Below are 113,274 nucleotides of genomic sequence, written 5' to 3'. Positions count from 1 at the left end.
CCCCCACCGCGCGCAGCGCGTAGGTCACCGCGACGACGCCGAGGCTCAGTCCCGTGGCGGCCCGCGCACTGGCAGTCAGCTGGGCGGTCACCCCGGCCACGGCGCTGAAGGCCATGCCGGTGGCGGCCCAGCCGAGTCCGAACGCGAGCGAGCCGGCGGCGGGAAGGCCGCCGGCGGCCAACGTCACGGCCGTGACCAGCCCGAGGACAAGGCTCGCACCGAAGCTGATGGCGAGGGCGGCAGCGAGCGGTGCGTCGCGTCCCAGACGCCCGCCGCCGAGAAGCTCGAGCCGCCCGGACTCTTCGTCGCTGCGCGTATGCCGGATGGTGATGAAGACCATGAGGACGGCGAGGATGGCGGCCATGAACGCCGTGTACTTGATCAGGGACAGCGCGCCCAGGGACGTGGGGTCGTAAACCCTGCCGAATAGTGCCACTAGCGATGCCGTGGCGTTCAGGGCTGTCGCGGCTTCGACCCGGCTCCCGACATCGGGGTACAGCTCGGCACCGGCCGCGGCGGTTGAGTAGGTCGTGACGGCGAATCCGGCGATCCATGCCGGCAGCAGCCAGCGGTCGCGCCGGAGTCCGAGCCGGATCAGGACGCCCGTGCCCGCCAACGTTTCACGCATCGCCGGGCCGCCCGGTGCTCGCCCCGGCCGCAACCGCGGGCACCGCCGCGCCATAGTGGCGCAGGAAAAGGTCTTCGAGGGTTGGCGGCTGGCTGGTCAGCGCAAGGAGCCCGGCGTCGGTCAGGGCCCGCATCAGCGGGGCCAGGCCGGACGGTTCCACCTGGGCGCTGACCCGATGGTTCGTGACGACGACGTCGTGGACCCCCGGCAGGGCATCCAAACCTGCCGGTACGGCCGCGACGTCGGCGGTGACGGAGGTCCGGGTGAGATGCCGGAGCTCCTCAAGCCGCCCGGTCTCCACCACCCGGCCCTCACGGATGATGCTGACACGGTCCGAAAGCGCCTCGGCCTCACTCAGGATGTGGCTGCTGAGCAGGACTGTGCGGCCCTGATTCCGCAATTCCCGGACACATTGGCGGAAGGCGTCCTCCATGAGCGGGTCCAGGCCGCTGGTGGGCTCGTCCAGCAGGAAAAGCTCGGCGTCGGTGGCCAGCGCGGCGATCAGGGCCACTTTCTGCCGGTTGCCTTTGGAATAGGCCCGGGACTTCTTCGTCGGGTCGAGGTCGAATACCTCCAGGAGCCGGTCCCGCCGGGCCGCGTCCTGACCGCCCTGGAGCCGCCCGAGCAGATCGATCACTTCACCGCCGGTCAGGTTGGGCCACAACGCCACATCCCCGGGGACGTAGGCCAGCCGCCGGTGCAGGCGCGCGACGTCGCTCCACGGGTCAAAGCCCATGACCCGGATGGAGCCCGCGTTGGCGCGGAGCATGCCCAGCAGCAGACGGATGGTTGTCGACTTCCCTGAGCCGTTGGGGCCCAGGAAACCGTGGACCTCGCCCTCTTCGACTGAAAAGTCCAGCCCGTTGAGGGCAACCACCGGCCCAAACCGCTTCACAACCCCGGCCATCTCAAAGACGCTCGTCATAGCGGACACGATACGCCGGGGCCGGACCCTATCGCCCCGGCCGAAGGACCCCTTCACGAGCGGCCGGACTGTCGTGTTGCACCCCGGCGACGTAGCCTAGCGAGCATGGAAGACCCCTACGATCTTCAACGGTTCGTAACTGCCCAGGACTCCGGTGGAACGTACGGGCATGCCCTGGCGGAGCTGAGGTCCGGCACGAAGGGGAGCCACTGGATGTGGTTTGTGTTCCCCCAGCTCGCCGGGCTGGGCCACAGCGAGACCGCCCGCAGGTACGCGATTTCATCGCTGGACGAGGCGCGGGCTTATTACCGGCACGCGGTCCTGGGCCCGCGCCTCGTGGACGTCGCCGCCGCTGTGGCTGCCGTACAGGGACGGTCCGCGGTGCAGATCTTTGGAAGCATCGATGCCCGGAAGCTGCACTCGTCCATGACTTTGTTCCTGCGGGCCGCCCCCGGTGAGACCGTGTTCCGCGACGTCCTGGACCGTTACTACGACGGTGCCCCGGACCCCGCCACGAACCAGCTGCTGGACGGATAGGGAGTCGGCGGGCACGGCGGGGCTACCGACACATCCTGCCCCGGGCACGGCTAGGTGTCAGCCGCCGCGAGGGCCGTGATCATCCGTTCCATGCGGGCGACGCCGGCAAAGCGTCCTGCGTTGTCCGTGACGAGCAGGGGGTCAAAGCGGCTGTCCCGGGTCCGCGTCATGGACCGCGCCAGTGCCTCGCTGAGCGGTGTGTCCAGGTTGACCCGCATGCCAGGGCTCACCATCCCCAGCGCCGCCGCCGAGGGATCGAGCACCGCGACGGGCCGCAGGTACTCCCCCATCAGCACAACCGACTCCAGGGCAGGGTTACCGTCAAAGGCGGCGGCCGCCGTCGCCGCGCTCGTGGCCGTCGTCGCCGGTTCCACGATGTCGCGGATAATGCTTTGGTGCGTCACGGGCGGTCTTGACGCCAGGCGGTGGGCGATGTCAAGGTCCAGCGCTTCCCACGCCGGCCCCGGTCGGGCCAGGCAATACCCCTGCACCAGGGGAACGCCGAGGGCGGCAAGGGCGTCCAGTTCTTCCACCCGTTCCACGCCCTCGGCCAGGATCCAGGCATCGACGCGGCTGGCAAAAGTTCCGAGCATGGAGATCAGGGCGCGCTTGGCTTCGTCGCGGTCGACGTCCTGGATGAGCTCGCGGTCAATCTTGATCAGCGAGGGCCGCAGGGCAAGGAGGTGACGGAGCCCCGCATAGCCGGCTCCGGCGTCGTCGACGGCGATCAGGGCGCCTGCGGCGCGCAGCTGGTTGAGGTCAGGTTCCAGCTCCAGATAGGAGTCGATCGGTGTTTGCTCCGTGAGCTCAACCACGAGGCCGCCAAGGTTTCCCTGATCGCGCCAGATCTCGCGGATGCTCTCCGTCAGGAGCAGTTCAGGTGAGACGTTGAGCGTCAGGAAGCAGTTTGGCGGCAACGTGGGACGCGCCGCGAGCGCTGCCCGCAAGGCTGCGGCCTCAAGCTCGGCCGCGTGCCCGTGGGTGCGTGCGGCGGCAAACCACGCTTCAGGGTTCTTTTCCGCGAAACCCGGAAATCGCGCCAGGGCTTCGTAACCCACCACTGTGCCGCGGGCGGTGTCAACAATGGGCTGGTAAGCCGCGGAAAGGCCTTCGCCGCGGCAGGCGGCCGCCAGATGCTCTTTCCAGCCCGGGGCGGCCCCGGCGCCGGGCGGGAGGCCGCCTGCCGCGTGAATCAACTAACGGGGACGATGGCTCTGTGGACGGACTGCACGACGTCGGCCGGCAGCTCCTCCAGGCCGTGGGCGGTCGCAGCGTGGGCTGCCACATTGACCAGAATTTCATCATCCGTACTGCACACCCAGCGGGCTTCACAGCCGGGAACCACATCACCACAGGCAAACGACTTCACGTCAGCTCCTTCTTCTTCGACAGCGAACCCGACAACCCTACGATGCCCCCGCCCGGAAAACTGAGATTTGGCTTGCAGAAAAGCCGGGTGTTTCCGGTAATCAATCGCTGGCCGCCAGGGCTTCGGCGGCCACGGCGGCCGCTTCGATCCGGGCCCGGTGAACAGCCCACCCTTCGGGGGTGCGCGCCGAGAGGTTCGGGTCATCCGGGCGTTGGCCGGCGCTCCCGTCGATGAGCTCACGCAGGATGTCCGCGTGGCCAAGGTGGTGGGCGGTCTCGACGCACATGTGGACGAGGATCTGGTGCAGGGTCACGTGCTTGCGCTCGTCCGGCCACCAGGGCACAACGCCGGGCGCGTCTAGGGCAAGGTCATCGATCGTGGCGTCGCTGTGCGCGGCAGCGAACCGGTGCAACTCCACGATCTGCTCCCGTGTCTCGCCGGGGGCCGCCCACATGTCGGCATCCGGCTCTGCATCGTCGGCAAGCCACGGCAGCTCCAGGCTGCCGGGCCGGCCGAAGACCTCGCCAAAGTAGCCGAATTCGACGCTGGCCACGTGCTTGACCAGGCCCAGCAGGTTGGTGCCGGTCGGAGTGAGCGGCCGGCGCACGTCGTACTCGCTCAGGCCCTCAAGCTTGCCGAGGAGGTCGGCGCGGCGAGTGCTCAGGTAACGGTGCAAGATCGCCTTATCGTCCATGACGGGCACTATACCTAACCCGGTCAACGGGCCCACCGGAAAACAGGTTTCATCAAACGTATGGAATAATCGGCGACAGCGGGCCTCGGGGGGAGGCCCCGAATGACAGGACACCAACGTGAGTCACGGTCCCGGCGCCAGTCGCCTCGTGCCCGCCGCTGCGATTCTTGCCGCATTCTTGGCCGGTTTGCTGACCGCGTGCGGTTCCGGTGCGGACGCGTCCGGCGGACCCGCGGCGGGGCGGCCGGCGGCCGCGGTGCCTGCATCTCCGGCAGCCTCCCCGTCTCCGGCGGTCCTGCCGGGGACAACGGAGATGAACGGTTACTTCCTGCCCATGCGCTATACGGCCGCCGACGGCGACACCTGGGAGGGCATCGCCGCCCACTTCCGGATGACGCCCGAGATCCTCAGGAGCTTCAATGAACCGGTGCCGCTTGCCGCTGGGCAGGTGGTCGATCTCCGAGGCGTGGACGTCCCGCAGCTGGGGGCCGGCGGCCACGTCACCGGGCAGGACGGCCAGGGACGCCTGCTGTACAGGACGGTCCCCGGGGACACCCCCTCGGGCATCGCGAGCCGCTACGGCGTCCCGCTCCATGCACTGCGGATGGCCAATCTGGACTTGCTCACCGGCGGCGAATGGATTCCGCCCGCCGGTACAACAGTGACGATCCCGAATGCGCCGACCGACTGAGCCACGGGTTTCGGAGGTCCGCGGATCCGCAGGCCAAGAAAGCGTGGACGCTAACGTTTCAGCGTGGCCTCCGGGCTGGATACCCTGCCGGCTGCATAGGTGCTGGCAGCCTGCATGGTGTCGCCCGCTACGAAACGTCGACGAACACCGTCCGTGATCGGCGCGACGTAGAGCTTCTTCAGGGTTGCACTGCGGTCCTCGTAGTACGCGTAGGCTGTCCCCCAGGCGAACGAGCGGAAGCCCTCGAGCCCCGAGTCGCACAGAGCAACATAGTTCCCGGCCGCGTTCCAGGCGTAGCACAACTGGTACGGGAGCTTGCCGAGTTGGCCGGCAGGCGCCTTGCCGATGTTCTGGTCTGCGGTCCAGGTCTGATTGGCCCCCACCCAGGACACGCGTTCGAGCGTGGTCGGCCACATCACCATGTACGGGTTGTAGTACCAGCCGTCGGTGGCCCACGTGATCTTTCGGTCCACGTGCAATCCTCCCGCTGCGCTCATGCTGTAGACGACGCGCGCGGTTCCCACCTTGCTCGCGCTGCCAGGGTGGTACAAATCCGACAGCCGCTCGATCGTGAACCCGTTCGAGGTGTAAATAGCGCCAACGGGCGGCGTGAGAGTCTTGGCATCGGCGTAGACCGTCCATGACGTTGGGCGATCGTAACCGTGTTGGTTGCCGATGTAGGAGTCCGTCCCGCCAATGTCAACGCCCAAGGCATATTCCCAAGCTGACGGGTCACGAGTTCCAGAGCCGCCCAGCTGCTCATCAAGGACCCACGTCGTCTGACTGTTCGGGGTCGGGTGGTCGCGGCCGATGGCAGCTACCGTCATGTGGGGCCCCGGCGCCCCTTCAGGGCAGGAGCGCAATGTGTCCGACTGGTCGAGCATCACACCGTAAAAGTCCATGGTGCTACCGACGCCAGTAGCGTTCGTATTGCCGATACGGAGAAGCATGCTGACTGTCCCGGCCGGGGGTGTTGCAGTTACCGAGGTGCGGACAAAGGTGGATCCGGTGATCGTGGGCGAGTAGGAGCTGTTGCCGACTACCGCGCCGCCGGAGTCGAAAAAAACCATCTGCAGGGATACCCCAACAATTCCAGCCGCCCGAAGATAGGCAGACATCGTGTACGCCACACCGGGAATGACTGTTATGCGAGGGGTAATATCCACCCGCTGGTTGTGGATGCCGGCGGCACTATCCGTAACAGTCAGTCGGAAGTATGCGTTGCCCTGGGCCGGGGTACCGCCTGCCCCCTTCGACACTGCCGCCCGGGTTGCTGCGCACCCCGAAAATTCCACCTCGGCCGACGAACTGCCAACCAGATTAATGGGGATGGAACCGGCCCTCGGCACGCCAGTCCCCAGAACGGTAACGGTGTAGGTCCGCTGAGCGTCGAGGTTTGTGGACAGGACCACGTCCGTGACGGAGCTTGCGCCGTATGTGTGCTGGTTTACGTAATAGGCGCTGGATCTGATGTTCTCCGCGTCGATATCGCCCTGCGTGACCAGCCCGGCCTCCAGCATCGCCCTTCCCGACAGCAGATCAAACGGTGTATGGGTGGCGCCCAGATCATCCACCATTCGGACTTCGGCAATCCCGTTCGACGAGTGCGCGGTGAAGCGCAGAAGGGCGGCACGGCTGCCCAACGGCAAGGTGAATCGGGCGTACTCGCTGCGGGTCGCGGCCCGGCGCCCGGCCAACGGTGCGGAGTCTTCCCAGCTCGCACCGTTCCACGTCCAGCCCGCCTCATCCCAGTTCGTATACAGGCTCGCGCGGTAGGCGGCGAAATTGTTCAACTGCACGAGTTGCCGTGCCTCGGCGCCGCCGTCAGCGTTTGGGGAGTTACTGAACGTGTGGACCATCCACCGCAGCGGATCCAGCTGGTAGCCCATCCAGTACTTGTACTTTGATGGGCGGCGGAGGAAGCACTTACCGGAGGGCATGGGTCGGGTGCGTGACAGCAGGTTGTGTCGCAGCGGGTCCAAGAGTTGGGCGAGATAGTTGTCCTGCTGGGCTTTTTGGGCGTTAGCGGAGATGATCTCACTACCATGGCGGAGTACTTCGTTATCATCAGGCCTTTTGGAGCCTGGCAGTGTGGTCTCTGTCCCCAATGGAAGTCCTCTGCGTGATTCGTGGTGAGCCAGTCTTCGTGTTGCCTATTCTGCCTGTCCTTGGGACTGACCCGGGCCACGCCGGCCCGCGCCACTCAATGGCACGCGAATCTCGCTGGAGAGATCCGGGACTATGGCAGAAGAGGGAATGAATCCTCTTTGCGTCGCAGGTCAGAGGCCGGACCCCGGAAATTCAGGGGTTTTGTGGTGAAGGGCGGGCCCGTCGCCTGGGCGCAAATTCCGACAACGGGCCCCTGGCCCGCCTTCGTGGAGTAACGTGTGACTCAACTCACTAGGAGGGGTTCACATCAGCTACAAGTATCGAACCGTCAGAGTTCGCGGCACCGACATGGTTGGAACCATTGCGCGAAAACACGGGAGCGCGCCCGAGATATACGAAACGTCCAAAGACCCGAGCACTTCTGTAGTTCCGGTGTTCTTCCAGGCAACGGGCGAGGTCCGTTTCTTTGACCGATCCGTGCTGGAGGACGTACCCAAGGCCACCGACCAGCAGCCATAACGCATCCTCACGAAGCAAGCCTCATGTGGTGGCTTGTGGCCTGTTTCACGAGCAGTCGCGCTCACAAGGCGCCCACACACCATGCCCGGGAAATGACAAAGGGCTCTACTTCCTTGCTATTGCTAGGAAGTAGAGCCCTTTGCTTGGGTGGCAGATGAGGGATTCGAACCCCCGTAGGCGTTGCCAGCTGATTTACAGTCAGCCCCCTTTGGCCGCTCGGGTAATCTGCCGAACTTCAAAAGAAGATCACTCGCGATTCCTCGTCCCGGAACGTCTGTTTCCAGTCCGTTCCGCTTCCAGAACCCGCGGGCAAGACAACTTTACAGAACTTCCGCCGAAGAATCGAATCGGCGACTTGGCGAGCCAAAAAGCCCGGAAATTCAGGCGTCTCCGAGAATGCGTCCGGCCAGCCGGGCCTCGAAACGCGCCGCCTGCTCCGCAGTGACCTGGTTCAGCTGAACGGCGCGGGCCAGATCGGCGTGGACGCCGTCCAGGCGGGCCGAGGCATCCGCGGCCGGGCTCAGAATAATGGAGGCCGCCAGCGCGGCGGCGGCAACGGACGTCGCCGTCGCGGCCAGGGTGCTGGCAGCGGCGGCGGTGGTGCGGGTGACGTAGCGGACGGCTTTGTGGTGCATGCTCTTTGCCTTTCAGCGTCGGTTCCAACCCTTGCAACTCTGCTCAGCCCGGCTTCGTTCCCGCAATGAGTTAGCTATGAGCGGACTGTGAAACGTAGCCCCGGGCGGCAGGCCTCCGGATCGGGGGTATCCGTATTAGGCTGGAATGCAGACATCCCGGCCTTTCACCAGGCACCCGGCAACCATCAGGAGGACAGTCATGGCAGGCGAATCCACGTTCGACGTCGTCAGCAAGGTAGACAAGCAGGAAGTCGCCAACGCGCTGAACCAGGCGCAGAAGGAAATCGCCCAGCGCTACGACTTCAAGGGCGTCGGCGCCGAAGTCGATTTCAGCGGCGAGAAGATCCTCATGAAGGCCAACTCCGAGGAGCGGGTGCTGGCAGTGCTCGACGTGCTGCAGTCAAAGCTCATCCGCCGCGGCATCTCGCTGAAGTCCCTCGACACGGGCGAGCCCTACGCCTCCGGCAAGGAATTCCGGCTCGAGGCCTCCATCAAGGAGGGCATTGCCCAGGACCTCGCCAAGAAGATCAACAAGCTGATCCGCGACGAGGCCCCCAAGTCCGTCAAGTCGCAGATCCAGGGCGACGAGCTCCGGGTGACGTCCAAGTCCCGCGACGATCTCCAGGAAACCATGAACCTGTTGAAGGGCTTCGATGAGGCCGACCTGCAGTTTGTGAACTTCCGCAGCTAGCGGTCCCTCCCCGGCGCAATTTTCCTCAGGACGCGCAAAAGAGCTGGCGATGCCGGAACTCCGGTGTCGCCAGCTCTTTTGCGTGTCGCGAACGTATCCGCTCGTCGCCAGACCGCAGCCAGCGTCAGCTGAGCGGGCGGCCGGCCATCCGTTCGAGCCGGTCGATCCGCTCCGCCATCGGCGGGTGGGTGGAGAACATCTTGGCCACGCCTGCGCCGCGGAACGGGTTGGCGATCATCATGTGCGAGGCGTTCACCAGCTTCTGGTCCTGCGGCAACGGCGCCAGTTGCACGCCCTGTTCGATCTTGCGCAGGGCGGAGGCGAGCGCCAGCGGATCGCCGGTCAGCGACGATCCGTCCTCGTCGGCGTCGTACTCACGCGTTCGGGAGATGGCCATCTGGATCAGGGAGGCAGCGAACGGGGCCAGCAATGCCATGGCGATCGCGGCAAACGGGTTCGCGTTGCGACGGTCCCCGCCGCCGAACAGCAGCATCATCTGCGCCACCGACGTGATGACGCCGGCGACGGCGGCGGCCACCGACGCCGTCAGGATGTCCCGGTTGTAGACATGCATCAGTTCATGGCCCAGGACGCCGCGCAGTTCGCGGGCGTCCAGCAGCCTCATGATGCCCTCGGTGCAGCAGACGGCGGCGTTCTGCGGGTTCCGGCCGGTGGCGAAGGCATTCGGCGCCATGGTGGGCGAGACGTAGATGCGCGGCATCGGCTGGTTGGCCCGGCCGGACAGCTCCCGGACGATCTGGTAGAGCTGGGGCGCCTCGGCCTCCGTGACGGGATACGCCTGCATGGCACGAATGGCCAGCTTGTCGCTGTTCCAGTACCCATAGGCCGTGGTCCCGATGCCGACCAGGGCCATGATCCAGATCGGCGCGGCACTGCGCGTCCCGGCCGCGATGAAAGCGCCCAGACCCAACAGCACCGCCCACAGGACCCCGAAAAGGGCCGCGGTCTTCAGTCCGTTGTGATGCTGATGCACTGGTCCTCCTGATGACCCGTATGTCACTGACCTGCAGTTCACAGTCCTACCAAGGAAAACGAACCGCTACGGCACCGGGTTCCGCGCGTCGTAGCGCAGGAATCCCGACTGCAGGTGGGCCACCGTCCAGGCCACGGCAATGCATAGCGCGCCGCCGAGCAGCAGGACCCATCCCTCGTTCCACAGTTTAGTCGCGCCGCCGGCCAGCATGTCCCCGATCCGGGGTCCACCGGCCACCACCACCACGAACACACCCTGCAGCCGTCCGCGCAGGTGGTCCGGTGTGGAGGCCTGCAGGATGGTGGTGCGGAAGACGGCGCTGACGGAATCCGCGATGCCGGCGAGCGCGCAGCACAAGGCGGCGGGCAGCAGCCACACCGTCACGCCGCCGCTGCCGGTATGCCCCGCGAGGACAACCACCAGGCCGAACGCCGCGATGGAAGCACCCCAGCCCATCACGGACCACACGACGGCGGCACCCTGCCGGCGAACCCGGCCCAGCGGCCCCGAGAACAGGCCGGACAGGAACGCCCCCACGGCCATGGCGGCCAGCAGGATCCCTACCGTTGCCTCACCGCCGCCGATCATCAGGGCGCCGATGGCAGGCAACAGCGCTCGCGGCTGGGCAAAGATCATGGCCACAAGGTCGATCACGAACGTCATGCGAAGGTTGGGCCGGGTGCCAAGGAAGCGGAAGCCCTCCACCACGGAACGCAGCCCGGCCGGCCTGGCATGCTTCCCGGGCGGCATGGGCGGCAGATTCAGGAGCGCCCAGAACGCAAAGGCGAAGCTGACGACGTCGATTGTGTATGTCCAGCCGAAACCGATCCAGGCCACGAGCACGCCGGCCAGGAGCGGCCCGGCGGTCATGGTCAGGCCGAAGCTCATCATGCTCAGGGCGTTGGCGGCCGGCAGCAGCTCCTTGCGGACCAGGGCCGGGATGATGGCGCTGCGGGCCGGCTGGTTGATGGCCTGGGCACCGCTTTGCACCGCCACGAGGACGTACAGCAGCCACACGTTGCCCAGCTGCAGCCACGCCTGCAGGGCCAGGGCGACGGTGGTCAGCCAGAGGACGGAGGAGGCCAGGAGGGCGACCGTGCGGCGGTCGTGGGCGTCGGCGATCGAGCCGCCCAGCAGTCCCCCAAACACCAGCGGAACGAGGGCGAAGATGCTCAGCAGGCCCACGTACAGGCTGTCCTGGGTCAGCCGGTACACCTCCAGGCTGACGGCCACCACGGTCAGCTGGCTGCCCAGGGCCGACACGGAGGACCCCAGCCACAGACGGCGGAAGGCCGGACTTTCGCGCAACGGCGTCATGTCCGCCAGAAATTTCCCCACCGGGCAACTCTAGCGGCGGCCCGGGCGGCTTGTGACGCGGACGGACGTAGTTAGCCGTGCCTTATTGTGAGGCAGTCATAATAAGTGCTTGAATGGGACCATGACGGATTCCACGGGCAGCCACGACGCATGGGCGGCCGCCCTGCGTGCCCACGGCCGTCGGGTGACCAAGCAGCGCCTGGCCGTGCTGGCCGCCGTCGAACATCACCCGCATTCGCCGGCGGAGGCGATCCTTGCCGCCGCACGGCAGGAACTGCCGGACCTGACCGCCCAGTCCGTCTATGTGGTCCTGGGCGACCTCACCGATCTGCACATGCTGCGCCGGTTCGAACCCCCGCACTCCCCCGCGCTGTACGAAACCAGGGTGGGCGACAACCACCACCACGCCGTCTGCATCAGTTGCGGCCGGGTGGAGGACGTCGAATGCGCCGTGGGCCACGCGCCCTGCCTCACCCCGCACTGGGACGCGAACGCCAAGCCGATGACCATCCAGATCGCGGACGTGCTGTACCAGGGCATCTGCCAGGACTGCCAGCGCACCCAACAACTTCCCTCCGAACGAAACTAACAAACCCAACCAAAGGAGAATGATGACTGAGAACATCTCTGTGCCCGCCGTGTCCACGACACAGTCCGGCGCTCCCGTCACTTCCGACGCCCACTCCAAGTCCGTCGGCGCCGACGGTGCGATCATCCTGACCGATCACTACCTGATCGAGAAGCTCGCGCAGTTCAACCGAGAGCGCGTCCCGGAGCGTGTTGTCCACGCCAAGGGCGGCGGCGCCTTCGGTACCTTCAAGACCTCCGAGGACGTCTCGAAGTACACCAAGGCCGCCCTGTTCCAGCCCGGCACCGAGACGGACATGCTCATCCGTTTCTCCTCCGTCGCCGGCGAGGCAGGCTCCCCCGACACCTGGCGCGACCCCCGCGGGTTCGCCGTGAAGTTCTACACCACCGAGGGCAACTACGACCTCGTCGGCAACAACACTCCGGTGTTCTTCATCCGCGACGGCATCAAGTTCCCGGACTTCATCCACTCGCAGAAGCGCCTCCCGGGCACCCACCTGCGCGACGCCGACATGCAGTGGGACTTCTGGACGCTCTCCCCCGAGTCCGCCCACCAGGTCACGTGGCTCATGGGCGACCGCGGCCTCCCGGCTTCCTGGCGTGAAATGCAGGGCTACGGCTCGCACACCTACCAGTGGATCAACGCCGAAGGCGAGCGCTTCTGGGTCAAGTACCACTTCAAGTCCAACCAGGGCGTCAAGTCCATGACCGGCGACGAAGCCGAGGCCTTGGCCGGTGCTGATGGCGACTTCTACATCCGCGACCTCCAGGAGAACATTGCCGCCGGCAACTTCCCCTCCTGGGACCTGCACGTCCAGGTCATGCCGTACGAGGACGCCAAGACGTACCGCTTCAACCCGTTCGACCTCACCAAGGTGTGGCCGCACTCGGACTACCCGCTGATCAAGGTCGGCACCATGGAGCTGAACAAGAACCCGGAGAACTACTTCGCGCAGATCGAGCAGGCCACCTTTGCGCCGTCGAACTTCGTCCCGGGCATCGCCGCTTCCCCTGACAAGATGCTGCAGGCCCGCATCTTCTCCTACGCGGACGCACACCGCTACCGCGTCGGCACCAACCACGCCCAGATCCCGGTGAACCAGCCCAAGAACCAGGTCAACAACTACAGCCAGGACGGCGCGGGACGTTACCACTTCAACGCCCCGTCTGTTCCGGTCTACGCACCGAACTCCGTCGGTGGCCCCGCTGCCGTGGAGCCCGCGGTTGCAGGCGGCGGCTGGGAGAACGACGGCGAACTGACCCTCTCCGCGCACGCCCTGCATGCGGAGGACAGCGACTTCGGCCAGGCCGGCACGCTGTACCGCGAGGTGTTCAACGACGGCGAGAAGGCCCGTCTGCTGGACACCGTCACGGGTGCCGTCGGCGGCGTCAAGAACGCCGACATCAAGGAACGCGCCATCCAGTACTGGACCAACGTCGACGCTGAGTTCGGCGCCAAGCTGCGCGCCAACCTGGGTGCCGGCCAGGTTGAGTCCGACGCCGAGGCCGCCAACAAGGTCTAATCAGCAAGGCCCGTTTGTGACCGGCTGAGCCCATGAACGCCCCGCCACGGAAATCCTCCGGAGATCCGTGGCGGGGCGTTTTGCCGTTTTCCACATAGGTGCTCGCGGCCCTCGCCACGAGACGCGGCAGATCCCTAGGATTTAGCCATGACCGCATTTGCAGGCATTCCGGATGACGCCTTCCGGTTCTATTCCGAGCTTGAACAGAACAACAACCGGGACTGGTGGCTGGAGCACAAGCCGGTCTACGATGCCGCGGTGAAGGGGCCGTTGACCGAGCTGCTCGCCGAGCTGGAACCCCGGTTCGGCCCGGCGAAACTCTTCCGACCCAACCGGGATGTCCGCTTCTCGCCGGACAAGTCGCCCTACAAGACGGCGCAGGGAGCGTTCGCAGCGCTGGCGGAGGGAGTGGGTTTCTACGTCCAGCTCAGTGCCGACGGCCTCCTCATCGGCGGCGGCTGTCACACCCACACCCCGGCCCAGCTGGCACGCTTTCGCGGTGCCGTGGACGACCCCGCCAGCGGAGAGGCCTTGCAGGAAATCGTGCGCCACGTCGAGGCCGCAGGGTTCGCCGTGGAAGGCGAAAGCCTGAAGACCGTGCCGCGGGGCTTCGACAAGGACCACCCCAGGGCGGAGCTGCTCAAACACAAGTCCCTCACGGCCGGCGAGAACGTGGGGCAGCCCGCTTGGCTTGCGGGGCCCGGGGCCGTGGCGGAAGTGGCCCGGCGCTGGGAGGAGCTCCGTCCCCTGGTGGAGTGGGTCGGCCGTTACGCGGCTCCCTGACCTGGACCCCGGTCTTCAGCGTCAGATGTGCTGGCCGTCGGTGGCGAGCCGCCGGTCGAGGTTGTTGAAGAAGACCAGCATCATCAGCTCGAAGGCCTCGGTGGCTTCCTCGGGCTGGTTGTTGACGACAAAGTCGAACTGCAGCCCATAGAACGCGGCGGTGAAGAGACGTGCGTCGGTGTCGGCGAACTCTGGCCGGATCCCCTGGATGACGAGCCAGTCCCGGGACTTCTCGTGCAGCATGCGGAAGTGCTCCTGGGCTGTGCCGCGCGGCACAGCCGCCACCACGTCCTGCGCCGTCGCCTCAAATTCCAGCCGGGCCAGGTGCCGGTTGCGCTGCGCCATGGTCCACTGCCAGGACTCCAGGAGGAAGGCCCGCCAGGCATCCCTGTCGATGTCCCGGACGTCGGTGGCACGGATGCTGTCCAGCCGGGATTCGATGCCGCGGATGATCTCGTTGATCAGCTGTTCACGGTGGCCGAAGTGGTACACCAGAACGTAGCTGCTGACACCCAGCCCGTCGGCGAGGCTTCGAAACGTCAGCTCCGCCAGCGTCTTGTCCATGAGGTAGTCGAGAATCGCCGACAACAGTTCTGATTTGCGTTCCGGTCTTGCTGGGCGGGCCATGTCTCCATCTTAGGGAGCCGGGGTCCTCCGCGTCCGCCGGCTGTAGCCTCCCGAACCGGACGGTCCAACGCTGAAGTCGCCGGAGCCTTGCCAATTCGCCGGAAGTTGTCGGCGAATTCGCAGGTCTCCGGCGACTTCGATTTGTCGGGACCGGCATTTCCCGATCAGGAGCGGGTGAGCGCGTCTTCCTCGTTTGCCGGGGCGGCGGTGACGGCGCCGTCCTTGGCAGGGCCATTCACGGAGGCCCGGGCCGCCGCGAACTTTTCGTTCAGGCGGGAGTGGCGCTGGCCGTAGGCGAAGTAGATCGCGATGCCAATCACGAGCCAGATCGCGAAGAAGATCCAGGTTTCCACGGCGAGGTTCGTCATGAGGTAGAGGCACAGCACGGCCGAGACAACCGGGAGCACCTTGCCGAACGGGACGCGGAAGCTCGGCTTCAGGTCCGGGCGCTTCTTGCGCAGGACCAGGATGCCCAGGCTCACCATCACGAAGGCGGAGAGCGTGCCGATGTTGATCATTTCCTCGAGCAGGTCCACGTTGGTCAAGCCGGCGACGATAGCCACGGCGGCGCCGCAGATGATCTGGAGGCGGGCCGGCGTCGCCCGGATGGTGCTGGTTTTGGACAGGGATCGCGGCAGCAGGCCGTCGCGGCTCATGGCCAGGACTACGCGGGACAGGCCCATGAGGAGCACCATGATGACGGTGGTGAGGCCCACGAGGGAGCCGAAGGCGATGACCTTGGCGGCGTCGGTGTTGCCGACGGCCTCGAAAGCGGTGGTAAGGGTCGGGTTCTTGGCCTCGGCGAGCTTGGTGTAGGACACCATGCCGGTCAGGGCCAGGGACACCAGGATGTAGAGCACCGTGACGATCGCAAGGCCGCCGAAGATGCCGCGCGGCAGCGTTTTCTGCGGGTTCTTGACCTCTTCGGCGGAGGTGGCGACGACGTCGAAGCCGATGAAGGCGAAGAAGACCAGGGCGGCGCCGGCGAAGATGCCGAGTGTGCCGTACTGGGCAGGGGCCGCACCGGTGAGGAAGCCGAAGAAGGACTGTTTGAGGACGTCGGCGGTTCCGGTGCCGCCGGTCGGCTCGGAGGCCGGCACGAACGGAGCGTAGTTCTCGAACTTCACGTAGGTGAAGCCGACCACGATCACGAAGAGCACCACCGCGATCTTGATGAGCGTGAAGATGTTGCCGACGCGGGCGGAGAGCTTGGTCCCGAGGACCAGCAGCACAGTGAAGATGGCAACGATCAGGAAGGCACCCCAGTAGAGGTCAACGCCGCCCAGGGAGATCGACGGCGGAACGTCGACTCCCATGAGCGCAAAGACCTTGCTGAGGTAGATGCCCCAGTACTTCGCGATCACGGCACCGGCTGTGAAGAGTTCCAGGATCAGGTTCCAGCCGATAATCCACGCGAGGATTTCCCCCATGGTCGCGTAGGTGAAGACGTAGGCGGAGCCCGCCACCGGGATGGCCGTGGCAAACTCGGCGTAGCACATGATGGCGAGCGCGCACGTGACGGCGGCGATCGCGAAGGAAATAGTCACGGCCGGCCCGGCGAAATTCGCGGCGGCCTTGGCGCCAACCGAGAAGATCCCGGCGCCGACGGCGACCGCGACCCCCATGATCATGAGGTCCCACGTGCTGAGCGAGCGCTTCAACTTGCGTCCGGGCTCATCGGCGTCGGACATGGACTGCTCGATGGATTTGGTCCGGAAAAGGTTCATAGGAAAGTCCGCAATCTCGATAACTGGTTTGGAAACAGACCTATCTAGTGTAGTGTCCATCCACTGGACGGCCCGATTTGTCCCATATAGTGAGACGCGGATGTGGGCCGTGCCGGTGTTGCCGGCACGGCCCACATCTCTCGCGGTGAGCCCTACGCTCCGCCGTTCCGGCTCAGACCGGCCAGTTTTCCATCAGCGCCGAGCGGATCAGGAACCGTTTGCCTTCCGGGGCCTCCACCGAGAAACCGCTCCCCCGGCCGGGGACGACGTCGACCGTCAGGTGCGTGTGGCTCCAGTAGTTGAACTGCTCCCGCGACATCCAGAATTCCACCGGCTGGGGCTGGATTCCGTCCGAAATATCGAACAGGCCAAGCAACACGTCCGAGTCCCCTGTGATGAACTCCCCGGCCGGGTAGCACATGGGCGAGGAACCGTCGCAGCAGCCGCCGGACTGATGGAACATCAGCGGGCCGTGCTGCACCCACAGCTTGCGCAACAGGCCCACAGCCTCCGGGGTGAGCGCCACGCGGGAAAAGTCTTCCCCCGGGCGGGTCACGGCGGCGTCGAGCTTGGTCTCCGACATCAGCGTCCTTCTTTCATCAGAACCTCAGCACCACACGGCCGTCGATCTTGGCGTGCTTCATCTCATCAAGAACGGCGTTCACTTCGGAAAGCGCCCTCGTGGACACCGTGGGGTGGATCTTGCCCTGGGCGTAGAAGTCGAGGGCCTCCTCAAGGTCCTGCCGCGTGCCCACAATGGAGCCCCGGACCGTCAGCCCCTTGAGCACAATCTCAAAGATCGGCGCCGGGAAGTCGCCCGGCGGCAGCCCGTTGAACACGATCGTTCCGCCGCGCCGGGCCATCCCAATGGCCTGCCCGAAGGCTGACGGGTGCACTGCCGTGACCAGGACTCCATGGCATCCTCCGGTTTCGCGCTGGATAACTTCGGCGGGATCCTCGTGCAGGGCATTGACCGTCAGCTCTGCACCGTGCTTCTTGGCCAGGGCGAGTTTGTCGTCGGCGATGTCCACCGCCGCGACCCGCAGCCCCATGGCCACAGCGTATTGGACAGCGATGTGGCCGAGTCCGCCGATCCCGGAGATGGTGACCCACTGGCCGGGCTTGGCCTCGGTCATCTTCAGGCCCTTGTAGACGGTGACGCCCGCGCAGAGCACCGGAGCCACTTCCACCGGATCTGAGCCGGCGGGGATTCGGGCAGCGAAGCGGCTGTCCACCAGCATGTACTCGCCGAAGGAGCCGTCCACGCTGTAGCCGGCGTTCTTCTGGGCCTCGCAGAGCGTTTCCCAGCCCGTCCGGCAGAACTGGCAGTCGCCGCAGGCGGACCAGAGCCATGCGTTGCCCACCAGGTCTCCGACGGCCAGGTCAGTGACGCCTTCGCCGAGGGCCACGACTTCGCCCACGCCTTCGTGGCCGGGAATGAACGGCGGGGTCGGCTTCACCGGCCAGTCGCCTTCGGCCGCATGAAGGTCCGTGTGGCAGACGCCGGTGGTGATGACCTTGACCAGCGCCTCACCGCGGCCCGGGGAGGGAATAGGGAGGTCCTGGATCTGGAGGTCTTTGCCGAATTCAGTTACTACAGCTGCTTGCATTGTCGTCGTCATTGGCGAAATCCTTGCGTAGTTTTGGGGCCTAGATATGGGGCGTAGCTTTAGGGCGTATTCAGGGTTTGGTGTACTCCGGGGGGTGGTGGGTGGTATGTCCCGTCCGGGGGTGGCCAGACATGGTGCGGGCGGGGCGGATCACGTCCGATCCGCCCCGCCCGGGTCAGTGCGGCTTAGAAGAAGCCGAGCTTGTTCTCGTTGTAGCTGACCAGGAGGTTCTTGGTCTGCTGGTAGTGGTCCAGCATCATGGAGTGGTTCTCGCGTCCGATGCCGGAGGACTTGTACCCGCCGAACGCGGCACCGGCCGGGTAGGCGTGGTAGTTGTTGACCCACACGCGGCCGGCCTGGATCTCGCGGCCTGCACGGTAGGCAACGTTGCCGTTGCGGGACCAGACGCCGGCACCGAGGCCGTAGAGGGTGTCGTTGGCGATCCCCATGGCGTCGTTGTAATCGCTGAAGCGCGTCACGGACACCACCGGGCCGAAGATCTCCTCCTGGAAGATCCGCATCTTGTTGTGGCCCTCGAAGATGGTCGGCTGGACGTAGTAGCCGCCGGCCAGGTCCCCGGTGAGCTCGGCGCGGGCGCCGCCGGTGAGGGCCTTGGCGCCTTCCTGCTTTCCGATGTCGATGTAGGACAGGATTTTCTCGAGCTGGTCATTGGAGGCCTGGGCGCCGAGCTGCGTCTCGGTATCCAGCGGGTTGCCCTGGATGATCTTCTGCGTGCGGGCCAGCGCGTCGGCCATGAACGAATCGTAGATGCCTTCCTGGACCAGTGCGCGGGACGGGCAGGTGCAGACCTCGCCCTGGTTGAAGGCGAAGAGCGTGAAGCCTTCAAGGGCCTTGTCGTAGAAGGCGTCGTTGGTGTCGGCGACGTCGTTGAAGAAGATGTTGGGGCTCTTGCCGCCGAGTTCCAGCGTGACCGGGATCAGGTTCTGGGAGGCGTACTGGCTGATCAGCCGGCCGGTGGTGGTTTCGCCGGTGAAGGCGATCTTGCGGATCCGCGGGCTGGAGGCCAGGGGCTTGCCGGCTTCGACGCCGAAGCCGTTGACCACGTTGATGACGCCGGCCGGCAGGAGGTCGCTGATCAGTTCCATCAGCACCAGGATGGAGGACGGGGTCTGCTCGGCCGGCTTCAGGACGACGGCGTTGCCGGCGGCGAGGGCCGGGGCGAGCTTCCAGACGGCCATGAGGATCGGGAAGTTCCAGGGAATGATCTGGCCGACGACGCCGAGGGGCTCGTGATAGTGGTAGGCGGTGGTGTCGTCGTCGAGCTGGGACAGCCGGCCCTCCTGGGCGCGGACGGCCGAGGCGAAGTAGCGGAAGTGGTCGGCGGCGAGCGGAATGTCCGCGTTGAGGGTTTCGCGGATCGGCTTGCCGTTATCCCAGGATTCGGCGACGGCGAGCATCTCGGTGTTCGCGTCGATCCGGTCCGCGATCTTGTTCAGGATCGCGGCGCGCTCGGCCACGGAGGTCTTGCCCCAGGACGGCGCAACCTTGTGCGCGGCGTCCAGCGCCAGCTCAATGTCCTCGGCGGTGCCGCGGGCCACCTCACAGAAAGCCTTGCCTGTCACGGGGGTAATGTTCTCGAAGTACTGGCCCTTGACCGGGGCAACCCACTCGCCGCCGATCCAGTTCTCGTAGCGGTCCTTGAAGGTGACCTTCGAGCCCTCGGTACCGGGCTGGGCGTAAACAGTCATTGCTAGCTCCTTTGCTGTGCAAGAGAGGGGGCAGCAAGGCGCTGCCGGCCCCCGTTGCCCTCAGCCTAGGGGCGCGAAGGTTGCAGTCAGGTTGCAACGATGTGAGACCGGTCACGGTCCGGTGCCCCGGGCCGTGACGTTTCAGGCGCTCAGTTCCCGGTCCAGCCGTTCCAGATCGGCGACGACGGCGGCACGCTTGGGCGAGCGCGGTGCCAGCAGCTTCAGCGCGGCGGTCCGGACGTCGACGTCGTCCTTTGCCTCGGGCAGTTCGGCGTACTTCAGCAGTGACTCGGCACTGCCGTCCGTCAGCAGGGCCTCGCGCATCAGCGCGGAAACCCTGGCCCGCAGCTCCACGATGCCGGGCGCCTCCGAGCGCGGCAGTACGGCGCCGCGGTAGATTTCCAGCGCTATCCGGTGAGCGCCGCGTTGCAGGCAGCTCAGCACCTGTCCGGAGTCCGGCACGAGGTCGACCGGCAAGCGGTACGGGCGTGACGCCGGGACGGCTTCGGGATTGAGCTGCTGCAAGACTTTGCGCAGCCGTACCATCTCCGCGCGCAGCGTCATGGTGGAGGCCTCCCCGGGGTACAGGAGGGCGCACAGCTCCTCGGCGTTCAGCCCTTCGGGGTGGGTGCTGAGCAGGGCGAGGATCTCACTGTGCCGGGCGGACAGGGACACGGTGCGGCCGTCAATGCTGAGCAGGGCCTGATCGCGGCCAAGCAGCTGGAGGCTGTTCCGGTACAGGCTGCCAGCGGCCGATGCCCCGGCCGTTTTCGGCGCGGCCGGGCTTCTCCTCCGGGAGGGCGAGGACTGGCGTGCGGCGGCCAGCTGGAGCCGTTCCACCCGCAGATGCGCCTGGGCAGCGGCGACCGTCGCCTCGACAAGGGACAGGGTATGCGGGGCCACGGCCGACTCCGTGCCGGTGATGTCCACAACCCCCAGCAGTGCGCCGGAATCCGGGTCGTGGAACGGCACGGCCGTGCAGCTCCAGGGATGCACCGAACGCTTATAGTGCTCCGCGCCGGAGATCTGGATGCCCCGGCCCAGGGCCAGCGCGGTGCCCGGGGCGCTGGTGCCCACCGTCGCCTCGGACCAGTCAGCCCCGGGGACGAACATCATGCCTTCGGCCCGGCGCTGCAGGGCGGCGTCGCCTTCGACCCACAGCAGCCGGCCGACCTCGTCCCCCACGGCCACCAGCATCCCGCTGTCGTGGCTTGGCAGGACCAAAAGCTTATGGATCACAGGCATGATGGCGGCCAAGGGGTGCTGGCGGCGGTATTCCTCAAGTTCTTCGCGGTCCATGGCCAGAGGGGCCTCGGGGTTGTCCGGGTTGGCGTGCAGTTCCGCCGAACGCCGCCACGACTCCTGGATCAGGCTACTGAGCCCGGGCAGGTGCAGGTCCTCCGGAAAGACGAGACCCCGGGAATCCAGTTCCTCGTGCCCGGCACTGGCATGCTTCTGCCGCAGCGCTGCGGTGACCCCGCCTGCTGGCGGTAGCAGCGCTGCCGGATGGACCAGATTCCTCATTGAACTCCCACCGGACGGGCTCGACGGCGTGCCGGAGGCCGCCTCGTCCGGCCCAGTCTAGTTCCGTGCGGGGAGTTTGGAAATGCACCGTTTTGTTCCACCGGTGGGCCCGGGCGGGCTCAGGCGCCGGCTCCCGGCGGCAGGACGTAGCTCTTGATCTCGCCCACGTGCTGGATCTCGGGGCGTGGCAGCCCGGCGGCCGCTATCAGCTCTTGGAATTCCCTGCCGCCGCTGAAACGGTCAAAGACCTCCCGGCTCGGGCACGTGTCCAGAACGGCGATGCCGTCCTCCGTCTGCACGCACAGATGCAGCTCCAACTGGCCGGCGGGCAGGAGGGCCAGCAAGCGGTCGTGGCCTGCGAGAAGCTCCGCCGGGTCGCCGCGGAAGCTGTACATTCCCAGATACATGGTGCCCAGATACATGGCGGGTCTCCTTCACGTGGATTGCTTGAGTGCAGGCCGTCGCCCGGCCCAGGGGCTGGCCTGCTCCAGCTGGGCGGCCAGCCGGAAGAGGGTCGCTTCGGCGCCGAAGCCGGCGAGGAAGGACATCCCGACGGGAAGCCCGGCGGAATCGGTGCCCAGCGGCACGGACATGGCCGGGTTGCCTGTGATGTTGGCGTATTCGCCGTCGAACATCAGGAAGCGGCCGGCCTCCCGTTCCCCGCGGACGGGGTCCTCCGCCGTCGCCGTCAGCGTGCCGAGCGGCAGCGGCGGCCAGCCGACTGTCGGCGTCAGCCACAGATCGTAGGTCTGGAAGAAGCCTGCAACCCGGCGGCTGAAGCGTTGCAACTCCTCAACGCCCTGCAGGTAATCCCCGGCGCTGACCTTCCGGCCGCGCCCGAACAGGACCTCGGTATACGGTTCCACCTCCCCCGGTTCGGGCCCCCGGCCCAGCCGCCGAGTCCAGTAGCCCTCGATCCAGGCGGCTGCGGCGGCGTATACGGCCCGGATGGCGTGGTGCCCCGCCCGGTCCAGGGGTTCGGGGTGCGCTTCCTGGACGTCGTGGCCCAGGTCGCTCAGCAAGCGCACGGCGGCGTCGAAGGCCCGCAGGTAGTCAGGATGGACAGTCTGGCCGCGATTGGGAGTGGCCGTGGCCGCGATCCTGAGCTGTCCCGGCGGTGTCACGGCCTCGGCTGCATAGGGGCGTGGCCGTGGCGGCGCCAGGTAGGGGTCCCCGGGCGCCGGACCGGCCACGGCGTCCAGCAGCGCTGCGGCGTCGCGGACTGTGCGGGTCAGGGCGAATTCGGCGGCGAGGCCGCCGACGACATCGCCGTATTCCGGGCCTAGCGGCACCCGTCCCCGGGTCGGTTTCAGGCCGACCAGCCCGCACCACGCCGCGGGATACCGGAGCGACCCGCCGAGGTCGTTGCCATGGGCCATCGGGACGATCCCGGCGGCGACGGCGGCCGCCGACCCGCCGCTGGATCCGCTCGTGGAGCGGGACAGGTCCCAGGGGTTGCGGGTTGCGCCGTGCAGGACCGGTTCGCAGTGCGGGCTCAGTCCGAACTCGCACGTATTGGTTTTGCCGATGATGGCCAGTCCCGTCTGGCGGAAGCGCCGCGCGAGTTCCTGGCTGTGGCCGGAGACGTTTCCGGCGAGCCAGCGTGAGCCTTCGGAGAACGGCGTCCCGGCGATTTCCAGCGCGAGGTCCTTGACCAGGAACGGCACCCCGGCAAACGGAAGGTCGTCGGTGGGGGTGCTGCCGTTTGCCGGGGTGGCGTCGGGGGTGTCGGTGTCCAGCCCGGCGATCACGGCATTCACCACCGGGTTGAGTTCCCTGATGCGGTCCCGTGCCTCGGCGAGGAGTTCGGCGGCACTGACCTGGCCGGAGCGGACCAGGTCGGCCTGCTCCGTGGCATCCATCCACCGGAGTTGTTCGTCCACGGCACCTCCCGAAGGGGAATCGCGGCAGGGAAACACAGCACGGGGTCACGTCACACGTCACACCACGACGGTTACAGCACGGGGTTTGCAGCACGGCGGTATAGCGTCCGCCGCGCAGTCCTTGTGCGTGAAATTCTACGTCCGGGCGCCGCTGACGGGACAGGCTAGTCGCGGGAAATCTCAATCATCTCCTCGCGCGGAACTACCTTGATGCGCTCCCGCTCAATCCCGTTGGCGTTCTCCGCAGCCGACCACTCCGCACCGAGGGCGAGCTCGTGGGCATCGAGCTTGATCCACCCTTCCCAGGTCGTGTACTGGATGCCGCGTTCCTGCAGCAGATCGATGATGGCCTGCGGGTCCGGGTTCTGCGCCGGCGGCAAGGTGAGCCGGTCCTCCAGCAGGTAGCCGATGGTCTCCAGCGCGTCACCCTTGGTGTGGCCGATCAGCCCGACGGGTCCGCGCTTGATCCAGCCGGTGGCGTAGATCCCGGGGACCGGCTTCCCCTCGGCGTCGAGGACACGGCCGCCCTCGTTGGGGACAACGCCGCGGCGGGCATCGTACTCCAGCTCATCCAGCGGCGAACCGTGGTAGCCGATTGCCCGGTAGACGGCCTGGACCGGGTAGTCAAGGAATTCTCCGGTGCCCTTGACGTTCCCGGTGCCGTCGAGCTGCATGCGTTCGAACTTGATGCCGGCGACTTTGCCGGGATTCGCGGCGTCGTCATGGATCTCGACCGGGCTGTGCAGGAAGTGCAGGTGCAGCCGTCGCGAGGACGGTTCCTCGGCTTCGGCGTGGTCCTCGACGAGCCAGTTGGTCAGGGTGTTGACCATGGTCCGGATCTGGTTGTTGTTGCGGATGGCCTCATCCGAGGCTTCGTCGAACTCGAAGTCCTCCGGATACAGCACAATGTCCACGTCCTTGGCGTGGCTGAGTTCGCGCAGCTCCAGCGGGGTGAACTTCACTTGGGCCGGCCCGCGGCGGCCGAAGACATGGACGTCGGTGACCGGCGAGTCCTTGAGGGCCCGGTAGACGTTGTCCGGGATTTCGGTGACCAGGAGTTCATCGGCGTGCTTGACCAGCATGCGGGCCACGTCCAGGGCCACGTTGCCGTTGCCGATCACGGCGATCTCCTTCGCCTCCAGCGGCCAGTCCCGCGGCACGTCCGGGTGGCCGTCGTACCAGGAGACGAAGTCGGCCCCGCCAAAGGAACCCTCGAGCCCGATCCCGGGAATGTCCAGCTCGGCGTCTTTGATGGCTCCCGTGGAGAAGATGACGGCATCGTAGAAGGCGCGGAAGTCATGCAGCGTCAGGTCCCGGCCGTAGGTGACGTTGCCAAGGAACCGGATGTCGCCGCGGTCCAGGACTTTGTGCAGGGCGTTGACGATGCCTTTGATCCGGGGATGGTCAGGAGCCACCCCGTAGCGGATCAGGCCGTACGGCGCCGGGTATGCCTCGAAGAGATCGATGCTGACCTCGACGTCGCCGTCTTTGACCTCATTGGACTTCGTCAGGATGTCCGCGGCGTAGACGCCGGCCGGACCCGCGCCGACAATGGCGACGCGGAGGGGACGAGTGGATGTGGATTCGGCCGAGTTGGACACCGGGAGCCCTTCTGAGTCTTAGGGACAGCGCCAGTACATGCAGCGCACAGGCCCCTATTCTAAATGTCGCCGGGCGGCCTGTGGCCCGGTTGGTAGGAATAGGCGCCGTGCAGGTGGTGTTATTGGTCTTGTGCCTAAGCCCGAACGATCCTTCTCCCCCGCCCCGCCGACCGACCCGCGCGTCCCAGCACCTGCAGGGCGCCCGGCGCCGCTGCCGCCGGCCGGACTCGCGCCGGTAGATAAGGAAACGACGCCGGGGATCCTGTTCGGGATCGGCGCGTACGGGCTGTGGGGACTGCTGCCCCTGTACTTCTATGCGCTCCAGCCTGCCGGCGCGATCGAAATCGTCGCCAACCGGGTGGTCTGGTCCCTCGTGTTCTGCGTCCTGCTGATCACCGTCACGCGCTCCTGGCGGGTGCTGGCTGCTGCGTTCCGGAACCGCGCGGTGATCGGCCCGCTGTCCATCGCCGCGGCTCTGATCGCGGTGAACTGGCTGACCTACACCTACGGCGTGACCACCGGCCAGGCCGTAGAGGCCTCCCTGGGCTACTTCATCAACCCGCTGGTCTCGGTGCTGCTGGGGGTCTTTGTACTGAAGGAAAAGCTGAGGCCGCTGCAGTGGGCCGCCGTCGGCATCGGTTTTATCGCGGTGGGCGTGCTGACAGTCTCCTACGGCAAGCTCCCCTGGATCGCCCTGACGCTCGCGCTGAGCTTTGGCCTGTACGGCTTCGTCAAGAAGCGTGTCGGCCCGCGGGCGGACGCGATCACCAGTCTCACCGTGGAGACGATCGTGCTGGCCCCGCCGGCTGCGGCCACCATGATTGTGCTCGCGGTCAGCGGTGCGGCCACGCTGGCGTCCAACGGCGCCGGGCACTTCTGGCTGCTGGTCGCATCGGGTGTCATCACCGCCGTGCCGCTGCTGTTCTTCGGGGCCTCTGCCCGCCGGCTGCCCATGACCACCATCGGCTTGTTGCAGTACTTCGCACCCGTGCTGCAGTTCATTGTGGCGCTTGTGGTGTTCAAGGAACCCATGACTTTGGACCGCTGGATTGGCTTCGGCGTCGTGTGGCTGGCACTGCTCGTGCTGACGGTGGACATGCTGCTGGCGGCCGGGAAGAACTCCATGATCCGGAAACGGGCCCGCGCCGCCGCCTAGCAGGACTGCCCCGGCGGGTTAGCCGTCTGCGCACCAGGGCCGCCGTGCGTTAGTGTCATCATGAAGGACACGTTGGGGCGGAATTAAGGATTGCTGGTGCCAGAAAACGATCTTGAGACTCCGGGCGGCCGGGATATCTCGTCCCTGGGCTTCGACAGCAGCGGAATCCTGCGCCTCGAGTGGGCCCGGGGCATCGTCATTGACGCCCCGAATGCCCAACTCGCCATGGATCGGGTCAATGCCATGTGCGACGGCCGGCCCACGCCGCTGCTGATCGACATGGCCACCACGGAATCCGTCAGCCGGGCCGCGCGGGCCGTGTTCGCCAAACGCTGTGACGCGTCGGCCATCGCGCTGCTGGGCGCGTCCGCCGTTGACCGGGTTCTCGCCAACTTCTTCCTGGGCGTCAATTCGGCACCGGTCCCCACGCGCTTTTTCACCGACCGCGATGAGGCGGTCCGCTGGCTGATATCGCAGGGCCATGACGGGGCGTGATGACGACCGCCGCCTCGAGGAACTCGTAGACGGCATCGTCGTGCTGTCCTCGGGCGATCTTTCAAACCGTCTGGAGGTCTCACCGGCACGGGACGGCATCGACGCTGTCACGACCGGCATCAACCTGCTCGCTGAAGAGCTTCAAAGCATGTACGAAGACATGGAAGTCCGGGTCGCCGAGCGGACCGCGCTCTTGGAAGCGGCCAAAGCCGAACTCCGGCGCGTGATCAACACTGACGAGTTGACGGGGCTGGCCAGCCGCTCGCTGCTGCAGGAAAAAGTGGCCGAGGCCGTCACCGGAGCCGGCCGGGGCCCCCAGCCCGCGCTCATCCTGCTGGACCTCGACTCCTTCCGGCTCATCAATGACAGCCTTGGCCACGCGGCCGGGGACGCCGTCCTGCGGGAGGCAGCCCTGCGGCTGGGCGCCGCGGCCGGGGCCCGTCACTTGATCGCACGCCTCAGCGGCGATGAGTTCGCCGTGCTCGTGGTGGACCAGGAACCGGACGCCGTGCTGGAGATCGCGTCCCGCCTTAGCGAATCGCTGAAGGACAGAATCGTTGCCGGCGGCGTCGCGGTCGCCCTGACGGCCGGAACCGGGGTGCGGCTGGGCGAACCCGGGCTGAGCAGCGAGGAGCTCATCCGCGATGCCAACATCGCCATGCATGAGGCCAAGAAGCGCGGCCGGGACACCCTCCTGGTGTTTTCCGCGGCCATGCACGAGGCCGCCAAGCAGCGGGTTCACCTGGTGGCCGAGCTCCGGACGGCGCTGGCAACGGACGAGCTCGAGCTGGAATACCAGCCCATCATGGATCTGCGCACGGGGACGATTGCCGGGACGGAGGCCCTGATCCGGTGGCGCCACCCGGACCTGGGGCTGCTGGCGCCGGATACGTTCCTCGACGCCGCTGACGAGGCCGGGCTCACGGTAGAAATCGGCCACTGGGTGCTCCGGAACGCCATCGCGCAAACCGGACGATGGAAGTCCGATCCGGGGCTTCCGGCGGACTTCAGCACCCACATCAATCTCTCACCGGCGGACCTGCACCATGTCGATCTGGCACCGTATGTCGAAGACCTGCTGGTCCGGCACGGCGTCGAACCGCGCCACATCTCAATTGAAATCACCGAGACCGCGATCATGCGCGGCGGTCCGGAAGTGGCAGCCACCATGCAGTCGCTCAATGACCTTGGCGTCCGGATCGAGATCGACGACTTCGGTACGGGCTATTCCTCCATCAGCTACCTGCGCACCCTCCCTGCCTCGCAGGCGAAGATCGACAAGTCCCTCCTGGACGGGCTGACCACGGACCGGCAGCAGGAGACCTTCGTCGCGGCCATCTTGCAGCTGATCCATTCCGCCGGCCTGGGTGCCGTGGCCGAGGGTATCGAGGACCGGGAGCAGGCGGACCGCCTGCGGCACCTGGACTGTGAATTCGGCCAGGGATATTTCTTCAGCCGGCCCCTGCCCGTTGCGGACATGACGGACCTTCTGGCGCACAGGGACGGTGCAGCCGCATGAGCGGAGCCGGTACGGGGGACACGAGAAACACAGGTACGCCGAAGACAGCCACGAAAAACACAGGCACGCACAAGGCGGCGGACACGCTCCGGATGGTGGCCCGGGTGGTGGCCCTGTCCCTGCACCGCCCCCGGCGCCCGGACCGGCGCTGGGACGAGTTCTGGCGCGGAGTGTCGCAAGGAGTGCTCACGGAACCGATCATCTGGGACACTTCGACCGCCGGCGACGACGAAGTAAGGCAGCATCTGCGGGCCCTGGCGGCCCTGATGGACACCAGCCTTCCGGTGGTCGATCTCGGCTGCGGGAACGGAGCCCTCTCATGCCGGCTCGTCGAGGTCTTCCCCTCGGTGATGGGCGTCGATGTCTCGCCTGCGGCCGTGGCCGCGGCGCAGTCCGCCCACGCGCACGTCCTGGGCCTCAGCTTCCGGAGCCTGGACGCCACCCGGCCGGCCGCCGCGGCCGCGCTCGCGCACGAACTCGGCGACGTCAATGTCTTTGTCCGCGGTGTCTTCCACGTCCTTAGCCGGCGGCGCAAGGCACGCCTTGCGGATTCCATCAAAGCGCTCCTCGGCACCCAGGGACGGATTTACCTGGTGGAGACAAATGTCCCGGGCGGGGCGCTGAGCTATCTTCGGGGCCTGGGCGCCACAGGCGAGCGGATCCCGGGACCGCTGCGCCAGGCAATTTCTGCCCTGCCGAAACCGGGCCATTTCGGCCCCAGGCAACGCTCGCGGGCGTTTCCCGAACGGCACTGGACCCTCATCGCGGAAGGTCCCGGTGTCCTGGCAACGGTGCCGATGGAGACCGGCGGACCGCCCGGCAGCATTCCGGCGTACTGGGCGGTCCTGGCCCCGCGGCCCCAAACCTCCGGGAATCAGACCTCCGGGAATTAGACCTCCGGGAAGGTATCCACCCGCTGGTAGTCGCGCGGCACAACCACCATCGGCACCGGGAGGGCGCGCAGCACCTTGTTGGCGGTACTGCCGATGAAGAGTTTGTATTTCTCCGCCAGACGGGAGGATCCCACGATCATGACCTCGCCGTCGTCCCATTCCAGGTCGTCGATCGCTTCCTCGATCGTGCGCCCGTGGGCGACCTCCACACTGACGTGGTGGCCCTCCGGCAGGCGGTGCGCGGCGGCGGCGAGCACGGTATTGGCATGGATGTGGGCAGCGTTGACGTTCTCCCCGCCCTCCTCGTCGACGTCCAGTTCCACCAGGGAGACCAGCCGGAGCGGAACGCCGCGGCGCTCGGCGGATTCTATTGCGACGTCGATCGCCGCTTCTGCCCCGGGGCGCTGGCCCACGGCGAGGGTCAGGCGCGTGATGGGTTCGGTCCGGCGGTAACCGCGCGGCGCCAGTGCCACCGGAACCGGGGCGGCGTGCAGGAGCGCGTTGGCCACGCTGCCTATGGTGTGCCGCTTGAAGAGGCCGTTGCTGGCGGCGCCGACGACGATCAGGCCGGCCCGGTACTCGAGTGCCGCGTCGATGAGCCCCGCGGCGAACGAGTCCGCCTGGCGGACGTGAAAGTGCGCCTCCAGCCCTTCCGGAACCAGGGCCATACCCTCTCGTTCCGCCGAGTGGATATGCTGTTCCGCGGTCTGGGCGCGGCTTCCTTCCGGTTTCACGGCCGGATAGGGCGTGTGCCGGTCCACCACATAGACAAGGTCAAGATGCGCTCCCTGTGCCCGGGCCATGGCCGCAGCCAGGGCAACGGCGTCCGCGCCGCGTTCAGTGGGCGTATAACCGACTACGTATCGCATGTATGAACCCCTTATGGGTCTGTGGCAGACGCCAGCAGCGCCCCGGGGGTTCCGGGCGTCGTCGGCCGGTCTGCGTTCCTGCAGTGGTAGGAATGACTCTAGTCCAGGGACCGCAGAAACGGTGGTGACTTATGGCCCTGAGCTGCACAATCTTCTGTGTCTACGCTGGGATGGTCGAGGGGAGACCATCATGAATGTCATCAGCAACCGCAGGTGCCGGCCGCGGACTGCCGGACTGGGAGCTTTGACGCTCCTGCTGGTCCTCACCGCCTGCACCCCGCCCGCGCCGCAGCCATCGGCCAGCAGCCAGCCGCCGTCGCCTTCGCCGACCGCGACAGCGAGCCCGTCGCCGTCTGCGACCGGAGATGCTGATGAAACGGCACCCCCGCAACCCGGCGACAAGGTGATCTCGTCCACGATCACCCACGACTGGTCGGTGCCAAAGTCCGGCACCCCGTTCCACACGGACCACGAGAATCCCGTGCCCATCGCGCCTCCGCCGGCGGCTCCGCTGCCCACGCTGTACGCCATCGGCGCGGGCCAGCACCCCTCCGACACCCCGCCCTATGACCAGCTGAGCTTCCGGTTCAACGGCGGCTTCCCCAGCTACGACGTCGAGGTGGTCCCCGAGCTAGTGGCCGACGGCAGCGGCCAGCCGATCGACATGCCGGGAACGGGAACGATCCTTGAGGTGACGTTCCATGGCGCCCAGGCGCACACCGCGGACGGCAAGGCCAGCACGGTGACGAGCGCCCCGGCGCCGTCGATCGGATACGAGGCTCTCACGAGCTACGCGCCGGCCGGGGACTTAGAGGGCGTGCTGACGTACGGGATCGGCGTCGGCCGGCCCATGTCCACGGTCCCGGAAACGAAGGTGCGCGTTTACGAGGTGGAGAAAATCGAGCAGGGCCAGCACCTGTATGTCGTGGCGATCCAGCTGGACGCGACCGCCTGGAAGTAGCGAACGGGAAGTCAGGGCTTAAACAGCGGAAGAGCCGCGGATGATGTGTCCGCGGCTCTTCCGTTTTTCCGGCTAGACCGGTCTCCGGGAAGGGATTGCCTTCCCGGCAGTTTGTTGGCTAGGGGCTCAGGCGTTGGCCTTGATGGCCGCGGCCAGGACCTCGAGGCCGTCCAGCAGCAGTTCGTCGCTGATCACCAGCGGAGGCAGCAGCCGGATGACGTTGCCGTAGGTGCCGCAGGTGAGGATGATGACACCCTCCTTGAGGCAGGCTGCGGCGACGGCCTTGGTCAGCTCCGGGTTCGGTTCCTTGGAACCGGCCTGGACGAGCTCGATCGCCAGCATGGCGCCGCGGCCGCGGACATCGCCGATGACGGGCTGCTCGCTCGCCAGTTCACGCAGCTTGCCGAGGGCGATCTCCTCGATGTGCTTGGCGCGGGCGTTGAGGTTGTACTGCTCCATCGAGCCGATGGATGCCAGAGCGGCGGCGCACGCGACCGGGTTGCCGCCGTAGGTGCCGCCGAGGCCGCCGGGGTGGACTGCGTCGAGGAGGTCGGCACGGCCGGTGATGGCGGAGAGCGGCATGCCGCCGGCGATGCCCTTGGCCATGGTCAGGATGTCCGGGACAACACCTTCGTGGTTCACGGCGAACCATTCGCCGGTGCGGCAGAAGCCGGACTGGACCTCGTCGGCGATGAAGACGATGCCCTTGTCCTTGGCCCACGCGGCCAGCGCCGGCAGGAAACCCTCGGCGGGGACAATGAAGCCGCCCTCGCCCTGGATGGGTTCGATGATGATGGCGGCAACCTGGTCGCCGCCGATCTGCTTCTCGATCATGGTGATGGCGCGCTTGGCGGCCTCGGCACCGGTGATCTCCGGGTTTTCCTCGCGGAACGGGTAGCTCATCGGCATGCGGTAGACCTCGGGCGCAAACGGGCCGAAGTTGGTCTTGTACGGCATGGCCTTGGCGGTCAGCGCCATGGTCAGGTTGGTGCGGCCGTGGTAGGCGTGGTCAAAGGCGACGACGGCGTCCCGGCCGGTTGCCAGGCGGGCCACCTTGATGGCGTTCTCGACAGCCTCGGCACCGGAATTGAAGAGCACGGTGCGCTTCTCGTGGTCGCCCGGGGTGAGGCGGTTCAGCTGCTCGGCAACGGCCACGTAGCCTTCGTAGGGCGTGACCATGAAGCACGTGTGGGTGAAGTGCTCCACGGCTTCCTTCACGGCGCCGACGACGGCGGGGTCCGAGGCGCCGACGCTCGTCACGGCAATGCCGGAGCCGAGGTCGATGAAGGAGTTGCCGTCGACGTCATGGATGATGCCGCCGTCGGCGTCGGCCACGAACACCGGAACGCTGGACGCGACGCCGGCGGCGACGACCGCCTTGCGGCGCTCGGTCAGGGCAACGGACTTGGGGCCCGGGAAGTCCGCCTGGACGCGGCGCTTCTGCTCAAGCCGGTAGGTGATGTCATGTGCGGTGGTGGTCATGGGAAAGCCTTTCTAAGCGTGCGGTGAAGCGCGCGAGTTATGCGTCAGGTTGAGTTATGCCACTGTGTTTTGCGGCTGCGTTATGCGACAGCGTTATGCATCTGCGTTATGCGTCGAGCGCACTCATGACGTGCTTGATGCGGGTGTAGTCCTCGACGCCGTACATGGACAGGTCCTTGCCGTAGCCGGACTGCTTGAAGCCGCCGTGCGGCATTTCGGCGGTGAGGAGGATGTGGGTGTTGATCCAGACGGCGCCGAAATCGAGGTCGCGGCTCAGGCGCATGGCCGTGCCGTGGTTCGAGGTCCAGACGCTGGAGGCCAGGGCGTAGTCGACGTCGTTCGCCAGTTCCACGGCCTCGTCCTCGGTGCTGAACTTCTGCACCGTGATGACGGGACCAAAGGCTTCCTTCTGCACGATGTCGTCGCTCTGCTTGGCGCCGGTGACGATGGTGGGCTCGAAGAAGAAGCCCTTGTCCCCCGCCTGATGGCCGCCGGTCTCGATTTTGCAGTTTTCCGGCAGGGACTCCACCAGGGCCTTGACCGTGTTGAAGTGGTTGACGTTGTTCAGCGGGCCGAAGTAGTTGTCTTCGTCGTTCTGCGAGCCGGTGCGCAGGGTCTTGGTGTGTTCCACGAGGGCTGCCACGAGGTCGTCGTAGGCGGAGTCCTGGACCAGGACGCGGGCGATGGCGGTGCAGTCCTGGCCGGCGTTGAAGAAGGCGAACTCGGCGATGGCGGCGGCGCTCTTCTTGATGTCGGCGTCGGCGAAAACGACCGCAGGGGCCTTCCCGCCGAGTTCCAGGTGGGCCCGCTTAAGTCCCTTGGCGGCGCCCGACGCGACGGCGATGCCGGCGCGGACGGAGCCGGTGATGGAGACCAGGCCGGGGACCTTGTGCTCCACCATCAGGGCGCCGGTCTCGCCGGTGCCCAAGACCACGTTCAGCACGCCGGCCGGGAAGATCTCGCCGGCAAGCCGGGCCAGGACCAGGGTGGATTCCGGGGTGGTGTCCGAGGGCTTGAGAACCACGGTGTTGCCGGCGGCCAGGGCGGGGCCGATCTTCCAGATGCCCATGAGGAACGGGTAGTTCCACGGGGCGACCTGGGCCACGACGCCGATCGGTTCCCGCCGCACGTAGGAGGTGTGGCCTTCGAAGTACTCGCCGGCGGACTTGCCTTCCATGATGCGGGCCGCACCGGCGAAGAAGCGCAGCTGGTCGGCACCGGCGGCGACTTCCTCCGAGGCGATCAGGGAGCGGACCTGGCCGGTGTTGCGGTGCTGGGCCTCAACGATTTCGTCGCTGTTAGCCTCGACGGCATCCGCGAGCTTGAGCAGCATAAGCTGGCGCTGCCCGGGCGTGGTGTGCTTCCAGGTCTTGAAGGCGTTCTTGGCAGCCGTCATGGCGGCGTCGACGTCGGCCTGCACCGAGATCGGCGACTGTGCCACGACGTCTCCGTTGGTGGGGTTCACGATGGGCATCATCCCTGTGCCGGCGGGGGTGACAAACTCGCCGTTGATGAAGTTCTGCAAGGTTTGAACCACGGTGTACAACCTCTTTCTTACTGCCAATGACGGATGTGGGGCTGGTCACGAGCCTATGCCAGCGGGGCAAGCCAGGGAATAGGCACCTGCACACCATCCCCGCAATGCTTTAGTGCGCTTGACCAGCACCCGGCTATCCTGAATCCATGGCCATTTCACTCGCCGCACTACTGGGTGTGCCGTCCCTCAAACTCACCAAGGCCGGCCTCGCCGAAACCACCTGGCACCAGGACATTCTCTGGGTGGCCGTCACCGAACAGGAGGACCCGCAGCGGTTCCTCAACGGCGGCGAACTGATCCTGACCACGGGCATGCGGCTCAAGAGCGCCGCGGAGCAGCGCCGCTTCGTGCGCCAGGTCCAGCGGGCCGGGGCCGTCGGGATCGGCTTCGGGGTCGGCCTGACGCACGACGCCGTGCCGCCGGCCCTGATCGCCGAGGCCAACCGCTGGGGGCTGCCGGTGGTGGAAGTACCGTACGAGACCCCCTTCATTGCCATCGGCAAGATCGTGGCCGACGCCCAGTCGGCGGACCACCTGGTCAAGCTCGAGCGGCTCATTGCCGGGCACCAGATCCTGGCCCGGGCCTTGCTGACCGGCGGCGGGCTCGCCGAACTCCTGAAACATCTGGGGTCGATGCTGCGCACCGAGATCGTCCTGACCCAGTTCACGGCGCAGCTGTACAACAGCGTGCCCGGCCACCCCGCCCCCACGGCCGAGGGCTGGGCGTCGTACCCCATCCCGACCGGCCGCCGCGATGCCTGCACACTGTGGGTGAAGCAGCCGTTCGAGGACTCGGGCATTGTGGGCTACGCCCAGAACCTGATCAGCGTCGAACTCAATAACATGGTCAAGCAGCGCCAGGCCCAGCGGGCGCTGGCCGGCCAGGTCCTCGAAGACGTCATCCACGGGACGTTGGAGACCTCCGAAGCCACCCGGCGCCTCGCCGGCGTCGGCATCAACAGCACCCGCAAGAACGTGGTCCTACTCGCCGAATCGGCGGCCCACAACAAGCAGCTCGGAAGTTCATCCCTGCCCCAGCCGCTCGAAGCGGCGGTCAGCGCCGTTGTCGGGAAGGACCTCGTGGTGGTGATGCCCGACGACGGCAGCGGCGCCAGCGCGCTGGCCCGCCGCCTCAGCGACCACCTCGCGGAGGCCGGGATCCACGCCACGATCGGCATCGGCGGTGCCTACACCAAGCCGAACGGCCTGCGGTGGAGCTATTTTGAAGCCCGCGATGCGGCCACCCACGGCCTGCCGGTCAACGAGCCCGAGCGGCTGAGCCTGACCTCGCTGCTGCTGGCCAGTGAGGACGTTCCACTGGCGGACATGGCCAACGAGTCGCTGAACCCCCTGCGGGCCTTCGACGCAGCACACGGCGCCGAGCTCATGACCACCCTGGAAAGCTACCTCAACAACAACGGCTCGGTGGCGGCCGTCGCCGAGGAACTCACCCTGCACCGCAACACGGTCCGCTACCGGCTGGCGCAGATCACCGAGCTCACCGGCTACGACCCCGCCCAGACACCGGACCGGGTGCAGCTCTGGCTCGCCCTGGCGGTCCAGCGGCTCAGTGCCCGGCACCCGCGCTGACCCTCCCCGTCCGCCCCAGCCCATCCCCCAAGCAACGCGGGGGTTGTCTCTTACGGAGATATTCGCCACTAAAAGCTGACGATCAAACATCAAACGTCTAACCTTTAGTAATGGCTAGCAGCACGGCGGTCTCCGCTCTCCCCCAAACAGCTCCACCCGGCACCCGGCACCCGCGCGGCGTGATCGTGGCCGGCGTCGTGGCGCTCGTACTGATCGGCCTGAACCTCCGCGCCGGCATCACCGGCTCCGCGGCACTGTTCCACGACCTGCAGGCCGTCCTGGGGTACGGCCCGCTGATCGCGGCCCTGCTCCCTTCGATCCCCACCCTGTGTTTCGCGGTAGCCGGGGCGGCCACCTCCTGGCTCACCCGGCAGCTGGGGCTGGAAAAGGCCATCCTGCTTTCCCTCGTGATGCTGGCCGCGGGACTGTTGCTCCGGGGCCTCCCGTCCACCGGAATGCTGCTCGCCGGGACCGTGGCGGGAATGTCCGGGCTGGCCGTCTGCAATGTGGCGATGCCCGCCTTCATCAGAGTGCATTTCGCGGACCGCACGTCGCTCATGACCGCCCTGTATACCTTGACCATGACCACCGGCGCCACTGTCACCGCCGTGCTGATCGTGCCGGTGGCGCAGGCCCTTGGCTCGCCATCCGCGGGCGTCGGGTCCATCGGAATCCTGGCCCTGTGCGCCTGCCTCGGCTTCCTCCCGATCGCGGTGCACGCCCACCGCAACGCGTCCCCTGTCAAAGCCGCCCGGATTTCCCCGTGGCCTCTGCTGCGGACCCGCACCGGCGCGCTGATCACCCTCGGCTTCACGGTGCAGGCGCTCCTGGCCTATGCCGTCCTCAGCTGGTTCCCGTACATGCTGGCCACGACCGGGCTCTCCGCGTCCGACAGCGGGCTGATGTTCGGGCTCATGCAGCTCGTCTCCGTCCCTGCCGGCATGGTGCTGGTCGCCATCGGCTCGCGCCCCCGGATGCTGCGGACCTCGTTCTACCTGGCCACGGTGACAATGGCGTTCGGCGTCCTGGCCATGCTGGTCCTTCCCGCTTCCTGGGCTCCCCTGACCGCGGTGCTGCTGGGCTTCGGGCTCGGGATCTTCCCGCTGGTCATGGTGATGATCAGCCGCAGCGGCCGCACCACGGCCGAGACCACCGCGCTGTCCACCGTGGCCCAGTCCGCCGGGTACCTGCTGGCGACTCTCGGACCGTTCGGCATGGGCCTGCTGCACAGTGCCACCAACTCCTGGACTCTGCCGTTGGCGCTCCTGCTGGCAGTGGCCCTGGGCCAGATCGTTGTGGGCCACCTGCTGACGGGCCGGCCCACAGAGCAACGGCCGGCGAAACTCCCGCCTGCTGCCCCGCACACCGCTTCGCACCCGTTGGAAGGAATCCGGCGATGACACTCACTTCTTCGCACCGGCCTCCGTTGGCGGAGGAAATCACTGCCAAGCTGCGGGCGCTGATCCACTCGGGCGAGTGGCCGCTGCAGCAGCGCATTCCGGCCGAACCGGAACTGATGGCCGCGTTCGGCGTCTCCCGCGGCACCCTGCGCGAGGCCATCAAGGCGCTCGCCCACAGCGGCATGCTTGAAGTCCGCCGCGGGGACGGCACTTACGTGCGCGCCACCAGTGAGATCGCGGGGGCCACGCAGCGGATGTATGCGGACCACTCCCAGGGGCACATCCTGGAGGTCCGCGTCGGGCTGGACACCCAGGCCGCCCGGCTTGCCGCACGCCACGCCACGGCCGACGACGTCGCCGCCCTGCGCGCATTTCTCGACAAACGCCGCGCAGCCTGGCTGGCCAAAGATTATCCGGCGTGGGCCCGCGCCGATTGGGACTTCCATGTGCGGGTGGCCCAGGCCTCCGCCAACCCGCTCCTGCACGAGCTATATGTCAGTTTCGGTGTCGTCTTCCATAATGATCTGCTCCGGCAGCAGCGGCGGGTCGGTTTCAATGGACTGCCGCATGAGGGCCACGACGAACTGGTGGACGCTATTGCCGCACGTGATGAGGCGGCAGCCGTCGAGAGCGTCACCCGGAACCTGAACTCCTGCGCGGAGTGGCTGCAGGAATAGTTCCCGAGGGTTTTCCGAAGGTTCCGGGACAATGCTCTGTCTCAGCCTGTGCCCCCGCGCCCAGCAGCGGGGGCCCGGCAGGCCAAGGGCCTCCGGGCAGGAACTTCCGTTCCCCCCGGGGGCCTTTGTGCTGCTCCGAGTGCATCGCCGCCCACGCCGGGCCGTCCCGTCATGTCGTGTTCAGGTGCAGCTCAATAGGGTCTTAGTGCCGTAGACCCTGCCCTGGCCAGGGTCAACACTGAAAGTTGCAGGACGCTGCGCGAGCGTTCACGCGATTGGTGCACGTGCTCTTCCGCACACTACCCGGACTACTGTGCCGGACTCACCGGATCTCGCAGTGCGGCACCTTGATTCGCCCCAGCAAGGACTCGGCGAGGAGGTCGATGGTGGGCAAGAAGAAGAAAAAGAAGAGCGCCGGCGAAAAATCGGGGCAGGACGAGCAAACCACAACAAAAATGCGCCGCAAGGAATATGAGGCGGAGATGGCCGTCCTGCAAGGCGAGTTGGTGGCCCTGCAGGAGTGGGTGAAGTCCACCGGCGCCAAGATCTGCATCGTGTTTGAGGGCCGCGATACGGCCGGCAAGGGCGGCACCATCAAACGTATCGTCGAGCGGGTGAGCCCCCGGGTGTTCCGGGTGGTGGCGCTCCCCACCCCGACAGAGCGGGAAAAGTCCCAGATGTACCTGCAGCGGTATATGTCGCACTTTCCCGCGGCCGGCGAGGTGGTCATCTTCGACCGCAGCTGGTACAACCGGGCGGGCGTGGAGCGTGTGATGGGCTTTTGCACCCCGGAGCAGACCGAGAGGTTCCTGAACATGACCCCGCTGGTGGAAAAGGCGATGGTCGACTCCGGAATGATCCTGCTCAAGTACTGGCTCGAGGTCAGTGCGGACGAGCAGACCCGGCGGCTTGAGAGCCGCATGGACGATCCCCGCAAGACATGGAAGCTGTCCCCCATGGATATGTTGTCCTACAGCCGCTGGTACGACTACTCCCGGGCCAGGGACGCCATGTTCGAGGCAACAGACACCGCCTGGGCACCGTGGTACGTCGTGAATAACGAGGTCAAGAAGCGCGGGCGGCTCAACATCATCAGCCACCTGCTCAGCCAGGTGCCCTATGAGCCGTTCCCCGGGCTCGACGTCGAGCTCCCGAAGCGTCAGAAGGCCGGCGACTACCGGGAGCCGACCCTGGCGGTGCGGCACATCCCGACCCCGTTCTGAGCAGCGCCCCGGCGATGAGGAGAAAGTCATGAATGACAATTCCGGAGCCGCAGCGGGCTTGGCCCCCGCCGAGGCGGAGGCGACGTGGTACGCGCTGGCGCCCGCGGACGTTGCAGCCGAGCTGCGGGTGGACCCGGCCCGCGGCCTGAGCACAGCCGAGGCGCAGGAGAGGCTGGAGGAGTACGGACCGAACGCCCTGGCCGCCGCGAAGCCGGAGCCGGTGTGGAAACGGTTCTTCAAGCACTACCGGGACTACATGCAAATTGTGCTGGTGGTCGCCGCGCTGGTCAGCCTGCTGATCGCGGAATACGGAACAGCAATTGGGCTCGCCCTGCTGACGTTGTTCAACGCCTGGCTGGGATACCACCAGGAAGGCAAAGCCGAGGAAGCGGCCGCCTCCCTTGGCCAGATGATGAAGGCGATGGCCAAGGTGCGCCGCGACGGTGATGTTGTGGAGCTCCCCGCCGAGGAGATCGTGCCCGGGGACATCGTGGTGGTCGATGCCGGGGACCGCGTCCCCGCCGACGGCCGGATCATCCTGGCGGCGACCTTGCAGATCGAGGAAGGCGCCCTGACCGGCGAGAGCGTCGCAGTCGAGAAGGACACGGGGGCCATCACCCGGCACGATGTCGGCATCGGTGACCGCCTCAACATGGCGTTCATGAACACGAACGTGACCCGGGGCCACGGCGAGATCCTCGTTACCACCACGGGGATGGGCTCAGAGGTTGGCCACATCGCCAACATGCTGTCCGGGCAGAAAGTGGAAAAGACCCCCCTCACCAAGCAGGTGGACCGGCTCACCATCTTCATCATCATCGCGGCCCTCTTCGCCTTCGTCGCAATCGTCATCATGGGCCTGGCCGCGGGCGAATCCTTTGCGGTGCTCTTTGGGATCGGCGTGGCGCTGGCCGTCGGCTCGATCCCGGATGCGCTGCCCGCAGTCGTCACGACGATCCTGTCTGTCGGTTCGGTCAACATGGCCAAGAAGAACGCCATCATGAAGGTCCTGCCCGCGGTTGAGACGCTGGGCTCGACGTCGGCGATCAATTCGGACAAGACGGGCACCCTGACCCTGAACCAGATGACGGTGCGGGAGATCACCACAGTGCAGCACCACTACACCGTGAGTGGCGAGGGCTACAGCTTCGACGGCCAGGTCCAGCGGACCACCGGCGACGCCGAACGGAACCTCGACTACGTGATGTTCTCGTGCGCCCTGTGCAACGATTCCGACATCAATGACGGCGAGGTTGTCGGGGATCCCACCGAGGCGGCGCTGTACGTGCTCGCGCAGAAGGGCGGCGTGGACGTCAGGGAGTTCCGCCGCAACAACCCGCGCGTCGCGTCGGTCCCCTTCGACTCCGACTACAAGTTCATGGCCACCTTCCACCGGATGACCGGCGCCGACGGCAGGGCCGTGATCCGGGCCTACGTGAAGGGGGCACCCGATGTCCTGCTCAACAGGTCATCGTTCGCGCGGATGCCCGGCGAGCGGTCCGAGTCCCTCACCGAGGAGATGCGCGGGAAAGTGCTCGCCGAGAACGAGCGCATCGCGAGCCAGGGCCGTCGGGTGCTCGCCCTGGCGCAGCGGGAGTTCGATCCGGCGGCGTTCGACCCCTCGGGCGACCTCATGGCGCTCATGCAGGATCTGGAGATTACGGCGCTGATCGGCGAGGTCGACCCGCCGCGCGCCGAGGCGGTGGCCGCCATCGCCAAGGCCAAGCACGCCGGCATCCGGGTCCGGATGATCACCGGCGACCACGCCATCACGGCGGCGGCGATCGCCGATGAACTCGGCATCAGGGGCCGTGCGGTGACAGGTGCCGAGTTCGCCGCTATGAGTGATGCGGAGGCCGACAACCAGGTGGACGGGATCGGCGTGATCGCCCGGGTAGCTCCCGAACACAAAGTCCGGCTGGTCGAGGTGCTCAAGCGCAAGGGCCACGTCGTTGCCATGACCGGCGACGGCGTCAACGATGCCCCGGCGATCGCGGCGGCCGACATCGGGATCGCGATGGGCATCACGGGCACCGACGTCGCCAAGGGCGCGGCCAAGATGATCCTGGCCGACGACAATTTTGCCACCATCGTGGCGGCGGTCGAAGAGGGCCGGCTGGTGTACGACAACCTGCAGAAGTTCATCCGGATCCAGGTCGCCAACCTGTTTATGTTTATTCTGGCGTTCATCGGATCCTCCGCCTTCGCGATTGCCGGTACAGCGCTGCTCAGCCCGGCCCAGGTGTTGTGGATCCACATGGCCATCGTCGCCCCGATTGGCGCGGTGATGGGACTGGACCTCGCGACGCCGGGCATCATGAACCGCAAGCCGCGGCCCTTCAATCAGCCGATCATCGTCCGGTCGATGATGGTGCGGCTGTTCGTCGTCGGGCTGTTCATGGCGGCCGCGACGCTGATCCTCGTGCAGATCGGCAAGATCTCCTACGGCTCGCTCGAGATCGGCCAGAGCATGGCCATTGTGGGTCTTGGGTTGATGAATATCGCCGTCGCCCTCAACCTGCGCTACCCCACGGAGAGTGCCTTCGGGCCGTCCACCATATCCAACCCGAAACTGCTTTGGGCCTTCGCGTGGGCCTTCATCGGATCGATGCTCATTACCCAGATGCGGGTGCTGCAGGACCTGTTCGGCACCGTCCCGCTCACCGGCCAGCAGTGGGTGGCCTGCCTGGTTCCGGCGGCAGTGCTGTTGCTGCTCGGCGAACTCTTCAAACTGGTCCTGCGGGTCAGGCATGCAGGCGCGCACGCCAAGGGCGCGGCCCCGGCCGTTCCTGCGTAGACGGCCGCTTCCTGGGTAGGCGTGCGACTGCTGAGGGCGACTGATACGGCAACTGTTGAGGGCCGGAACGCGACGTTCCGGCCCTCAACGCGTGCGGTGGTCTTGGACGTGCCGCTAGCGGGCGAGGCCCTTGAACACGTTCTTCGGGCGCTGCATTTCGCCGTGCTTGGCGCCGAGGACAATCACCCAGCCGGCGAACACCGGGATGGCCCACTGCAGGATCTTCAGCTGCTGCTGCGCGGAACGGAGTTCCTCCGAGGCTTCCGGCTTCGGCTCGGTGGCACCCTTGGCGCCTTCCGAGGCCAGTTTCTCCACCTTGGCGCCCTGCAGCCCGGCGTACAGCGTCACGGCTGCGCCCGCGAGGGTGACGATGGACTTGTAGACCGTCAGCCGCGTGACGCCGTCCTGCTTGGCCATCCGGCCCTTGTTCTCCCACATGATGGCGAGGCCGGAAAGGAAGTGCGCGCCAAATGCGGCCGCCTGGAACGGGGCCCACTTCTTCCAGCCCAGGCTCGACAGCCGGGTACGTTCCGCGGGGTCCTTGGCTTCCGCCGTGGCACCATTTAGCCCAATGGCGCCCATGAGCGAACCGCCGAACCAGGCGCCTGCCGTGAGGTCGTGAATGGATCGGGCAACAAGATTACCTGCCATGGTGAGCTTCCTATCGTCTGTATTTCGAACCCGGAATCGCGGCGGCCAACCAAGGCCACATCTCGGCTATGGTAAGCATACTTAGCAAAAACTTGATAGTCCCCCTCCTCAGCCCCGGGGCTGATGCCGCCTCCCGTCCTTGTTGCCGGACGAGCATTGGGGATATCGTGTGAGCTATCCCCGGAACCGTTCGTCATGCTCGTCCGGGGGTCGGGTTCTCCGAGGTGAGCCATGAGCTATGTCCCAGTCAGCAGACGCACCATCAGAAGGCACCGCGAATCCGAGCGGTCCACGAGGCGCCTCGTCGTCGTCCTGTGCGCAGCGGCCGCCGCGGCGTGGCTGCTGTCCGTCACGCTTTCCACGGCAGTCCACGTGGACACCTTTGCCCACAACGTCGCCGTCGTGCTGCACGTGCTATCCCTCGTGGTGGCCTTTGGCGCCATCATCCTGGTGGACTGGCACGGCTTCCTGTGGCTCATCGGCCGACGCAAGCTGGCCGAGATCATCCGGCTCGACGGGGCGGCCACACCGCTAATCTGGGGCGGCCTCGCCGGCATGCTGGCCACCGGGGTGTTCCTGAACCCGCACTTGACCAACCCGATGACAGACGTCAAGCTCGCAGCCGTCCTTGCGCTCAGCCTGAACGGGATCATGCTCATCCCGCTCATGCGGCGACTGGCGCGGATGCCCACCGATGCGTCGTTCGCGGACCTGACCGTCGGGCAGCGGATCCACATGATGTTGTGCCTGGTCATCTCGCAGGCCTGCTGGTGGACGGCGATCATCATCGGGTTCATCAACGGGATGTTCTGACAACTATCAGGCGTCCCGGCCGGACAAGGCGACCACGTCACCTTCCTGGTACAGCAGTGCCCGGAGCTCGGATTCGGCGGATTCCAGCCGTCTGGGGTCGATGGTCTCCCCGGAGGAGAAATGGTCCAGCAGCCGGGGGTCCACGTAGCTTTTGCGGGCGATCGACGGCGTGTTGCCCAGGACCTCGGAGGCATCGACCATGGCCCGGCTCACCGCACGTTTGCGGGCGGAGGCCCGTGCCTGAGGACCGCTCCGCGCGAGGCTGACGGCCGCCGCCACAGTTCCCCGCAGGGTACGGAAGTCCTTGGCCGTGAAGTCCTCCCCCGTGCGCTCCTTGACGTACTCGTTGATGTCCGGGCTGGACACCGGGTGCCAGCGGCTGCCGACCTTGTAGGCCAGCAGCCGGGCGTTGCCGCCGCGCCGCTTGAGCTGGCGCACGACGGCGGCGAGGTCGGCGTCGTCGATCCGCGATTCCCACGTCTTGCCGCTCTTGGCGGGGAAACTGAGCCTCAGCTCATCCTTGTGCACGCGGACGTGGGCGCACAGCAGGGTGGCCAGGCCGTGGCTGCCGTTCTCGTTGGTGTACCGCTCGGAGCCCACCCGGAGCGAGCCGCTGTCCAGCATCCGGAACGCGGCTGCCAGCACGCGTTCCCGGGTGAGCCCCTCCGAGCGCAGGTCCATCGTGACCCGGCGGCGTGCCGTCGGGAGGGTTTCGGCGAGCTGGAGGGCGCGGTCGAATTTGAGCCGGTCCTTCTTCTCCCGCCAGCTGGGATGGTAGATGTACTGCCGGCGTCCGACGGCGTCGAGTCCCGTCGCCTGGATGTGCCCGTTGTCGTACGGGGCAATCCAGACGTCGGTCCAGGCCGGCGGAATGCCGATGTGTTCCAGCCGGTCCCGCACCGGGCCGGTCGGAAGCGTGGAGCCGTCCAGGTCCTTGTAGCTGAAACCTGTCCCGGCGGGGACCCGGCGGTATCCGCGGCCGGACGCGTTGCTGTGGCGGAGCCTCATTGGCCGGCCCTGGGCGAAACGTGTTCATCCATGACGGTAAGCCTACTGACTACCCGCTGGGATCTCCCACACATCAGACAACGCGGGGTCACGTCGCACCCATAAATCCCTACGGGATGGGCGAGAAGTGACCCCGCGTTGCTCTGCGCGTTTGTGTCATGCGGGTGGAGGCTAGACCTCGACGGCGGCGCCGCGGGAAATTTCCACCATGTCCTCGCGCGGGACCACCTTGATGCGTTCACGGACGACCTCAACGCCGTGCGATGCGCCGGCCGCCGTCGCCGCGTCGCCGAGGCCACGCTCGTGGGCGTCGAGCGCCAGCCAGCCTTCCCAGGTGGTGTACTCCACGCCGCGGCGCTCCAGGAGTTCGACGACGGCTTCCGGGGCCGGTGCTGCGGCCAGCGGCAGGTTTTCGCGGTCTTCGAGCAGGTAGGTGACGGTTTCCAGCGCGTCGCCCTTGGTGTGGCCGATCAGGCCCACCGGCCCGCGCTTGATCCAGCCTGTCGCGTAAATCCCCGGCACGTGGGTGCCGGCGGCATCCAGGACGCGGCCGCCGTCGTTCGGCACGACGCCCTTGCTGTGGTCGAACTCGACCTCGGGCAGCGCGGAGCCGAAGTAGCCGATGGCGCGGTACACGGCCTGGACCGGGTAGTCGACAAACTCGCCGGTGCCGCGGGCGTTGCCCGTGCCGTCCAGTTCGGTGCGCTCAAACTTGATGCCGGCGATCCGGCCGGGTGCCTCGGCGTCGTCGTAGACCTCCACCGGACTGTGCAGGAAGTGCAGGTGCAGGCGGCGGGACGCCTTGAGCTCGGAGAGGTCCTCCGGCTGTTCGGCGATCCAGTTGGTGAGCGTGCCCACCATGGTCTTGGTCTGGTTGTTGCTCTGGATCTGCCGGTCGGACTCGGCGTCGAACTCAAAGTCCTCGGCGTAGAGGATGATGTCGACGTCCTTGGAGTGCGAGAGCTCGCGCAGCTCCAGCGGGGTGAACTTCACCTGGGCCGGGCCGCGGCGGCCGAAGACGTGCACGTCGGTGACGGGCGAGGCCTTCAGCCCGGCGTAGACGTTATCCGGGATTTCGGAGACCAGGAGGTCGTCGGCGTGCTTGGAGAGCATGCGGGCCACGTCCAGGGCCACGTTGCCGTTGCCGATCACGGCGACTTCCTTGGCCTCGAGCGGCCATTCGCGGGACACGTCCGGGTGGCCGTCGTACCAGGAGACGAAGTCGGCGCCGCCGTACGAGCCCTCGAGCTCGATGCCGGGGATGTTCAGGTCCGCGTCCTTGATGGCGCCGGTGGCGAAGATGACGGCGTCGTAGTGGGTGCGGAGGTCATCGATGGACAGGTCCGTGCCGTAGTCCACGTTGCCGAAGAACCGGATGTCACCGCGGTCCAGGACCTTGTGCAGGGCGTTGACGATTCCCTTGATGCGGGGATGGTCGGGGGCCACGCCGTAGCGGATCAGGCCGTAGGGTGCCGGGTAGCGGTCGAAGAGGTCGATGCTGACGGTGAGTTCGCCGCTCTTGACGGCCTCGCTCTTGGTCAGGATGTCCGCGGCGTAGACGCCGGCGGGGCCGGAGCCGACGACGGCGACGCGCAGCGGGCGGGCGGCGGTTCCTACGGTGGTGCTAGTTGACACGGCTGTGTTCCTTTTTCTTCTGCATCCGTTGCTCCATAGCTGCCCTTTTGAGGCTTGATAACGGCGGTTATGGAGCAATCGACGGGGTTTAGGGGGTCAGTACTCGGGTCTTGACGGTGCGGGCGGTGCGTGGGGTGTTCGGGGTGGTGGTGCTGTAGTCCGCGGTCTTGAAGTGCGACGGCGCGAACGGGCTGACGCGGACGACGTCGCCGATCACGATCACGGCGGGGTTCGCGACGCCGGCCGCCTCGGCCTGGTCCGCGATGGTCCCGAGCGTCCCGATGGTCACCCGCTGGTCGGGCAGGTAGCCATTCTCTACGATGCCAACCGGCGTGCCTGCTGGCAAACCGGCACGGGCAAGGGAATCCGCGGAATCGCGGAGCTGGCCGACGCCCATGAGCAGGATCACGGTGTGGTCGGCGCGGGCCGGGACCTCGGAGAGCTCCTCGTGGCCGGTGACCACGCTGAAGCCCTTGGCCAGCCCGCGGTGCGTGACGGGGATGCCGGCGGCGGCCGGGACGGATATGGCGGAGGTGACGCCCGGGACCACTTCAACGTCCACGCCGTGCTGCCGGCAGAACTCGGCTTCCTCGCCGCCGCGGCCCAGGACGTACGGGTCGCCGCCTTTGAGCCGGACCACGCGGTGGCCCTGCCGGGCCTCGTCAACCAGGATCCGGTTGATTTCGGCCTGCGGGACCGGGTGGTGGCCCGGAGTCTTGCCAACCTCGATCACGCGGACGTCGGGGGCGAGTTCAGCCAGGAGCTCGCGGGGGCCGAGGCGGTCCGCGACCACGACATCGGCCTGGCCCAGGAGCCGGCGGCCGCGGACGGTGATGAGTCCGGTGTCGCCAGGCCCGCCGCCCACGAGGGCCACGGCGCCGTCTGTTGAACCGGCCCGCGCCCGCTGGCGGCGCAGCGGGAGGTCTCCGGTTTCCAGGGCGGTGGCGACGGCGTCGCGCAGGGCCATGGCGCGGCGCGGGTCTCCCCCGGCATTGACGGCGATCTTGACGTCGTCCACGACGGCGACGGCGGGCGTCCAGGCTGCGGAGGATTCGTGGTCGGAGGCATTGACGCACCAGATGCGCTGCGCCTCGGCGTCGGCGGAGACCTGCGCGTCCACGGCGGCGTCACCGGTGGCGGTCTGGACGAACCAGACGCCGTCGACGTCGGCCGAGCGGTACGCCCGGGGCTCCCAGCTCAGGAGGCCGGCGCCGACAAGATCCTGGAGCGGCGCGGAGGCAACGGGGGCCACCACCGTGACGCGGGCTCCGGCGTCGAGCAGTCCCTTGGCGCGCCGCGCGGCTACGGGTCCGCCGCCAACCACCAGCACGGGACGGCCAAGAAGGCGCAGCGCCGTGGGGTAAATGTCCTGAATTGCCATGCATCGACGATAGGGCGGCGTCACATTGCGGAACAACGGTACGGAAACACCAGTTCACGCAAGGTAACGCCGCGTCACATAGTGGCACTCCCCGACGAAGGACGGCGGAGCCCGGTGGAGCCCTATTTCACGGCGATGAGTTCGATCAGCTTGATGTCCGGGTCCTTGGCGAGCAGCGACGGGCCGTGTTCACCGAGGGCGGCCGGAATGGCTCCGTTGAGGTGGGCCTGGCGGTCCTCCTCGGAATCGAAGGTGTCGAAGATGCCGAAGGTGTTCTCGTTGACCCGGAAGGCGTACCAAGTCCGGGTTCCGGGTTCGTTGAGCACGATCTCGCGGCCCCCGTTGAGGAAGTCCCAGACATCCTGTTCCTTCCCCGGCTTGGCTTCGACCAGGGCCAGCACGCCAAATTTTGCTGCCACAGCGACCTCCTAGGATTCAGACTTGGAATCAGTCTTGGAATCAGTCTTGGAATGGGCCGGAACCCGGCCTCTAGGCGTGAGTGTAGGCCTGTGCCCGTGCCCCTGCAAGGAGTCATGGCAAAAGCAACGCGGGGTCACTCGCGGCCCATAATTCCTGGAATATGGGCCGCAAGTGACCCCGCGTTGCTGTGCAAGGGGTGACGTCGAGGCAGGCGTGCTGCCGGGTGCTGCGCCTAGCGGGTGCTGCCGGCGAGGAGGCCCCGGCGGCGGAGCAGCCGCTTTTCGATCGGGGCGAAGACAAGCAGTTCGATCAGGATGCCGACGGCGAGAATCAGCAGGATGGCGGACATCACGATGGTCATGTCGGACAGGACGCGGCCCTGATCCAGCATGGAGCCCAACCCGAAGCCGATGGTGCCGCCGACGGCGATGATTTCCGCCGCCATGAGCGAGCGCCAGGAAAACGCCCAGCCCTGTTTGAGGCCGCTGAGGTATCCGGGAAGGGCGGCGGGCAGGATGATCTGCAGGGCAAGTTGGAGCCGCGACGCACCCAGGACCTTTCCGACGCTGCGGTACTGCGGCGGAATCTGGTCCACGCCGGAGATCAGGCCATTGATGATCGAAGGGATGGCACCCATGAACACCACGAAATACACCGTGGCGTCGGTGAGGCCGAACCAGAGGATGGCCGCGGGCACCCAGGCCACGGACGGCAGCACCTGCAGCCCGGAGATCAGCGGCCCGAATGCGCGCCGCAACGGTGCCACCTGCGCCAGTAGGAGCCCCACCGGCGTCGCGATGACCACGCTGATCAGGAAGCCCACGACGCCGCGCTGCAGCGACGTCCAGACGGCCTCCTGCAGCTTGCCCTCGCTCCACAGGGTTCCAATCTGGCTGATGACGTCCATCGGGCCGGGCACGATGTCCCGACGCTTGAAGCCTAGCGACACATACAGCTGCCAGAGGATGACGAGCACCGCGAGGGCAGCGACCGGCAGCAGAATCCTGCTCCAGTCGATGCGGGCCTTACGGATGGAGTCGGACTGGAGGGAATCCAGGCCCGCTTCGAGCTCGCGCAGGTCTTCCTTGCCGCTGGAGGAGCGGGTCAGGGCCGCGTGCACTTTGCGGGTCTCGGCCGGGGCGTCCGCTATGGCTTCGACTACGGGGAGTTGGTTACTTGGCATGGCGGCGGATCTCCTCGCGTAGCCGGGCGGTGATGACGCCGGTGAGCTGGCCGGCCAGGCCGGCGTCGGTGCGGTGTTCTTCGGTGACGTGCCATTCCTCCACCACACGGCCGGGCCGGGAGGAGAGCAGCAGCACGCGCTGGCCCAGCCGGACGGCCTCGCGGACGTTGTGCGTGACGAAGACGATGGTGCGGCCGGTTTCCTTCCAGATGCGTTCGAGCTCGTCGTGGAGCAGGTCGCGCGTAATCGCATCCAGCGCCGCGAACGGCTCGTCCATGAGCAGCAACTGCCGGTCCTGGGCCAAGGAACGGGCCAGGGCCACGCGCTGGCGCATCCCGCCGGAGAGTTCGTGCGGACGCTTGTCCCCCGCGCCGCCCAGGTGCACCAGGTCCAGCAGCTCTCCGGCGCGGACGCGGCGGTCGGCCTTCCCGACGCCGCGCAGTTTCAGGGCCAGCTCGATGTTTTCCCGGGCCGTCAGCCAGGGAAAAAGCGCCGCGTCCTGGAACATGAAGGCGGCGCCGTCGCTGGGCACCTCCAGGGCGCCCGACGTCGGGGCCTCCAGTCCCGCCATGATGTTGAGCAGGGTGGACTTGCCGCAGCCGGAGGCACCGAGCAGGGCGACGAACTCGCCCTGCGCGATGGTGGCGTTGACGTCGTCCAGCACCGGGGCGCCGTCGCCGAAGCGCTTGCCCAGGTTTTCCAGTACGACTGGCATGGTCAGGTCCTTACTGTTGTGGCGGATTGCTGGAGGCCAAGGAGCTAGTCCTTGCCGAGTCCTTGGGCGGAGATCTTCTTGCCGGCGACGGCGTTGAGGGCGGTGAGGTCGAAGATGCCGTTGATGTCGGCCTGCTTGGTGGTGCCGGCGTCGACACCGTCCTGGAGCAGCTTCTTGTACGTCCCGGCCAGCGGGTCGACCGTGAAGACAATGTTCTTCAGGGACCGGTCGATCACATCCGCCGGCAGCGCCGACCCGGCCGCGGCCTTGAGCGCGGCATTGAGGACCGTGGCCTTCTCGCCCGCCGGAGCCGCGTTGAGCCAGTCCACGGATTCCACATGGCCCTTCAGCAGCGCCTGCACCGTGGCCGGGTGCTCCGCGGCGAACTTCTTGTTCACGATCAGCACCGTGGTGACGAACTCACCTTTGTCCCACAGATCCTTCTCATCGACCAGGACCTTCGCACCGGCCTGCAGCACCAGGCGCGAGGCCCAGGGCTCCGGCAGCCACGCCCCGTCAAGCTTGCCGTCCTGGAACAACTTCAGGGTCTGGGCGTTCTCGGTCGGGTTGATCGCGACATCCCCGCCGCCGTCCGTGGACGTCTTGAACCCCTGCTTGCCCAGCCACGCCCGCAGCGCCACATCCTGGGTCCCGCCTAGCTGCGGAGACGCGAGCGTCTTGCCCCTCAGATCCGCCGCCGAGTTGATCCCGGGCTTCACCACCAGCTGCGCCCCGCCGGACGCGGCACCGGCGATGATGCTGACCGACGCACCGCCGCTCTTGACATAGGAGTTGATCGCCGGGTTCGGGCCGATGTAGGTCGCGTCGATCGCACCGGCGTTCAGGGCCTCGATCGCGGCCGGGCCCGCGTTGAAGACCTGCGTGGTCAGCTTCGTCTGGCCGAGTTCCTTGGCGATGAACCCCTTATTCACCCCGACCAGCGCCGCGGCGTGCGTGATATTGCCGAAATAGCCCAACCGCAGCTCCGCAGCCGGGCTCGCGTCCGCCACGGCCGCCGAGGCGGTTTCCGGGCCGCGGGACAGCGTGGAGGCCACGGCCGCACCGGCGCCGATCAGAAGCACAAGCCCCGCGGCCAGCGCGATCTCAAGAGTCCGCTTGCGTTTGGGTTTACCGGTCTCGCCGGCGACGATCCGGGTGGTGCCGGGCTGCGTGCCGGGCGCGGGTTTTTCGGGGGTGCGTGACATGGGTGAAGTCCTGTTCTGGGGTGAGTGCGGAATTGCCGGGCGTGGTGGTCAGCGCCGGCGACATCGCCCCTGGAGGTTCCTGCGGGGGGAGCCGTGGATCCGTTCCGTTGTCTTCATTCATTCACCATAGGGAGTGTCATAAACGCGGTTCAACGGTCCGGAAACCGGGGGTCACGCGGGTTCATGCGGCGTCATATTCGGCCTCAAAAGACGGCAGCCTGTTTCCGGGCCCGCGGCACATGGCGGCGGGCAGGGAAACAGGCTGCGCCCGTGTAACAGAAGACCTAGATCGAGTAGCGCTCGTCTTCGTGGTCGCCGGGGTGGTCGTTGACCAGGCCGGCGGCAAGGGTGTTGCCGTCGAGCGGGTCAATCACGAGGAACGCCCCGGTGCGGCGGTGGTGCAGGTAGTTCTCCAGGGGAAGCGGAGCGGCGAGCCGAAGCTGCGCGTGCCCGATGTCGTTCAGCTCCAGCGTGGTGGTCGGTTCCAGCTGGAAACTGGCGAGGTCCAGCTTGCCCGTCACGTTCCGGACAAGGGCCTGGACCGTGCGGGTGCCGTGCTTGACCAGCACCTTGGCGCCTTCCCGGAGCGGTTTGGGCGAGAGCCAGCAGAGGGCGGCATACAGGTCTGCCGAGGATTCGCGAACCGTCCCTGCTGCCGCAATCGTGTCACCGCGGGCGACGTCGAACTCATCCGCCAGGCGCAGCGCCACGGACTGCGGGGCAGCCGCCTCGGCGAGCTCGCGGCCGGCGAAGTCGATCCCGGTGACCGTGGTGGTGCGCGGCGCCTGGCCCGGCGTCAGGACGCTGACCTGGTCCCCGAGCTTCACGGAGCCTTCGGTGATCTGGCCGGCGTAGGCACGGTAGTCGCGGTACGCCTCCGGATCCAGGCCGCCGGCGACGGCGTCGGGGGCCAGCGCACCCTGTGGCCGGACCACCAGCTGGACCGGGAAGCGGAAGCTCTCCAGGTGGCTTTCGAGTTCGTCGGCGGCCGGCAGGGTCTCCAGGACTTCCAGCAGGGCGGGCCCGTCGTACCAGGGGGTCCGGTCCGAGGGGTCGACGACGTTGTCGCCGTCGAGCGCGGACACGGGGATGACCAGGAGGTCGGCAACCCCGTCGGAACCAAGCCCGAGTTCGCGGCCGACCTGCTGGACGTCCGCCTCGATCGCGCGGAACACGTCCTCGCTGAACTCCACGAGGTCGATCTTGTTCACGGCCACAATGACATGGGCAACGCGCAGCAGCTGCAGCACGGACAGGTGCCGGCGGGTCTGCTCCAGGACCCCCTTGCGGGCGTCGATGAGCACGACGACGGCGTCCGCCGTGGACGCGCCGGTCACCGTGTTCTTGGTGTACTGCACGTGCCCGGGGCAGTCCGCGAGGATGAAGCTGCGGCGGTCAGTGGCGAAGTAGCGGTAGGCGACGTCGATGGTGATGCCCTGCTCGCGCTCGGCGCGCAGTCCGTCGGTCAGCAGGGCGAGGTCGATCCCGCCAGCCGAACCCCCAAAGCCGCGGTCCGCGGAGGTGCGGGCGACGGCGTCGAGCTGGTCGGCGAGGATCGCCTTGGAGTCGTGCAGGAGCCGGCCCACGAGGGTGGACTTGCCGTCGTCGACGGAGCCAGCGGTGGCGAAACGGAACAGTGTGGTGGGCAGCGCCGCGGACGCCAGGTCCGGGCCCGCGAGGAAAGTTTCCGTGCTCATTAGAAATAGCCGTCCTTCTTGCGGTCTTCCATGGCGGCCTCGGAGATGCGGTCATCGGCCCGGGTGGCGCCACGTTCGGTGATGGTGGAGGCGGCAACTTCAATGACGACGTCGCGCACGGTGGCGGCGGCCGATTCCACGGCGCCGGTGCAGGACATGTCACCGACGGTCCTGTACCGGACTGTCTTGGTGATGACTTCCTCGTGGTTGCGCGGCTGGGAGACCTCGCCGACCGCGCGCCACATGCCGTCGCGGGCGAAGACTTCGCGCTCGTGGGCGTAGTAGAGGCCCGGCAGCTCGATGTTTTCGCGCTCGATGTAGCGCCACACATCCAGTTCGGTCCAGTTGCTGATCGGGAAGGCCCGGACGTGCTGGCCCACGGTGTGCCGGCCGTTGTACAGGTTCCACAGCTCGGGGCGCTGGTTGCGGGGGTCCCACTGGCCGAACTCGTCGCGCAGGCTCAGGATCCGTTCCTTGGCGCGGGCCTTGTCCTCGTCGCGGCGGCCGCCGCCGAAGACGGCGTCGAACTTGTTGCGCTGGATCGCATCCAGCAGCGGGACGGTCTGCAGCGGGTTGCGGGTGCCGTCGGCGCGTTCGGCCAGTTCGCCGGAGTCGATGAACTCCTGGACGGAGCCGACCACGAGCTTGAGGCCCAGACGCTCCACCGTGCGGTCGCGGAACTCGATGACCTCGGGGAAGTTGTGCCCGGTGTCCACATGCAGGACCGGGAAGGGCACCTTGCCGGGCCAGAACGCTTTGGTGGCCAGGTGGAGCATGACCACGGAGTCCTTGCCGCCGGAAAACAGCAGCGCCGGCTTCTCGAACTCGGCGACGACCTCGCGGATGATGTGGATGGCCTCGGACTCGAGGGTGTCGAGGCTGGAGAGGCGGCCGGCTGCGACGCCGATTGCCGCCCCCGCCCCTGCGCCGCGCGGCTGATCTCCGATCAGCCCGGCGCGCGGCTCCGACAGGCCCGATGCCACTCCCCGGGCGGCAATCGGCGTCTCAGCAGCGTCGTTGTCCAGCACAGACAGCTCCAGGTCCTCGTTGGTGATTTGAGTTCTCATACGTGTAGTCCGCATTCTGTCTTGTCGGTTCCTGCCCAGCGGCCGGCGCGGGGGTCGTCGCCGGGCGCTACCTTGCGGGTGCAGGGCTGGCAGCCAATGGACGGGTAGCCCTGTGAAAGCAGCGGGTTGACGGGAAGGAGGTTGTCGTCGGAGTACTGCACCAGCTGGTCGAACGTCCAGGCCGCCACCGGGTTGACCTTGACCAGGCCGTTGGCCTCGTCCCAGGTGATCAGCGGCGTGTTGGTGCGGGTGGGGGCCTCGTCGCGGCGGACTCCGGTGAACCAGAGCTCGTAGCCGGCGAGAGTGCGGCGCAGGGGCGCCACCTTGCGCAGGGCACAGCACTGGGCGGCGTCGCGGGCGAAGAGGTCCTTGCCCAAGAGCCGGTCCTGCTGCTCCACGGTGTTCTCCGGCAGGACGTCCACGACGTTGACGCGGAGGTTGGCTGCCACCTCGTCGCGGGTCGCGTACGTCTCCGGGAAGTGGTAGCCGGTTTCGAGGAAGAGGACGTCGACGCCGGGGAGCTGGTCCGCGACGAGCGCCGGCAGGACGGCGTCGGCCATGGAGCAGGCGACGGCCACTGCGGGCAGCTCGAAATTGCGGGCCACCCAGGCGATGACGTCACGGGCCGGGGCGTCCCAGCCGAGCTCGGCGGCGCCGGCCTCGGCGAGGGCCTTGAGCTCCTCGTGAGTGCGGAGTGCAACGGGGCCATTGGCAGGCGATGCCGCCCCCAGCGGCTGAGCCTTCGTCACTGGAGATCCCCCTCTTCGGCGGCGTGGGCCCATTCGGCGAAGGTCTGGCCCTCGGCACGGTCGGCGACGAACTTCCGGACCACGCGCTCCACATAATCGGGGAGATCCTCAACGTAGACCTTGAGGCCACGGACGGTGCGGCCGAGGCCGGCCTCCTCGCGGCTGTTGGAGGCCAGCCCGCCGCCGAGGTGGACCTGGAAGCCGGGCGTCGGGTCGCCGTCGGGCGTTGGCAGCATCATGCCCTTGAGGCCGATGTCCGCCGTCTGGATCCGGGCGCAGGAGTTGGGGCAGCCGTTGATGTGCAGGGACAGCGCTTGGGGCAGCTGCTTGCTCTCGGCGAGGTCGGCCAGGCGGCGTTCCAGCTCGGCGACGGCGGTGGCGGCCGTGACCTTGGTTTCCACGATGGCGAGCTTGCAGAACTCGATGCCCGTGCAGGCGATGGTGCCGCGGCGGAACACGGACGGCCGGGCGGACAGGCCCAGGGCGTCGAGCTCGGCCACGAGGGGCTCGACCTCGTCCTTGGGCACGTCAAGGACCACGAGCTTCTGGTGCGGGGTGGTGCGCAAACGCTGCGAGCCGCGGGCTTCGAGGGTGTCCGCGAGCTTGACGAGCTGGCTGCCGGAGAGCCGGCCGGCCAGCGGGGTGGCGCCGATGAAGAACTTGCCGTCCTTCTGTTCGTGCACGCCGATGTGGTCGCCGGGTGTGGACGGCTTGGGCGCTGCGGGGCCGTCGGAGAGCTTGAAGCCAAGGTATTCGTCTTCGAGGATCTGCCGGAACTTCTCCGGGCCCCAGTCGGCCATCAGGAACTTCAGGCGCGCCTTGGTGCGCATGCGGCGGTAGCCGTAGTCGCGGAAGATGCTGGTGACGCCGAGCCAGACCTCTGCGGCCTCGTCGGGCTTGACGAACGCGCCGAGCCGCTTGGCCAGCATGGGGTTGGTGGAGAGGGCCCCGCCGACCCAGAGGTCGTAGCCGGCGCCGAGCTCGGGGTGGACCATGCCCACCAGGCCGAAGTCGTTGATTTCGTGGACCACGTCCTGGCTGGGGTGGCCGGTGATGGCGGTCTTGTATTTCCGCGGCAGGTTAGCGAGCTCGGGGTCGCCGATGAAGCGTTCCGCGAGCTCCTGGATCAGCGGCGTGGGGTCGATGATCTCGTCCTTGGCGATCCCCGCAACCGGGGAGCCGAGGATGACGCGGGGGACGTCGCCGCAGGCTTCCGTGGTGGACAGCCCCACGGCCTCGAGCCGGCGCCAGATCTCGGGCACGTCTTCGACCCGGATCCAGTGCAGCTGGATGTTCTGGCGGTCCGTGAGGTCGGCCGAGTCGCGGGCGAAGTCCACGGAGATCTGGCCGATGACGCGCAGCTGCTCGGTGGTGAGCGCACCGCCGTCGATCCGTACGCGGAGCATGAAGTACTTGTCTTCGAGCTCATGCGGCTCAAGCGTGGCGGTCTTGCCGCCGTCGATCCCGGGTTTGCGCTGGGTGTAGAGGCCCCACCAGCGGAAGCGGCCGTGCAGGTCGGTGCCGTCGATGGAATCGAAGCCGTGCTTGGAGTAGACGGACTCGATACGCTCGCGGACGTTGAGGCCGCTGTCTTCCTGTTTCCAGGTCTCGTTGGCGTTCAGCGGCGTGGTGCCGTCCACTTTCCACTGCCCGTGCGGCTTTGCGGCGGGGCGGGAGGGTCGCTTGGTGCGGCCGGCGGCAGCCTCGTCCGTGGACGCTCCGGCTAGAGCTGTATCAGTCATGCATCGACTGTAGGGGTGGCCGTAATGCCGTCACAAAGGGTCAGAAACGGGAGGTCACCTAGGGAAACATTTCGTCACGAACCGCCGAAAAGCCTTGATCCAGCCGCCCGCCTGTGCATCTGGCGGAACAGTCAGGCCAAGGGTTGGCCGGCCGCGGCCAGCGCGGCGTCGTAGCGTTCCAAGGCGATGCTGGCGAGGACCGGCGAGGGCAGGAGCGGCGCTGTCACAAGGTCCGCGCCAGCCTTGGCCAGCTGGTCATGGAAGAAGCCGGGCGCCAGGAGATAGGAGGCGATGACAACCCGGCCACCTAGGTCCACTCCTCCGGCCGAGTCCCCCGCGCCAGCACCCCCGGCGGCCTCCTCGCGGAGCATGGCCACGGCTTCCGGCACCGAGGGCTTGGCGGACGCGCCGTACGCGGCCACGATCCGGTTGGACCGCAGGGAGCGCAGCTGTCCGGCAAGTTCCTCGACGTTGCCGGAGGCACTGGGGTCGGAGGACCCGGCAGCGGCGAGGATCACGGCGTCGTTGTCCGTTACGCCTGCCTCGCGCAGTCGCTGATCCAACAGCGCCGCCAGCCGCGGGTCCGGCCCCAGCGGCGCGGCGGCAAGAGTGTCCGGCCGGCTCTTCACGGCCCGGGCGATGTCCACCTTGACGTGGTAACCGACGCTCAGCAGCAGCGGAACCACGACGGCGGTCTCCCCCGCCGGGAGCCCCGCCACGACGGCCGGCAGGTCCGGGTCCTGCACGTCGACGTAGGCCTCGCGGACGTCCAGTCCGGGCCGGAGCGCGGCGATGCCGTCCCGGAGCGCGTTGACCTCCGCGGCTCCGAGCTTGCTGGACGTGCCGTGGGCGCAGGCGATCAGGATGGGGCTATTCATAGCCGTTAGCGTAACCTTGGAGCCGCCCCATCCGCCGCCTAATTATCGACCGGGACGCTTCATGACCTTCTCCTTCAGCCTTGTCCTGGTCTGGCTTGACCTCGCCGGCGTCTTCTTCTTTGCGGTCTCCGGATCGCTACTTGCGGCCCGGAAGCAGTTCGACATCATCGGCTCGCTGCTCCTGGCCTCGGTGGTGAGCCTGGGCGGGGGCGTCATCCGCGACATCATCATCAACGCCGGGCCGCCGGTCGCGTTCACCAACCCGGCCTACCTCGCACCTCCCCTGCTCGCCACGGTCCTGGTGTACTTCCTGTTTTCCAGCGTCCAGCGCTTCACCTCGCTGCTGGTCCTGTTCGACGCCGGCGGGCTGGCACTGTTTTGCATCACCGGCACCCTCAAGGCCCTGGCCGCCGGGATGAATCCCGTGGCTGCCGTCCTGCTGGGAGTCACGACGGCGGTGGGCGGCGGCCTGCTGCGCGACATCACTGCCAACGAGGTTCCGCAGCTTTTTGACCCCAAGGACATCTATGCCTTGCCGGCGTTTGCCGGGGCGGCCTCCACCGCGATCCTGTCCCTCACCGGAACCTTCACCGCGGTCTCCGCCACCGCCGTCACCGCCGTCGTCTTCGCCTTCCGGGTCACGGCATGGCGCCGCCACTGGCACGCCCCGCTGGCCGTGCGCGGCTGGCACCGGCTCGGCCTGGGCACGGCGGAAAACGGCCGCTAGGGATTAGCTAGGATAAGACCATGACTGACATGTTCCTCGAGAAATTCCGCGCGCTTGTACCGAAGTATCTCGAAGACGAATGGCAGGAAGAGGACGGCCTCGCGGCCGACGAACTCGACGCCGCCCTGGCCGAACACCAGTTCCAGATCCCGCTGGTCCTGCGCGAGTTCTACCTGGCCGTCGGGGGCTGCGAGGACCTCATGGAGGCCTACCACTATTTCTGGGACCCGGAAGAGCTCGAAGTCGATGACGAGGGCTTCCTCATGTTCCTCGAGGACGAGGAAGAGCAGTTCACGTGGGGTTTCCGCGTCGGGGACCTCAGCGTCCCGGATCCGATCGTGTACCGCCGCAACAACGCCCGCGGCCAGTGGAAGAGCGAGGAAGGGACCTTCTCCGAATTCGTCTTCGACATGTTCGAGTGGGCCTTCAACGACGAGGACGAAGACTAGGCGGAGCCCTGCGGAAGATCGACCGCCGGTTCTCCCCACGTTTGGCCTCCTTCACCGGAGTATCGGGGCGAACCGCCGGCGTTCTGCGGCGTCGGAAGTTCATACATGGGGGAGTTCAGCGGATGACGCGGCCGCGCAGCACCTGCCACACCTCATCGACGATCCTCTGCGGGTTGTAGACCACGTCCTGGTACCCGTACCGGAGCACGGCGTAGCCCGCCAGGGTGCTGGCGTTGTTCCGCCCCCGATCCTTCTTGACCTGAGCGCGCTCAAGGTGGGTGCTTCCGTCGATCTCCACGATCAGGAATCCCTCCAGGAGAAAGTCCACAATGCCGATTCCCGGCAGATGCACCTGCGTCTGGGTATAGATTCCCTGGCTCCTGAACAGCAGCCTGGCGACGACCTCTATTGCAGAGTCCGCCGTACCATCGACCAGGTCCAGGATTCCGCGGGCGGCCCCGTTACGGTTTCCCGGCAGCCGCTGCCGGAGATAACCGAGTGTCGTGCGGCCTTGCAGCAGGGCACTTTCCACCATGACGGCGGCCTCAACCGGGGGTAGGCATCGCAGCGCATGCAGCAGGGTGTCTGTCAGTCCGGCCACGGGGCGGGGGAACTCCGGCGGCACCACGCTACCGCGGTGGATGACTGCACCGGCTGCCGAGCCGTGCTGGCACAGGAGATGCAGCCGCTCGGGCGCGTGGAGCCGCCAAAGCCCGTGGTGCGTTGTCGCCGAGACGCAGCTCAGCAGGCCGTTGGCCAGAACCGCGGCCACGAGGTCAGGCGCCGCGCCCGCCTGTGCCACAATTCCGTGGCGCAGGCGGGCGACTTCCCCTGCCGCAACCGCATTCCTGATGCTCCGCGCCGAGAAGCCTGCCTGCAACAGCGTCCCGGTCCGGGCCACCGAGCCGGCGTACCTGAGGTAACTGGTGAGGTCCATGAACCCAGCACAGTCCGGAACTGGGCCCACCGACAGCTGCTTGGACGCGTATGTGGAAACTCCCGACGCCGATTCTCCCCAACTTTGGGGTCAGCTGACGGCGTGCCCCAAGGCTTTTCAGCGTTGTCTGCCCGAGAAGTGGGAGATTCCGAACCGGCATCGGCATCCCGGCGTCCTGACAACGGAATCCCAACACCGAAAAACTGTGACAACTAATTTACAGATACCCCTAGACAGCATTACAAACTTGTCATAGTCTCTTTCTTGGGTTCACCAAATGCCTCCGGTGGATCTGATGCGAACGGAGAAATGGCCCCGGTGCGGCACAACGGAAGACTCGAACGTTGTGAGGAACCGGGGCCATTCCGTTGATGAAGCGGCAAGCCTGAAGCGCCCAAGCGGAATTGCCGGCAGAGCCCAAACGGCAGAACGGCAGAACGGGCGACTCCGGCCAGCCGACGTCGCGGGGTGGCTAGCTGCTGCGGTCCACGACCGCGTGGGCGAAGCTCGTCAGCGAGGCCTTGACGACGCCTTCAGGCAGCGGCGCAAGGGCGGCAATGGCCTCCTCGGCCCAGGCGCGCGCGACCACCCACGATTCTGCGGTGACGGGGTGCTCCCGGAGTCCGGCCACGGCGGCTGCCAGGGCCTCGTCAGAGCTGAGGTCGCCATCGATCAGCTTCAGGAGTTCGACGGCGGACTGGTCCCCGTCACGGGCGGCGTTGCGCAGCAGCAGCACGGGCAGCGTGGGGACGCCTTCGCGCAGGTCGGTGCCCGGCGACTTGCCGGACTTGACCTTGATTCCGGTGACGTCGATGACGTCGTCGGCGAGCTGGAAGGCGACGCCCACTTTCTCGCCGTATTCGACCAGCAGGGCCTCGTAGGCCTCGTCTGCACCCGAGAAGATTGCGCCGAGCTGGCCGGAGGCTGCCACGAGCGAGCCCGTCTTGTCCGCGATGACGGAGAGGTAGTGCGCCACGGGGTCCTCGTCCGGACGCGGCCCCACGGTCTCGTGCAACTGGCCCAGGCAGAGCCGCTCGAAGGTCCGTGCCTGGATGCCCAGCGCACGCGAGCCGAGCTCCGAGACCAGGATGGAGGCGCGCGCGAAGATGAGGTCGCCGGTCAGGACGGCGACGGAGTTGCCCCAGACCTCGTGGGCAGTGGGTGCGCCGCGGCGGAACGGCGCGGAGTCCATGACGTCGTCGTGGTACAGGGTGGCGAGGTGCGTCAGTTCAACGACGACGGCGGCCTGCACCACGGCGGGCCGGGAGGCGTCGCCCAGGTGGGCGCACAGCAGGGTCAGGAGCGGGCGGATGCGCTTGCCGCCGGCTTCCACGAGGTGACGCGACGTTGCGTCAGCCAGCGGATCGGAGTTGGCAATGGCTTCGCGCAGCTTCTTCTCCACCCGCGCCAGGTTGGTGGTGATCGCGGGGCCGAGTTCGGGGTCGCCCGCGATGGCCGCGAAGCCTGCCGGCAGTTGGAGGCCGGTGGCGATCGCCGTGGTGTTGAGGCTGGGTTCAGAGCTCGGCAGGCCGTGTCCGGCGTGCGTCCAGCTTTGGTCTGCAGAGTTGGTCACGGGTTAACCCTAACTTCAGTTGCGGAAACCGCGGAGTTGGTGCCGGAGTGCGGATCGCTGTCCGTGGTGGGCATGGCCTGGTTGGACGTGGCGGGGACCAGGGATTCCAGGACCCGGATGACCCTGTCCTCGAAGCCCTTGGCGGCCGGATCGGTCAGATTCGCCAGCATCCGGACCACGAACCGCATGAGCACAGGAATGGGCATGCCCGTGCGGAGGGCCAGTTTCATGACCGCCGGCTTGCCGATCAGGGCGGCGAAGGCCCGGCCCAGCGTGAAGTGCGAGCCCCACTGCTGCTGCACATAGTCGGCGTACCGCGCCAGGTGCGCATCGGCGGCTCTGGAAGCCTCCGCCCCGGACCCCCAGCCGGCTGACGCGGAGCGGGCGGCGGCGTCGATGATGAACTCCGCGGCGAAGCGGGCGGACTCCATGGCGTAGGAGATGCCCTCTCCATTGAACGGGGACACCATGCCGCCGGCGTCGCCGAGCAGGAGCAGGCCCGGCGAATAGTGCGGGGTGCGGTTGAATCCCATCGGCAGGGCTGCGCCGCGAATCTCCCCCACCTGGTTCTCGGGGGTGAAGCCCCAGTCCGCGGGCATGCCAGCGGTCCACTCGCGCAGGACCTGCTTGTAGTCCAGCTTGCCGAATTCCTTGGACGAGTTCAGGATGCCGAGGCCCACGTTGGAAGTGCCGTCGCCGACGCCGAACACCCAACCGTAACCGGGCAGCAGCTTCCCGTCGCGGCCGGGAAGCTCAAGCCAGCCTTCCATCCAGTCGTCCTCGTGCCGGGGCGAGGTGAAGTAGGTCCGCACGGCCACGCCAAGCGGCCGGTCGTCGCGCTTCCGGATGCCCAGCGAGACGGCGGTGCGCGTCGAGTTGCCATCCGCGGCAAGGACGACGTCGGCCGTGAAGTCGCGCGTTTCGCCCGTCTTGCGCCCGGCGTCGTCCAGCAGTGCGGCCCGGACGCCCGTGACACGGCCGTCCTCGGAGCGCAGGGCCTCGGTGACGCTGTGGCGCTCCAGCACGACGGCGCCCGCGGACCGGGCGTGCCGGGCCAGCTGCTCGTCGAAGCCGAGGCGGGTCCGGATCAGCCCGTACTGCGGGAAGTCGGAGACCTCCGGCCAGGGCAGTTCGATCGTGCGGCCGCCGGCGATCAGGCGCAGGCCCTTGTTCCGGCGCCAGCCCTCGGTTTCCGGATGCGGGAGTCCCAGCTTCTGGATCTCGCGGACGGCACGCGGAGTCAGGCCGTCACCGCAGACCTTTTCGCGGGGAAAGCTGGTTTTCTCCAGCACCGTGACGTCAATGCCGGCTTTGGCAAGGTAGTAGGCGGCGGTGGAACCGGCCGGTCCTGCTCCGACAATCAGTACATTCACAGCAGGTATCGGCTAACGTCCGGGCCGGGTGATGTTGCGGCGCAGTTTGGCCACCGGTCCGGCGTGGGCGGCAAGCGCCGTTGCACCCGCGGCGTGGCCGGCTTCGGGGCCGGCCGGCTTCTGGGCGCGGTGCACGGCGACAATGCCGCCGCTGAGGTTGCGGTAGGTGACGGATTCCCAGCCGGCCTCCTGCAGCCACGCGGCCAGGTGGTCCTGGTCCGGCCAGGCACGGATGGACTCGGCCAGGTAGACGTAGGCGTCCGGGTTGGACGAGACCTTGACGGCGATGGCCGGCAGCGCCCGCATGAGGTATTCGGTGTACATGGTGCGCCAGAGCGGCACCACGGGCTGGGAGAACTCCGCGATGACCAGCCGGCCGCCGGGCTTGGTGACCCGCAGCATCTCGGCCAGGGCCTTCTTGGGCTCATTGACGTTGCGCAGACCGAAGGAGATCGTGCTGGCGTCAAAGGTGTTGTCCGCGAACGGCAGGCGGGTGGCGTCCCCGGCGATGAAGTCGATGTCCGGGCGGCGGCGCTTGCCGACCTTGAGCATGCCAAGGGAGAAATCGCAGGCGATGACGTTGATGCCGGCGTCAGCGTAGGGCTCGCTGGACGTGCCCGTGCCGGCGGCGAGGTCCAGCACGCGCTGGCCGCCCGAGACACCCACTGCCTCCACCACTACCTTGCGCCAGCGGCGCGTCTGCCCCATCGACAGGACATCGTTGACGACGTCGTATTTGGGGGCGACGTCGTCAAACATCGTGGCTACTTCGTCCGGACGCTTATCCAAGGATGCTCGGTTCACCATGACATTGTCTCAAATGATCGGCTCCCCCACGAACGGGCCGCCAACCATCGCCGCTTTCACCTGCGGCAACGGCCGCGGCCGCCGCGTCGAGGGCCCGCCAAACCCCGTATATCCACGGCCGGGACGATCACGGGCTAGTGTTATGCCATCATGACGAGCACGTTCCGCACCTTGACAGTCCCCCTCGATGCCGAAACTTTCCCCGGGGGCCTGCCGTCGTTTCTGGTCCGGGACGACGTCCTCTGCTGGACCCGCCGCGAGGCCGGGCTCGTGGGCTTCGGCGAGATCGCCCGGTTCACCGCCACCGGCCCCGAGCGGTTCCTGGAAGCGGACATCTGGTGGCGGCACCTGGTCCTGGAGGCGGACATCGAGGACGCCGTCGACTGCCCCGGCACCGGACCGGTCGCCTTCGGCTCGTTCGCCTTCTCCAAGGCTTCCGCCCACGAGTCCCGCCTATTGGTCCCCGAAATCGTTGTGGGGCTCCGCGACGGCCAGGCCTGGCTCACCCAGCTCACGTTCGACGACGGCGAACTCACCGAAGCCGGCGCCCGCGCCGCCCTGGACCGCTGGCTTCGCAGCGGCCGGGCGGCGGAGGACAATGGCAGCGCCGACGGCGCTGTGGTGGACGGCGCCGTGGACGACCCGGCGCCGGGAGCCGCGCAGGCCGGCGCCGCCGTCGTACGCCCTTTGCCCCTGGCCGCCGGCGCAACGCTGCACACCGGCTCGCTCAGCGAGGAAGACTGGATGGCCGCCGTCGCCGCCGGGGTCAAAGAGATCCGGACCGGCGCCCTGGAGAAGCTGGTACTGGCCCGGGACATCGTGGCAACCGTCCCCACCGGCGTCAACGCCGCGCAGGTCCTGCGCGAACTCTCCGCGCGGTACCGCGAATGCTGGACGTACGGGGTGGACGGTCTCGTGGGGGCCACACCGGAGATGCTGATCCAGGTGGAGGGCCGCACCGCACAGGCCCGCGTCCTGGCCGGCACCCTGGACCGCCGCGACGCCGACGGCATGGCAGGCTCCCCGCTGGAGTTCGCCGAACGCGTGCTGGCCGGCTCCGAGAAGCAGCGGCACGAACACGACATCGCGATCCAGTCCCTGACTACACAGCTGGCCCCGTTTTCCGAGGCCATGAACGCGCACAGCGAGCCGTTCATCCTGGAACTCCCCAACGTGTGGCACCTGGCCTCGGATGTGAAGGCGGAGCTCGCCGAGGTGGAAGGCCACGTCCCCACGTGCCTGGCCCTGATCAACGCACTGCATCCCACGGCGGCGGTCTGCGGCACTCCCACCACCGTCGCCGGCGCACTGATCCGCAAGCTGGAGCATCTGGACCGCGGCCCGTACGCCGGGCCGGTCGGCTGGCTTGACGCCGCCGGCAACGGCGAATGGGGCATCGCGCTGCGGGGCGCGGTCATCGAATCCCCGCAGACGGTCCGGCTGTACGCGGGCTGCGGCGTGGTGGATGGCTCGGTGCCCGAGACCGAGCTCGCCGAGACCTGGGCGAAGTTCCGCCCGATGCTCGAGTCGCTCGGCATCAGCAGCTAGCCTGGGCCGGGTCTGCGGCGCCGTCGGGCCGTCACATTCGGAAGAAATCCGGGATTCCAGACAGTTCGAGCATTCTGGACGTTGCTTTTGGGTCTGGTTTTGTTATCCAATAGTGAAACTTAGTTTTCTGTGACGCACATCTCATGTTCGGCGCTACACTATAGACCGGCCTCGTAACGCATCCCTTCGGCAACAAAAGGTAATAAAATGCAGATCTCCCGTTCGCTCCTGAGCAACCCCGCGCTGAAGGCCGCCACGGTCCTTGCTGTGAGCGCCTTGGCCTTGACGGCCTGCACGAACGCTTCAGAGACCGGCACCTCCGGGGCGGCTACCGCTTCCGGCAGTGCCGCCGCCAGCTTCGACCCCAGCACGGTCAAGAAGGACGACGCCCTGGCGGCCATGGTCCCTGACGCGATCAAGTCCAAGGGCACCCTGACCGTGGGCTCGGATACCTCCTACGCCCCGGCCGAATTCCTCGGCACCGACGGCCAGACCCCGGTGGGGTACGACGTCGACATCGCCAAGGCGATCGGCGCGGCACTGGGTCTGAAGGTCCAGGTCCAGACGTCCGAATTCACCGGCATCCTTCCGGCCCTCGGCCCGAAGTACGACCTCGGCATCTCCTCGTTCACGATCAACCCGGAGCGGCTCGCCGCGGTGAACATGGTCAGCTACTTCAACGCGGGCACCGCCTGGGCCGTGCAGAAGGGCAACCCGAAGAAGGTTTCCCTGGATGACCTGTGCGGCAAGTCCATCGGCGTCCAGACCGGTACCGTCCAGGAAGATCCGGACCTCTCGGGCCGCAACAAGAAGTGCGTCGACGCGGGCAAGCAGCCCATCAACATCGTCACGCTGAAGACCCAGACGGATATCACCACCCGCCTGGTCAACGGCAGCATCGATGCGATGGCAGCCGACTCCCCCATCATCGGCTACGCGCTGACCCAGACCAACGGCCAGCTCGAGAAGCTGGGCGATGTCTACGACTCCGCTCCCCAGGGCATCGCCGTCGCCAAGTCCGATACTGCTCTGGCCGACGTCGTCCAGAAGACTCTCACCAAGCTGATGCAGGACGGTTCCTACAAGAAGATCCTTGAGGGCTGGGGCAACGGCGACGGCGCCATCACCAAGTCCGAGGTCAACCCGGCGGTCGGCTAATGAGCATCCCCACAACCAATCACAAATCAGGTGTACAGATGGACAGCCATCAGGACAGCCACACAGCACCAGTACTAAATAAGGCGGTGCCGGTGCGGCACCCCGGCCGCTGGATCAGCGCCGTCATCATTATCGGCGCGTTGGCTCTCTTCCTGCAGAGCCTGTTCACGAACCCCAATTTCCGCTGGGACGTCGTGGGCGCCTACATCCTGGACACCAAAGTGGTCCAGGGTGTCGTCTGGACCTTGGTCCTAACGGTTGCCTCCATGATCCTGGCCATCATTCTGGCCATCCTCCTGGCCTTCATGCGGCAGTCGGAGAACCCTGTATTCCGCTGGTCCAGCTGGACCTGGGTCTGGTTCTTCCGCGGCACCCCGGTCTACACCCAGTTGATTTTCTGGGGCCTGATCGCCGTTCTCTACCCCAAGATCAGCGCCGGTGTGCCGTTCGGGCCGGAGATGTTCAGCGTGGACACCAGCACGGTGGTCACCGCAACGGTGGCGGCGATCCTGGGCCTTGGCCTCAATGAATCCGCCTACCTCGCGGAAATCTTCCGGGCCGGGCTCAAGTCCGTGGACCAGGGCCAGATGGAAGCCGCCGAGGCTCTGGGCATGGGCAAGACCAAGATCATGTGGCGGATCATCCTGCCGCAGGCGATGCGGGTAATCGTGCCGCCGACCGGGAACGAAACCATCGGCATGCTCAAGACCACCTCGCTGGTCCTGGCCGTGCCCTTCACCCTGGACCTCACCTTTGCCACCAACGCCCTGGCGAACCGGACGTACCTGCCGGTTCCCCTGCTGATCGTGGCGGCTATCTGGTACCTCGTCATCACCAGCCTCCTGATGGTGGGCCAGCACTTCATCGAGGCCTACTACGGCAAGGGCGTGGACAACCGGGCCCCCGCCACTGTGAACCCCGCAGCGGCCAAGGCTGCCGCGGCCGTGGCCCCAAGCGCCGACGCCGAGCCGGCACTCAAGATGGACTTCCCCGAGGAGGAGGCGAAATGACGATCACCACTGAGAAACCGCTGGTACAGATCGAGGGCCTTCACAAGTACTACGGCCAGCACCACGTGCTGCGCGGGATCGACCTGAACGTCAACCAGGGCGAGGTGTCGGTGGTGATCGGCCCGTCCGGTTCGGGCAAGTCGACCATGCTTCGCTGTGTGAACCTGCTGGAGACCATCAGCGCCGGACGCATTTCCGTGGGCGGGGAGCTGATCGGCTACCGCGAGGTCAAGGGCAGGCTCCATGACCTGAAGGCCAAGGAGATCGCCGCCCAGCGCCGCGAGATCGGTATGGTGTTCCAGCGCTTCAACCTGTTCCCGCACAAGACCGCGCTGCAGAACATCATGGAAGCTCCGGTCCAGGTCAAAGGCCAGTCCAAGACAGTGGCACGGAAGCGTGCCTTGGAGCTGCTGGACCGCGTGGGTCTCGCGGACCGCTCCGGCCACTACCCGAACCAGCTCTCCGGCGGCCAGCAGCAGCGTGTTGCTATTGCCCGGGCCCTGGCCATGGACCCCGAGCTCATGCTCTTCGACGAGCCCACGTCCGCGCTCGACCCCGAGCTCGTGGGCGACGTCCTGAACGTGATGAAGGACCTCGCCAAGTCCGGCATGACCATGATCGTGGTGACCCACGAGATCGGCTTCGCCCGCGAAGTCGGCGACCGCCTGACGTTCATGGACGGCGGCGTGGTCGTGGAGTCGGGCGACCCGCGCGAGGTCCTGGCCAACCCGCAGCACCCCCGCACCAAGGAGTTCCTGAGCCGGGTGCTGTAGCCCGACGCGCAAGGCGCCTATCGATGCGCAGATGCCCTGTCGCTACCGTTATTCGGGTAGCGACAGGGCATTTGCGCGTCGTGGGACAGATTGCGCGTCATGGCCACACGGCCGAACGGGCTCGACGGCGGGGCACACCGAACGCGGCCAGCTTCTGTTCCAGCCGGCCGGGCTCCATGAGGTCCGCCCAGACCCACCGCACCACCCGGAGCCCCATCGCCCGGATCCGGTTTTCCCGCTCTTTCTCGTCCACGACGGCCTGCGATGCGGTCCTGCCCCGAAGGTATTCGGGTTTCAGATATTTCTCGACGCCGTCGAACTCGCCCGCCAGCCGTGCAGTTTCCCAGTAGTAGTCGGTGTAGCCCGCGAGACCGGCGCTGTCCCGGACTTCGTGCTGAAGTTCCGGCGGTTGGAAGCCGGCCACCCACATGAGCCCGCGGCTGTACGACTCGCCAGGGGACCCGGACCGCGGATCCGCGAACTCCACGGCAGTCCTGATCCGCAGCGCAGCCGCCGCTGTGTAATTGCCCTCGACACCCGCCAGCAGCATTTCCTTGGAGAGCGCGGGCAACCCTTGGGCTGCGTCCGGCCGGAGTACATGGTCCAAGGGAACAATGGCTTGGGCAAACGGTGTAAAGGCAGCGAGATCCAACACCGTGCGGACCCGCCCCGTGACCAGAAGGCCTTCGCGCCGGAACACCTTGAGACCGTCCGGGGCCGCGTAGTGCCGCTGGACTCCTGCACGCGAGCGTCCGCCAGCGTTCTGAAGCGTCAGGGCATGGACCGGATGGCGCTGTCCAATGGTTGGAACTCCCCACACGGACGCGGCTGAGTGCCTGGCAAAGACTGTCGGTGCCGTGAATGCCTCCGCCGCCGCGCTAACCCGGAGCCGGTATTGTTCCCAAGGCTGCAGCGCCCGCCACGCCTCCCCATCGACGTAGACGCCTTGACGCACGCGAACAAGCACCCCTGACCGGCAGCGTTTGGCGAGCTTTTTCGGTGTGAGGCCCTGCTGGACATGCTCACGGGCCAGGATCAGCCTTGGTAGTTCCTTCATGGAACGAAGATCGCAGCCCGGGGGCGGCGGCGCCATGACCTACCGCCCGGGTGTGGACAACCCGACGCGCATTCCGTTCTGCGACGCGCAACTTACCCGTCGCGGCGGGTCTTCCGGCGTCGGTGGGTATTTTGCGCGTCGCAGGGCACGAAACGCGTCGGTGGGTATTTTGCGCGTCGAAAACCGGGTTAGGCCTGCGGGACGCCTTCCACGGCGGCCTCGACGGCGGCCCGGATGGCGCGGTGCAGTTTCCCGAGGCTGTGCCGGTCCGTGCGCACTTCGATGATGCTGCGGCCTTCCACCGGGCGGGACAGCGCGTCGGCGAGATCCGCCGTAGTGCCCACCAGACGGTGCGCGACGCCGTAGGCGGCCGCCAGCGCGGCGAGATCCACCCGCTGCGGGGTCGCGAAGAGGCGTTCGACGGCGTTGCCGTAGCGCCCGGCCGCGGCCACCGCGCCGTGCTCCAGGAGACCAAAGATGGCACCGCCTGCGTCGTTGAGCACCACGATGCGCAGCAGGGGTTCGGCCTCCCCGGCACCGAGGAGGAGCCCGCCGGCGTCGTGCAGGAACGTGACGTCACCCATGAGCACTGTCGTTTCCTGGCGCCCGCCGAGCGCGATGCCCGTGGCGGTGGACGTGGTGCCGTCGATCCCGGCGAGGCCGCGGTTGGCGAACATGGTGGCCTGCGGTTCAGCGGGCGGTGCCCCCGCGAGGTCGACGTCGCGGATCCCGTTCGACGAGCCCAGCACCAGCTGCCCGCGGCTGTGTTTCCAGACCTCGGCGCCGACGGACGGCCCGGTCGCAGCCGGGGACGCGGCAAGGACCAGGTCCACGGCGCGCTGCGCGGCGGCACCTGCCATCAGCCAGGCATCGAGCCACGCGGCAGACCCGCGCCCGGCGAACTCCGCCAGGTCCGCGAGGCTTTCCAGTGGCAGTTCGGTCCGCCGGCCGGGTTCGTACCAGGCCACGGGGACGGGCTGGTACAGGGCCGACGGCACGTCCGCCCTGGCCAGGAGCGCACTGACCGGCCGGGAGAGCGTCGGCCGGCCGAAGAGGACCACGCGTTCGATCGGCTGGGCGGAGTCCGCGCCGAAGTGGTCAATCAGCAGCCGGTAGGGCCCGACGGCGTTGGGGCCGAACCGGGCATTGGAGGAGGGTTCGGCCAGCAGCGGCAGGCTGTGCGCGCGGGCGAAGGCCTCGGCGACCGGGCCGGCGTCGTGCCCGGCCAGCACGACGGTGCGCCGCTCCGGCAGGGCCGGTGGCGCGGCCGGGAAGTCCAGCGCCAGGGGATTCTGGGCGGCCCGGTAGACACCGCGCCCGGCCGCTGCGGGCAGGGCGTCGCCCTCCGCCGGGACCAGCGGGTCGCGGAAGGCCAGGTTGAGCTGGACCGGCCCGGGAGGCGTGTCCTCGAAGGCTCCGGTGGCGGCACTAAGGGCGGTTTCCACCGCGCGCTGCGGATCGCTGCCCGCAGGGACGTCGACGGCGAAGCGAACGTGCTCGCCGAACAGGTCCAGTTGCACGGTGGTCTGGTTGGCCCCGGTCCCGCGCAGTTCCTCGGGCCGGTCGGCGGAGAGGACCACGAGCGGCACCGCGGCGTGGTTTGCTTCCATCACTGCCGGCAGGAGATTGCCGACGGCGGTCCCGGAGGTGGTGAGGACGGCGACCGGGGCCCCCGTGGAGAGGGCGAGGCCGAGGGCCGTGAAGCCTGCCGAGCGCTCGTCGATCCGGACCAGCAGCTCCACCCGGCCGGCGCTTTCGGCTTCGGCCAAGGCATAGGCCATGGGCGCCGAGCGGGAACCCGGGGACACCACGACCTGGCGCACCCCGGCGTCGAGCAGGGTGCTGACGGCGATGCGCGCCGCCTCCACCGCGGACAGGCCGGACGCCGAGGACGCGCCGGCGGAGGTCACATGTTCTCCGGCGTCTCGATGCCCAGCAGCTCCAGCCCGCCGGACAAGCGGCGCAGCACCAGGGCGCACAGGGCCAGCCGGGACTCCCGGACGGACTCCTCGGCCTTGAGTACCGGGCACTGGTCGTAGAAGGAGGTAAACAGCTGGGCGAGCTCGAAGAGGTAGCCGCAGAGCCGGTGCGGCTCCAGCGCATCCCGGACCTTGTTCAGCGTCGTGTCGAACTCCAGCAGGTGCAGGGCCAGCGCACGTTCCGCGGGTTCGACGACGGCGATCGCCGTGGCAGGACCGCCGGCCCGGGCGCCGGCTGCGGAAGTGCCGTCGGCGACAGTGCCGCCAGCGCCGCCGTCGGTGAACTGCTCCAGAACCCCGGCCTTGCGCAGGATGGACCGGATCCGTGCGGCCGCATACTGCACGTAGGGTCCGGTGTTACCGCTGAGGGCGAGCATGCGGTCGAAGTCGAAGACGTACTCGGTGTCGTGGCCGGTGGAGAGGTCGGCGTACTTGACGGCACCGATGCCCACCTGGCGGGCGGTCACGGCGCGTTCCTCGTCGCTGAGCTCGGGCCGGCTGGCGTCGATGACGGCGCGGGCGCGGTCCACGGCCTCCTCGAGCAGGGCCATGAGTTTCACCGGGGCGCCGGAGCGGGACTTGAGGATCTTGCCGTCCTCGCCGAGCACGTTGCCGATCTGCACGTGGACGGCCTCGACCGTGTCCGGAAGCCAGCCGGCGTCCCGGGCGGTGGCCATGACCATCCGCAGGTGCACGTTCTGCGGGGCACCCACGACGTAGAGGACGCGGTCTGCCCCCAGCTCACGGACCCGGTAGCGGATGGTGGCGAGGTCCGTGGTGCCGTAGCCGTAGCCGCCGTCGGACTTGCGGATGATCAGCGGCAGCGGCTGCCCGTCGCGGCCCGAAAAGCCGTCGGGGAAGGTGCACAGGGCGCCGTCGCTGATCCGGGCGAGGCCGCGCTCCTCAAGCTCCTGGCACAGTTGTGCCAGATGCTCGTCGTAGGAGCTTTCGCCGGCGATGTGGTCATCGGTGAGGCTGATGCCGAGCATGGAGTAAATGGCGTTGAAGTAGCGCTTGGACTGGGCAACGAGCCGCTGCCAGACCGCGAAGGTCTCCTCGTCGCCGCCCTGGAGGGCAACGACGCGGAGCCGGGCCCGGGTGGCGAAGCCGTCCGCGTCGGCGGCGGAGGAATCGAACTTTGCCCGGGCAGCCTGGTAGAACGCGCTGGGGTCATCCACCAGCAGCGCCGCTTCCGGGGAGTCCTCGCCGATCTCCAGCCAGTGCTCGATCAGCATACCGAAGGGGGTGCCCCAGTCGCCGATGTGGTTCTGCCGGATCACGGTGTCGCCGAGGGCCTCGAGCACCTTGACCAGGCTGTCCCCCACGACGGTGGTGCGCAGGTGGCCGACGTGCATTTCCTTGGCGACGTTCGGGGAGGAATAGTCGACGACGACGCGCTGCGGTGCTGCGGCGGGCGTGACGGCGGTGGCCTTGGACGCGGCTTCGGCCGCCTCAGCGTTGAGCAGTTCCTCGATCCACGTGCCGTCAAAGCTCAGGTTGATGAAGCCGGGCCCGGAAATTTCGACGCCGGTGCAGATGCCGTCCAGGTTCAGGGCATCCACGATCTTTGCCGCGGCATCCCGCGGCGGCAGGCCGGCCTTCTTGGCCAGGGCCATGGCGGCGTTGATCTGGATGTCGGCGAATTGGGAGGGCCTGACCACCGGGTCCGTCTGCCGGAACTCTTCGCCGAACGCGGTGGCAATTGCAGCCTGGACTCTGGGGACAACCAATTCAGCCGGATTATTCACAGTCCCAAATTATCAGTAGGAGCCCTCCCCCGATGCTCGCCCGCCCTCAGGAGCAACGCACTCAGAAGCAACGCGGGGTCAGATATCGCCCATGCAGGGCGGGCAAAGTCACATGGGCGTGAAGTGACCCCGCGTTGCTGTGGCCCGAAAGGTGGTTAGGCGTCGGCGCGGAGCACCTGGACCACAGACGGGCGCGGGGCGCGCGCCTGGCCTGGCTTCGGCGTCGCTCCGGCAGCGACGTAGTCCGGGAAGTAGGAGTGCTGGTCGGCGAAGGTGCCTTCCTCCCCCGGGTGCTGAACGGCAACGAAGACCGTCCGTTCGTCGTCGTGGATCACCGGGCCGCAGGTCTCGGCGTCGCGCGGGACGGCGAGGAACTGCTCCACCTTGCCCCGGTCGGCACCGTCCAGGGTGACCTTGAAGAGCCCGTCGGCGTAGCCGATGCTGGACGGCGCACCGTCGGTGGAGATCCACAGGTTGCCCACGGAGTCGAAGGCCACGTTGTCCGGGCAGGAGATCGGCGAGACCTGGCTGGGCGGGAATCCGGCGAAGTAGGCGGCGGGGTTCCTGGCCGGATCCCCGCAGACCATGAGCAGGTTCCAGCCGAACGTGGTGGACGTCTGGTCCCCGGTCTCGGTGATTTCGACGATGTGGCCGTCGCGGTTCAGGGTGCGGGGGTTAACCTCGGTGGCGCCCTCCTTGCCGGTCTTGCCGCGGTCCGTGTTGTTGGTGCAGACCACATAGACCTTGCCGGTGTGCAGGCTGGGCTGGACGTCTTCGCAGCGGTCCATCTTCGTGGGGCCAACCTTGTCTGCGGCGAGGCGCGTGTAGACCAGCACTTCCTCCACGGACATCCCCGCCACCTTTGACTGCCCGCCCACAACGAGCGGCAGCCATTCGCCGGAGCCGTCGAATGCGCCGTCGGCGGGGAGTTTCCCGGAGCCGTCGAACTCTGCCGGCGCGGAGTTGCCGGTGAACCTGGCAACGTAGAGGTCCCCCTCCGAGAGCAGCGTCAGGTTGTTCTTGCGGTCCTCCGCCGTCGTGCCGGGGCGGTACGTTCCGGCCGAGACGAACTTGTAGAGGTAGTCGAAGCGTTCGTCGTCGCCCATGTAGGCCACCACGTGACCGGACTTGGCGACGATCACGTTGGCGCCCTCGTGTTTGAAGCGGCCCATCGCGGAGTGCTTGCGGGGCGTGGACGCGGGGTCGAACGGGTCAACTTCCACGATCCAGCCGAAGCGGTTGGCCTCGTTCTCGTAGCCGGGGTTGCGGGTGTCGAAGCGCGGGTCATCCAGTTCCCACTGGCGCGCGGTGGGCTTGCTGGTCAGTCCGTAACGCTTGTCCGAGTCGGACGTTCCGGGCGCGGCGAAGTAGCCGTTGAAGTTTTCTTCGCCGGAGAGGATGGTGCCCCACGGCGTGGTTCCACCGGAGCAGTTGCCCAGGGTGCCCTTGATGGCCCGGCCGGAGGGATCGGCGGTGGTCTTCAGGAGGGCGGATCCCGCAGCCGGGCCGTCCAGTTCGTAGGTGGTGTCGGTCAGGAAGCGGCGGTTCAGTCCGGCGCCTTTGACGTAGCTCCAGGGCTTGTTCTTGTTCTTCCGCTCCAGTTCCACGACGGTGAGCCCGTGGGCGGCCCGGCCGATCGCGCGGGTCTCGGCGGCGTCGAACCCGGCCGGCAGCATGATGTTTTCGTTGGTGTATTCGTGGTTCGTGAAGAGCACTGCCCGGCGGTCCTTGGAGCCGTCGATCGGCAGGATGTCCGTGTAGTCGTTGTTGTAGCCGAACTGGCGGGCCTGTGCGGCCGCGCTCTGGTGGTCGACGTCGAACGCCGGGGAGTCGTTGAACAGCGGGTCGCCCCAGCGGATGACCGGTTGCCAGGTGAAGCCGGCGGGGACGGTGAGCTTGTCCACGGCGGCGTCCACCGGCGCGATGGCCGTGAACTGCAGCTTGGATGCACCGAAGCCGTCTTTGGCGGCGGCCGCGAGGCCCGGGCCGCCGTCCGCCACTGCCGTGCCGGCGGACGTCACCGTGTTGCCGAGGACGACGGCGAGCGCGCCGGCGGCGCCGAAGCCGAGTGCGGCGCGGCGGGACATCGTGGCGGAGGCGATGTCCCGGAAGTAGCTGTTGCTGCTGGTGTTGCAGACCTCGCCTGAACAGGCGTTGTCGCATTTGAGCGCGCACGTGACGGGGCTGCGTTTGCCCTTCGTGTGGCCAGGCATGGGGAGCAGGGAAAAGGTGCGTCCGGAGGATGCGGGCATGGAGAGACCTTCCAAGGGGTGCGTGCGGTGCGGTGGCACCCACCCTTCCAGCCACGGGCTACGCGAAGCCGTCCCCCGGGTGAAGAAGCGGTGAACGGCGCTGTCCCTACCGGCCCCGTGGCCCTACCCGACGCTGTGCCCTACCGGACGGGCGGAGCGGCCAGCACCGCGTGCACGCGCCGCAGCCGCTCCAGCCACCAGTCCCGGCGTTCCGGAGAGGCGGCATGAGCGGCCAGGAGCTCCGGCGCCGGGCGGACGTCGCGGAGGGTGATCGCGCCGTCGTCGGCAACGAGGGAGTCGTGCGTGACGTCCGCGGCGAGCAGGGACACCGTCCCCAGGCCGCAGGCATAGGGCAGCTCCGGCAAGACGGCGGCGAGGGCCAGCCCGGCCCGGATTCCCACGGAAGTGTCCAGCGCGGAACTCACGACGGCGGGGAGCCCCGCCTGCGCCACAATCTCAAGGGCGCGCCGCACTCCCCCGAGCGGTGCGACTTTAACCACGATCAGGTCCGCGGCGCCGGCGCGTGCCACCTTGAGGGGGTCGTCCTCCTTGCGCACGCTCTCGTCAGCGGCTATCAGGACGGGGACGCCGGCGGCCCGGAGCCGGCGGCGGACTTCGGCGAGGCCCGCGATATCAGGAACGGGCTGTTCGGCGTATTCGAGTCCGACGGCGGCAAGCCGCGTCAGTGCGGTGACGGCCTCGGGCACGTCCCAGCCGCCGTTCGCGTCCACCCGGATCGCGGCATCCGGCAACGCCTCCCGGACGGCCGCCACCCGGGCGGCGTCGTCGTCGAGGCTCTGGCCGCGCTCGGCAACTTTGACCTTGACCGCGTCCACCCGACCAAAGCGGGCCAGGACTTCGGGCACCCGGTGTGCCGGCACGGCAGGCACTGTGGCGTTGACCGGGATGCTGTCCCGCAACGGCGCAGGGAACCCTGACCACCCGGCCTCGATCGCGGCCGCAAGCCAGCGGGAGGCCTCGGCATCCTCATACTCCGGGAAGGGACAGAATTCGCCCCAGCCCAGGGGGCCGCGGAGCAGGAGGGCCTCGCGCTGCAGGATGCCCCGGAACTTCACACGCATCGGCAGGCTCACCACATGGGAACCGGCAAGGAGCTCATCAAGGCCGGGCAGGGATGCATCGGAATGTGGCGGTGTGCCGGCGGCAAGGGGGTCCAGGGAATGTGGGTCCAAAGGCTGTGGGTCCAGGGAATGGGCGGGCATGATGCCACTGTACTGGGATGCTCTGTACTGGGATGCTCTGGGCTGGAACGTTCCGGACTGGGACGCCGTGAACCCATATGCCGGGCTGAGACGCTGACACGGGAAGCGGGCCCTTGATTGGGTCGGGGCCCTGATTGGGGCGGGGCCCTTGATTGGGCCGGCGTCGACTGGGGGTGAGTTCCTGGACCAGGAAACTCGTCTCCGCCGGCCCCGCTCAAGGAGCGTACTGCCGGGGACAAGCCGCGCCGGCACTGTCGACTCTACGAATCTCGTTCCGGCATGGCACGAGTAGTGTGTACTCGTTTTTTGTCCGGACACTACCCTCGCGCCGCGCGTCCGGTCCATCAGGTGGCGTGCAGGGTTCTGTGGGAGCCTTGATGGCATGACTTTTCGGCAGGAACCCACCCCACGGGACCCGTCTGCCCCAGTCTCTGGAACACCAATCCCTGAGACGCAGATCCCGGAGACGCAGGTCCTTCAGGCCCAGGCGCCCAGGACCTCCGCGCCAGCGGCCCGGGCGCCAAGGGCCCGGGCAACGAAGACTCAGGCCCCCAAGACCCGGGCCGGCACGACTCCGGATCCGCGGGCGCGGTGGTCTCCGGGCAGGGGCACGGCCGCCCTGTTCGTTCTGGCCACTGTCGCCTGCATCGCCGGGCTGGCCGCAACTTATTTCTTCTTTGTCCGCACCACCACGGGCCAGTTCATTGACGAGTCCGCCCTTGTGGAAGCGGTGGCGCTCAGCGGAACCGCGGGCAAAGCCGCCACCAAGTTGCTGGACTGGCTGCCAGCGCTCTGTGTCGTGATCGCGTCAATCGTGGTCATCTTCGTCACCATTCTGAGGCGACGCTGGGCTGCAGCCGGGATCGCGATTGCGGCCTGCGTGGGCGCCAACCTGGCCACGCAGATCCTCAAGGACCTGCTCCCGGTCCGGCCGTACCGCGGCGTCGAGACACTGGAGCTGAACTCGCTGCCCTCCGGCCACACCACCATGGCGGCCTCGGCCGCCGCCGCCGTCTTCCTCATGGTCTCGCCGCGCTGGCGGCCTCTTGCCGGCTATCTGGGCGGCAGCTTCGCCGTCGCCACCGGCGTTTCCACCCTGATCAACCAATGGCACCGCCCGGCCGACGTCGTCGCGGCGTTCCTCGTGGTGGGGGCGTTCATGCTCCCGGCCGGCTGGCTGATCATCCGCACCGGCCCGCGCTGGAACGTCTGGGACGGTTACGGGGAGCACTGGGCCTCAGCCAGGATATGGGTGGCGCTCCCCGTACTCACCGGACTTGCCGCGGCCGGGGTGGCAGCCTACGCCTTGCTGAGCATCGGTCCGGGTGGGCAGGAGATCAGCACCACCAGCTACTTCTGGGCAGGGACGTCCCTGATTGTCATCGCGGGCTACCTCGCCACCGTGGCGGCCGTGTGGCTGTTCGGCCTTGCCGCACGACGGCGGGACGCGTAGCAGCGAGGGTGCATAGGCCGCCTGGCTAACCCGGGGGCGCCGTCCGGGGGCGCCGTCCGGTGGCGCCGTCCGGGGGCGCTATGACACGGACACGCCGGGGATACCCGGCGTCGCCACCGAAAAGCCCTTCAAAGTGCCCCCGCACGGAACGCACCCCTGGTGGAGTCGCGCCCAAGGGCCGGCCGCCCGGAAACCTGCAGCCAGCGGGAGCAGGTCAGTAGTTCCGCCGGTATTTGAGCCGGGGAATGGTGACGGCGAAGACCGCCGCAGCAGCGAAGCCCAGCACGCCGGTGGCGGCCACCCCGGCCCCGAGCGAGACTGCGGCCGTCACGCCGGAGAGCAGCACGGGTCCGCCGGTAGAGCCGGCATCGGCCATGAAGCGCCAGATGCCGAGGAACTGGCCGCGGCCGGCGTCCGGCGAGAAATCGGCCCCAAGCGTCATGTTCAGGCCGGAGCTGATGCCGTTGCCGAAGCCGATCAGGAGCGCCGCCAGCATCAAGGAGACGAAGCCGGTGCTGAGCGGGATCAGCACCATGGCGGTCCCCATGATGAGGGTGGACGGCACGGCCACCCATTGCCGGCCCTTGCGGTCCATGAGCCGTCCCGCCGGGTAGAACACCAGCATGTCGATGGCCCCGGAGATCCCGTAGATGAGGGAGGCCTGGGTGGGGTCCAGGCCCAGATGGTCGGCCCACAGCGGGATGACCGCCTGACGGGAGGCCCGGATCGCGCTGAGCAGAAGGACCCCGCCTCCAACGGTCAGGAAGACGCCGGCGTGGGACACGGCGATGCTGCGCAGGGTGGGCTGTTGCCGGGGAACGCCGTCCTCGGGCGCCGGGGCTGCCTCGAGGTCGGGGATGGTGACGGACACGGCTGCCGCGGCCGCCATGGCCACGACGCCGACCCAGTAGGCGCCGGTGATGCCGGCAAACTGCATGACGGCGGCGCCGATGAACGGGCCGATGAAGATCCCGATCCTGTTGACGCCGCCGAGCGTGGACAGGGCCCGGGCCCGGAGCATGACCGGCACGGCCTCGGTCAGGTACTTCTGCCGCGCCAGGCTGAAGACGCTGGCGGCCATGCCGACCACCACCATCGCCGCCGCCAGCACCCAGAGTCCGCCGGGAAACAGCGGAGCGACTGCGGCGGCGGCGAGGGCCGCCGCGCTGGCGGCCGCGGCCCCCACGATCGCCCAGCGTTCTCCGAACTTCAGGGTGATCAGGGACGCCGGCAGGTTGAAGAACCAGGATCCGAGGCCGATCAGCGTCACGATCAGCGCAGCACCGGCCACGGAGGCGCCCAGATCGCGGGCGGACAGGGCAACCACCGGCAGGATCGCGCCCTCGCCCAGGCTGAACATGAGAGCCGGCCCGAAGGCGGGTACGGCGATACTGCGGAGGCTGAACGGGGCGAGGCGTGTGGTGGTCATCCCCTTCATCCTAGGCAACCGGCGGGCGCTCCCCTGTTTAGGCGTCGAAGTGGGTGCGGACTTCCTCGCTGGTGAGGTTCCGGAGCACGTCCGCGGCGACTTCTCTCAGCTTCTGGTTCCGGTTGCTGGACACCCGGGTGAGAATGGCCATGGCCTGCTCCTGGGAGCAGCGGTTCTGGGCCATGATCACGCCGCACGCGAGGTTGATAGACGTACGGTTTTCCAGGGCGGCCTGCAGGTCCTCGGCCCGGGACTGGAAGGTCCCTAGCCGCACGGCCAGCCGGAGGGCGCGGCCGGCGAGATCGGCGAATCCGGCCGCTTCGGCGATGATGTCCTCGGTGAAGAGCCCGGTGTCCGGCGCGAAGAAGTTCAGGGCCGCGGCGGCGTCATCGCCGATTTCCAGCGGGACACCCAGCGTGCTGCGGCAGCCGTGGGCTGCGAGCTGGCGCTGGTAGTCGGGCCAGCGGGGATCGGTGTCGACATCCGCGAGCAGGACCAGGGCCTTGGTCCGCAGCGCCTCGATGCAGGGGCCGTCACCGAGGCTCTGCTCGATGCGGTCCAAGGTGACCGCCCGCGGGCTGCTGCCCGCGACCGTCATGGTCCGCTTCCGGCGCTGCAGCGTGACGCCGCAGTCAATCTCGGCGTCGGCGGTGCGGCTCAACGCAGCGGCCGAGAACGCGGCGAGCCGGCCAAGGAAGTCCTCGACATTTTCGGTTCCCAGAAGAAGGTCCTGGAGGTGCAGGGCGGCGTCTTCCCCGATTGAGTTGTTGGCCATGCCTTAATCTACCGCGGCAGTCCGGGCACGTGGGCCTAGACGTATCCGTCCACGATTGCCGCGGCAATCTCCCGGTAGGCGCGCCGCGTTTCGGGGCGGAGCACGTCCAGGGTGACGAGGTCGCCGTCGGCCACGCCGCGGTCGTGCGGGACCGCGATCAGCTGCCGGCAAATGCCGGACAGGTGTTCCTCGATCGCGTCCTTGTCCACCCGCGTGGACACCTCGTCCTTGTCCGTGATGACAACGACGGCGTTGCGCGCCAGGTCCTCGTAGCCGTGGCTGGCCAGCCAGTGGAGGGTGCTGCGGGCGCGCTTGGCGCCGCTGACGGCGTACCCGGCCGCGATGATCAGGTTGTCCGCAGATTGGAGGATGCCGCTCATGGCATTGTGCGTGACGCCGGTGCCGCAGTCGATCAGCGCCACCGAGTAGTAGGCGGAGATGAGCTTGCGGATCCTCAGGTATTCCTCTGCCGTCAGTGAGTCCGACACCTCGGGGTCCTGTTCACCGGCGATGAGGTGGAGCCTGCCGGCATGGTGCATGTAGCGGGCCAGGGCAGTGAGCGAATCGACGGAATCGATGTTCTTGAGCAGGTCCGTGATGGTGCGCGGGCTCTGCTGCTGGTAGATCCCCTCGCCGAGGGCGCGCTCCACAAGGTCGCCGGAATCAGGGTTGGCGTCAATCGCGCACGGCGGATCGCCGCGGAACTCGGCCAGGGTCAGTCCGACGCCCACCGTCGTGGAGGTCTTGCCGATACCGCCCTTGAGGCTCAGGACAGCCGTGTTGTAGCTACCCTGGAGCTGGCGGGAGATGCGCCGGGCGAGCTCGTCCTCTTCACGCTGCCGGGCGCTCGGCCCCAGGTTCAGCCCGCCACCGGTCAGCTTGTAAAGGGCGCCGCGGAACCCGCCGATGGGCCGGGGCTTCTGCTCCCGGACAAAAAGGCCCGGGGAACTGATGAAGTCAGGCACGGGGGCGTCTGCCAGGGCGGCGGCCCGGCTGGCCGAACGGGTGGCGCGGGTCGGCTGGGCAGGCACGGCAGGAGCAGCCTCGGGGGCAGGCGGTTTCAGGACGGGGTCCTTGGACGGTTTTGCAGGCTGCGTGCGCGCGGGCGCGTCGGCTGCAGCGGCAGCCTCCGCCCAGGAACTGCTCGGCGCCGTGGGGCGCTGTTCGGCCTGGTTGCTGGAGATGATGGGCATGGTTCCTGTCCAGGCGTCGGAGTCGTCACCGCGGCGGCGGTCTCTCCGGCGCGGGAGTTGGGCCTGCTCTGCAGCTTCGTCAGCTTCAGGGCGGCCGGTGGCGGTCTTGTTTTCGACCGGTTCTGGCATGTTCGTTCCCCCCAGGGATCACAGCGCAGACCGCTGCAGTGCTCGATTGACATCGTTCAAGGAACAAGTCTAGGGGCAGTCGTGAGCACCCTGACCATCGGATGCCGCAACCGGGCCCTAGCGGTGGGCGCGCGTGTCCTGCAGGCGTTTGATGAACCAGCGCGACTGCTCAGGACCGTACGGCAGGATCGGGATCGCTTTGGTCGCGTCATCCGGTGTTTCCCGCGTGGCCTGGATTGCCTGCCGTACTGCGGTGGTCATGGTGTTGGCCATGGTCTTGACGAACTGGTCGCTGCACGGCTCGCCGTGACCCGGGACCAGGAACTCGTAGCGGTGCCGCAGCGCGGACAGGTGCCGGAGGGCATCGGCCCAGTCTTCCGGGAACGAATCCTCGAAGGATGGGTGGGATCCCTGTTCCACGAGGTCGCCGGCGAAGACCGTGCTCGACGTGCCGACCAGGAGGTCGCCGTCGGTGTGTCCGCGGCCCAGGTAGAACAAGGTGGCGACCTGTCCGCCAAGGTCCACGAGGACCGGCTGGTCCTTGACGATCGCGTTCGGGACCACGAGCTCGACGTCGGTGCCCTCCCCCGCCGCCATTTCCGGCTCGGCCAAGGTCACGAACCGGCGCTGCTCGTCGCCGTTCTCCTCGATTTCCGCGGCGCAGTTCTCGTGCGCCCAGAATTCCGTGACGCCGTCGGCGGCGAAAACGGCGTTCCCGAAGAAGTGATCGTAGTGGGCGTGGGTGTTGACGACGACGAGCGGCAACCCGGTCTTTTCCCGCACGGCGGCCAGGATCTCGCGGCCCTGCCGGGGCCCGCCGCCGGTGTCGATCACCATGGCGCGCTCAGTGCCGACCACCAGCCCCGTGTTGAGCCAAGAATCTTGTGTTGTCAGTACGTAGTTGTCCGGACCGACTTCGAGCCATCGTGACATTAAATCTCCGTAATTCAGACGCTATTCCGGCGTTGTTGGTGCGCTGTCCAGGCCTCAATTCTACCTGTGAAGGCTGGCAAATCCCGGAGGGCATGCCCGTCCCGCGCCACATTGGGCGGGTGGACCCGACTGCCGTCCCGCCCCAACGCCCGGCGTCCCCGGGCAATGCTCACATGTCCGCGAGCGCCGACCCCGGGTTCTCGATCGCGTCGGCGACATAGCGCAGGAAGCCCCCTGCCGTGCCGCCGTCGCACACGCGGTGGTCGAAAGTGAGCGTCAGTTCGGTGACCTTGCGGACTGCGAGTTCCCCGTTGACCACCCAGGGCTTGTCGATGATCCGCCCGACGCCGAGGATCCCCACCTCCGGGTGGTTGATGATCGCGGCGGAGCCGTCCACACCGAACACGCCGTAGTTGTTCAGCGTGAATGTGCCGCTGCCCAGTTCCGCCGGGGTCGCCTTGCCGTCGCGGACGACGGCGGTGAGGCGGCGGATCTCGGCGTCCAGCTGGCGGGCGCTGAGCTTATCCGCGTTGCGCACTGACGGCACCATCAGCCCGCGGTCGGTCTGCGCCGCGAAACCGAGATTGACGCCGTCGAACTCCACGATTTCCTGGCTGGCGCCGCCGGTGGTGTCCTCGGTGGTGACGATCCTGGTGTTGAGCGCGGGGTACTTCTTCAGCCCGGCGACGACGAACCGGGCGATGAACGCCAGCAAACCCGGAGTGTTCTCCGGATCGGACTTCTTCAGCGCGGCACGCAATTCCACGAGCGCCGTGGCGTCCACGTCCACCCACACCGTGGCTTCCGGGATTTCGGAGCGGCTGCGGGTCATGTTCGCCGCGACGGCCTTCCGCACGCCCCGCACGGCCGTGCGTCCGGCGATCCCCAGCCCGGTACGGGCATCCGTATCCGCAGTGGCGGTGGTTGAGGCCGCCGAAAACGCCAGGACTGGCGCCTCGGCAGGCTCAACCCCCGGGCGCTCAACGGCCGGGGCTGGCTTGATGGCCGCCTCAACGTCCCGCCGCATGATGAGCCCGCTGGCCCCCGACCCCTGAAGTCCCCCCAAATCGACCCCATGATCGCGCGCCATCCGGCGGACCAGCGGAGAAATAACGGCCCCCAGCTTCCCGGGAACCCGGGTGCGCAGGAGCAACAGGTCATCGGCAGCCTTCTCGGCCTCCGACACCCGGGGCGCCGCCGGAGCAGTCCCAACAGTCCCCTTAGGAGCCCGGGTCCGCCGGGCAACCCCATGCCCGCCAGGAGTCCCGTACCCAATCAGGACATTCCCCGACCCGGCCTTCTCCTCCTCGCGGTATGCCTCAGCGGCAGCTGCAGCACGCGAGTCGGCAGCAGCGTCAGGAGAAGAACCTGCAGCGGCGCCGGACTGGGCGACAGCAGTTGAGCCAACAGCGAAACCCGCCGACGCAGGCGAAGCCGCCCCGGGAGTGGCATCGGGCCTTCCGGAGCCGGCAGCATCGTCCGCAGGACGAATGCTGTCCGGCGAAGGGGCGGGGGCGGCATCGCCTGTGGCGGCGCTACCAGCGGAGACAACGGCGCCGACCGGCATCACCGAGATCAGCGGCTTGCCGACGTCGAGCGTCTGGCCGGGCTCGCCGTGCAGCACGGCCACGGTGCCGGCGAACGGCGAGGGCACCTCCACCATGGACTTGGCGGTCTCGACCTCGGCGATCGGCTGGTCCACGCGGATCTCGTCACCCACGGCCACGAGCCAGTTGACGAGCTCGGCCTCGGTGAGGCCTTCGCCGAGGTCCGGCAGGAGGAATACTTTGGGTTCGCTCATGGTCAGTCTTCCCACTGGAGGTCGTCAACGGCGTCGAGGATGCGGTCCACGCCGGGCAGATAGTAGTGCTCGAGCTTCGGCGCCGGGTAGGGCACGTCGAAGCCGGTGACGCGGCGGATCGGCGCGGCGAGGTGGTGGAAGCAGCGTTCCTGGACCCGGGCCACGATTTCCGAGGCCACGGACGCAAAGCCGTGGGCCTCGGCGATGACCACGGCGCGGCCGGTCTTGCGGACCGAGGCGCAGACCGTTTCGTCGTCGAACGGCACGATCGAGCGGACGTCGATCACCTCGAGGGAGCGGCCTTCCTCGGCGGCGGCGGCCGCGGCGGCGAGTGCCGTCGGGACGGACGGGCCGTAGGCGATCAAGGTGGCGTCGGTGCCGGGGCGGGCGACGGCGGCGCGGCCCTCGGAGGACGTGCCCCGTTCGGTGTTCGCTGCGTGCTCGGCGCGCAGCGCGTCCAGGTCCACCTGGTCCTTGGACCAGTACAGCTTCTTGGGTTCCATGAACATGACCGGATCGTCGGAGTCAATGGCTTCGCGGAGCATCCGGTAGCCGTCCGCCACCGTGGCCGGGGTGAACACCTTCAGGCCGGCGGTGTGGGCGTAGTAGGCCTCGGAGGAGTCGCAGTGGTGTTCCACTCCGCCGATGCCGCCGGCGTAGGGGACCCGGATGACGATGGGCAGCTTCACGGCGCCCTTGGTGCGGTTGTGCATCTTGGCGACGTGGCTGACGATCTGTTCGAAGGCCGGGTAGGCGAAGGCGTCGAACTGCATCTCGATGACCGGGCGCATCCCGTTCATGGCCATGCCGACGGCCATGCCGACAATGCCGGATTCGGCCAGCGGGGTGTCGAAGCAGCGGCTGGTCCCGAACGTCTTGGTCAGGCCGTCGGTGATGCGGAAGACGCCGCCGAGCATGCCGACGTCTTCGCCGAAGACCAGGACCGACTCATCGGCGTGCATGGCGTCGGCCATAGCGGTGTTCAGGGCCTTGGCCAGGGTGATGGTCTGCGGGCCGGTCTTCTCGGCCTCAACCGCAGCCCGGGCGGCCGCGCGGGCCGTGGCGGCGCTGACGTTGCCGTTTGCCTCGGAGGACGTGGTGACGGTGGGGCTCATTTTGCTGCCCCCTTTGAAGTGGATGCGGTTGCGGTGGATGCGGCGTCGCGGGCCAGTTCGTCGGCGAGCATGGCGGACTGCTCCTTCAGTTGCGGCGTGGGGGTGGAGAAGACGTATTTGAAGAGGTCCAGCGGCTCCACCGGGACCTCTTCGCTGAGGCCTTCGCGCAGCTGGGCGGCGACGGCTTCGGCCTTGTCGGCGATCCGGGCGGCACCGTCGTCATCGAGGATGCCGCGGTCCGTCAGGTAGGTCCTCATCCGGCTCAGCGGGTCCTTGGCCACCCATTCGGCGACTTCGCTGTCCTGCCGGTAGCGGGTAGCGTCATCGGCGTTGGTGTGTGCCTGCATCCGGTAGGTGTGGGCCTCCACGAGCAGCGGGCCCGAGCCTTCCCGGGCGAGCTTGACCGCCCGGCCCAGGACCGCGAGCAGTGCGACGACGTCGTTGCCGTCCACGCGTTCGCCGGCCATGCCATAGCCGACGGCTTTGTGCGCGAGCGACGGCGCGACGGACTGGTGCGCGAGCGGCACGGAGATCGCGTACTGGTTGTTCTGGACGAAGAAGACCACCGGCAGATGGAAGACGGCGGCGAAGTTCAAGGCCTCATGGAAGTCGCCTTCGCTTGTGGCGCCGTCGCCGCACATGGCCAGGACCACGGTGTCCTCGCCGCGCAGCTTGGCCGCGTGCGCGACGCCGACGCCGTGCAGCAGTTGGGTGGTCAGCGGTGTGCACTGGATGCCGACCTTGTGCCGGGAGGGGTCGTAGCCGCCGTGCCAGTCGCCGCGGAAGAGCGTCATGGTCTGGACGGGGTCCACGCCGCGGGCCATCACGGCCACGGAGTCGCGGTACGTGGGGAACATCCAGTCGCCCTCGGACAGGCACAGCGCCGCAGCGACCTGGCAGGCCTCCTGGCCGTGGCTCGAGGGGTACACGGCCATCCGGCCCTGCCGGACCAGGGCGGAGTTCTGGTCATTGACGCGCCGGCCGACGACGAGCTGTTCGTAGGCGGCGAGCAGTTCGGCGTCGCCGGGCAGGCTGTATTCGTGCCCCGGCTGGGTGCCCTGCTCGGTGTGGGGGTTCAGTGTCCCGTCCGGGCCGACCATCTGGATCTGGTGGCGGGCCGGGAGCATGTAGTCCTCAACCGTGATGCCGAACTTGCGCACAGCCTCGCTGGCAGCATCTTGCTGCGCGGGTTGCTGCGCAGTCTGGTCTGCGGAGATCGTCATTGGTCCGTCCTTCTGTAGCCACTAATCTTTCCCAGTATGCTGCCAGCGGATGTTTCGTATCCACCTCCGCCGCAAATCGTGGAGAAGTCCATAAATTTGCCCTAATCTGGAAGACAAATCGTAAGTGTGAGCTGGATTACCGGCGGGGGTTGTAGACGAATGGCAGAGCTCGAGCCGGACCAGGTGGCGGTGCCGCTGGACGATGTGGACCGGAACATCATTGCGGAGCTGACCCGGGACGGCCGGATGTCCGTGACACAGGTGGCGGAGAACGTCCACATATCCCGCGCCCACGCCTACACCCGGATTGCCCGGCTCACCGGCGAAGGCGTGTTGACCAAGTTCACGGCGCTGGTGGATCCGATCAAGGCCGGCCTGAAGTCGTCCGCCTACGTCACGCTGAAGGTGCGCCAGCATTCCTGGCGCGAGCTGCGCGAACTCCTGCGCGCCATCCCCGAGGTGCACCACATTGCGCTGGTGGGCGGGGACTTCGACGTGATCCTGCTGGTGCGCGCGGTGGACAACATCGACCTGCGCCGGGTGATCTTCGACCAGCTGCAGTCCATGCCGGGGGTCCTGGACACCCAGACGTTCCTGGTTTTTGAAGACCTGGATACGCGCTAGCTGACGAACTCTTTCATCCAGGCCCGGAGCTCTTCGCCGAACTCCACCCGGTCGGCGGCGATCGAGATGACCGCCTTGAGGTAGCTCAGTTTGTCTCCGGTGTCGTACCGGCGCCCCCTGAACACCACGCCGTAAACGCCGCCGCCCTCGCAGTCGGACACGGCGAGGGTCTGGAGCGCATCGGTGAGCTGGATTTCGCCGCCGCGGCCAGGAGAGGTTTCCTCGAGGACGTCGAATATCTCCGGATGCAGGACGTACCGGCCGATCACGGCCAGATTGGACGGGGCATCGGCGACGTCGGGCTTCTCCACGAGGCGGTTGACCCGGACATGCTCCTCGCCCGGTATCGCCGAGATGTCGGCACAGCCATAGGCGCTGATTTCGGCCGGATCCACCTCGATCAAGGCGACGACGGAACCTCCGGTCCTGGCCTGGACCCCGATCATGGCGGTCAGCAGCTCGTCCCGCTCGTCGATCAGATCGTCGCCGAGCAGCACGGCGAACGGTTCATCGCCCACGTGCTGGCGGGCGCACAGGACCGCGTGGCCGAGCCCTTTGGGGTCCCCTTGGCGCACGTAGTGCAGCGGGCCCAGTCGCGAGGCGTGGCGGACGGCCTCCAGCCGGTCAAGGTCGCCCTTGAGCTCGAGGGCGTGTTCGAGCGAGGGCTCGCGGTCGAAGTGGTCCTCCAGCGCGCGCTTTTGGCGCCCGGTAACCATGAGCAGATCCGTCAGCCCGGCCCGGACGGCCTCCTCCACAACGTATTGGATCGCCGGCTGGTCGACCACCGGAAGCATTTCCTTGGGCATTGCCTTCGTGGCAGGCAGGAAGCGCGTTCCCAATCCCGCGGCGGGTATGACAGCTTTAGTTACAGATTTCCCCAGAGTCATAACCGAACATTACAAGCGGGTTCCGGAAATGAGAATGCTTCGGAGCAAAGACAAGTAGTGGACATTCCCGGTCCCGGGTCCCGCGCCGGGGCGCCTGTCAGCCTTTGAAAACCGGGGAGCGCTTCTCCTGAAAGGCGCGGAAACCCTCTGCGTAGTCCTCGCTCTTGCACAGCCGCGCCTGCTCGGCGTTCTCCTCTTCCATGGCCTCCCACAGCCCAAGGCGCTGGTCCCTGATGTGCGCCACGAGCTCCTTGCTGGCGTTGAATGCCCCGGTCGCGCCCGTCGCCACAGAGGCCACGATGGCGCGGGTGTTCTCCAGCAGTTCCGCGGCGGGCATCGCCCGGCTGAACAGGCCCTGCGCCACGGCGTCGGCGCCGCTCATGAGCTCGGCGGTATAGATCAGATCCAGGGTCCGGTGCATGCCGAGGCGCTCGGTGAAGTACCAGTGCCCGCCGGAATCCAGTGTCGCGCCGAGCTTTGCGAACGGTGAACCGAATTTGGCGTTCTCCGCCACGTAGACCACGTCAGTGGCCAGCAGCAGGCCGAGTCCCACGCCGAGGCACGCGCCCTGAGCCGCGGCGAACGTGGGCGCGGGGAAGGCGCTCATCTTCTTGAGGAGCGGCTGGACGAGGCCGCCCAGGTAGGCCTGGGCGTCGTCGCTCTCCGGGGTCACGCCGGCAATGTCGCGGCCGGCGCAGAAGGCGCGTCCCTCGCCGCGGAGCAGCAGTGCCCGGACCTCGCCGCATGCGGCGGCGTCAGCGGCGTCGTCGTAGGCCCGGGACAAGTCCGCCAGTGCCTGTTCGTCGAGGGAGTTCAGCTTGTACGGCGCGTCGAGCACTACTTCGGCGACGCCGTCGGCGATGGACAGGGAAATCATGGGACTCCTTGGATTGGGAAAGGCCTAGACGTCGAAGTCGACCGTGACTTCCGGGGTGGTGGGGTGGGACTGGCAGGTCAGGACGTAGCCCTTGTCGAGCTCGTCCTGCTCCAGGGCGTAGTTCTCGTCCATGGTGACCTTGCCGGTCACCACCTTGGCGCGGCAGGTGCCGCAGACGCCGCCGGCGCACGCGAACGGCACATCGGGGCGGACCCGGAGGGCTGCGTTGAGGATCGATTCCCGGGCGTGAGTGGGGCTTGTGACCTCGCCCTGCAGGCCGTCCAGCTTGAACGTGATCTTGTAGGTGTCCTGCGACTCGTCGGCGATGACGGGCCGGCCGATGTTGCCTTCGGGACGGTCCGGCTTGCCGGAGGTGAACAGTTCGAACCGGACATGTTCCGGGGCGACGCCGCGGGCGGCGAGGGTGTCCCTGCAGAGCTGGACGAGTTCGAACGGGCCGCAGAGGAACCATTCGTCGACGTCGTCGGCGTGGATGGCGGTGCCCAGCAGCGCCTGGAGCTTCTCTGCGTCGATCCTGCCGCTGAGCAGCGGCGCGATCCGCTGTTCACGCGAGAGCACGTGGTGCAGCGCCAGCCGGGCCGGGTACTTGTCCTTCAGGTCCGCGAGTTCCTCAAGGAACATCACGTCCATGGCGGCCTTGTTGGCGTAGATGAGGTCGAAGCGGGTCTCCGGGTGGGCCGCCAGCAAGGTGCGGGCGATGGCGATCACGGGAGTGATGCCGGAGCCGGCGGCGATGGCCACGAACGAGCCCGGCTCCCCCGCCAGCTCTTCCGGGTGGTTCATGGAATTCATGACGTTCTGCTCGACGGGCTTGCCGTCACGGCCGTGTTTGGAGACAAACGCGCCCATGGGGCTCATGACGTCCAGGACGTCGCCGGCCTTGAGCTCGGCGTTGGCCCACGTGGAGAACAGGCCGCCGAGGTCCTTCTTGATGGCCACCCGGATTTCGCTGCTGCCGTCCTCGAAGCTGCGCGGTTCGGCGCAGATCGAGTAGCTGCGGCGGATCTCGTGCGGCTGGCCGTCGGCGTCGGGCAGGGTGGTGCGGAGCGCGACGTACTGGCCCGGCAGGTAGTCGAACTGCCCCGCGAGCTCGGTCGGAACGCCGAACGTCACCTCGATGGCGTCATCGGTGAGCCGGCGGACTTCGTCCACCGTCAGGGTGTGGAAGGACGCACGACGGCGGCCGGTGGCTGCGGCCGACTCGGCGGCGGTCTGGCGGACAACAGTCATGGAGGCACCTGTTCCTTACAAAACTTTGAAGTAGTCGAACGGTTCCTTGCAGTCCTGGCACACGTAAAGGGCCTTGCAGGACGTGGAACCGAAGCGGGTGAGTTCTTTGGTGTTCAGCGATGAGCACTGGGGGCATTTGACGGCGAGGGACAGCCGCACCGGTCCGGCGTGGCGCACCGCGTTGGAGTGGCCGGAGGGCGGCGCGATGCCGTACTCCTCCAGTTTGGCCTTGCCGTCCTCGCTCATCCAGTCCGTGGTCCAGGCCGGGGACAGGACGAGTTCGACCTGGACGCTGGGGTACCCTGCGCGGTGGAACGCCGCGGTGAGGTCATCCCGGATGGTGTCCATGGCGGGGCAGCCGGAGTAGGTCGGGGTGATGGTGACGTGGACGGCGGGAACCATGCCGCCGTCGTCAGCGCTTGGTTCCTTCGTCACCTGGACGTTGCGCAGGATACCCAGGTCCTCGATGGTGAGGACCGGGATTTCAGGGTCGCAGACGGTGGCGGCCACCGCCCAGGCTTTCGCCTGGGCGGTGTTGCCCTGGGCGGCATCGCGGCGCCCCGGGGTGTCCGGATGGGAGACAAACATGTCCATCGTGGTTACCAGCTGGCTCCGGGGTACTCGCGGGCGAGCACCTGCATTTCGGCGAGGAGGTAGCCGAGGTGTTCGGAGTGCAGGCCGCGGCGGCCTCCGCCGGGGGCGGGCTGCACGTGGGGGACCTCAAGCTCTGCTTCGGCCAGGACCTCGCCGGTGAGCCGGTCGAAGTCCTCGCGCAGGCTCGACGGCTGCGGCGCGGCGCCGGCTTCGCTCAGCCGTCCGGTGAGCTCGTCGTCGCGGAATAGCTCATCCACGTAGGGCCAGATGACCTTGAATCCGTGGATCATCTTCTCGCGGGATTCGTCCGTACCCTGGGCCAGGCGCAGGACCCACTGGGCACTGTGGTCCCGGTGGTAGTCCACTTCCTTGACCGCCTTGGCGGCGATGCCGGCCAGGGTGGCGTCGGTGGAGGACGTGAGCCGACGATAAAGCTCGAATTGGTAGTAGCTGACCACGAACTGCCGGGCGATCGTGACGGCGAAGTCGCCGTTGGGCTGCTCGAAGAGCTCCGCGGAGCGGAACTCGTGCTCGCGGCGGAAGTAGGCGAGATCGTCTTCGCTGCGACCGTCCAGGCCGCCCGCGTAGCTCAGGAAGGACCGGGCGTGGCCGAGCTGGTCCAGGGCGATGTTGCCCAGCGCGATGTCCTCTTCGAGCTCCGGCGCACGGGAGATCCAGTGGCCCAGGCGCTGGGCCAGGATCAGGGCGTCGTCGCCCACGCGCAGGGCGAACTCGGCGACGTCGTCGCTCGGCTTCGCGGCGCCGCGGCTCACGGCAAGGGCGATGTCCTCCGGGCGGAGGGCGTTGCCGGGGGTGATGCGCGTTGCGCTGGCGGCGCCGTCGCCGCTGGCGCCGGCACCGGAGACGCCGACGGAGATGTCGCCGTGGCCGACGGTATCTGTCTCTGCGGGTGCCGCAGCTGCGGCAGTTTCGGCGGTGCTCACAGGTGCTTCACTCCCTCGCTCTTGGTGTAGTACGTGGCGTGGCGGTAGTCCTTGCCCTGCGGGGACTCAAAGAAGGACCCCTTGGAATCGGGATCGCTGGACGCGATGGCCTCGGCGGGAACCACCCAGATGGACACCCCTTCGTTCCGCCGGGTGTAGAGGTCACGGGCGTTCCGCAGGGCCATGGCCGCGTCGGGTGCGTGCAGGGATCCTGCGTGGACGTGGGACAGGCCGCGGCTGGAGCGGACGAACACTTCCCAGATCGGCCAGACGTTGCCTGCGTGAGGTTCGGGGGTGGTCATGCTGCGGATTCCTTCTCTGCTTGCTTGCGGCTCTGTTTTTCGGCATACGCCGCTGCGGCTTCGCGCACCCAGGCGCCGTTCTGGTGGGCTTCGCGGCGCCGTTCGAGGCGCTGGGCGTTGCAGGGGCCACGGCCGGCGAGGACTTCGTGGAATTCATCCCAGTCCAGCGGCCCGTGCTCCCATTTCTTGGTTTCCTCGTTGAAACGGATGTCCTTGTCCGGGAGCGTGAGCCCGAGGACCTTGACCTGCTCCATCATCATGCCGACAAAGCGGTTGCGGAGCTCGTCATTGCTGAAACGCTTGATGTTCCAGGCCATGGACTGCTTGGAGTTGGGCGAATCGTCATCCGGCGGGCCGAACATCATCAGGGCCGGGGCGTACCAGCGGTTCACCGCGTCCCGGGCCATCTGCTTCTGTTCGGGGGTGCCGTTAGAGAGTTCCAGCAGGATCTCGAAGCCCTGGCGCTGGTGGAAGGATTCTTCCTTGCACACGCGCACCATGGCCCGGCCGTAGGGGCCGAAGGACGCGCGGCACAGCGGCACCTGGTTGGCGATCGCGGCGCCGTCGACCATCCAGCCGATGGCGCCCATGTCGGCCCAGGTGCGGGCCGGGTAGTTGAAGATGGAGGAGTACTTGGCCTTGCCGTCCATCAGGTCCTGCATCATCGCATCACGCGGCTGGCCGAGGGTTTCGGCCGCGGAGTAGAGATAGAGGCCGTGGCCTGCCTCGTCCTGGACCTTGGCCATGAGGATGGCCTTGCGCTTGAGGCTCGGGGCGCGTGAAATCCAGTTGGCCTCGGGCTGCATGCCGATAATCTCCGAGTGCGCGTGCTGCGAGATCTGGCGCAGGAGCGTCTTGCGGTAGGCCGGCGGCATCCAGTCGCGCGGCTCGATCCGGGAATCCTCCGCCATGACTTTGTCGAAGTATGCCTGGCCCTCGGCGTCGCGCCGGGCCGCGTCCTCGAGGCTCTGTTCATGCCGTGCCGGCGATGGCTCGGCGGGCACTGACTGCAGGGTCTGCGATGCCATGGTTGCTCCTATGAATTTCCGATAAATAATTACCGACCGTTCGTTCAGGATATGCGGAAGGCCGGAGATGCGTCAAGCACCGCAGACCCGACTCCGGCTCCCCCCGGGCGCGGAAAATCAGCGCACGACCGGAGAGGGCGCCCCCCGTGGGTTCGTGGGCAGGCAGGATGTCCGCGGATACAGGGATCGCGCGCAGAGGCCCAGCGCACAGAAGGCCTGCGCACAGAAGGCCTGGACGCCTTGCCAGGGCGCGCGGGATCCACGAGGGTTCCACGGGTGACGCATGACGGCGGCAACCGCCTCTCGGCGAGCACCGCCCGTACGGCGCCCAACGCGCGCACCGCGCGTACGGCTCGTCCGGGCTGTCCGGGCCGCTGCCCGCGCGGGATCCGGCTATCGCACTGCCGCGCGACGTCCGGCATTCATGGGCGCCGCCACAGAGAACGACGTCGCCAATCCCCACCGGCGCGGTGAGGAAGCCGGCGCAAGCTTAGGCCGCGAGCCTCCGGGGCCGGGGCGCCGGGGCATTTTCCGCCGGAGCCAGGATGCTGAGCTGGCATTCGGACTGGAGCGGATCAATGGCGGGCGGGAGGTGGTGGGAGGCCGAGCACTCCCGGAGCTGCTCGAGGGCCGCCGGTTCCACGCGGGCGTGGCTGATATCCAGCACCAGGTGGAGTCCTTCTTTGAGGTGGTTTGCCCTTTTAACCACTACGTACAGGGCTTGGAGGCTCCTCGCCGTCACATGTCCCTGCGCTGCTACTTCTGCCTGACCGCAATCGAGGTCAAGCCTGACAAGAACCCGGAGTTTGTGGTTCAAACGATTCCCCTGTTCGTGCATTTACTGCCTGGCCGCGACGCTGCGACCGCTTTGGCCGCGACGCTGCGGCCGCCCCCAGCCTAGGCAGGGAGTGTGACGTAGGCAACAGTCCGCTTCATATCCGGGAAACCCCGCGTTATCTGCGGCTTTGTTGGGCCGAAAGTGTTGATCACCGGGCCCGGTGTACTGTAGTGGGGCCGCCACGGCGGCCGTCCGGCACCCGGCAATGGTCCAGATGGCTACCGGGTACGAAGCCCGGCCGACGTAGAGGAACACATGACAGACCCCTTCGAAACCGCAGACCACATCCCCGGGCCTGGGACCCGCGAGCGGCGCCCCGTGCGGAAACGCCGGGGCCGCACGGTGCTGATCGCCGTCGCCGTGGTGGTGGCGCTCGTCGCGGTCGTGGCCGGCGGCTACCTCTTCAACCTCGCCCGCACCTTCGACTCCGGCACCAGCAAGATTGACCAGGCCTTCCCGGACGAGTCCACGCGCCCGCAGAAGACCGGCACGGCGATGAACATCCTGGTGATGGGCAGCGACAGCCGCGGCGCCACCGAGTCAGATGCCGGCGGCGGCACGCCCACGAACCAGCGCGCGGACACGCTGATGCTCATGCACATCCCGGCGGACCGCAAGAACATCTACACGATGTCCATCATGCGCGACCTCTGGGTCAACATCCCCGGGCACGGCGAGGCGAAGATCAACTCCGCGCTGGCCCTGGGCGGCACGCCCCTGATGGTGCAGACCGTCGAGTCGATTTTCCAGCAGCGCATCGATCACGTCGCGATGATCGACTTTGAGGGCTTCAAGGGCCTCACCGACGCGCTGGGCGGGGTGACCGTGAACATCAAGGTGCCGTTTAGCTCCACCGCGCTTCCGGGCCAGTCTTTCGCCCCGGGCCAGCACACCTTCAACGGAACCGAAGCTTTGGCGTTCGTGCGCGAACGCCACGCCTACGCTGACGGCGACTACCAGCGCGTCCGCAACCAGCAGGAGTTCCTGCGGGCCATCATCAAGAAGTCGATTGCGGGCCAGACGCTGAGCAACCCGATCACGATCAACAACATGGTGGGCGCCGTCTCACCGTTCGTCACCGTGGACAAGTCCCTGGATTCAGGAGCCGTGGCGGGTCTGGCCCTCGAGCTCAAGGACATTCGGGCGCAGAATGCCGTCATGTTCACGCTCCCGACCGGCGGCATCGGAACGTCCTCCGACGGCCAGTCGATCGTCGTGACCGACCCGAACGCGATCCAGGCCATCTCCGGCGCGATGGCCTCGGACACCTTGGGCGATTACGTCGCGGCGAACAAGTTCGAGAACGGCAACTGATTCCCGCCATCCGATCCGGGGTGGGGGGCCCTTGGGCCCATGGTCCGCGGCGGGCGGCAATGGTAACGTCCGCTCATGGGGAGCGCTCAGGAGCCGGCAGCCGAGGCTTCCGCGGCGTCCCCGCCGCCGTCGCCGCCTCCCAAGGCCGGAACCGGCCGACGTCGGCTTGTCCTGCTTCTGGGCGTGCTGCTCGTGCTCGCCGTCGCTGCCTCGGCCGCGGTGTTCGTTCTCACCCGTTCCCGGCCGGGGCCGTCGGGAGCCACGGCGCCGGCCGCCAGCCCGGCTGCCGTGCCTTCGACACCGCCCAGTCCTACGACCACACCGGAACCACCCGCCGTCGCCCTTAACATCCTGCTGATCGGAAGCGACAGCCGGGTCAATGCGCGGGCGGCGGCGGCCGCCGGCAGCACCTCCGACCAGCGCGGGGATGCCCTCATTTTCATCCACCTTCCGGCGGACCGGCAGAGCATCTACGGCTTCTCGATCATGCGCGATCTCTGGGTCGACATCCCCGGCCACGGCGAGGCGAAGGTGAACGCCGCACTTGAACTGGGCGGGCTGCCCCTGATGACCCGGACGGTGGAGGCGCTGCTTGGTGCGCACATCGACCACACGATCATGCTCGATTTCCAGGGGTTCGCGGCTCTGACAGACGCGCTCGGCGGTGTCGACGTCGACATCAAGCAGCCGTTCACCGGCACCGTGGATGACAAGGTGCATTTTCCGGCGGGCGTGAACCGGCTCAACGGACTGCAGGCCCTGGCTTTTGTCCGCGAGCGCCATGCCTTCCCTGACGGCGACTACCAGCGGGTGCGGAACCAGCAGACGTTCCTGAAGGCCGTGATGGCCAAGATGGCCTCCGACGGCGGCCTGGCGGACCGCGATACCGTCCGGAAACTCGTCACGACGGTGCTGCCGCATGTGACCCTGGATGCGAGCTTCACCCCGGCGTCGCTGGAGGAGCTCGCCTTCAGCCTCCGCAACACGGCGCCCGGGCGTGGTGTGTTCTTCACGCTGCCGACCTCCGGCACCGGGACCAGCCGGGACGGCCAGTCGATTGTCCTGCAGGACCGTGCCGCGACCGCCGCGCTCTCCGCCGCGCTGGCCTCGGGAACGCTCGCCCGCTACGTGGCGGCCAACAATCTGCAGAACGGCAACTGAAGCGCCGCTCTTCGGTACATTGGGTCCATGACCCAGACTCCCGTCCAGCCGTCCCCGCAGCCTCCTGTCGCCCGGAAAGTCCCCTCGGTGCGCACCCACCACGGCGACTCCTTCGAGGACAACTACGAGTGGCTCCGGGACAAGGAATCCGCAGAGGTCGTGGACCTGCTCAAGGCGGAGAACGCCTACCAGGAGGCGGTGACCGCGCACCAGGAGCCGCTCCGCGAGGCCATCTTCCAGGAAATCAAGGGCCGCACCCAGGAAACAGACCTCTCCGTCCCCAACCGCAAGGACGGCTGGTGGTACTACACCCGATCGGTCGAAGGCAAGGAGTACGGCATCCACTGCCGCGTGCGCGGCCAGGACACCGGGGACCGCGTCGCGGACTGGACTCCGCCGGCGGTCGAGGCAGGCGTCGTGATTCCCGGCGAGGAGGTCCTCCTCGACGGCAACATCGAGGCGGAGGGCAAGCCGTTCTTCGCCGTGGGCGGGGCCGCAACGACCATCGACGGCACCCTCTACGCCTATGCCGTGGACAACGCCGGCGACGAGCGTTTCACGCTGCGCATCAAGGACCTCCGCACCGGCGAGCTGCTGCCGGACGTGATCGAGAACGTCTTTTACGGCATCTCCTTCTCCCCCGACGGCAGCCGGATCTTCTACACCGTGGTGGACGATTCCTGGCGGCCGTACCAGGTCAAGTCCCACGTGCTCGGCACCCCCGTCAGCGAGGACGAGGTCATCTATCAGGAGGACGACGTCGCCATGTGGCTCGGCTTCGAGCTCTCCGCCGACCGGCGCCACCTGGTGCTGAGCATCGGTTGCTCCGAGTTCAGCGAAACCCGCCTGCTGCGCTTTGATGATGTCGACGCCGGACTCCGCACCGTGATCTCCCGCGACGAGCGCATCCTGTACGAGGCGGAGCCGTTCCTGCTGGCCGACACCTCCGGCCGCGGCCAGGAACGGATCCTGCTCACCCACAACAAGGACGCCATTAATTCCATGGTGTCGCTCGTGGACCCGGCCGAGCTCGCGAAGCCGCTCGCCGAGCAGCACTGGAGCACCGTCGTCGCGCATTCCGAGCAGGTCCGGGTCAACGGCGCCGGCGTGACGTCGACCCACGTGGTGGTCTCGATCCGTAAGGACACGATTGAACGGGTCCAGGTCCTGCCCTTGGCCGGGCTGGGCACCCCGGAGCAGGGCGCCGCGGTGGAACCGGCCTTCGACGAGGAGCTGTATACGGCCGGCGTCGCGGGCTCCGACTACGAGGCCCCCGTGATCCGGATGGGCTATACCTCGTACTTCACCCCGTCCCGGGTCTACGACTTCGTGCTGCCCACCCCGGAGCAACCGGGCGGTGAACTCCTGCTGCGCAAGGAGAGCCCGGTACTGGGCGGCTACTCGCCGTCCGACTACGTCGCCACCCGGGAATGGGCCACGGCCGACGACGGGACCCGCGTCCCGCTCTCGGTCCTCCGGCACGCCTCGGTCCGGCAGGATTCGACGGCGCCCGGCCTCGTGTACGGCTACGGCTCCTACGAGATGAGCATGGATCCGGGCTTCGGGATCCCCCGGCTGTCCCTGCTGGACCGGGGCATCGTGTTCGTGATCGCGCACATCCGCGGCGGCGGCGAGCTGGGCCGGCACTGGTACGACGACGGCAAGAAGCTGCGCAAGAAGAACACGTTCACCGATTTCATCGCCGCGACGGACTGGCTCGCCGGATCCGGCTGGGTGGACCCGGCCCGGATCGCCGCGATGGGGGGCTCCGCGGGCGGCCTGCTGATGGGCGCCGTCGCCAACCTGGCACCGGAAAAGTACGCCGCCATCGTGGCGGCCGTTCCGTTCGTGGACGCGCTGACCACCATCCTGGACCCCGAGCTGCCGCTCTCGGCGCTGGAGTGGGAGGAATGGGGCAACCCGATCACCGACCCGGAGGTGTACGCGTACATGAAGTCGTACACGCCGTACGAGAACGTCAGGGCCGTGGCCTACCCGAAGATCGCCGCGGTCACCTCGTTTAATGACACGCGGGTACTTTACGTGGAGCCCGCCAAATGGGTGCAGCGGCTGCGCGAAGTGAACACCGGCAGCGAGCCGATTGTCATGAAGATCGAGATGGAAGGCGGCCACGGGGGCGCCTCGGGCCGGTACGTACAGTGGCGCGAGCGGGCGTGGGACTACGCGTTCGTGGCCGATTCCCTCGGCGCCACCGAGCTGCTGCCGGGGGCCGGGCTGAAGTAAATCCCCCACCCCCATCGGTTGCTCCGCAGGCGCCCTTTTGGGGGCCCATTAGGGCAGTTGCGGAGCAACCGATCGGGTTGCCTGTTGCCTAATTGGTCATCATGCTTACTATTTACTGGCATGATGGGCACTTCGACGTGGAACCCGGCCGCTGGGGGCGGGGCGTCGCAGAGCTTTGACCGGGCACAGGGTGCCGGAGATGGAGTTTATTGTGAGCGTTGAGCAGGAAATGACCCCGTTGACTGATGATGAGCTGATGGCGCAGGGCGGCACGGCCCTTCCGGACAAGGAAGTCGCGTCCGTCCTGGACCTGAACGCCGACCTGAACCTGGGCATCAGCGCCGCGGCGCCGATCGACCTCGGCGTCGCAGCCAACGCCAACGTTGCCGCCCCGATCGACGCCGGCGCCTCGGCCAACGTTCTCTCCGTCGGGTCCGAATCGCAGGCACTGGCCGATCAGGGCACCCTGATCAACCAGGGCATCACGGGCGATGCGACGGCGCATTCCGTGCAGGACAGCGGCATCGACCAGGGCACGGGCACCGCCACCGGGCCTGCCTCCACCGACTCGGCCCCGACCCCGGATCCAGTCACGGATCCGACCACGGACCTGGGCGGCACAGACTTGGGCGGCACGGCCCCGGACCTGGGCGGCGCGCTGCCGACGGATGTCGCCGGTGCCGCCGGTGCTGCTGGGGCCGCTGGTGCCCTGAACGGCAACCTGCTCAATGTCGACGTGAACCTGGACGCCAATGCGGGCATCGCAGCGCCCATCAACGGGGCCGTGGCCGCCAACGCCAACGTGGCAGCGCCGATCGACGCGGCCGTCGGCGCCAACATCGGCTCGATCGACAGCAACGCGTACGCAGTTGCCCACCAGGACGCCATCATCAACCAGGACATCCACGGCGATGCCACGTCCTCGGCCGATCAGCAGTCCACTCTGAAGCAGTAGCACCTCGATGAGCACTGTGCATGGAGGGCCGTCCGAACAGGGCGGCCCTCCGGTCCTGCCTGCCAGCGGCGGCGCTGGAACTGCCGGCGGCACGGCCGCTGAAACTCCTGCTGCAACTGCCGCCGGGACTGGCCGCCCGGCGTCGTCCGTGGCGGTCAGCCAGCAGCCGGTTCCGGCGCGCGCCGCCGGCATCCAGCTGATCGGCGAGGCGAAGGGGTCCGGCTACAAGGAAGCCCCGTCCCTGGTGCGCCGTTCCGACGGCCAGACCATCCAGCTCACCCGCCTGCTATACCTTGTGCTCGAGGCGATCGACGGCCGCCGGGACACGGAAGAAATCGCCGAGCACGCCAGCAACAGTTTCGGACGGCTGGTCAGTGCCGATAACGTCCGGACGCTGATTACCTCCCAGCTCCTACCCCTCGGACTCCTCCGGCTGGCTGACGGTTCCGAGCCCGAGGTGAAGAAATCGAACCCGCTGCTGGGCATGCGCTTCCGGTACTCGGTGACCGATCCGGAACGCACCCGGAAGCTCACGGCACCGTTCGCCACGCTGTTCCACCCCCTGATCGTGGTGGCCGTGACTGCTGCCTTCCTGGCCACATGCTGGTGGGTGCTGATGGTCAAGGGGCTGGCGTCGGCCACGCATGAAGCATTCGCCAACCCCGGCCTGGTGCTCCTGATTCTGGTGGTCACCGTGTTCTCTGCCGGTTTCCATGAATTCGGCCATGCCGCCGCTGCCCGCCGCGGCGGGGCAACCCCCGGCGCCATGGGCACGGGACTGTACCTGATGTGGCCGGCCTTCTACACGGATGTCACCGATTCCTACCGGCTGGGGCGGGGCGGCCGCCTCCGCACCGACCTCGGCGGACTGTACTTCAACGCGATCGTAGCCGTCGCGATCATGGGCATCTGGTGGGCCACCGGCTTCGATGCGCTGCTGCTGGTGGTGGTCACCCAGATCCTGCAAATGGTCCGGCAGCTGATGCCGATGGTCCGTTTTGACGGCTATCACATTCTGGCCGACGCCACCGGCGTCCCGGACCTGTTCCAGCGGATCAAACCCACCCTGCTCGCCTTGATACCGTGGCGCCGCACCGGCCCTGAAGCCCGGCTCCTGAAGCCCTGGGCGCGGGCGGTAGTCACCATTTGGGTGCTGGTCACGGTTCCCCTGCTGGTCTTCAGCATGGTCACCATGGTGCTGACCCTGCCGCGAGTCCTCGGGACCGCCTGGGACAACGGACTGAAGCAGCAGGCCATGCTCTCCCACAGCATCTCCGCCGGCGACTTCGCCGACGCCGCGGTCCGGGTGATCGCGATCGCTTGCCTGGCGTTGCCGGTGCTGGGCATCTTGTACATTCTGCTGCGCCTTCTCCGCCAGCTCATCACTGGGCTGTGGCAGAATACCCGCGGCAAGTCGCTGCATCGGGCTACCGCCGTCGTTGCCATCGCGGCCGTTGCCGCCGGCCTCGCGTGGGCCTGGTGGCCCGGCGGCGACGCCTACCGCCCCGTCCAGCCCTACGAGCGCGGCACCCTGGCCGACGCCACTGTGGCAGTCTTCCCCGTTGCGGCCACGGGCCGGATGGCGGAGGGCCAGTCAGGAAGGACCGTTGCCCTGTGGCCGGAGGGCGCCCGGAGACCCACGCGCGACGAGCCCCAGCTCAGCATGGTCCTGGTGCCGCGGCAGGCCGGCGCGGCCGGCGCCGCAGGTCCTGCGGGCGCCGCAGGGGCGCCGACTGCCCCTTCCTGGGTTTTCCCGTTCGACAAGCCGGCCGCTCCCCAGGACGACGGAAACCAGTCCCTCGCGGTCAATACCACTGACGGTTCCGTGGTGTATGACGTCGCCTTCGCCCTGGTCTGGGCCGATGACGGCGACACGGTGGACACCAAGAATGAGGCCTACGCCTTCGCGAACTGCGCAGACTGCGCCGCCGTGGCGGTGGGTTTCCAGGTGGTCCTGATTGTGGGCCAGACCGATGTGATCGTCCCGGAGAACCTCTCGGCGTCCGCCAACTACAACTGCGTACGGTGCCTGACCTATGCCCTGGCGAGCCAACTGGTCCTCACCCTCGACGGTCCCCTGAGCAGCGACGGCACGGCCAGGCTCAACGCGCTGTGGCAGGAGATCGCTGCTTACGGCCGGGACCTGCGCAACCGGCCCCTCTCGGAGATCCAGGACCGGCTCAGCGCGTACAAGGAACAGATCATGGCGGTCATCAAAGCCGATCCCAGTGCCAGCCCGGCCGGGTCCTCCGGCACCGCCGGGACGCCGGGGGCCACACAGGGTGCCGCACCGGGAGCCAGCCCCTCCGCGACACCTGGAGCGACGTCCGGCGCCACGGGAGCCACCCCGGGCAGCACGCAGGCCGCGTCACCGGGCGCCAGGGGGACCACGGCGCCAACCGGCGGTGCTGCGCCGACTGGCGGTGCGGCGTCGTCCGGTCCTGCCCCGGGCTCCGGTGCCACGGTGCCTGCAGAGGAGCAACCGACTGCGCCGGCTCCGGCATCGGGCACGCTCTCACCAGCGCCCGCATCCACCGCGCCGCCCGCACCCTAAGCTGGGGACCCTAACGGCATCCCATCTGACGCAGATGGCCGCAATGAGGACTTCATTCCGGCCATCTGCGTCAGATCGGCGTTCCGTCATGTCGGCGTTCCGTCACGTCGGCGTTCCGTCACGTCGGCGCGTCCCGGAGCCCTCAACCGCCGTATACCTCCTGCGGGCCTTCCATTCCTCCTCGAGGAGGGCGTACACGACTTCCGTGGCCCACTGTCCTTTGTAGTGCCACTTGTCCACCTGGGTGGATTCCAGGCGCATGCCGAGCCGTTCGCAGAGCGCCGCCGAGGCAGTGTTCAGGGCATCGAGCTTGGCGTCTATCCGGTGAAAGCCGAGCTCCTCGAAGCCCAGCTTGAGCAGCGCCCGGGCGGCCTCGCTCGCGATGCCCCGTCCCCGGGCCTCCGGTGCCAGGCTCCAGCCGATCTCGGCCTGGCCCGGCCCCTCCAGCCACTTCAGGACCACCTCACCGAGCAGCCCGGGCGAATCCTGGGCCTCGATGGCCAGTGCAACCCAGTCGCCCTCCTTCTCGAACTCGAAGTTGGCGTACTTGCCCACGGTCTCCATCGACTGGGTATAGCTTTTGGCCTCGCGGGGCAGGAACCGGGCGGTCTCGGGCAGGCAGTGGTACGCGTGGAAGGCGTCGAGGTCGGCGGCTTCGAAGCGCCGCAGCACCAGCCGTTCGGTGCGGAGTGGCAGCGGAGGGAGGGGCGTGGGTTCCTTCATGTCCCCAACGCTACCCTCCGCCCAACTGACTCGCAGTTGAGGCCGTTGTGGGGGCTCAAAACGACCCCTGCTGCGAGCTAGTTGGGGCGGCTACGGAGCAACGGACGCCTGGGCGACGACGGCGGCCGTCGCCTCGGCGATCGCGCGTTCCTCGTCGGTCGGCACGACGAGAACGGGCAGGGCCGACGTCGGGGTGGAAATGACGCGGGGTTCTTTGGACCGCTCCCGGTTCAGCCCGGCGTCGAGCTCCACGCCCAAGGCACCGAGCCGCTGTGCCACAAGGGTCCGGAACTGGTGCGAGTTCTCGCCGATCCCGGCCGTGAACACGAGGGCCTTCGCGCCGCCGACAGCCACGTGGTACCCGCCGATGTACTTCGCGAGCCGGTAGGACGCGACCGCAAGGGCCATCGCCGCCTTGGCGTCGCCGGCCTCCGCGGCCTCCACGACCGAGCGCATGTCGTTGTTTCCGGCAAGGCCCTTGAGCCCGGACTGCCGGTTCAGCATCGAATCCAGGTCCTCGGGGGACCAGCCGGCCCGGCCCAGGAAGACGAGGATGGACGGATCGAGGTCACCGGAGCGGGTGCCCATGACGAGTCCCTCGAGGGGCGTGAAGCCCATGGACGTGTCGATGGACTGGCCGCCGCGGATGGCCGTGACCGAGGCGCCGTTCCCCAGGTGGGCGATGACGGCGTCGAACTCTTCGACCGGAACGTCCAGCAGCGCCGCCGCCCGGTGCGCAACGTACTCGTGCGAGGTGCCGTGGAACCCGTAGCGGCGGATCCCGTGGTTCGTGTAAAGCTCGTCCGGCACCGCGTAGCGCCAGGCGTGCTCCGGCAGGGTGCGGTGGAAGGCGGTGTCGAACACGGCGACCTGCGGCAGCTGCGGCCACTTCTTCGAGATGGCGCGGATGCCCAGGACGTTCGCCGGGTTGTGCAGCGGCGCGAGCGGGTTCAGTCGTTCGATGGCCCGGGTGATCTCGTTGTTGACCAGCACCGGCTCGGCGAAGCGTTCGCCGCCGTGCACCACGCGGTGGCCCACGGCGTCCAGGGCCCGGTCCCCCAGGGCTGCGTGGATGGCCGCGTCCACTTGTTCCAGGGCTTCGGCGTGGTCGCGCGGGCCCTCGATCTGGCCGTCCCCCTCACCGCCGGTGCCCATCCCGATCTTCTCGACCAGACCTTCGGTGAGCACGCTGCCGGCCTCGACATCACGTACCTGGTACTTGAGCGACGATGAGCCGGAGTTGATGACGAGCACGAGCACGGGGCCTCCTAAGCCTTGGCTTCGACGGGAAGTTTGGTTGCTGGCTGGATCTCCGCGGACTGCGCCTGGACGGCGGTGATGGCCACTGTGTTCACGATGTCCTCCACGGTGCAGCCGCGGGAGAGGTCGTTCACCGGCTTACGGAGCCCCTGCAGGACGGGCCCGACGGCGACAGCACCCGAGGACTGTTGCACCGCCTTGTAGGTGTTGTTGCCGGTGTTGAGGTCCGGGAAGATGAACACGGTGGCCTGCCCGGCGACGGTTGAGCCGGGCATCTTGGACTGCGCGATCGCGGCATCCACGGCGGCGTCGTACTGGATGGGGCCCTCGACGGCGAGATCCGGGCGGCGCGCCTTCACCGCTTCGGTGGCCTGCCGGACTTTGTCCACCGCCTCGCCGCTGCCGGATCCGCCCGTGGAGTAGGACAACATGGCCACGCGGGGCTCCACGCCGAACTGGGCGGCGGTCTCGGCCGAGGCCAGCGCGATGTCCGCCAGCTGCTCCGCGTTCGGGTCCGGATTGACCGCGCAGTCGCCGTAGACCAGCACGCGGTCCGGCATCAGCATCAGGAACACGGAGGAGACGATCTTCACGCCGTCGCGGGTCTTGACGAACTCCAGTGCGGGACGGATGGTGTGGGCGGTGGTGTGCGCGGCGCCGGACACCATGCCGTCCACCACGCCCAGCTGCACCATCATGGTGCCGAAATAGCTGCCGTCCAGCATGACTTCCAGCGCCCGGGCGAGGTCCACGCCCTTGTGTGCCCGCAGCTCCGCGTACTTCTGCGCAAACGGCTGGCGCAGCTCCGACGTCGCGGGGTCCACGATGCTCATGCCGGAGAGGTCGATGCCCTGGGTGGACGCCAGCTCCCGGACCGCCGACTCGTTGCCCAGGATCGTGAGATCGCAGACATCGCGCCGGTGCAGAATCTCGGCCGCACGCAGGATCCGCACGTCGTTCCCCTCCGGCAGGACGATGTGCCGGCGCTGCAGCCTGGCCCGCTCAATGAGATCGTGCAGGAACCGCAGCGGCGTCATCCGTTCCGGCCGGGGCAGGTGCAGCCGCTCCAGCAGCTCGGCCTCGTCCACCCGCCTGGCCCACAGGCCCAGGGCGGAGGCCACCTTGCGGCGGTGTCCGGACCAGATCTCGCTGCGCACCTCGGAGACCCGCTTGGCGGTCACGTAGGTGTCGTCGGGGGCAGCGAAGATCGGGAACGGGGCCTGCGCCAGCAGCGAGTAGATGGTGGGATCGGGTGCCAGCCCGCCGGTCAGGATCAGCGCGGACGGGACGGGGAACTCGGGCGAGAACGACGACGCCAGGCAGGCGACCAGCACGTCGGCCCGGTCACCGGGAACGATCACCAGAGCGCCGTCGTCGAGCACGTGCAGGAAGTTGGCGACGTTCATGGCCGCCACTTTGACCGAATGCACGTCACGTTCCAGGTCCGGCAGCCCGGCGACCTGGCCCAGACCCAGGGCCGAGGCGACCTCGCCGGTGGTCGGCCTGGCGATCGCCTCCAGCTCCGGCAGGACGTACACGGGCCGGCCCGAGGCGCCCGGGCGGACGGCCGCGGCAATGCCGTCCAGGTCCTCCGGGTCGGCCCGGTTCACCATGATCGCCAGGAGCGTGCAGCGTTCGGCGAGGAGTTCCTTGCGGGCAACCTCGACGGCGTCGGCCGCTTCCGCGACAGTCCGCCCCTTCGCGCCCACCACAGCCACGATGGAGGCACCCAGATTGTTCGCGAGGCGTGCGTTGAGGTCGAATTCGACGGCGGCGTCCTGGCCGGTGAGGTCCGTTCCCTCCACAATCACCACGTCGCAGTGGCGTGACATTTCGGCGAAGATCTCCACGCACCGGGCGTCGATCTCCGCCCGGTTTCCCTCGGCCAGCAGCCCGCGGACCTCGGTAAACGTCAGGCCGCCGCGGCAGCGCTGGTCGTCAAGGTCGAACCGGGCCTTCATCAGGGCCACCATAGGGTCCGCCGCGGCGTCGTTACCGTGAACCACCGGCTTGAAAAAGCCGATGCGGTCAGCATGGCGGTGCAGCGTGTCCGCCAGCCCCAGCGCTATGAGCGACTTCCCGGATCCCGGTGTGGTCGCGCTGACGTATATCCCCTTGGCCATGATCCGCCCTTAGGTCGTGTCGTGGTGGTGCTCCGTCCCTCCATACTTTCACCAGTTGCCGCAGTTTCTCCATGCGGCGCCCGGAGCCCACGGGGCAGGTCCCGAAATATGCCTGATGTTCGGGCGGATGGGCCGCCAGCTCTTGACAGCGGGCACCCAAATGGGATTACCTAATGAACATTCGGTAAATAAAGCTGGAGGCAACGACGCATGGCTGAAGTGACGATTTCCGGTGACACCCACCCCATCCTCAAAGACGACTACGCATCGGAGTGGATGGGCATCGAAGTTGTGGCACTGGACGACGGACATGCCACGATCCGCATGACGCTCCGGCAGGAAATGCTCAATGGATTCGGCATGGCCCATGGCGGGATGATCTTCGCCTTCGGCGACACAGCTTTCGCGCTGGCCTGCAACCCGGCCAACCCGAAACCGGGCGAAGCCGGGATCGACTCGGGCACAATCACCGTGGCTTCCGGCGTCGACATCAACTTCCTCAAGCCGGCTTTCCGCGGCCAGGTCCTGACCGCCGTCGCCAACCGCCGCGCCAGCACAGGGCGCAGTGGCCTCTACGACATCCAGATCTACGCCGCCGATCCAGGCGAGGGCACTCCGACGGCGGCACCCGCCGGCCCGGCTCCCGCCGCCACGGTTCCGGGCGAACTCCCCACCGACATCGCCCCGGGCGAACTCGTCGCTGAGTTCCGCGGCCGCAGCCGCACCATCTCCAAGAAATAGAAACAGGGAAACACAGATGACCCAAGAAACTGCCGCCGCCACTACCGACGCTGTCCTGGACCGCGAGGAAACCATTTCCCGCGACGAACTCGAGGCGCTCCAGCTCAGCCGCCTGCAGCACACCGTGGCCTACGCCTACGACCGCGTTCCCCTGTACAAGCGCAAGTTCGATGCCGCCGGCGTCCACCCGACCGACCTGCGCGAGCTCTCCGACCTCGGCAAGTTCCCCTTCACCACCAAGGAAGACCTCCGCCTCGAGTACCCGTTCGGCATGTTCGCCGTGCCGCAGCACGAGGTCGCCCGGATCCACGCCAGCTCCGGAACCACGGGCCGCGCCACCGTGGTGGGCTACACGAAGAAGGATCTCGCCGACTGGGCCAAGCTCGTGGCACGCTCGCTGCGCGCCTCCGGCGTCCGGCCGGGCATGAAGGTGCACAACGCCTACGGCTACGGCCTGTTCACCGGCGGCATGGGCGCCCACGCCGGCGCCGAGGCCCTCGGCTGCACCGTCATACCGATCTCCGGCGGCCAGACCGAACGCCAGATCACGCTCATCCAGGACTTCAAGCCCGACGCCATCCTGGCCACCCCCACCTACCTGCTGACCATCGCCGACGCCATGATCAAGCAGGGCATCGACCCGGCCTCCACCTCGCTGAAGTACGCCGTGCTGGGCGCCGAGCCGTGGACCGAGGAAATGCGGCATGAGCTTGAGGTGACCATGAACCTCAAGGCGTGCGACATTTACGGCCTCTCCGAGGTCATGGGCCCGGGCGTGGCCGGCGAAGCCGTGGAGACGCAGGACGGCAGCCACATCTGGGAGGACCACTTCCGTCCCGAGATCATCGACGCCTTCGACCCCTCCGTGGTGCTGGGCGACGGCGAACCCGGCGAGCTGGTCTTCACCTCGCTCACCAAGGAAGCCCTGCCGATCATCCGGTACCGCACCAAGGACCTCACCCGGCTCCTGCCGGGCACCGCGCGGCCGGCACACCGCCGCATGGGCCGCATCACCGGCCGCAGCGATGACATGATCATCCTGCGCGGCGTGAATCTGTTCCCCTCGCAGATCGAGGAAATCGCCCTGCGCATCCCGGAGCTCAGCCCGCACTTCCAACTGGAGCTCACCCGCCCCGAGGGCCATCGGATGGACCAGATGACCGTCAAGATTGAACGCCGCGACACCGTCACGATCGAAAGCGGGGCGGCCGCGGCCAAGGTTCTGCAGCAGCAGATCAAGATCCACGTCGGCTCCTCCTGCACCGTCGACGTCGTCGAGCCCGGCTCGCTGGAGCGGTCCAACGGGAAGCTGCGCCGGATCTACGACATGCGCCCCAAGGGCTGACGCTGCCCGCCGGTCCAGCCACCAGGCCAGCCCGGCCCGCCCGTCCTTCGGGGCCGGGCTGGCCGGGCTGACCGACCGTTCATGAGAAACTAGCGAGTATGCCCAGCACAGCAACCACCACCAAGCGCGGCCGCCCCGGCTATGACCAGCAGTCGGTCCTGCTGATCGCCGTCGACGTCTTCAACCGCCACGGCTACGATGCCACCTCCATGGGCATCCTCGCCGAAAACCTGGGCATCTCGAAGTCCGCGATCTATCACCACGTGCCGTCCAAGGGCGATCTGCTCAAGCTCGCGCTGGATCACGCCCTCGGCGGCCTCGAAGCCATCCTGGACCGGCCCGAGGCGCAGACCGGCTCGGCCGAGGCCCGGCTGGAATTCGTGGTCCGTCAGACCATCTCGGTCCTGGTGGAACGGCTGCCGTTCGTCACGCTGCTGCTGCGCCTGCGCGGCAACACCGAGATCGAGCGGAATGCGCTGGAACGCCGTCGCACCTTCGACCACAAGGTGGCGGCCCTCATATCCGCCGCCCGCGACGAAGGCTCGCTGCGCCAGGACATCGATCCCCGCACCGTCACCCGCCTGCTGTTCGGCACCATCAACTCGATCGTCGAGTGGTACAAGCCCGGCGGCTCGCTGTCCCCGGAGAAGCTGGCCGACGACGTCATCACCATGGCCTTCCACGGCCTCCACGTCCCGCAGTAGGCCCCCCGCTTCCTTGCGCCCTGCGCGGCCGGATCGCCGTCGTCGACACGCTGCAGGCGTGCCTGATTTGGGAACCGCGGCGGATCACCCCGATCTTTGCCGTGCCGGAGCAGGAACTGCCGGCCGAGCCCGCCCCGGAACATCGCGTGGAGCTACGACCAGCGGTTCCTCGACGCCGCACAGATCCACGGATGGCCGCGTGACCCGTTTCGCCGAGTAATACTGGAGCGTCCGGGTCAATGTGCCCTCGCCCGGCTGACGCAGACGACTACTGAATCCGACAGGAGCCCTCGTCGCATGAAAGGATCAGCCGCTACTGGACGACAGTGCCGGTGGAATGCACCACGGTTCCGGTGCTTTGGGTTCGCCCGCTGATGTCGATCTGCAGCTGGCTGCGCTGCAGGGGCGCTTCCAGTGCGTAGGAGAGCTCCGGCAGGGTGGATGTTTGAATGCGGTGGATGAGGTCCTGGACGTCGGCCCTGTCATTGACCGTCACCCTCAGGCTCAGGTCGGGGGCTCTGGCAGTTCCTCTCAGCAGGACCGCGGAACTGATGACACCGGGGAGGGTGTTGATCCGGTTTTCGACGGCGGCGGCGAGGACGGACGGGTCGCAGAGAGTGAATCCCTGACTGCCGTCGCCATGGAGGCGGTAGGCGCCGGCCGTGTTCTTCCTTGGGATCTGGGCGGTGATCCACAGCAGCCCGAGCACCGCGACGATGACGCCAATGATCAGTAGGGCGGCCGCCACCCACGGCTGCGCAAAGAACGCGTTCAGGTCGCCGGTGACAACGGACTCCCAAAAGCGGGCGGTGTTCAAAAAAGCATGCAGTGTCCCGTTGGACTGCAGGAGCAGAGCAGTACCGACGGCCAGGACAATGATGCCGAGAACTGCCAGCCAGATCCGGTTCAGGGTCCCTGCAGTCTGTCTCATCGGAAACCATCCTTCAAATAGTCGCGGCGGGCGGGTGCGCGAATAGTCTTAGTCTCTGGACCGGACCGTGGCGGTAACCTGCGGAACCGGGGAGAGCCCGGTTTCTTCCAGACGGGCCCGGACAGCCTCGATGACCCTGGTGCGCAGGTCCCCCGGCTCGTGCAGGGAAGTCTTCACGCTCAGGTGTACGCGCCGGGTGGTGGCTGTTGCCGCCGCCGAGCCGACGCCGTCGATCTGCAGGCACCGGGCTTTCGCCAGGCGGGCGACGGCGCGGCGGGTCATCACTGTTTCCCGCTCCTGCACCGGCGGCGCCTCGGCCCCCGCGCCGCTGCGGGAATCATCGATTGCGAGGGCATTGAACCCTCCGGGAATGATGGCGCACAGCAACAGGATCACCCCTGCCAGTATGGCGGCTATCCCGATCTGCCCGACGGCGGGGTCGTTCCACGCCAGCGCGGTAAGCCAGTCGCGCGGTCCCTGCAGGAGGGTGGGCCAAGTGCCGTTAACCAGCCGGGTGATGGCCAGCCAGACCAAGGCGACGCCGACGGCCAGAAGCAGGGTTCCGGCGATGAGTGACGGGACGGCGCGGCTGGGCCGGTGCCGCAGGCGCGAGGACCGTTGGCCGTGCCGGCTCATAGCAACCTCCTTCGTCCGTTGGTGTCGGTGGTCAGCCACGAGATCCTGATGTCAACCTCTCGGACGTCAACTCCGGTCAACTCCGTCACCCTGGTCCTGATCCGGCCGCGCAGAGCCTCGGTGGCCTGCCGTAACGGCACCGGGTACAGCATCCCGACCTCGACCTTTAGAGTCGCGATGTTCCCGGCCAGTTCCACGGATGCCTTGGGCCGGGCAGAGAGGTCAGCACGGTTCCCGATACCCAGAAATCCGCCGGAGGAACCCCCGGCGGAGGACTCGTCGCTGGCGACCTGGGCGGCGATTTTCTCGATCACCCTGGCCGCCAGGACGGTCTGCCCCCGCGTGCCCGTCTCGACGAAGTCCGGGCCGGCATCCCCGGCCCCGGGCAAGGACCCGCCCCCGACCCCGTCCCCTGGCAACGGCAGGGCGTGGGCTCCTGGCGGGTTCATCGGCTCGATGCTCTACCGAACAGGGCCTGCAAGTCGAGTTTTCCTTCCGCGACCCGGCCGACCAGCAGTCCGATAAATCCGAGGATCACCGCGGACAGCAGCGCCAGCCAGCCGCCGAAGCCCAGAACGATTCCCAGTACTAGTCCTATCGTCACGCACCAACGTGTAGTAGACATAGCCATCCTTTTTCCTCATCGTCCCGTTCCCCTTGGCGGAGGATTCTGTGACGGGTGGTTACTGCAGTTGGGTCTTCTGGACCTGCTGGTCTTCGTGTTCTTCGTCGGGCAGGTGGACATCGGTGACATTGATGTTCACTTCGAGCACTTCCAGCCCGGTCGCGCGCTCAACGGACTGAATGATGTTGCGGCGGATGGCCTGGCTGACCTCCACCACGGAGAACCCGTAGTCGACGACAATGGAGACGTCGATGGCAGTCTGACGTTCTCCCTTTTCCACGCTGACGCCGCCGCTGACATTGGTCTGGGAACCGGGAATGCGTTCCGTCAGTGCACTGAACGCCCGCCGGCCAGCACTGCCCATGGCGTACACACCGGGAACCTCGCGGGTCGCTATGCCGGCCAGCTTCTGCACTACGGTTTCCTCGATCGTGGTGTCGCCGCGATCGGTGTGCAGTGCGTCCCTCGCCTTCACTAGTTCCGGCGCGCCGCCGCGCATCTGATCGTCGGGTGTGGCCATGACGCCGCTGGCAGTTCCGGGGGTTCTGGGTGTCTCTGTCATGGAAAACATCTCCTCGTGGACTGGTGATCGTACTTACACCGATAAAGACGAAACCCGACAGGAAACGTCACGTGATGGCGCGGATTATTTTCCTCCCTGGGCACCGGAACCTCGGCATGGTTCCCGGCGTCGCCCGGCTGTGGCATATTTGGCCAGATACCGGTAAGTCACCGGACGGGATGGACAGCGCATGGGTGATCATGGCCCCGGCTTCGAACCGGACCTGGACGAAGGGAGCATCGTCGCCCGCGCCCAGGACGGCGACCTGGCAGCATTCGAACACCTGGTGCTCACCTATCAGTACAGAATTTTTCGGCTGGCGTATCGGATGCTCAACGACCATGGCGAAGCCGAAGACATCGTGCAGGAGACTCTGACAACGGGCTGGCGCGGTCTTCCCATGCTCGCTGACGTCGATGCATTCGGTGGCTGGATCTACCGGCTGGCGACGAACAAATGCCTGGACCTGCTGCGTAAGCGGTCCGCCCATGCCGTGAACTGCATCCAACCTGAGGACATGGACGCCATACCCGAAGCCTGCGCCCGCGCGGTGCCGGCCGGTTCGGATCCGTCCCATGAGGCTGAATGGTCCGCCGAACAGGCTGGCCTGACCGCAGTCCTAAACACGCTTCCCCCGGCACAGAGGGCCTGCTGGCTGCTGCGGGAACTGCACGGACGCAGTTACGCCGAGATTGGTGTCACACTGAAGATCAGCCCGACAGCAGTTCGCGGCACACTCGCCCGGGCACGGCACCAGATAGCAGAAGGGATGAGCGAATGGCGCTAGAAGACATCCCCCGGCTCGGCTGCGGCCGAAGCATCGACCGCATCTGGGCCACCATCGACCGGCCACCCACCGCACACGAAGAACATTGTAAACAATGCCAAACTGCCAGAACCCGACTGCAAAGACTCGGCGAAGCAACCCGTTTACTGCGTGAAAGCGACCTTCACGATCCCGCACTGAAACCCCGTCCCGGGATCGAAAACGCCATCATGGATGTGGCTCGCACTGAAGTCCGCCGCGGCAGCAGTATCCTCCTGCGCAGCGCAGACAACGGCACCACGGAGATCAGCGAACAGGCCTTGGGCTCCCTCATCCGCGTCGCGGCGGCAGCGATCCCCGGCGTCTACTCACGACGCTGCCGGATCGAAATACGTTCCGGCACCGCCAGTCTCGCCGGTGAAGACCACCCCTCCGGGACCACCGGTACCGCCACCAATGATGGTCCTCGCCTCATCGTCAATCTTTGGGTGGCCGCCGCCCGGGGGATCATCATCCCTCGAACAATGGAGGCGTTGCGACAAGAGATCAGAAACGCGCTTCCGGCCGGCGTTGGTATTGGCGCCGGAACCGTCAATATCACTGTTGAAGACCTTTACGATGTCTGACCAATCCCTCAAGGGCTCCATCATCACCAGCCGGCTCATTGCCTCCATCGCCACACGCACCACACTGGAAACACCCGGAGTCCTCAGACTTGAACCCACGATCCAAGGCTTCCTGGCGCGGCTCGGTCCCGCCGCCTTGCAAAACCTCCGCAATCCCGGCAGCCAGGACGGCACGTACCGGCAAAACGGCGTCACGGCGACAATCAGCGGAGGCACCGCACGCGTCCACCTCGACATCGCCACCGACATCGCCTACACCGCCCTCGACGTCGCCGAAACAGTTCGACGACGCGTGCGTGAAAACATAAGCCACACCGGCCTCACACCCGGCACGATCGACGTCACCATCCTCGCCATAGAGCCCCACCGCGGCGCAAAAATGCTGTAGCCCGGGGGCAATAGCCGGCTCCACCACCCGGCCGCGCAGCCAGGGGGCATTAGCCGGCTCCACCACCCCGCTGCCACCTTGTATTCATAGCCAGCAGGGCGGCAGAGACCCGGCAGCACGGATTACAGCGGGAAGAGGCACAACAATGGAACTGGTTCAGCTCATCCTGATCATCGCCGGAATCGTCGTCGTCCTGGCGGTCCTGTCCGCCCTGATGTCTTTTGGCCGGCGCAGAGGTGAAAAACGGGTACATGACAAACGACCGGCCACGGACGGGGACCCAACGGCCCAGGACCCCAATAAAGACCGCCGGGACCCATAACGGTTGCCGTTTCTCACGCCCCTGCCCCGGCTGTGGCCCGGCGCGGATCCCGCACGAGCGGTCCGGGGGCACTTTCACGGCGGCGGCACCGGTATCGCTGAGCAAAACCGGCGTGTCCTCGTCAATGGGCCCCCGCCCGGCCGATGACGGCGGCAGCTTCCCCGGACGAACTTCCCCGGACCAAAGAACAGCGCCCCGGCAGGCCCGGACGCTGTTCCCCTCGGGTGTATTGGGTGAAATGCTGTTGGTTAGAGCTGGTAATCAGCTACCGTGGTGATGTTCTCGTGCACGCAGAGAATATTGTGCTCCGAGTCCATGAACCAGGCGCACTTCTCGGAATCCGTTGTGCAAATGTGGTTCTCGGTCTTGAGATCCGGGAGATCGTAGTCCTGGAACGTTACGCCCTTGGCTTCCATCTCCCTGACGGTGCGTTCGATCTCGCTGACTTCGAAACTCAGGGTGGTGTGCTCTGAATGCATCCCATCCTTGACTGGCATCAGCTGCAGCATGGGGCCGCCTTCTGAGCCGAACATTTCGCTTCCGTCCTCAGCCACGCCGCGGTGCGGGAGTCCCAAGGTGTCCGCGTAGAAATGCCGGGCACGCTCTGCATCATCGACTGGCAGGACCGTTGTGGCTTTACTGAGTACTAGGGACATTTCGCCACCTCCTACGAGCACGATTTTACGCCGGAGCGGGGTGGAAAGAACTTGCCAATCGCACCCTCCACCACTGTTGCCCTATCACTTATGGCTGCCATTCCGGGGGCAAAGTCATATGGTCGCTGCAACGCTCTGATTGATGGAGCGTTTGATGGTCAATGTGTTTTCCCTGGATGCGCGTACTGAGTTCTTTGATCTG

The 113,274-nt window shown here is 67.3% G+C and carries 103 protein-coding genes and 1 tRNA gene (1 of these 104 only partly in view); 36 read left to right on the top strand and 68 right to left on the bottom strand.

Going from position 1 to position 113,274, the window contains the following annotated elements:
- On the bottom strand, positions 1–628 hold the start of the coding sequence (locus ABD243_RS03100) for an ABC transporter permease (RefSeq protein WP_344361959.1). Its footprint begins 965 nt before the window's first position; only the first 628 of its 1,593 coding nucleotides appear in the window; it begins with the start codon at positions 626–628; the stop codon falls past the left edge of the window.
- On the bottom strand, positions 621–1,553 hold the full coding sequence (locus tag ABD243_RS03095) for an ABC transporter ATP-binding protein (RefSeq protein ID WP_344361957.1): 933 nt from the start codon (positions 1,551–1,553) through the stop codon (positions 621–623). The genes ABD243_RS03100 and ABD243_RS03095 overlap by 8 nt, the downstream gene beginning before the upstream one ends.
- 105 nt (positions 1,554–1,658) lie before the next feature.
- Between ABD243_RS03095 and ABD243_RS03090 the strand changes: the two genes are divergently transcribed.
- On the top strand, positions 1,659–2,090 hold the full coding sequence (locus ABD243_RS03090; RefSeq protein ID WP_344361955.1) for a DUF1810 domain-containing protein: 432 nt from the start codon (positions 1,659–1,661) through the stop codon (positions 2,088–2,090).
- Between the two features lie 50 nt (positions 2,091–2,140).
- Here the strand turns inward: ABD243_RS03090 and ABD243_RS03085 are convergent, their stop codons facing one another.
- The 3 genes from ABD243_RS03085 to ABD243_RS03075 form a co-directional block, all read right to left on the bottom strand.
- Positions 2,141–3,286: an EAL domain-containing protein gene (locus ABD243_RS03085; RefSeq protein ID WP_344361953.1), complete on the bottom strand. Its 1,146-nt coding sequence runs from the start codon at positions 3,284–3,286 to the stop codon at positions 2,141–2,143.
- The gene (locus tag ABD243_RS03080; protein ID WP_116765177.1) at positions 3,283–3,459 is read right to left on the bottom strand and encodes a DUF1059 domain-containing protein; all 177 of its coding nucleotides are present in this window, start codon (positions 3,457–3,459) and stop codon (positions 3,283–3,285) included. Before ABD243_RS03080 ends, ABD243_RS03085 begins: the two co-directional genes overlap by 4 nt.
- A 100-nt stretch (positions 3,460–3,559) precedes the next feature.
- Entirely contained in the window at positions 3,560–4,153 is a 594-nt protein-coding gene (locus ABD243_RS03075; RefSeq protein WP_116765178.1) for a DinB family protein, read from the bottom strand.
- 313 nt (positions 4,154–4,466) lie between these two features.
- Between ABD243_RS03075 and ABD243_RS03070 the strand changes: the two genes are divergently transcribed.
- Positions 4,467–4,844 (top strand): LysM peptidoglycan-binding domain-containing protein, encoded by a 378-nt coding sequence (locus ABD243_RS03070; RefSeq protein WP_116765179.1) that lies wholly within the window; start codon positions 4,467–4,469, stop codon positions 4,842–4,844.
- A 50-nt stretch (positions 4,845–4,894) separates the two neighbouring features.
- Here ABD243_RS03070 and ABD243_RS03065 read toward each other — a convergent pair whose 3' ends face one another.
- The 3 genes from ABD243_RS03065 to ABD243_RS03055 form a co-directional block, all read right to left on the bottom strand.
- Positions 4,895–6,733, bottom strand: a complete 1,839-nt coding sequence (locus ABD243_RS03065) for a hypothetical protein (protein ID WP_344361948.1) — start codon at positions 6,731–6,733, stop codon at positions 4,895–4,897.
- Between the two features lie 887 nt (positions 6,734–7,620).
- Positions 7,621–7,702: transfer RNA gene (locus ABD243_RS03060), tRNA-Tyr, on the bottom strand.
- 150 nt (positions 7,703–7,852) lie between these two features.
- On the bottom strand, positions 7,853–8,107 hold the full coding sequence (locus tag ABD243_RS03055; RefSeq protein ID WP_344361945.1) for a hypothetical protein: 255 nt from the start codon (positions 8,105–8,107) through the stop codon (positions 7,853–7,855).
- Between the two features lie 199 nt (positions 8,108–8,306).
- Here ABD243_RS03055 and ABD243_RS03050 point away from each other — a divergent pair, with 199 nt between their 5' ends.
- Entirely contained in the window at positions 8,307–8,798 is a 492-nt protein-coding gene (locus tag ABD243_RS03050; protein ID WP_018773569.1) for a YajQ family cyclic di-GMP-binding protein, read from the top strand.
- A 124-nt stretch (positions 8,799–8,922) separates the two neighbouring features.
- Here ABD243_RS03050 and htpX read toward each other — a convergent pair whose 3' ends face one another.
- Both htpX and ABD243_RS03040 read right to left on the bottom strand, forming a co-directional pair.
- On the bottom strand, positions 8,923–9,792 hold the full coding sequence (htpX, locus tag ABD243_RS03045; RefSeq protein ID WP_091255984.1) for a zinc metalloprotease HtpX: 870 nt from the start codon (positions 9,790–9,792) through the stop codon (positions 8,923–8,925).
- 66 nt (positions 9,793–9,858) lie between these two features.
- The gene (locus tag ABD243_RS03040) at positions 9,859–11,130 is read right to left on the bottom strand and encodes an MFS transporter (RefSeq protein WP_344361940.1); all 1,272 of its coding nucleotides are present in this window, start codon (positions 11,128–11,130) and stop codon (positions 9,859–9,861) included.
- A gap of 100 nt (positions 11,131–11,230) precedes the next feature.
- Here ABD243_RS03040 and ABD243_RS03035 point away from each other — a divergent pair, with 100 nt between their 5' ends.
- The 3 genes from ABD243_RS03035 (at position 11,231) to ABD243_RS03025 (ending at position 14,003) form a co-directional block, all read left to right on the top strand.
- Complete coding sequence (locus tag ABD243_RS03035) at positions 11,231–11,698, top strand: Fur family transcriptional regulator (RefSeq protein WP_344361937.1); 468 nt, start codon at positions 11,231–11,233, stop codon at positions 11,696–11,698.
- A gap of 40 nt (positions 11,699–11,738) precedes the next feature.
- The gene (locus ABD243_RS03030; protein WP_344362109.1) at positions 11,739–13,220 is read left to right on the top strand and encodes a catalase; all 1,482 of its coding nucleotides are present in this window, start codon (positions 11,739–11,741) and stop codon (positions 13,218–13,220) included.
- Between the two features lie 147 nt (positions 13,221–13,367).
- Positions 13,368–14,003 carry a DUF2461 domain-containing protein gene (locus ABD243_RS03025; RefSeq protein WP_116765185.1) on the top strand — a complete coding sequence of 212 codons (636 nt, stop codon included), beginning with the start codon at positions 13,368–13,370 and terminating at the stop codon, positions 14,001–14,003.
- 21 nt (positions 14,004–14,024) lie between these two features.
- Here ABD243_RS03025 and ABD243_RS03020 read toward each other — a convergent pair whose 3' ends face one another.
- The 9 genes from ABD243_RS03020 to ABD243_RS02980 all read right to left on the bottom strand — a co-directional run bounded on the left by ABD243_RS03020 (position 14,025) and on the right by ABD243_RS02980 (position 24,684).
- Complete coding sequence (locus ABD243_RS03020; RefSeq protein ID WP_091251315.1) at positions 14,025–14,630, bottom strand: TetR/AcrR family transcriptional regulator; 606 nt, start codon at positions 14,628–14,630, stop codon at positions 14,025–14,027.
- A 164-nt stretch (positions 14,631–14,794) separates the two neighbouring features.
- Complete coding sequence (locus ABD243_RS03015; RefSeq protein ID WP_344361933.1) at positions 14,795–16,357, bottom strand: amino acid permease; 1,563 nt, start codon at positions 16,355–16,357, stop codon at positions 14,795–14,797.
- Positions 16,358–16,529: 172 nt separating this feature from the next.
- Positions 16,530–16,940 carry a DUF779 domain-containing protein gene (locus ABD243_RS03010; RefSeq protein ID WP_344361931.1) on the bottom strand — a complete coding sequence of 137 codons (411 nt, stop codon included), beginning with the start codon at positions 16,938–16,940 and terminating at the stop codon, positions 16,530–16,532.
- Positions 16,941–16,956: 16 nt separating this feature from the next.
- On the bottom strand, positions 16,957–17,979 hold the full coding sequence (gene adhP, locus ABD243_RS03005; RefSeq protein WP_175460442.1) for an alcohol dehydrogenase AdhP: 1,023 nt from the start codon (positions 17,977–17,979) through the stop codon (positions 16,957–16,959).
- 173 nt (positions 17,980–18,152) lie between these two features.
- Positions 18,153–19,676, bottom strand: coding sequence for an acetaldehyde dehydrogenase ExaC (exaC, locus tag ABD243_RS03000; RefSeq protein ID WP_116765187.1), 1,524 nt, complete (start codon positions 19,674–19,676; stop codon positions 18,153–18,155).
- A gap of 141 nt (positions 19,677–19,817) precedes the next feature.
- Complete coding sequence (locus ABD243_RS02995; RefSeq protein WP_116765188.1) at positions 19,818–21,200, bottom strand: GAF domain-containing protein; 1,383 nt, start codon at positions 21,198–21,200, stop codon at positions 19,818–19,820.
- Between the two features lie 119 nt (positions 21,201–21,319).
- Positions 21,320–21,622, bottom strand: a complete 303-nt coding sequence (locus ABD243_RS02990) for a hypothetical protein (protein ID WP_116765189.1) — start codon at positions 21,620–21,622, stop codon at positions 21,320–21,322.
- A gap of 12 nt (positions 21,623–21,634) precedes the next feature.
- Positions 21,635–23,083: an amidase gene (locus ABD243_RS02985; RefSeq protein WP_344361924.1), complete on the bottom strand. Its 1,449-nt coding sequence runs from the start codon at positions 23,081–23,083 to the stop codon at positions 21,635–21,637.
- A 164-nt stretch (positions 23,084–23,247) separates the two neighbouring features.
- Positions 23,248–24,684: an FAD-dependent oxidoreductase gene (locus tag ABD243_RS02980; RefSeq protein ID WP_344361922.1), complete on the bottom strand. Its 1,437-nt coding sequence runs from the start codon at positions 24,682–24,684 to the stop codon at positions 23,248–23,250.
- A 130-nt stretch (positions 24,685–24,814) separates the two neighbouring features.
- Between ABD243_RS02980 and rarD the strand changes: the two genes are divergently transcribed.
- The 4 genes from rarD to ABD243_RS02960 all read left to right on the top strand — a co-directional run bounded on the left by rarD (position 24,815) and on the right by ABD243_RS02960 (position 28,747).
- Positions 24,815–25,840, top strand: a complete 1,026-nt coding sequence (rarD, locus tag ABD243_RS02975; RefSeq protein ID WP_425547116.1) for an EamA family transporter RarD — start codon at positions 24,815–24,817, stop codon at positions 25,838–25,840.
- A gap of 90 nt (positions 25,841–25,930) precedes the next feature.
- Positions 25,931–26,335: a DUF7793 family protein gene (locus ABD243_RS02970; protein WP_425547115.1), complete on the top strand. Its 405-nt coding sequence runs from the start codon at positions 25,931–25,933 to the stop codon at positions 26,333–26,335.
- Positions 26,322–27,854 (top strand): putative bifunctional diguanylate cyclase/phosphodiesterase, encoded by a 1,533-nt coding sequence (locus ABD243_RS02965; protein ID WP_344361917.1) that lies wholly within the window; start codon positions 26,322–26,324, stop codon positions 27,852–27,854. The genes ABD243_RS02970 and ABD243_RS02965 overlap by 14 nt, the downstream gene beginning before the upstream one ends.
- Entirely contained in the window at positions 27,851–28,747 is an 897-nt protein-coding gene (locus ABD243_RS02960; RefSeq protein WP_344361914.1) for a methyltransferase domain-containing protein, read from the top strand. Before ABD243_RS02965 ends, ABD243_RS02960 begins: the two co-directional genes overlap by 4 nt.
- Here the strand turns inward: ABD243_RS02960 and ABD243_RS02955 are convergent.
- The gene (locus ABD243_RS02955; RefSeq protein ID WP_344361911.1) at positions 28,744–29,616 is read right to left on the bottom strand and encodes a universal stress protein; all 873 of its coding nucleotides are present in this window, start codon (positions 29,614–29,616) and stop codon (positions 28,744–28,746) included. The two genes, ABD243_RS02960 and ABD243_RS02955, sit on opposite strands and share 4 nt — an antisense overlap.
- A gap of 190 nt (positions 29,617–29,806) precedes the next feature.
- Between ABD243_RS02955 and ABD243_RS02950 the strand changes: the two genes are divergently transcribed.
- Positions 29,807–30,577 carry an AMIN-like domain-containing (lipo)protein gene (locus tag ABD243_RS02950; RefSeq protein ID WP_344361909.1) on the top strand — a complete coding sequence of 257 codons (771 nt, stop codon included), beginning with the start codon at positions 29,807–29,809 and terminating at the stop codon, positions 30,575–30,577.
- Positions 30,578–30,703: 126 nt separating this feature from the next.
- On the opposite strand, the gene gabT is transcribed toward ABD243_RS02950, so the two are convergent.
- Both gabT and ABD243_RS02940 read right to left on the bottom strand, forming a co-directional pair.
- Positions 30,704–32,059, bottom strand: a complete 1,356-nt coding sequence (gene gabT, locus ABD243_RS02945) for a 4-aminobutyrate--2-oxoglutarate transaminase (protein ID WP_091251295.1) — start codon at positions 32,057–32,059, stop codon at positions 30,704–30,706.
- Between the two features lie 106 nt (positions 32,060–32,165).
- Entirely contained in the window at positions 32,166–33,596 is a 1,431-nt protein-coding gene (locus tag ABD243_RS02940) for a gamma-aminobutyraldehyde dehydrogenase (protein ID WP_344361905.1), read from the bottom strand.
- A 146-nt stretch (positions 33,597–33,742) separates the two neighbouring features.
- Between ABD243_RS02940 and ABD243_RS02935 the strand changes: the two genes are divergently transcribed.
- The 5 genes from ABD243_RS02935 to ABD243_RS02915 all read left to right on the top strand — a co-directional run bounded on the left by ABD243_RS02935 (position 33,743) and on the right by ABD243_RS02915 (position 41,282).
- A complete protein-coding gene (locus ABD243_RS02935) occupies positions 33,743–35,185 on the top strand; it encodes a PucR family transcriptional regulator (RefSeq protein ID WP_116765197.1) in 1,443 nt (480 codons plus the stop codon).
- A 110-nt stretch (positions 35,186–35,295) separates the two neighbouring features.
- On the top strand, positions 35,296–36,585 hold the full coding sequence (locus ABD243_RS02930; RefSeq protein WP_425547114.1) for an MFS transporter: 1,290 nt from the start codon (positions 35,296–35,298) through the stop codon (positions 36,583–36,585).
- A complete protein-coding gene (locus ABD243_RS02925) occupies positions 36,582–37,262 on the top strand; it encodes a FadR/GntR family transcriptional regulator (protein WP_344361902.1) in 681 nt (226 codons plus the stop codon). Before ABD243_RS02930 ends, ABD243_RS02925 begins: the two co-directional genes overlap by 4 nt.
- A 383-nt stretch (positions 37,263–37,645) precedes the next feature.
- Complete coding sequence (gene ppk2 / locus ABD243_RS02920) at positions 37,646–38,485, top strand: polyphosphate kinase 2 (protein WP_116765200.1); 840 nt, start codon at positions 37,646–37,648, stop codon at positions 38,483–38,485.
- Positions 38,486–38,513: 28 nt separating this feature from the next.
- Entirely contained in the window at positions 38,514–41,282 is a 2,769-nt protein-coding gene (locus tag ABD243_RS02915; RefSeq protein WP_344361899.1) for a cation-translocating P-type ATPase, read from the top strand.
- A gap of 114 nt (positions 41,283–41,396) precedes the next feature.
- Here the strand turns inward: ABD243_RS02915 and ABD243_RS02910 are convergent, their stop codons facing one another.
- Complete coding sequence (locus ABD243_RS02910) at positions 41,397–41,933, bottom strand: hypothetical protein (protein WP_344361896.1); 537 nt, start codon at positions 41,931–41,933, stop codon at positions 41,397–41,399.
- Between the two features lie 231 nt (positions 41,934–42,164).
- Between ABD243_RS02910 and ABD243_RS02905 the strand changes: the two genes are divergently transcribed.
- Positions 42,165–42,746: a hypothetical protein gene (locus ABD243_RS02905; RefSeq protein WP_344361894.1), complete on the top strand. Its 582-nt coding sequence runs from the start codon at positions 42,165–42,167 to the stop codon at positions 42,744–42,746.
- A 6-nt stretch (positions 42,747–42,752) separates the two neighbouring features.
- Here the strand turns inward: ABD243_RS02905 and ABD243_RS02900 are convergent, their stop codons facing one another.
- The 12 genes from ABD243_RS02900 to ABD243_RS02845 form a co-directional block, all read right to left on the bottom strand.
- Complete coding sequence (locus ABD243_RS02900) at positions 42,753–43,754, bottom strand: DNA topoisomerase IB (protein ID WP_344361891.1); 1,002 nt, start codon at positions 43,752–43,754, stop codon at positions 42,753–42,755.
- A 171-nt stretch (positions 43,755–43,925) separates the two neighbouring features.
- Positions 43,926–45,389: an FAD-dependent oxidoreductase gene (locus ABD243_RS02895; RefSeq protein WP_344361889.1), complete on the bottom strand. Its 1,464-nt coding sequence runs from the start codon at positions 45,387–45,389 to the stop codon at positions 43,926–43,928.
- An 88-nt stretch (positions 45,390–45,477) separates the two neighbouring features.
- Complete coding sequence (cobA, locus tag ABD243_RS02890) at positions 45,478–46,770, bottom strand: uroporphyrinogen-III C-methyltransferase (protein ID WP_344361886.1); 1,293 nt, start codon at positions 46,768–46,770, stop codon at positions 45,478–45,480.
- A gap of 122 nt (positions 46,771–46,892) precedes the next feature.
- Positions 46,893–47,189 carry a putative quinol monooxygenase gene (locus ABD243_RS02885; RefSeq protein WP_116765206.1) on the bottom strand — a complete coding sequence of 99 codons (297 nt, stop codon included), beginning with the start codon at positions 47,187–47,189 and terminating at the stop codon, positions 46,893–46,895.
- A gap of 233 nt (positions 47,190–47,422) precedes the next feature.
- Positions 47,423–48,373 (bottom strand): ABC transporter permease, encoded by a 951-nt coding sequence (locus ABD243_RS02880; RefSeq protein WP_344361883.1) that lies wholly within the window; start codon positions 48,371–48,373, stop codon positions 47,423–47,425.
- Positions 48,363–49,088, bottom strand: coding sequence for an ABC transporter ATP-binding protein (locus tag ABD243_RS02875; protein WP_091251276.1), 726 nt, complete (start codon positions 49,086–49,088; stop codon positions 48,363–48,365). Before ABD243_RS02875 ends, ABD243_RS02880 begins: the two co-directional genes overlap by 11 nt.
- Positions 49,089–49,132: 44 nt before the next feature.
- Complete coding sequence (locus ABD243_RS02870) at positions 49,133–50,293, bottom strand: ABC transporter substrate-binding protein (protein WP_344361879.1); 1,161 nt, start codon at positions 50,291–50,293, stop codon at positions 49,133–49,135.
- A 284-nt stretch (positions 50,294–50,577) separates the two neighbouring features.
- Positions 50,578–51,990, bottom strand: coding sequence for a sulfate adenylyltransferase subunit 1 (locus ABD243_RS02865; protein ID WP_344361877.1), 1,413 nt, complete (start codon positions 51,988–51,990; stop codon positions 50,578–50,580).
- Complete coding sequence (gene cysD, locus ABD243_RS02860) at positions 51,990–53,057, bottom strand: sulfate adenylyltransferase subunit CysD (protein WP_344361874.1); 1,068 nt, start codon at positions 53,055–53,057, stop codon at positions 51,990–51,992. The genes ABD243_RS02865 and cysD overlap by 1 nt, the downstream gene beginning before the upstream one ends.
- On the bottom strand, positions 53,054–53,839 hold the full coding sequence (locus ABD243_RS02855; RefSeq protein WP_425547112.1) for a phosphoadenylyl-sulfate reductase: 786 nt from the start codon (positions 53,837–53,839) through the stop codon (positions 53,054–53,056). Before ABD243_RS02855 ends, cysD begins: the two co-directional genes overlap by 4 nt.
- Positions 53,803–55,548, bottom strand: a complete 1,746-nt coding sequence (locus tag ABD243_RS02850; RefSeq protein ID WP_344361871.1) for a nitrite/sulfite reductase — start codon at positions 55,546–55,548, stop codon at positions 53,803–53,805. Before ABD243_RS02850 ends, ABD243_RS02855 begins: the two co-directional genes overlap by 37 nt.
- A gap of 131 nt (positions 55,549–55,679) precedes the next feature.
- Positions 55,680–56,426, bottom strand: a complete 747-nt coding sequence (locus tag ABD243_RS02845) for a sirohydrochlorin chelatase (protein ID WP_344361869.1) — start codon at positions 56,424–56,426, stop codon at positions 55,680–55,682.
- Between the two features lie 61 nt (positions 56,427–56,487).
- On the opposite strand from ABD243_RS02845, the gene ABD243_RS02840 reads away from it, so the two are divergent.
- Both ABD243_RS02840 and ABD243_RS02835 read left to right on the top strand, forming a co-directional pair.
- Positions 56,488–57,153, top strand: a complete 666-nt coding sequence (locus ABD243_RS02840; RefSeq protein WP_344361866.1) for a trimeric intracellular cation channel family protein — start codon at positions 56,488–56,490, stop codon at positions 57,151–57,153.
- 20 nt (positions 57,154–57,173) lie between these two features.
- Positions 57,174–57,602 (top strand): hypothetical protein, encoded by a 429-nt coding sequence (locus tag ABD243_RS02835; protein ID WP_116765213.1) that lies wholly within the window; start codon positions 57,174–57,176, stop codon positions 57,600–57,602.
- 115 nt (positions 57,603–57,717) lie between these two features.
- On the opposite strand, the gene ABD243_RS02830 is transcribed toward ABD243_RS02835, so the two are convergent.
- The 4 genes from ABD243_RS02830 to ABD243_RS02815 form a co-directional block, all read right to left on the bottom strand.
- The gene (locus tag ABD243_RS02830; RefSeq protein WP_344361864.1) at positions 57,718–58,539 is read right to left on the bottom strand and encodes a DUF559 domain-containing protein; all 822 of its coding nucleotides are present in this window, start codon (positions 58,537–58,539) and stop codon (positions 57,718–57,720) included.
- Between the two features lie 472 nt (positions 58,540–59,011).
- The gene (locus tag ABD243_RS02825; protein ID WP_091251256.1) at positions 59,012–60,112 is read right to left on the bottom strand and encodes a polyprenyl synthetase family protein; all 1,101 of its coding nucleotides are present in this window, start codon (positions 60,110–60,112) and stop codon (positions 59,012–59,014) included.
- Entirely contained in the window at positions 60,109–61,485 is a 1,377-nt protein-coding gene (locus tag ABD243_RS02820; RefSeq protein ID WP_116765216.1) for a geranylgeranyl reductase family protein, read from the bottom strand. Before ABD243_RS02820 ends, ABD243_RS02825 begins: the two co-directional genes overlap by 4 nt.
- A gap of 12 nt (positions 61,486–61,497) precedes the next feature.
- Entirely contained in the window at positions 61,498–62,289 is a 792-nt protein-coding gene (locus ABD243_RS02815; protein WP_344362099.1) for a demethylmenaquinone methyltransferase, read from the bottom strand.
- A gap of 153 nt (positions 62,290–62,442) precedes the next feature.
- Between ABD243_RS02815 and ABD243_RS02810 the strand changes: the two genes are divergently transcribed.
- The 4 genes from ABD243_RS02810 to ABD243_RS02795 all read left to right on the top strand — a co-directional run bounded on the left by ABD243_RS02810 (position 62,443) and on the right by ABD243_RS02795 (position 66,781).
- Entirely contained in the window at positions 62,443–63,840 is a 1,398-nt protein-coding gene (locus ABD243_RS02810; RefSeq protein ID WP_344361860.1) for an isochorismate synthase, read from the top strand.
- A gap of 207 nt (positions 63,841–64,047) precedes the next feature.
- A complete protein-coding gene (locus ABD243_RS02805; protein ID WP_344361858.1) occupies positions 64,048–64,998 on the top strand; it encodes an ABC transporter substrate-binding protein in 951 nt (316 codons plus the stop codon).
- Between the two features lie 38 nt (positions 64,999–65,036).
- On the top strand, positions 65,037–66,008 hold the full coding sequence (locus ABD243_RS02800; RefSeq protein ID WP_344361856.1) for an amino acid ABC transporter permease: 972 nt from the start codon (positions 65,037–65,039) through the stop codon (positions 66,006–66,008).
- Entirely contained in the window at positions 66,005–66,781 is a 777-nt protein-coding gene (locus ABD243_RS02795) for an amino acid ABC transporter ATP-binding protein (protein WP_344361854.1), read from the top strand. Before ABD243_RS02800 ends, ABD243_RS02795 begins: the two co-directional genes overlap by 4 nt.
- Positions 66,782–66,878: 97 nt before the next feature.
- On the opposite strand, the gene ABD243_RS02790 is transcribed toward ABD243_RS02795, so the two are convergent.
- The 5 genes from ABD243_RS02790 to ABD243_RS02770 form a co-directional block, all read right to left on the bottom strand.
- Positions 66,879–67,838 (bottom strand): hypothetical protein, encoded by a 960-nt coding sequence (locus tag ABD243_RS02790; RefSeq protein WP_344361852.1) that lies wholly within the window; start codon positions 67,836–67,838, stop codon positions 66,879–66,881.
- 188 nt (positions 67,839–68,026) lie between these two features.
- On the bottom strand, positions 68,027–69,748 hold the full coding sequence (gene menD / locus ABD243_RS02785) for a 2-succinyl-5-enolpyruvyl-6-hydroxy-3-cyclohexene-1-carboxylic-acid synthase (protein WP_344361850.1): 1,722 nt from the start codon (positions 69,746–69,748) through the stop codon (positions 68,027–68,029).
- Positions 69,745–71,565 (bottom strand): arginine--tRNA ligase, encoded by a 1,821-nt coding sequence (gene argS, locus ABD243_RS02780; RefSeq protein WP_344361848.1) that lies wholly within the window; start codon positions 71,563–71,565, stop codon positions 69,745–69,747. The genes menD and argS overlap by 4 nt, the downstream gene beginning before the upstream one ends.
- A gap of 155 nt (positions 71,566–71,720) precedes the next feature.
- Positions 71,721–73,817, bottom strand: coding sequence for a PhoX family protein (locus ABD243_RS02775; RefSeq protein WP_344361846.1), 2,097 nt, complete (start codon positions 73,815–73,817; stop codon positions 71,721–71,723).
- Between the two features lie 140 nt (positions 73,818–73,957).
- Positions 73,958–75,040 carry an o-succinylbenzoate synthase gene (locus ABD243_RS02770; RefSeq protein WP_344361843.1) on the bottom strand — a complete coding sequence of 361 codons (1,083 nt, stop codon included), beginning with the start codon at positions 75,038–75,040 and terminating at the stop codon, positions 73,958–73,960.
- A 382-nt stretch (positions 75,041–75,422) separates the two neighbouring features.
- Between ABD243_RS02770 and ABD243_RS02765 the strand changes: the two genes are divergently transcribed.
- Positions 75,423–76,493, top strand: coding sequence for a phosphatase PAP2 family protein (locus ABD243_RS02765; RefSeq protein WP_344361841.1), 1,071 nt, complete (start codon positions 75,423–75,425; stop codon positions 76,491–76,493).
- A gap of 214 nt (positions 76,494–76,707) precedes the next feature.
- Here the strand turns inward: ABD243_RS02765 and ABD243_RS02760 are convergent, their stop codons facing one another.
- The 7 genes from ABD243_RS02760 to pdhA form a co-directional block, all read right to left on the bottom strand.
- Positions 76,708–77,922 carry an MFS transporter gene (locus tag ABD243_RS02760; protein WP_344361839.1) on the bottom strand — a complete coding sequence of 405 codons (1,215 nt, stop codon included), beginning with the start codon at positions 77,920–77,922 and terminating at the stop codon, positions 76,708–76,710.
- A 37-nt stretch (positions 77,923–77,959) separates the two neighbouring features.
- Positions 77,960–78,697 (bottom strand): GAF and ANTAR domain-containing protein, encoded by a 738-nt coding sequence (locus ABD243_RS02755; RefSeq protein ID WP_116765226.1) that lies wholly within the window; start codon positions 78,695–78,697, stop codon positions 77,960–77,962.
- Positions 78,698–78,732: 35 nt separating this feature from the next.
- Positions 78,733–80,019: a MinD/ParA family ATP-binding protein gene (locus ABD243_RS02750; protein ID WP_344361835.1), complete on the bottom strand. Its 1,287-nt coding sequence runs from the start codon at positions 80,017–80,019 to the stop codon at positions 78,733–78,735.
- A 117-nt stretch (positions 80,020–80,136) separates the two neighbouring features.
- Positions 80,137–80,952 carry an MBL fold metallo-hydrolase gene (locus ABD243_RS02745; protein ID WP_116765228.1) on the bottom strand — a complete coding sequence of 272 codons (816 nt, stop codon included), beginning with the start codon at positions 80,950–80,952 and terminating at the stop codon, positions 80,137–80,139.
- Between the two features lie 169 nt (positions 80,953–81,121).
- Positions 81,122–82,753 (bottom strand): dihydrolipoamide acetyltransferase family protein, encoded by a 1,632-nt coding sequence (locus ABD243_RS02740; RefSeq protein ID WP_344361832.1) that lies wholly within the window; start codon positions 82,751–82,753, stop codon positions 81,122–81,124.
- A 2-nt stretch (positions 82,754–82,755) separates the two neighbouring features.
- Positions 82,756–83,868 (bottom strand): alpha-ketoacid dehydrogenase subunit beta, encoded by a 1,113-nt coding sequence (locus ABD243_RS02735; protein ID WP_344361830.1) that lies wholly within the window; start codon positions 83,866–83,868, stop codon positions 82,756–82,758.
- On the bottom strand, positions 83,865–85,091 hold the full coding sequence (gene pdhA / locus ABD243_RS02730) for a pyruvate dehydrogenase (acetyl-transferring) E1 component subunit alpha (protein WP_344361827.1): 1,227 nt from the start codon (positions 85,089–85,091) through the stop codon (positions 83,865–83,867). The genes ABD243_RS02735 and pdhA overlap by 4 nt, the downstream gene beginning before the upstream one ends.
- Before the next feature lie 159 nt (positions 85,092–85,250).
- Here pdhA and ABD243_RS02725 point away from each other — a divergent pair, with 159 nt between their 5' ends.
- Positions 85,251–85,715, top strand: a complete 465-nt coding sequence (locus ABD243_RS02725) for an Lrp/AsnC family transcriptional regulator (protein ID WP_091251190.1) — start codon at positions 85,251–85,253, stop codon at positions 85,713–85,715.
- On the opposite strand, the gene galU is transcribed toward ABD243_RS02725, so the two are convergent.
- The 8 genes from galU to ABD243_RS02685 form a co-directional block, all read right to left on the bottom strand.
- Positions 85,712–86,602 carry a UTP--glucose-1-phosphate uridylyltransferase GalU gene (gene galU, locus ABD243_RS02720; protein ID WP_344361822.1) on the bottom strand — a complete coding sequence of 297 codons (891 nt, stop codon included), beginning with the start codon at positions 86,600–86,602 and terminating at the stop codon, positions 85,712–85,714. The genes ABD243_RS02725 and galU overlap by 4 nt on opposite strands.
- Positions 86,603–86,699: 97 nt before the next feature.
- Positions 86,700–87,479, bottom strand: a complete 780-nt coding sequence (locus ABD243_RS02715) for an enoyl-CoA hydratase/isomerase family protein (RefSeq protein WP_344361820.1) — start codon at positions 87,477–87,479, stop codon at positions 86,700–86,702.
- Between the two features lie 24 nt (positions 87,480–87,503).
- Positions 87,504–88,730, bottom strand: coding sequence for a 1,2-phenylacetyl-CoA epoxidase subunit PaaE (paaE, locus tag ABD243_RS02710; protein WP_344361818.1), 1,227 nt, complete (start codon positions 88,728–88,730; stop codon positions 87,504–87,506).
- 15 nt (positions 88,731–88,745) lie between these two features.
- Positions 88,746–89,318 (bottom strand): 1,2-phenylacetyl-CoA epoxidase subunit PaaD, encoded by a 573-nt coding sequence (gene paaD, locus ABD243_RS02705; RefSeq protein ID WP_116765349.1) that lies wholly within the window; start codon positions 89,316–89,318, stop codon positions 88,746–88,748.
- A gap of 11 nt (positions 89,319–89,329) precedes the next feature.
- On the bottom strand, positions 89,330–90,268 hold the full coding sequence (gene paaC, locus ABD243_RS02700; RefSeq protein ID WP_116765235.1) for a 1,2-phenylacetyl-CoA epoxidase subunit PaaC: 939 nt from the start codon (positions 90,266–90,268) through the stop codon (positions 89,330–89,332).
- Positions 90,265–90,570, bottom strand: coding sequence for a 1,2-phenylacetyl-CoA epoxidase subunit PaaB (gene paaB, locus ABD243_RS02695; protein ID WP_116765236.1), 306 nt, complete (start codon positions 90,568–90,570; stop codon positions 90,265–90,267). Before paaB ends, paaC begins: the two co-directional genes overlap by 4 nt.
- Positions 90,567–91,598, bottom strand: a complete 1,032-nt coding sequence (gene paaA / locus ABD243_RS02690; protein WP_344361808.1) for a 1,2-phenylacetyl-CoA epoxidase subunit PaaA — start codon at positions 91,596–91,598, stop codon at positions 90,567–90,569. Before paaA ends, paaB begins: the two co-directional genes overlap by 4 nt.
- Positions 91,599–92,088: 490 nt before the next feature.
- On the bottom strand, positions 92,089–92,307 hold the full coding sequence (locus tag ABD243_RS02685; RefSeq protein ID WP_337189802.1) for a hypothetical protein: 219 nt from the start codon (positions 92,305–92,307) through the stop codon (positions 92,089–92,091).
- Positions 92,308–92,691: 384 nt separating this feature from the next.
- Here ABD243_RS02685 and ABD243_RS02680 point away from each other — a divergent pair, with 384 nt between their 5' ends.
- The 5 genes from ABD243_RS02680 (at position 92,692) to ABD243_RS02660 (ending at position 100,664) form a co-directional block, all read left to right on the top strand.
- Positions 92,692–93,750 carry an LCP family protein gene (locus tag ABD243_RS02680; protein WP_344361805.1) on the top strand — a complete coding sequence of 353 codons (1,059 nt, stop codon included), beginning with the start codon at positions 92,692–92,694 and terminating at the stop codon, positions 93,748–93,750.
- Between the two features lie 75 nt (positions 93,751–93,825).
- Positions 93,826–94,911 (top strand): LCP family protein, encoded by a 1,086-nt coding sequence (locus tag ABD243_RS02675; RefSeq protein ID WP_344361802.1) that lies wholly within the window; start codon positions 93,826–93,828, stop codon positions 94,909–94,911.
- A 27-nt stretch (positions 94,912–94,938) separates the two neighbouring features.
- A complete protein-coding gene (locus ABD243_RS02670; RefSeq protein ID WP_344361799.1) occupies positions 94,939–97,155 on the top strand; it encodes a S9 family peptidase in 2,217 nt (738 codons plus the stop codon).
- A 211-nt stretch (positions 97,156–97,366) separates the two neighbouring features.
- On the top strand, positions 97,367–98,110 hold the full coding sequence (locus ABD243_RS02665; RefSeq protein WP_344361797.1) for a peptidoglycan-binding protein: 744 nt from the start codon (positions 97,367–97,369) through the stop codon (positions 98,108–98,110).
- A 7-nt stretch (positions 98,111–98,117) separates the two neighbouring features.
- Entirely contained in the window at positions 98,118–100,664 is a 2,547-nt protein-coding gene (locus ABD243_RS02660; protein WP_344361795.1) for a hypothetical protein, read from the top strand.
- 102 nt (positions 100,665–100,766) lie between these two features.
- On the opposite strand, the gene ABD243_RS02655 is transcribed toward ABD243_RS02660, so the two are convergent.
- The 3 genes from ABD243_RS02655 to pta form a co-directional block, all read right to left on the bottom strand.
- Complete coding sequence (locus tag ABD243_RS02655; RefSeq protein ID WP_344361792.1) at positions 100,767–101,387, bottom strand: GNAT family N-acetyltransferase; 621 nt, start codon at positions 101,385–101,387, stop codon at positions 100,767–100,769.
- A gap of 90 nt (positions 101,388–101,477) precedes the next feature.
- Entirely contained in the window at positions 101,478–102,647 is a 1,170-nt protein-coding gene (locus ABD243_RS02650) for an acetate kinase (protein WP_344361789.1), read from the bottom strand.
- Positions 102,648–102,655: 8 nt separating this feature from the next.
- Positions 102,656–104,770, bottom strand: a complete 2,115-nt coding sequence (gene pta / locus ABD243_RS02645; protein ID WP_344361787.1) for a phosphate acetyltransferase — start codon at positions 104,768–104,770, stop codon at positions 102,656–102,658.
- A 210-nt stretch (positions 104,771–104,980) separates the two neighbouring features.
- On the opposite strand from pta, the gene ABD243_RS02640 reads away from it, so the two are divergent.
- The 3 genes from ABD243_RS02640 to ABD243_RS02630 all read left to right on the top strand — a co-directional run bounded on the left by ABD243_RS02640 (position 104,981) and on the right by ABD243_RS02630 (position 107,560).
- Positions 104,981–105,511 (top strand): hotdog fold thioesterase, encoded by a 531-nt coding sequence (locus ABD243_RS02640; protein WP_344361785.1) that lies wholly within the window; start codon positions 104,981–104,983, stop codon positions 105,509–105,511.
- A 16-nt stretch (positions 105,512–105,527) separates the two neighbouring features.
- Positions 105,528–106,856: a phenylacetate--CoA ligase PaaK gene (paaK, locus tag ABD243_RS02635; RefSeq protein ID WP_344361782.1), complete on the top strand. Its 1,329-nt coding sequence runs from the start codon at positions 105,528–105,530 to the stop codon at positions 106,854–106,856.
- A 98-nt stretch (positions 106,857–106,954) separates the two neighbouring features.
- Entirely contained in the window at positions 106,955–107,560 is a 606-nt protein-coding gene (locus tag ABD243_RS02630) for a TetR/AcrR family transcriptional regulator (protein WP_344361779.1), read from the top strand.
- 313 nt (positions 107,561–107,873) lie between these two features.
- Here ABD243_RS02630 and ABD243_RS02625 read toward each other — a convergent pair whose 3' ends face one another.
- Genes ABD243_RS02625 through ABD243_RS02605 form a run of 5 tightly spaced genes read right to left on the bottom strand, consistent with a single transcriptional unit; the run spans position 107,874 to position 110,251 of the window.
- A complete protein-coding gene (locus ABD243_RS02625) occupies positions 107,874–108,491 on the bottom strand; it encodes an Asp23/Gls24 family envelope stress response protein (RefSeq protein ID WP_344361776.1) in 618 nt (205 codons plus the stop codon).
- 48 nt (positions 108,492–108,539) lie between these two features.
- Positions 108,540–109,127, bottom strand: coding sequence for a DUF6286 domain-containing protein (locus ABD243_RS02620; protein ID WP_344361774.1), 588 nt, complete (start codon positions 109,125–109,127; stop codon positions 108,540–108,542).
- Entirely contained in the window at positions 109,124–109,576 is a 453-nt protein-coding gene (locus tag ABD243_RS02615; RefSeq protein ID WP_344361771.1) for an Asp23/Gls24 family envelope stress response protein, read from the bottom strand. The genes ABD243_RS02620 and ABD243_RS02615 overlap by 4 nt, the downstream gene beginning before the upstream one ends.
- Positions 109,573–109,752 carry a hypothetical protein gene (locus tag ABD243_RS02610; protein WP_344361769.1) on the bottom strand — a complete coding sequence of 60 codons (180 nt, stop codon included), beginning with the start codon at positions 109,750–109,752 and terminating at the stop codon, positions 109,573–109,575. Before ABD243_RS02610 ends, ABD243_RS02615 begins: the two co-directional genes overlap by 4 nt.
- 58 nt (positions 109,753–109,810) lie before the next feature.
- A complete protein-coding gene (locus ABD243_RS02605) occupies positions 109,811–110,251 on the bottom strand; it encodes an Asp23/Gls24 family envelope stress response protein (protein WP_344362097.1) in 441 nt (146 codons plus the stop codon).
- Between the two features lie 253 nt (positions 110,252–110,504).
- Here ABD243_RS02605 and ABD243_RS02600 point away from each other — a divergent pair, with 253 nt between their 5' ends.
- The 3 genes from ABD243_RS02600 to ABD243_RS02590 are packed head-to-tail and all read left to right on the top strand — an operon-like array spanning position 110,505 to position 112,094.
- Positions 110,505–111,101, top strand: a complete 597-nt coding sequence (locus ABD243_RS02600; RefSeq protein WP_344361766.1) for an RNA polymerase sigma factor — start codon at positions 110,505–110,507, stop codon at positions 111,099–111,101.
- On the top strand, positions 111,092–111,706 hold the full coding sequence (locus ABD243_RS02595) for an Asp23/Gls24 family envelope stress response protein (RefSeq protein ID WP_344361763.1): 615 nt from the start codon (positions 111,092–111,094) through the stop codon (positions 111,704–111,706). Before ABD243_RS02600 ends, ABD243_RS02595 begins: the two co-directional genes overlap by 10 nt.
- Positions 111,699–112,094, top strand: coding sequence for an Asp23/Gls24 family envelope stress response protein (locus ABD243_RS02590; protein WP_344361761.1), 396 nt, complete (start codon positions 111,699–111,701; stop codon positions 112,092–112,094). The genes ABD243_RS02595 and ABD243_RS02590 overlap by 8 nt, the downstream gene beginning before the upstream one ends.
- Before the next feature lie 570 nt (positions 112,095–112,664).
- On the opposite strand, the gene ABD243_RS02585 is transcribed toward ABD243_RS02590, so the two are convergent.
- Complete coding sequence (locus ABD243_RS02585; RefSeq protein ID WP_116765250.1) at positions 112,665–113,072, bottom strand: VOC family protein; 408 nt, start codon at positions 113,070–113,072, stop codon at positions 112,665–112,667.
- Positions 113,073–113,274 lie beyond the last annotated feature (202 nt).

Source organism: Arthrobacter humicola (assembly GCF_039531445.1).
In the GTDB taxonomy this organism is placed as follows: Bacteria; Actinomycetota; Actinomycetes; order Actinomycetales; family Micrococcaceae; genus Arthrobacter; species Arthrobacter humicola.
Note: the sequence above shows the minus strand (reverse complement) of the source record. Positions and strands in the feature narration are given on the sequence as shown.

Bases quoted from the DNA above. Each gene is read 5' to 3' on its own strand.
- ABD243_RS03095 (WP_344361957.1), bottom strand. From the start codon at position 1,553: ATGACGAGCGTCTTTGAGATGGCCGGGGTTGTGAAGCGGTTTGGGCCG.
- ABD243_RS03090 (WP_344361955.1), top strand. From the start codon at position 1,659: ATGGAAGACCCCTACGATCTTCAACGGTTCGTAACTGCCCAGGACTCC.
- ABD243_RS03075 (WP_116765178.1), bottom strand. From the start codon at position 4,153: ATGGACGATAAGGCGATCTTGCACCGTTACCTGAGCACTCGCCGCGCC.
- ABD243_RS03070 (WP_116765179.1), top strand. From the start codon at position 4,467: ATGAACGGTTACTTCCTGCCCATGCGCTATACGGCCGCCGACGGCGAC.
- ABD243_RS03065 (WP_344361948.1), bottom strand. From the start codon at position 6,733: ATGGGCTACCAGCTGGATCCGCTGCGGTGGATGGTCCACACGTTCAGT.
- ABD243_RS03055 (WP_344361945.1), bottom strand. From the start codon at position 8,107: ATGCACCACAAAGCCGTCCGCTACGTCACCCGCACCACCGCCGCCGCT.
- ABD243_RS03050 (WP_018773569.1), top strand. From the start codon at position 8,307: ATGGCAGGCGAATCCACGTTCGACGTCGTCAGCAAGGTAGACAAGCAG.
- ABD243_RS03035 (WP_344361937.1), top strand. From the start codon at position 11,231: ATGACGGATTCCACGGGCAGCCACGACGCATGGGCGGCCGCCCTGCGT.
- ABD243_RS03025 (WP_116765185.1), top strand. From the start codon at position 13,368: ATGACCGCATTTGCAGGCATTCCGGATGACGCCTTCCGGTTCTATTCC.
- ABD243_RS03020 (WP_091251315.1), bottom strand. From the start codon at position 14,630: ATGGCCCGCCCAGCAAGACCGGAACGCAAATCAGAACTGTTGTCGGCG.
- ABD243_RS03015 (WP_344361933.1), bottom strand. From the start codon at position 16,357: ATGAACCTTTTCCGGACCAAATCCATCGAGCAGTCCATGTCCGACGCC.
- ABD243_RS03010 (WP_344361931.1), bottom strand. From the start codon at position 16,940: ATGTCGGAGACCAAGCTCGACGCCGCCGTGACCCGCCCGGGGGAAGAC.
- adhP (WP_175460442.1), bottom strand. From the start codon at position 17,979: ATGACGACGACAATGCAAGCAGCTGTAGTAACTGAATTCGGCAAAGAC.
- exaC (WP_116765187.1), bottom strand. From the start codon at position 19,676: ATGACTGTTTACGCCCAGCCCGGTACCGAGGGCTCGAAGGTCACCTTC.
- ABD243_RS02995 (WP_116765188.1), bottom strand. From the start codon at position 21,200: ATGAGGAATCTGGTCCATCCGGCAGCGCTGCTACCGCCAGCAGGCGGG.
- ABD243_RS02990 (WP_116765189.1), bottom strand. From the start codon at position 21,622: ATGTATCTGGGCACCATGTATCTGGGAATGTACAGCTTCCGCGGCGAC.
- ABD243_RS02965 (WP_344361917.1), top strand. From the start codon at position 26,322: ATGACGGGGCGTGATGACGACCGCCGCCTCGAGGAACTCGTAGACGGC.
- ABD243_RS02960 (WP_344361914.1), top strand. From the start codon at position 27,851: ATGAGCGGAGCCGGTACGGGGGACACGAGAAACACAGGTACGCCGAAG.
- ABD243_RS02955 (WP_344361911.1), bottom strand. From the start codon at position 29,616: ATGCGATACGTAGTCGGTTATACGCCCACTGAACGCGGCGCGGACGCC.
- ABD243_RS02950 (WP_344361909.1), top strand. From the start codon at position 29,807: ATGAATGTCATCAGCAACCGCAGGTGCCGGCCGCGGACTGCCGGACTG.
- gabT (WP_091251295.1), bottom strand. From the start codon at position 32,059: ATGACCACCACCGCACATGACATCACCTACCGGCTTGAGCAGAAGCGC.
- ABD243_RS02935 (WP_116765197.1), top strand. From the start codon at position 33,743: ATGGCCATTTCACTCGCCGCACTACTGGGTGTGCCGTCCCTCAAACTC.
- ABD243_RS02930 (WP_425547114.1), top strand. From the start codon at position 35,296: ATGGCTAGCAGCACGGCGGTCTCCGCTCTCCCCCAAACAGCTCCACCC.
- ABD243_RS02925 (WP_344361902.1), top strand. From the start codon at position 36,582: ATGACACTCACTTCTTCGCACCGGCCTCCGTTGGCGGAGGAAATCACT.
- ppk2 (WP_116765200.1), top strand. From the start codon at position 37,646: ATGGTGGGCAAGAAGAAGAAAAAGAAGAGCGCCGGCGAAAAATCGGGG.
- ABD243_RS02915 (WP_344361899.1), top strand. From the start codon at position 38,514: ATGAATGACAATTCCGGAGCCGCAGCGGGCTTGGCCCCCGCCGAGGCG.
- ABD243_RS02910 (WP_344361896.1), bottom strand. From the start codon at position 41,933: ATGGCAGGTAATCTTGTTGCCCGATCCATTCACGACCTCACGGCAGGC.
- ABD243_RS02905 (WP_344361894.1), top strand. From the start codon at position 42,165: ATGAGCTATGTCCCAGTCAGCAGACGCACCATCAGAAGGCACCGCGAA.
- ABD243_RS02900 (WP_344361891.1), bottom strand. From the start codon at position 43,754: ATGAGGCTCCGCCACAGCAACGCGTCCGGCCGCGGATACCGCCGGGTC.
- cobA (WP_344361886.1), bottom strand. From the start codon at position 46,770: ATGGCAATTCAGGACATTTACCCCACGGCGCTGCGCCTTCTTGGCCGT.
- ABD243_RS02880 (WP_344361883.1), bottom strand. From the start codon at position 48,373: ATGCCAAGTAACCAACTCCCCGTAGTCGAAGCCATAGCGGACGCCCCG.
- ABD243_RS02875 (WP_091251276.1), bottom strand. From the start codon at position 49,088: ATGCCAGTCGTACTGGAAAACCTGGGCAAGCGCTTCGGCGACGGCGCC.
- ABD243_RS02870 (WP_344361879.1), bottom strand. From the start codon at position 50,293: ATGTCACGCACCCCCGAAAAACCCGCGCCCGGCACGCAGCCCGGCACC.
- ABD243_RS02865 (WP_344361877.1), bottom strand. From the start codon at position 51,990: ATGAGCACGGAAACTTTCCTCGCGGGCCCGGACCTGGCGTCCGCGGCG.
- cysD (WP_344361874.1), bottom strand. From the start codon at position 53,057: ATGAGAACTCAAATCACCAACGAGGACCTGGAGCTGTCTGTGCTGGAC.
- ABD243_RS02855 (WP_425547112.1), bottom strand. From the start codon at position 53,839: ATGGGCCCACGCCGCCGAAGAGGGGGATCTCCAGTGACGAAGGCTCAG.
- ABD243_RS02850 (WP_344361871.1), bottom strand. From the start codon at position 55,548: ATGACTGATACAGCTCTAGCCGGAGCGTCCACGGACGAGGCTGCCGCC.
- ABD243_RS02845 (WP_344361869.1), bottom strand. From the start codon at position 56,426: ATGAATAGCCCCATCCTGATCGCCTGCGCCCACGGCACGTCCAGCAAG.
- ABD243_RS02840 (WP_344361866.1), top strand. From the start codon at position 56,488: ATGACCTTCTCCTTCAGCCTTGTCCTGGTCTGGCTTGACCTCGCCGGC.
- ABD243_RS02835 (WP_116765213.1), top strand. From the start codon at position 57,174: ATGACTGACATGTTCCTCGAGAAATTCCGCGCGCTTGTACCGAAGTAT.
- ABD243_RS02830 (WP_344361864.1), bottom strand. From the start codon at position 58,539: ATGGACCTCACCAGTTACCTCAGGTACGCCGGCTCGGTGGCCCGGACC.
- ABD243_RS02810 (WP_344361860.1), top strand. From the start codon at position 62,443: ATGACGAGCACGTTCCGCACCTTGACAGTCCCCCTCGATGCCGAAACT.
- ABD243_RS02805 (WP_344361858.1), top strand. From the start codon at position 64,048: ATGCAGATCTCCCGTTCGCTCCTGAGCAACCCCGCGCTGAAGGCCGCC.
- ABD243_RS02800 (WP_344361856.1), top strand. From the start codon at position 65,037: ATGGACAGCCATCAGGACAGCCACACAGCACCAGTACTAAATAAGGCG.
- ABD243_RS02795 (WP_344361854.1), top strand. From the start codon at position 66,005: ATGACGATCACCACTGAGAAACCGCTGGTACAGATCGAGGGCCTTCAC.
- ABD243_RS02790 (WP_344361852.1), bottom strand. From the start codon at position 67,838: ATGAAGGAACTACCAAGGCTGATCCTGGCCCGTGAGCATGTCCAGCAG.
- ABD243_RS02775 (WP_344361846.1), bottom strand. From the start codon at position 73,817: ATGCCCGCATCCTCCGGACGCACCTTTTCCCTGCTCCCCATGCCTGGC.
- ABD243_RS02770 (WP_344361843.1), bottom strand. From the start codon at position 75,040: ATGCCCGCCCATTCCCTGGACCCACAGCCTTTGGACCCACATTCCCTG.
- ABD243_RS02765 (WP_344361841.1), top strand. From the start codon at position 75,423: ATGACTTTTCGGCAGGAACCCACCCCACGGGACCCGTCTGCCCCAGTC.
- ABD243_RS02760 (WP_344361839.1), bottom strand. From the start codon at position 77,922: ATGACCACCACACGCCTCGCCCCGTTCAGCCTCCGCAGTATCGCCGTA.
- ABD243_RS02755 (WP_116765226.1), bottom strand. From the start codon at position 78,697: ATGGCCAACAACTCAATCGGGGAAGACGCCGCCCTGCACCTCCAGGAC.
- ABD243_RS02750 (WP_344361835.1), bottom strand. From the start codon at position 80,019: ATGCCAGAACCGGTCGAAAACAAGACCGCCACCGGCCGCCCTGAAGCT.
- ABD243_RS02745 (WP_116765228.1), bottom strand. From the start codon at position 80,952: ATGTCACGATGGCTCGAAGTCGGTCCGGACAACTACGTACTGACAACA.
- ABD243_RS02740 (WP_344361832.1), bottom strand. From the start codon at position 82,753: ATGAGCGAACCCAAAGTATTCCTCCTGCCGGACCTCGGCGAAGGCCTC.
- ABD243_RS02735 (WP_344361830.1), bottom strand. From the start codon at position 83,868: ATGAGCCCCACCGTCACCACGTCCTCCGAGGCAAACGGCAACGTCAGC.
- pdhA (WP_344361827.1), bottom strand. From the start codon at position 85,091: ATGACGATCTCCGCAGACCAGACTGCGCAGCAACCCGCGCAGCAAGAT.
- ABD243_RS02725 (WP_091251190.1), top strand. From the start codon at position 85,251: ATGGCAGAGCTCGAGCCGGACCAGGTGGCGGTGCCGCTGGACGATGTG.
- galU (WP_344361822.1), bottom strand. From the start codon at position 86,602: ATGACTCTGGGGAAATCTGTAACTAAAGCTGTCATACCCGCCGCGGGA.
- ABD243_RS02715 (WP_344361820.1), bottom strand. From the start codon at position 87,479: ATGATTTCCCTGTCCATCGCCGACGGCGTCGCCGAAGTAGTGCTCGAC.
- paaE (WP_344361818.1), bottom strand. From the start codon at position 88,730: ATGACTGTTGTCCGCCAGACCGCCGCCGAGTCGGCCGCAGCCACCGGC.
- paaD (WP_116765349.1), bottom strand. From the start codon at position 89,318: ATGTTTGTCTCCCATCCGGACACCCCGGGGCGCCGCGATGCCGCCCAG.
- paaB (WP_116765236.1), bottom strand. From the start codon at position 90,570: ATGACCACCCCCGAACCTCACGCAGGCAACGTCTGGCCGATCTGGGAA.
- paaA (WP_344361808.1), bottom strand. From the start codon at position 91,598: ATGGCATCGCAGACCCTGCAGTCAGTGCCCGCCGAGCCATCGCCGGCA.
- ABD243_RS02680 (WP_344361805.1), top strand. From the start codon at position 92,692: ATGACAGACCCCTTCGAAACCGCAGACCACATCCCCGGGCCTGGGACC.
- ABD243_RS02675 (WP_344361802.1), top strand. From the start codon at position 93,826: ATGGGGAGCGCTCAGGAGCCGGCAGCCGAGGCTTCCGCGGCGTCCCCG.
- ABD243_RS02670 (WP_344361799.1), top strand. From the start codon at position 94,939: ATGACCCAGACTCCCGTCCAGCCGTCCCCGCAGCCTCCTGTCGCCCGG.
- ABD243_RS02660 (WP_344361795.1), top strand. From the start codon at position 98,118: ATGAGCACTGTGCATGGAGGGCCGTCCGAACAGGGCGGCCCTCCGGTC.
- ABD243_RS02655 (WP_344361792.1), bottom strand. From the start codon at position 101,387: ATGAAGGAACCCACGCCCCTCCCTCCGCTGCCACTCCGCACCGAACGG.
- pta (WP_344361787.1), bottom strand. From the start codon at position 104,770: ATGGCCAAGGGGATATACGTCAGCGCGACCACACCGGGATCCGGGAAG.
- ABD243_RS02640 (WP_344361785.1), top strand. From the start codon at position 104,981: ATGGCTGAAGTGACGATTTCCGGTGACACCCACCCCATCCTCAAAGAC.
- paaK (WP_344361782.1), top strand. From the start codon at position 105,528: ATGACCCAAGAAACTGCCGCCGCCACTACCGACGCTGTCCTGGACCGC.
- ABD243_RS02630 (WP_344361779.1), top strand. From the start codon at position 106,955: ATGCCCAGCACAGCAACCACCACCAAGCGCGGCCGCCCCGGCTATGAC.
- ABD243_RS02625 (WP_344361776.1), bottom strand. From the start codon at position 108,491: ATGAGACAGACTGCAGGGACCCTGAACCGGATCTGGCTGGCAGTTCTC.
- ABD243_RS02620 (WP_344361774.1), bottom strand. From the start codon at position 109,127: ATGAGCCGGCACGGCCAACGGTCCTCGCGCCTGCGGCACCGGCCCAGC.
- ABD243_RS02615 (WP_344361771.1), bottom strand. From the start codon at position 109,576: ATGAACCCGCCAGGAGCCCACGCCCTGCCGTTGCCAGGGGACGGGGTC.
- ABD243_RS02610 (WP_344361769.1), bottom strand. From the start codon at position 109,752: ATGTCTACTACACGTTGGTGCGTGACGATAGGACTAGTACTGGGAATC.
- ABD243_RS02605 (WP_344362097.1), bottom strand. From the start codon at position 110,251: ATGCGCGGCGGCGCGCCGGAACTAGTGAAGGCGAGGGACGCACTGCAC.
- ABD243_RS02600 (WP_344361766.1), top strand. From the start codon at position 110,505: ATGGGTGATCATGGCCCCGGCTTCGAACCGGACCTGGACGAAGGGAGC.
- ABD243_RS02595 (WP_344361763.1), top strand. From the start codon at position 111,092: ATGGCGCTAGAAGACATCCCCCGGCTCGGCTGCGGCCGAAGCATCGAC.
- ABD243_RS02590 (WP_344361761.1), top strand. From the start codon at position 111,699: ATGTCTGACCAATCCCTCAAGGGCTCCATCATCACCAGCCGGCTCATT.
- ABD243_RS02585 (WP_116765250.1), bottom strand. From the start codon at position 113,072: ATGTCCCTAGTACTCAGTAAAGCCACAACGGTCCTGCCAGTCGATGAT.